The 115,343-nt window shown below is 34.7% G+C and carries 94 protein-coding genes, 1 tRNA gene and 1 riboswitch (2 of these 96 running past the window's edge); of the genes, 47 read left to right on the top strand and 48 right to left on the bottom strand.

Annotated features, from left to right (window positions below; translation table 11 throughout):
* The 3 genes from K5V07_RS14040 to K5V07_RS14030 all read left to right on the top strand — a co-directional run.
* A protein-coding gene (locus K5V07_RS14040; protein WP_144894155.1) for a hypothetical protein crosses the window boundary here: on the top strand, positions 1–283 show its 3' portion. Its footprint begins 14 nt before the window's first position; the window shows 283 of its 297 coding nt (coding positions 15–297); the start codon falls outside the window, past its left edge; the stop codon is at positions 281–283.
* 32 nt (positions 284–315) lie between these two features.
* The gene (locus tag K5V07_RS14035) at positions 316–612 is read left to right on the top strand and encodes a hypothetical protein (RefSeq protein ID WP_144894156.1); all 297 of its coding nucleotides are present in this window, start codon (positions 316–318) and stop codon (positions 610–612) included.
* A gap of 204 nt (positions 613–816) precedes the next feature.
* Positions 817–2,163: a sigma-54 dependent transcriptional regulator gene (locus K5V07_RS14030; RefSeq protein ID WP_221917975.1), complete on the top strand. Its 1,347-nt coding sequence runs from the start codon at positions 817–819 to the stop codon at positions 2,161–2,163.
* Here K5V07_RS14030 and K5V07_RS14025 read toward each other — a convergent pair.
* Both K5V07_RS14025 and K5V07_RS14020 read right to left on the bottom strand, forming a co-directional pair.
* Positions 2,160–4,595: an ATP-binding protein gene (locus tag K5V07_RS14025; protein WP_221917974.1), complete on the bottom strand. Its 2,436-nt coding sequence runs from the start codon at positions 4,593–4,595 to the stop codon at positions 2,160–2,162. The two genes, K5V07_RS14030 and K5V07_RS14025, sit on opposite strands and share 4 nt — an antisense overlap.
* A 111-nt stretch (positions 4,596–4,706) precedes the next feature.
* Positions 4,707–6,608 carry a S9 family peptidase gene (locus K5V07_RS14020; protein ID WP_221917973.1) on the bottom strand — a complete coding sequence of 634 codons (1,902 nt, stop codon included), beginning with the start codon at positions 6,606–6,608 and terminating at the stop codon, positions 4,707–4,709.
* A gap of 210 nt (positions 6,609–6,818) precedes the next feature.
* On the opposite strand from K5V07_RS14020, the gene K5V07_RS14015 reads away from it, so the two are divergent.
* Together K5V07_RS14015 and mtgA are read left to right on the top strand one after the other, a co-directional pair.
* On the top strand, positions 6,819–7,931 hold the full coding sequence (locus tag K5V07_RS14015; protein ID WP_221917972.1) for an FAD-binding oxidoreductase: 1,113 nt from the start codon (positions 6,819–6,821) through the stop codon (positions 7,929–7,931).
* Positions 7,931–8,677, top strand: coding sequence for a monofunctional biosynthetic peptidoglycan transglycosylase (mtgA, locus tag K5V07_RS14010; RefSeq protein WP_221917971.1), 747 nt, complete (start codon positions 7,931–7,933; stop codon positions 8,675–8,677). The genes K5V07_RS14015 and mtgA overlap by 1 nt, the downstream gene beginning before the upstream one ends.
* A gap of 208 nt (positions 8,678–8,885) precedes the next feature.
* Here mtgA and K5V07_RS14005 read toward each other — a convergent pair whose 3' ends face one another.
* Together K5V07_RS14005 and K5V07_RS14000 are read right to left on the bottom strand one after the other, a co-directional pair.
* On the bottom strand, positions 8,886–9,140 hold the full coding sequence (locus K5V07_RS14005) for a GIY-YIG nuclease family protein (RefSeq protein ID WP_221917970.1): 255 nt from the start codon (positions 9,138–9,140) through the stop codon (positions 8,886–8,888).
* Between the two features lie 50 nt (positions 9,141–9,190).
* Positions 9,191–9,267, bottom strand: a tRNA-Ala gene (locus K5V07_RS14000).
* A 118-nt stretch (positions 9,268–9,385) separates the two neighbouring features.
* Between K5V07_RS14000 and K5V07_RS13995 the strand changes: the two genes are divergently transcribed.
* Positions 9,386–10,153, top strand: coding sequence for an enoyl-CoA hydratase/isomerase family protein (locus K5V07_RS13995; protein WP_221917969.1), 768 nt, complete (start codon positions 9,386–9,388; stop codon positions 10,151–10,153).
* 117 nt (positions 10,154–10,270) lie between these two features.
* Here the strand turns inward: K5V07_RS13995 and K5V07_RS13990 are convergent, their stop codons facing one another.
* Together K5V07_RS13990 and K5V07_RS13985 are read right to left on the bottom strand one after the other, a co-directional pair.
* A complete protein-coding gene (locus tag K5V07_RS13990) occupies positions 10,271–10,492 on the bottom strand; it encodes a hypothetical protein (RefSeq protein WP_221917968.1) in 222 nt (73 codons plus the stop codon).
* 51 nt (positions 10,493–10,543) lie between these two features.
* The gene (locus tag K5V07_RS13985) at positions 10,544–13,330 is read right to left on the bottom strand and encodes a T9SS sorting signal type C domain-containing protein (protein ID WP_221917967.1); all 2,787 of its coding nucleotides are present in this window, start codon (positions 13,328–13,330) and stop codon (positions 10,544–10,546) included.
* Between the two features lie 311 nt (positions 13,331–13,641).
* Between K5V07_RS13985 and K5V07_RS13980 the strand changes: the two genes are divergently transcribed.
* Both K5V07_RS13980 and K5V07_RS13975 read left to right on the top strand, forming a co-directional pair.
* Complete coding sequence (locus K5V07_RS13980) at positions 13,642–14,106, top strand: 6-carboxytetrahydropterin synthase (protein WP_221917966.1); 465 nt, start codon at positions 13,642–13,644, stop codon at positions 14,104–14,106.
* A gap of 4 nt (positions 14,107–14,110) precedes the next feature.
* The gene (locus K5V07_RS13975; RefSeq protein ID WP_221917965.1) at positions 14,111–14,872 is read left to right on the top strand and encodes a UDP-2,3-diacylglucosamine diphosphatase; all 762 of its coding nucleotides are present in this window, start codon (positions 14,111–14,113) and stop codon (positions 14,870–14,872) included.
* Between the two features lie 53 nt (positions 14,873–14,925).
* Here K5V07_RS13975 and K5V07_RS13970 read toward each other — a convergent pair whose 3' ends face one another.
* Both K5V07_RS13970 and K5V07_RS13965 read right to left on the bottom strand, forming a co-directional pair.
* Positions 14,926–15,255: a multidrug efflux SMR transporter gene (locus K5V07_RS13970; protein ID WP_182649671.1), complete on the bottom strand. Its 330-nt coding sequence runs from the start codon at positions 15,253–15,255 to the stop codon at positions 14,926–14,928.
* A 2-nt stretch (positions 15,256–15,257) separates the two neighbouring features.
* Positions 15,258–17,525, bottom strand: coding sequence for a cation:proton antiporter (locus K5V07_RS13965; protein ID WP_221917964.1), 2,268 nt, complete (start codon positions 17,523–17,525; stop codon positions 15,258–15,260).
* Positions 17,526–17,721: 196 nt separating this feature from the next.
* Between K5V07_RS13965 and K5V07_RS13960 the strand changes: the two genes are divergently transcribed.
* Positions 17,722–20,139 (top strand): RND family transporter, encoded by a 2,418-nt coding sequence (locus K5V07_RS13960; protein WP_221917963.1) that lies wholly within the window; start codon positions 17,722–17,724, stop codon positions 20,137–20,139.
* 32 nt (positions 20,140–20,171) lie between these two features.
* On the opposite strand, the gene K5V07_RS13955 is transcribed toward K5V07_RS13960, so the two are convergent.
* A complete protein-coding gene (locus K5V07_RS13955) occupies positions 20,172–20,630 on the bottom strand; it encodes an RNA methyltransferase (RefSeq protein ID WP_221917962.1) in 459 nt (152 codons plus the stop codon).
* A 478-nt stretch (positions 20,631–21,108) separates the two neighbouring features.
* On the opposite strand from K5V07_RS13955, the gene K5V07_RS13950 reads away from it, so the two are divergent.
* The 3 genes from K5V07_RS13950 (at position 21,109) to rpoN (ending at position 28,249) form a co-directional block, all read left to right on the top strand.
* On the top strand, positions 21,109–24,939 hold the full coding sequence (locus K5V07_RS13950; protein WP_221917961.1) for a T9SS type B sorting domain-containing protein: 3,831 nt from the start codon (positions 21,109–21,111) through the stop codon (positions 24,937–24,939).
* Between the two features lie 277 nt (positions 24,940–25,216).
* Positions 25,217–26,662 carry an asparagine--tRNA ligase gene (gene asnS / locus K5V07_RS13945; protein WP_221917960.1) on the top strand — a complete coding sequence of 482 codons (1,446 nt, stop codon included), beginning with the start codon at positions 25,217–25,219 and terminating at the stop codon, positions 26,660–26,662.
* A 120-nt stretch (positions 26,663–26,782) separates the two neighbouring features.
* Positions 26,783–28,249 carry an RNA polymerase factor sigma-54 gene (gene rpoN / locus K5V07_RS13940; RefSeq protein ID WP_144894197.1) on the top strand — a complete coding sequence of 489 codons (1,467 nt, stop codon included), beginning with the start codon at positions 26,783–26,785 and terminating at the stop codon, positions 28,247–28,249.
* 81 nt (positions 28,250–28,330) lie between these two features.
* On the opposite strand, the gene K5V07_RS13935 is transcribed toward rpoN, so the two are convergent.
* On the bottom strand, positions 28,331–28,924 hold the full coding sequence (locus tag K5V07_RS13935; RefSeq protein WP_221917959.1) for a thymidine kinase: 594 nt from the start codon (positions 28,922–28,924) through the stop codon (positions 28,331–28,333).
* A gap of 252 nt (positions 28,925–29,176) precedes the next feature.
* Between K5V07_RS13935 and K5V07_RS13930 the strand changes: the two genes are divergently transcribed.
* The 8 genes from K5V07_RS13930 to K5V07_RS13895 all read left to right on the top strand — a co-directional run bounded on the left by K5V07_RS13930 (position 29,177) and on the right by K5V07_RS13895 (position 36,476).
* Complete coding sequence (locus K5V07_RS13930) at positions 29,177–30,214, top strand: hypothetical protein (protein WP_221917958.1); 1,038 nt, start codon at positions 29,177–29,179, stop codon at positions 30,212–30,214.
* A gap of 69 nt (positions 30,215–30,283) precedes the next feature.
* On the top strand, positions 30,284–31,006 hold the full coding sequence (gene rsmI, locus K5V07_RS13925; RefSeq protein ID WP_221917957.1) for a 16S rRNA (cytidine(1402)-2'-O)-methyltransferase: 723 nt from the start codon (positions 30,284–30,286) through the stop codon (positions 31,004–31,006).
* A complete protein-coding gene (locus tag K5V07_RS13920) occupies positions 30,999–32,051 on the top strand; it encodes an NAD(P)/FAD-dependent oxidoreductase (RefSeq protein WP_221917956.1) in 1,053 nt (350 codons plus the stop codon). The genes rsmI and K5V07_RS13920 overlap by 8 nt, the downstream gene beginning before the upstream one ends.
* Before the next feature lie 11 nt (positions 32,052–32,062).
* Entirely contained in the window at positions 32,063–32,407 is a 345-nt protein-coding gene (locus K5V07_RS13915) for a HopJ type III effector protein (RefSeq protein ID WP_221917955.1), read from the top strand.
* 66 nt (positions 32,408–32,473) lie between these two features.
* Positions 32,474–34,180 carry a single-stranded-DNA-specific exonuclease RecJ gene (recJ, locus tag K5V07_RS13910; protein WP_221917954.1) on the top strand — a complete coding sequence of 569 codons (1,707 nt, stop codon included), beginning with the start codon at positions 32,474–32,476 and terminating at the stop codon, positions 34,178–34,180.
* A gap of 5 nt (positions 34,181–34,185) precedes the next feature.
* Positions 34,186–35,457 (top strand): MFS transporter, encoded by a 1,272-nt coding sequence (locus K5V07_RS13905; RefSeq protein ID WP_221917953.1) that lies wholly within the window; start codon positions 34,186–34,188, stop codon positions 35,455–35,457.
* Between the two features lie 142 nt (positions 35,458–35,599).
* Positions 35,600–35,956 carry a hypothetical protein gene (locus tag K5V07_RS13900; RefSeq protein WP_221917952.1) on the top strand — a complete coding sequence of 119 codons (357 nt, stop codon included), beginning with the start codon at positions 35,600–35,602 and terminating at the stop codon, positions 35,954–35,956.
* A gap of 214 nt (positions 35,957–36,170) precedes the next feature.
* The gene (locus K5V07_RS13895) at positions 36,171–36,476 is read left to right on the top strand and encodes a YbjQ family protein (RefSeq protein ID WP_086454760.1); all 306 of its coding nucleotides are present in this window, start codon (positions 36,171–36,173) and stop codon (positions 36,474–36,476) included.
* Between the two features lie 256 nt (positions 36,477–36,732).
* Here K5V07_RS13895 and K5V07_RS13890 read toward each other — a convergent pair whose 3' ends face one another.
* From K5V07_RS13890 to K5V07_RS13860, 7 genes are all read right to left on the bottom strand, one after another.
* A complete protein-coding gene (locus tag K5V07_RS13890) occupies positions 36,733–37,119 on the bottom strand; it encodes a hypothetical protein (protein ID WP_221917951.1) in 387 nt (128 codons plus the stop codon).
* Between the two features lie 444 nt (positions 37,120–37,563).
* Positions 37,564–38,037, bottom strand: coding sequence for a hypothetical protein (locus K5V07_RS13885; protein WP_221917950.1), 474 nt, complete (start codon positions 38,035–38,037; stop codon positions 37,564–37,566).
* 161 nt (positions 38,038–38,198) lie between these two features.
* Complete coding sequence (locus K5V07_RS13880; RefSeq protein WP_221917949.1) at positions 38,199–38,576, bottom strand: hypothetical protein; 378 nt, start codon at positions 38,574–38,576, stop codon at positions 38,199–38,201.
* 90 nt (positions 38,577–38,666) lie between these two features.
* A complete protein-coding gene (locus tag K5V07_RS13875; RefSeq protein ID WP_221917948.1) occupies positions 38,667–40,301 on the bottom strand; it encodes a SprT-like domain-containing protein in 1,635 nt (544 codons plus the stop codon).
* Between the two features lie 440 nt (positions 40,302–40,741).
* Positions 40,742–41,305 (bottom strand): ribosome recycling factor, encoded by a 564-nt coding sequence (gene frr, locus K5V07_RS13870; protein ID WP_144894208.1) that lies wholly within the window; start codon positions 41,303–41,305, stop codon positions 40,742–40,744.
* Positions 41,306–41,377: 72 nt separating this feature from the next.
* The gene (pyrH, locus tag K5V07_RS13865; RefSeq protein WP_144894209.1) at positions 41,378–42,085 is read right to left on the bottom strand and encodes a UMP kinase; all 708 of its coding nucleotides are present in this window, start codon (positions 42,083–42,085) and stop codon (positions 41,378–41,380) included.
* Positions 42,086–42,152: 67 nt separating this feature from the next.
* Positions 42,153–42,932 carry a patatin-like phospholipase family protein gene (locus K5V07_RS13860; RefSeq protein WP_221917947.1) on the bottom strand — a complete coding sequence of 260 codons (780 nt, stop codon included), beginning with the start codon at positions 42,930–42,932 and terminating at the stop codon, positions 42,153–42,155.
* Positions 42,933–43,039: 107 nt separating this feature from the next.
* On the opposite strand from K5V07_RS13860, the gene K5V07_RS13855 reads away from it, so the two are divergent.
* Positions 43,040–43,654 carry a thioredoxin family protein gene (locus K5V07_RS13855; RefSeq protein ID WP_221917946.1) on the top strand — a complete coding sequence of 205 codons (615 nt, stop codon included), beginning with the start codon at positions 43,040–43,042 and terminating at the stop codon, positions 43,652–43,654.
* An 893-nt stretch (positions 43,655–44,547) separates the two neighbouring features.
* Here the strand turns inward: K5V07_RS13855 and truB are convergent.
* From truB to K5V07_RS13835, 4 genes are read right to left on the bottom strand one after another with little or no spacing between them, the layout of a single operon-like run.
* Positions 44,548–45,252, bottom strand: a complete 705-nt coding sequence (gene truB, locus K5V07_RS13850; RefSeq protein ID WP_221917945.1) for a tRNA pseudouridine(55) synthase TruB — start codon at positions 45,250–45,252, stop codon at positions 44,548–44,550.
* A 6-nt stretch (positions 45,253–45,258) separates the two neighbouring features.
* Complete coding sequence (locus tag K5V07_RS13845; protein ID WP_221917944.1) at positions 45,259–46,068, bottom strand: undecaprenyl-diphosphate phosphatase; 810 nt, start codon at positions 46,066–46,068, stop codon at positions 45,259–45,261.
* Positions 46,069–46,311, bottom strand: coding sequence for a DUF3098 domain-containing protein (locus K5V07_RS13840; RefSeq protein ID WP_221917943.1), 243 nt, complete (start codon positions 46,309–46,311; stop codon positions 46,069–46,071).
* Positions 46,312–46,366: 55 nt separating this feature from the next.
* Positions 46,367–47,242: an ABC transporter permease gene (locus K5V07_RS13835; RefSeq protein WP_144889766.1), complete on the bottom strand. Its 876-nt coding sequence runs from the start codon at positions 47,240–47,242 to the stop codon at positions 46,367–46,369.
* A 273-nt stretch (positions 47,243–47,515) separates the two neighbouring features.
* Here K5V07_RS13835 and K5V07_RS13830 point away from each other — a divergent pair, with 273 nt between their 5' ends.
* From K5V07_RS13830 to K5V07_RS13810, 5 genes are all read left to right on the top strand, one after another.
* On the top strand, positions 47,516–50,560 hold the full coding sequence (locus tag K5V07_RS13830) for a leucine--tRNA ligase (RefSeq protein ID WP_221917942.1): 3,045 nt from the start codon (positions 47,516–47,518) through the stop codon (positions 50,558–50,560).
* Positions 50,561–50,747: 187 nt separating this feature from the next.
* Positions 50,748–51,596 (top strand): alpha/beta fold hydrolase, encoded by an 849-nt coding sequence (locus tag K5V07_RS13825; protein ID WP_221917941.1) that lies wholly within the window; start codon positions 50,748–50,750, stop codon positions 51,594–51,596.
* Positions 51,597–51,598: 2 nt separating this feature from the next.
* Complete coding sequence (locus K5V07_RS13820; RefSeq protein ID WP_182649620.1) at positions 51,599–52,069, top strand: RNA polymerase sigma factor; 471 nt, start codon at positions 51,599–51,601, stop codon at positions 52,067–52,069.
* A complete protein-coding gene (locus tag K5V07_RS13815; RefSeq protein WP_221917940.1) occupies positions 52,059–52,655 on the top strand; it encodes a hypothetical protein in 597 nt (198 codons plus the stop codon). The genes K5V07_RS13820 and K5V07_RS13815 overlap by 11 nt, the downstream gene beginning before the upstream one ends.
* A gap of 136 nt (positions 52,656–52,791) precedes the next feature.
* Positions 52,792–53,478 carry a zinc metallopeptidase gene (locus K5V07_RS13810; RefSeq protein WP_221917939.1) on the top strand — a complete coding sequence of 229 codons (687 nt, stop codon included), beginning with the start codon at positions 52,792–52,794 and terminating at the stop codon, positions 53,476–53,478.
* Positions 53,479–53,573: 95 nt separating this feature from the next.
* Here the strand turns inward: K5V07_RS13810 and K5V07_RS13805 are convergent, their stop codons facing one another.
* The 3 genes from K5V07_RS13805 to K5V07_RS13795 all read right to left on the bottom strand — a co-directional run bounded on the left by K5V07_RS13805 (position 53,574) and on the right by K5V07_RS13795 (position 55,647).
* Positions 53,574–54,044 (bottom strand): Lrp/AsnC family transcriptional regulator, encoded by a 471-nt coding sequence (locus K5V07_RS13805; RefSeq protein ID WP_144889762.1) that lies wholly within the window; start codon positions 54,042–54,044, stop codon positions 53,574–53,576.
* 169 nt (positions 54,045–54,213) lie between these two features.
* Positions 54,214–54,963, bottom strand: coding sequence for a uroporphyrinogen-III synthase (locus tag K5V07_RS13800; protein ID WP_221917938.1), 750 nt, complete (start codon positions 54,961–54,963; stop codon positions 54,214–54,216).
* Between the two features lie 12 nt (positions 54,964–54,975).
* Positions 54,976–55,647: a DUF4271 domain-containing protein gene (locus tag K5V07_RS13795; protein ID WP_221917937.1), complete on the bottom strand. Its 672-nt coding sequence runs from the start codon at positions 55,645–55,647 to the stop codon at positions 54,976–54,978.
* A 105-nt stretch (positions 55,648–55,752) separates the two neighbouring features.
* On the opposite strand from K5V07_RS13795, the gene K5V07_RS13790 reads away from it, so the two are divergent.
* From K5V07_RS13790 to K5V07_RS13780, 3 genes are read left to right on the top strand one after another with little or no spacing between them, the layout of a single operon-like run.
* Positions 55,753–56,478: a polyprenol monophosphomannose synthase gene (locus K5V07_RS13790; protein WP_221917936.1), complete on the top strand. Its 726-nt coding sequence runs from the start codon at positions 55,753–55,755 to the stop codon at positions 56,476–56,478.
* A 9-nt stretch (positions 56,479–56,487) separates the two neighbouring features.
* Positions 56,488–57,828 carry a dihydroorotase gene (locus K5V07_RS13785; protein WP_221917935.1) on the top strand — a complete coding sequence of 447 codons (1,341 nt, stop codon included), beginning with the start codon at positions 56,488–56,490 and terminating at the stop codon, positions 57,826–57,828.
* 5 nt (positions 57,829–57,833) lie between these two features.
* The gene (locus K5V07_RS13780; protein ID WP_221917934.1) at positions 57,834–58,256 is read left to right on the top strand and encodes a DUF4296 domain-containing protein; all 423 of its coding nucleotides are present in this window, start codon (positions 57,834–57,836) and stop codon (positions 58,254–58,256) included.
* Here K5V07_RS13780 and K5V07_RS13775 read toward each other — a convergent pair.
* On the bottom strand, positions 58,253–59,278 hold the full coding sequence (locus K5V07_RS13775) for an NAD-dependent epimerase/dehydratase family protein (protein ID WP_221917933.1): 1,026 nt from the start codon (positions 59,276–59,278) through the stop codon (positions 58,253–58,255). The genes K5V07_RS13780 and K5V07_RS13775 overlap by 4 nt on opposite strands.
* 196 nt (positions 59,279–59,474) lie before the next feature.
* Here K5V07_RS13775 and tyrS point away from each other — a divergent pair, with 196 nt between their 5' ends.
* Complete coding sequence (tyrS, locus tag K5V07_RS13770; protein WP_221917932.1) at positions 59,475–60,767, top strand: tyrosine--tRNA ligase; 1,293 nt, start codon at positions 59,475–59,477, stop codon at positions 60,765–60,767.
* A gap of 80 nt (positions 60,768–60,847) precedes the next feature.
* Here tyrS and K5V07_RS13765 read toward each other — a convergent pair whose 3' ends face one another.
* The 5 genes from K5V07_RS13765 to K5V07_RS13745 all read right to left on the bottom strand — a co-directional run bounded on the left by K5V07_RS13765 (position 60,848) and on the right by K5V07_RS13745 (position 67,246).
* Positions 60,848–61,525 (bottom strand): hypothetical protein, encoded by a 678-nt coding sequence (locus K5V07_RS13765; protein WP_221917931.1) that lies wholly within the window; start codon positions 61,523–61,525, stop codon positions 60,848–60,850.
* Between the two features lie 21 nt (positions 61,526–61,546).
* Positions 61,547–62,548 carry an acyl transferase gene (locus K5V07_RS13760; protein ID WP_221917930.1) on the bottom strand — a complete coding sequence of 334 codons (1,002 nt, stop codon included), beginning with the start codon at positions 62,546–62,548 and terminating at the stop codon, positions 61,547–61,549.
* 131 nt (positions 62,549–62,679) lie between these two features.
* A complete protein-coding gene (locus tag K5V07_RS13755; RefSeq protein ID WP_221917929.1) occupies positions 62,680–63,021 on the bottom strand; it encodes a T9SS type A sorting domain-containing protein in 342 nt (113 codons plus the stop codon).
* Between the two features lie 102 nt (positions 63,022–63,123).
* On the bottom strand, positions 63,124–64,329 hold the full coding sequence (locus tag K5V07_RS13750; RefSeq protein WP_221917928.1) for a hypothetical protein: 1,206 nt from the start codon (positions 64,327–64,329) through the stop codon (positions 63,124–63,126).
* Positions 64,330–64,468: 139 nt separating this feature from the next.
* Positions 64,469–67,246, bottom strand: a complete 2,778-nt coding sequence (locus K5V07_RS13745; protein WP_221917927.1) for a TonB-dependent receptor — start codon at positions 67,244–67,246, stop codon at positions 64,469–64,471.
* Positions 67,247–67,422: 176 nt separating this feature from the next.
* Between K5V07_RS13745 and K5V07_RS13740 the strand changes: the two genes are divergently transcribed.
* A complete protein-coding gene (locus K5V07_RS13740; protein WP_144889741.1) occupies positions 67,423–68,106 on the top strand; it encodes a response regulator transcription factor in 684 nt (227 codons plus the stop codon).
* The gene (locus tag K5V07_RS13735) at positions 68,107–69,162 is read left to right on the top strand and encodes a cell wall metabolism sensor histidine kinase WalK (protein ID WP_144889739.1); all 1,056 of its coding nucleotides are present in this window, start codon (positions 68,107–68,109) and stop codon (positions 69,160–69,162) included.
* A 60-nt stretch (positions 69,163–69,222) separates the two neighbouring features.
* Here K5V07_RS13735 and K5V07_RS13730 read toward each other — a convergent pair whose 3' ends face one another.
* From K5V07_RS13730 to K5V07_RS13710, 5 genes are all read right to left on the bottom strand, one after another.
* A complete protein-coding gene (locus K5V07_RS13730; RefSeq protein ID WP_221917926.1) occupies positions 69,223–70,290 on the bottom strand; it encodes a glycosyltransferase in 1,068 nt (355 codons plus the stop codon).
* Between the two features lie 223 nt (positions 70,291–70,513).
* Complete coding sequence (locus tag K5V07_RS13725) at positions 70,514–71,287, bottom strand: hypothetical protein (RefSeq protein WP_221917925.1); 774 nt, start codon at positions 71,285–71,287, stop codon at positions 70,514–70,516.
* Between the two features lie 85 nt (positions 71,288–71,372).
* Positions 71,373–74,804 carry a hypothetical protein gene (locus tag K5V07_RS13720; RefSeq protein WP_221917924.1) on the bottom strand — a complete coding sequence of 1,144 codons (3,432 nt, stop codon included), beginning with the start codon at positions 74,802–74,804 and terminating at the stop codon, positions 71,373–71,375.
* 145 nt (positions 74,805–74,949) lie between these two features.
* Entirely contained in the window at positions 74,950–76,206 is a 1,257-nt protein-coding gene (locus K5V07_RS13715; protein WP_144889732.1) for an aspartate kinase, read from the bottom strand.
* A gap of 99 nt (positions 76,207–76,305) precedes the next feature.
* Complete coding sequence (locus K5V07_RS13710; RefSeq protein ID WP_144889730.1) at positions 76,306–76,812, bottom strand: GNAT family N-acetyltransferase; 507 nt, start codon at positions 76,810–76,812, stop codon at positions 76,306–76,308.
* 256 nt (positions 76,813–77,068) lie between these two features.
* Here K5V07_RS13710 and fbp point away from each other — a divergent pair, with 256 nt between their 5' ends.
* The 3 genes from fbp to K5V07_RS13695 all read left to right on the top strand — a co-directional run bounded on the left by fbp (position 77,069) and on the right by K5V07_RS13695 (position 79,470).
* Entirely contained in the window at positions 77,069–78,088 is a 1,020-nt protein-coding gene (fbp, locus tag K5V07_RS13705; RefSeq protein ID WP_182649588.1) for a class 1 fructose-bisphosphatase, read from the top strand.
* An 87-nt stretch (positions 78,089–78,175) separates the two neighbouring features.
* Complete coding sequence (locus K5V07_RS13700) at positions 78,176–78,604, top strand: hypothetical protein (RefSeq protein WP_221916217.1); 429 nt, start codon at positions 78,176–78,178, stop codon at positions 78,602–78,604.
* 14 nt (positions 78,605–78,618) lie between these two features.
* Positions 78,619–79,470, top strand: a complete 852-nt coding sequence (locus K5V07_RS13695; RefSeq protein ID WP_221916371.1) for an IS3 family transposase — start codon at positions 78,619–78,621, stop codon at positions 79,468–79,470.
* A 63-nt stretch (positions 79,471–79,533) separates the two neighbouring features.
* On the opposite strand, the gene K5V07_RS13690 is transcribed toward K5V07_RS13695, so the two are convergent.
* The 3 genes from K5V07_RS13690 to K5V07_RS13680 all read right to left on the bottom strand — a co-directional run bounded on the left by K5V07_RS13690 (position 79,534) and on the right by K5V07_RS13680 (position 83,440).
* Complete coding sequence (locus K5V07_RS13690) at positions 79,534–79,965, bottom strand: TerB family tellurite resistance protein (RefSeq protein WP_182649586.1); 432 nt, start codon at positions 79,963–79,965, stop codon at positions 79,534–79,536.
* Between the two features lie 152 nt (positions 79,966–80,117).
* Positions 80,118–81,890: a cytochrome-c peroxidase gene (locus tag K5V07_RS13685; protein ID WP_221917923.1), complete on the bottom strand. Its 1,773-nt coding sequence runs from the start codon at positions 81,888–81,890 to the stop codon at positions 80,118–80,120.
* A gap of 71 nt (positions 81,891–81,961) precedes the next feature.
* Positions 81,962–83,440 carry a PhoX family protein gene (locus K5V07_RS13680; RefSeq protein ID WP_221917922.1) on the bottom strand — a complete coding sequence of 493 codons (1,479 nt, stop codon included), beginning with the start codon at positions 83,438–83,440 and terminating at the stop codon, positions 81,962–81,964.
* A gap of 453 nt (positions 83,441–83,893) precedes the next feature.
* Here K5V07_RS13680 and K5V07_RS13675 point away from each other — a divergent pair, with 453 nt between their 5' ends.
* The 3 genes from K5V07_RS13675 to K5V07_RS13665 are packed head-to-tail and all read left to right on the top strand — an operon-like array spanning position 83,894 to position 86,495.
* Positions 83,894–84,487 carry a HupE/UreJ family protein gene (locus K5V07_RS13675; RefSeq protein WP_221917921.1) on the top strand — a complete coding sequence of 198 codons (594 nt, stop codon included), beginning with the start codon at positions 83,894–83,896 and terminating at the stop codon, positions 84,485–84,487.
* 1 nt (position 84,488) lies between these two features.
* A complete protein-coding gene (locus tag K5V07_RS13670; RefSeq protein WP_144889718.1) occupies positions 84,489–84,920 on the top strand; it encodes a dCMP deaminase family protein in 432 nt (143 codons plus the stop codon).
* A complete protein-coding gene (locus K5V07_RS13665) occupies positions 84,921–86,495 on the top strand; it encodes a S41 family peptidase (RefSeq protein WP_221917920.1) in 1,575 nt (524 codons plus the stop codon).
* Positions 86,496–86,744: 249 nt separating this feature from the next.
* On the opposite strand, the gene K5V07_RS13660 is transcribed toward K5V07_RS13665, so the two are convergent.
* Together K5V07_RS13660 and K5V07_RS13655 are read right to left on the bottom strand one after the other, a co-directional pair.
* Positions 86,745–86,948, bottom strand: a complete 204-nt coding sequence (locus tag K5V07_RS13660) for a hypothetical protein (RefSeq protein WP_144889714.1) — start codon at positions 86,946–86,948, stop codon at positions 86,745–86,747.
* A gap of 98 nt (positions 86,949–87,046) precedes the next feature.
* Positions 87,047–87,622, bottom strand: a complete 576-nt coding sequence (locus K5V07_RS13655) for a MarC family protein (RefSeq protein WP_220485203.1) — start codon at positions 87,620–87,622, stop codon at positions 87,047–87,049.
* A gap of 187 nt (positions 87,623–87,809) precedes the next feature.
* Here K5V07_RS13655 and K5V07_RS13650 point away from each other — a divergent pair, with 187 nt between their 5' ends.
* The 4 genes from K5V07_RS13650 to K5V07_RS13635 all read left to right on the top strand — a co-directional run bounded on the left by K5V07_RS13650 (position 87,810) and on the right by K5V07_RS13635 (position 93,189).
* Complete coding sequence (locus K5V07_RS13650) at positions 87,810–88,385, top strand: DUF3109 family protein (RefSeq protein WP_182649574.1); 576 nt, start codon at positions 87,810–87,812, stop codon at positions 88,383–88,385.
* Between the two features lie 254 nt (positions 88,386–88,639).
* Complete coding sequence (locus tag K5V07_RS13645) at positions 88,640–89,617, top strand: ribonucleotide-diphosphate reductase subunit beta (RefSeq protein ID WP_221917919.1); 978 nt, start codon at positions 88,640–88,642, stop codon at positions 89,615–89,617.
* A gap of 258 nt (positions 89,618–89,875) precedes the next feature.
* Positions 89,876–92,305, top strand: a complete 2,430-nt coding sequence (locus K5V07_RS13640; RefSeq protein ID WP_221917918.1) for a ribonucleoside-diphosphate reductase subunit alpha — start codon at positions 89,876–89,878, stop codon at positions 92,303–92,305.
* A 389-nt stretch (positions 92,306–92,694) separates the two neighbouring features.
* Positions 92,695–93,189 (top strand): RDD family protein, encoded by a 495-nt coding sequence (locus K5V07_RS13635; protein ID WP_221917917.1) that lies wholly within the window; start codon positions 92,695–92,697, stop codon positions 93,187–93,189.
* Between the two features lie 63 nt (positions 93,190–93,252).
* Here K5V07_RS13635 and metE read toward each other — a convergent pair whose 3' ends face one another.
* On the bottom strand, positions 93,253–95,577 hold the full coding sequence (gene metE / locus K5V07_RS13630) for a 5-methyltetrahydropteroyltriglutamate--homocysteine S-methyltransferase (RefSeq protein WP_221917916.1): 2,325 nt from the start codon (positions 95,575–95,577) through the stop codon (positions 93,253–93,255).
* Between the two features lie 186 nt (positions 95,578–95,763).
* Positions 95,764–95,958, bottom strand: a riboswitch (cobalamin riboswitch).
* A 210-nt stretch (positions 95,959–96,168) separates the two neighbouring features.
* Here metE and K5V07_RS13625 point away from each other — a divergent pair.
* Positions 96,169–97,515: a deoxyguanosinetriphosphate triphosphohydrolase gene (locus tag K5V07_RS13625; protein ID WP_221918191.1), complete on the top strand. Its 1,347-nt coding sequence runs from the start codon at positions 96,169–96,171 to the stop codon at positions 97,513–97,515.
* A gap of 3 nt (positions 97,516–97,518) precedes the next feature.
* Here K5V07_RS13625 and K5V07_RS13620 read toward each other — a convergent pair whose 3' ends face one another.
* Positions 97,519–98,550: a DUF3078 domain-containing protein gene (locus K5V07_RS13620; RefSeq protein ID WP_370632503.1), complete on the bottom strand. Its 1,032-nt coding sequence runs from the start codon at positions 98,548–98,550 to the stop codon at positions 97,519–97,521.
* A gap of 21 nt (positions 98,551–98,571) precedes the next feature.
* The gene (locus K5V07_RS13615) at positions 98,572–100,353 is read right to left on the bottom strand and encodes a 1-deoxy-D-xylulose-5-phosphate synthase (RefSeq protein ID WP_221917915.1); all 1,782 of its coding nucleotides are present in this window, start codon (positions 100,351–100,353) and stop codon (positions 98,572–98,574) included.
* Between the two features lie 83 nt (positions 100,354–100,436).
* On the opposite strand from K5V07_RS13615, the gene K5V07_RS13610 reads away from it, so the two are divergent.
* From K5V07_RS13610 to pbpC, 3 genes are all read left to right on the top strand, one after another.
* Positions 100,437–100,880 carry a nucleoside deaminase gene (locus K5V07_RS13610; protein WP_221917914.1) on the top strand — a complete coding sequence of 148 codons (444 nt, stop codon included), beginning with the start codon at positions 100,437–100,439 and terminating at the stop codon, positions 100,878–100,880.
* A gap of 273 nt (positions 100,881–101,153) precedes the next feature.
* Positions 101,154–106,814, top strand: a complete 5,661-nt coding sequence (locus tag K5V07_RS13605) for an alpha-2-macroglobulin (protein ID WP_221917913.1) — start codon at positions 101,154–101,156, stop codon at positions 106,812–106,814.
* A gap of 307 nt (positions 106,815–107,121) precedes the next feature.
* A complete protein-coding gene (pbpC, locus tag K5V07_RS13600; RefSeq protein ID WP_221917912.1) occupies positions 107,122–109,497 on the top strand; it encodes a penicillin-binding protein 1C in 2,376 nt (791 codons plus the stop codon).
* 15 nt (positions 109,498–109,512) lie between these two features.
* Here pbpC and K5V07_RS13595 read toward each other — a convergent pair whose 3' ends face one another.
* From K5V07_RS13595 to K5V07_RS13575, 5 genes are all read right to left on the bottom strand, one after another.
* The gene (locus K5V07_RS13595; protein ID WP_221917911.1) at positions 109,513–111,048 is read right to left on the bottom strand and encodes a glycosyltransferase family 39 protein; all 1,536 of its coding nucleotides are present in this window, start codon (positions 111,046–111,048) and stop codon (positions 109,513–109,515) included.
* Positions 111,048–111,425, bottom strand: coding sequence for a GtrA family protein (locus tag K5V07_RS13590; protein ID WP_158728755.1), 378 nt, complete (start codon positions 111,423–111,425; stop codon positions 111,048–111,050). Before K5V07_RS13590 ends, K5V07_RS13595 begins: the two co-directional genes overlap by 1 nt.
* Complete coding sequence (locus K5V07_RS13585; RefSeq protein WP_221917910.1) at positions 111,412–112,002, bottom strand: phosphatase PAP2 family protein; 591 nt, start codon at positions 112,000–112,002, stop codon at positions 111,412–111,414. Before K5V07_RS13585 ends, K5V07_RS13590 begins: the two co-directional genes overlap by 14 nt.
* Before the next feature lie 396 nt (positions 112,003–112,398).
* Positions 112,399–113,943, bottom strand: coding sequence for a ribonuclease E/G (locus tag K5V07_RS13580; RefSeq protein WP_182648367.1), 1,545 nt, complete (start codon positions 113,941–113,943; stop codon positions 112,399–112,401).
* A 384-nt stretch (positions 113,944–114,327) separates the two neighbouring features.
* Positions 114,328–114,618: an HU family DNA-binding protein gene (locus tag K5V07_RS13575; RefSeq protein ID WP_066080765.1), complete on the bottom strand. Its 291-nt coding sequence runs from the start codon at positions 114,616–114,618 to the stop codon at positions 114,328–114,330.
* A gap of 133 nt (positions 114,619–114,751) precedes the next feature.
* On the opposite strand from K5V07_RS13575, the gene mutY reads away from it, so the two are divergent.
* A protein-coding gene (mutY, locus tag K5V07_RS13570; RefSeq protein ID WP_221917909.1) for an A/G-specific adenine glycosylase crosses the window boundary here: on the top strand, positions 114,752–115,343 show its 5' portion. Its footprint extends 449 nt past the window's final position; 592 of the gene's 1,041 nt are visible here — the first part of the coding sequence; it begins with the start codon at positions 114,752–114,754; its stop codon lies beyond the right edge, outside the window.

The following is a 115,343-nucleotide window of genomic DNA, read 5'->3' as shown; positions in this document are numbered from 1 at the left end:
CGTATCAGCAGCAATTGTCTTGGGGAGTTTTTCAACTTTTGCAACACCAGTTCTAAATGCAAATAAAGAATTGCAAACAGTAAATGTGCAAGAGGAATACACAGAAGTTAAATTAGAAGAAGTTCCTACAGCTGTAAAAGAAGCATTAAAAAAAGCATATCCTGAAGCAGTTTTAGATAAGGCTTATGTTAATCCTAAAAAAGAGTATAAACTAGACATTACTATCGGGGACAAAAAAGGAAGTCTTTTTGCAGATGAATCAGGAAAATGGATTCAAAAATAAAGAGTATACATAAACATTAAAAATTAAATATCATGAAAAAGTTAATAGTATCAGCAGCAATTGTTTTGGGGAGTTTTTCAACTTTTGCAACACCAGTTCTAAATGCTAAAAAAGTATTGCAAACAGTAAATATGCAAGAGGAATACACAGAAATTAAACTAGAAGAAGTTCCTGCAGCCATAACAGAAGCATTAAAAAAAGCATATCCTGACGCAGTTTTAGATAAGGCCTATGTAAATGCTAATAAAGAGTACAAATTAGACATTACACAAGGAGACAAAAAAGGAAATTTATTTGCCGACGCAAACGGGAAATGGATTCAAAAGTAGTCTTTTGTGATGTATCGAAAATTACAGTTGGAGACCAGAACGCTACTGTATATGCGGATGTTAATGGCAACTGGATCAATAAATAATTAGGTAATTTTTATTTTTAAAAAAGAGAGATTGTTTTTAACAGTCTCTCTTTTTTTTGAAATAATTAGGACAATACTATTTAAATAACTTTAATTTAGCAGTAAAGTTTAAAACACAATGGCTAAAATTTTGTTGATAGAGGATGATGTGCCTTTTTGTAAGTTAGTAGAAAAATTTCTAGTTAAAAAATCTTTTGAAGTAGTTACTGCATTTTCAGCTGCTGAAGCGAGGATTATATTGAAAACTAATGAATTTGACCTCGTAATCACAGATGTACGACTACCAGATTTTGATGGAGTTTTACTTATGTCTGAAATAAAAGCAATCTTTCCTGACGTTCCCGTATTACTAATGACTGGATATGCCGATGTGAGTACGGCAGTTAAAGCAATAAAAAATGGCGCAGCAGATTATATTTCGAAACCTTTTAATCCGGAGGAAGTTCTGTTGGTAATTGCAAATGCATTGCGACAGGATGAAAATGTACAACCCACTAAAACCGAAAAGAGTCCTAAAAAAGTAAAACAACCTGTAGAGAAATCTAGTAGTACTTTTGTAAAAGGCATTTCAAAAGCTTCATTAAAGCTTGCAGAGTACATACAATTGGTAAGTCCCACTACAATGTCAGTATTGATTATTGGCGAAAGCGGAACTGGAAAAGAGGTGATTGCTAAAAGTATTCATGAAAATAGCGCCCGCAAAAACACCAATTTCATTGCTGTTGATTGTGGATCAATCCCAAAAGAGTTAGCAGCTAGTGAATTTTTTGGTCATGTAAAAGGTTCTTTCACAGGAGCTATTCAAGATAAAATTGGTTTTTTTGAAGCAGCAAATAATGGAACCATTTTTTTAGACGAAATAGGAAATCTTTCATACGAGAATCAAATACAGCTTTTACGAGCTTTACAAGAAAGAAAAATAAAACCTGTAGGAAGCAATAAAGAAATTGCTGTGGATATCCGAATTATTACAGCTACCAATGAAGACTTGAGGGAAGCGGTTAAGAAAGGAGATTTCCGAGAAGATTTGTACCATAGAATCAATGAGTTTTCTATTCATTCTCCTTCTTTAGTAGAACGAAATGAAGATTTAATGCTGTTTGCTGATTTTTTTCTTGAAAAAGCAAATCAAGAACTACAAAAAAATGTCATTGGATTTTCCCCAGAGGTCTTGAGTATTTTTCAAAATTACAGATGGCCAGGAAATCTAAGAGAATTACAAAATTGCATTAAGCGCGCTACGCTTTTAACAGCGGGAGATTTTGTAGAGAAAGAAGCATTACCAGCTGAATTTTTTCAAAGTACAGACAAGCTAAGTGATGATTTTTCGTTATCAGAAAACGAAAAAGAAGCTATTCTAGAAGCCTTGTCCAGAACAAATAACAATAAAACAGAAGCGGCTAAATTACTTAAAATCAATAGAAAAACATTGTATAATAAATTAAAGCTATACGATATCAGTTAATGCAGTTCCTTGTTTAAAAGTGCAAAAAGTACCGGTATTTTATCTTTTAAATCTAGTAGCAAAGCATGAAATTCTTCACTAGAAGTGTCTTTGTTTTCCAATTGGTCTAAAATAGTACTAATGTGTACTGCTTTGATTTGCTTAAACATGGGATTCATTTTATGAGCAATTTCGTTAATAGCAAGACGGTTGTTTGTAAGTACCGCTTGTTCTAATAAGGTCATAGCTTCAAGTGTTCCAGACATGAAAGATTGCAAAATATCATTAAGACCTTGATTATCATTGGGTAAAAAAGCTTTAAGTTCTTTTAATGAATACAGTTTCTCAGGAGTTTTGGTCTTTTTATTTTTTACTTTTTGATTCGGTATTTCGCTATTATTATAAATTGCATGTATGGTATTAAGCAATATTTTTGGGGAATACGGTTTTCTTACCACTGTAATAAATCCAGCTTCTGTATAGTCGGCTAGACTCAAATCATTTCTACCAGTAACGGCAATAATAGGTTGCTTGTCATAATTGGTTTTTTGGGCATTTTGTAATTCTTTGATAAATAAAAATCCATCCATAACAGGCATTTGAATGTCGGTTATAATTAGGTCAAATGCTTGGTTTTCAATCCAGTTCAGTGCCTCAGTTGCTTTGCCAAAAGGATGTACGTCAAAGTTATGTTGTTGCAATACTTCGGTTGTTAATTGCAATAGGTTATGATCGTCATCAATAAGAACTGCAATTCGCTTGCTTTGCAATTCGTTTGTTGGAGCAGATAAATGATCTAGCGTTGTCGTGTCATATTGCAACGGAATTTGAATTTCGAAGATACTTCCTTTACCTAATTCACTTTTTAAGTTTAAATCACCACCTAAAATACTAGCCATTTTTTTAGAGATGGTTAGGCCAAGGCCGGTTCCGCCATATTTTTTTTCAATTTGATCGTCTGCTTGTGTAAATTCTTCAAAAATTAATTCTTGATTTTTTGTCGCTATTCCTATTCCTGAATCTTCAATTAGGATTGTAATTATTTTGGAATTTCTGCTTGCTTTTGCGGTAATTTTAATAAAACCTTTTTCAGTAAACTTGAAAGCATTCCCTACGATGTTTGATATTATTTGTCGCAATCTAAAAGGGTCTCCAATTATTCTTTGTTCTAAATCCGAATCAATATTCAGTAGCAATTCTATTGTTTTATGTGCGTAAACGGCTTGTATGCTGGTACTGATTTCTTTTATACTTTCAGGCAGTGAAAAAGGTATTTTCTCGATAGTAATTTTTCCAGCTTCAATTTGAGTGAAATCCAGCAAGTCTTGAACTAGTTTAGAAATATAGTCAGCTGAACCCTTGATGTTCTGCGTAAAATGCAATTGTTTCGAGCTTAAGTCTGAGTTTCCTAATAACTCTGTGTACCCTACAATCGTACTCAAAGGTGTTTTTAAATCATGACTCACCGTAGAAATCAGTTGTTCTCTGCTGGTTAGTAGTTTTTTTGCCTTGAGATTAGCAGTTTCTAATTGTTTTTTATAGGACTGTGTTTTTGAAAAATCATTTAAAATAAGAATTAAAAATAAGAGCGTCAATACCAGCCCAATAATAGCTGCACTCGTGACTATTTGATTGGTTTTTTGTAATGATTTTTCTCTTTCAGTAAAGTTTTTCGCTGTGTTCGCAATAATTTCTCTTTCAATTGTTTCAAGTACTTTACGCAATTGTTCAGAAATAGAAAGTCCGTTTTGAAGTAGTTTATTTTCCTCTAGGATCAGTAAATTTTTTTTATTTGCGGTCTCCGTTTTTACTTGATTTAAAAGCATTTTTGAAGTACTAATAATAGAGTCTGATTCTTTTTTGCTTAAAGTGTTGCTACTATCATCAGGGATATTTTGGTTTAAATAAGCAACATATTTTTTTAAAACATTGCGCTGATAATCGGCCATTTCCGCTGGATTTTTTACAAAATCTTCTAATTGTAGCTTCCGCATGGAAGACTCCATTTTTGTCAAGTCGGTTATGGCACTGCTAACAGCGGTTTCATCTTCGGTTTTATTTTTTATGGCTTTTAACTGTAGAATGTTTTTGGTTTTTTTAGACAACAAAATCTGAACACTATTCAGCAATTGTACTTGGTCTGGCGTAGACACAGCAGTTTTCAAGGAATCAATTGCAATAGTCAAGGTTCTGGTTTTAGCTACGTACTGCTTAAAATCAGTTTCTGAATCAGACTGAATAGCTATTCGAGCCAAACTTTCTGTTTTGTATAAGTCAGATAATACAGTACTAACTTTTAATACAGCATCATTTTTATCAGAAATACTTTTTTCAGGTCGAGTGAAACTTTTATTTTCGGAGTATAAAAACCACCCAACACTACCAAAGAGGAGTACTAACAGAAGGTAGCCTAGAAAAACTTTTACAGGGATGTAGCTTTTTTTTTGATCCATTTTCAAAGTTAAAAATTGCAAGATACATTATAGTTAAGATAATCAAAATATTCAAAATCGTAACTCAAAAAAAACCTCACTGGGAGGTGAGGTTTTTACTTGTACTATTATTTATAGAGTTTCTTTAAGCCATTTGAAAAATTCAGTTTGCCAAACGAAAGCATTTTGTGGTTTTAAAACCCAATGGTTTTCTTCGGGGAAGTATAGAAATCTACTTTTTAAACCGCGTAGTTGAGCCGCCTGGAAAGCTTCTTGTCCTTGTCCTATTGGTACACGAAAGTCTTTTCCACCTTGAATGATTAAAATAGGTTTGTTCCATTTTTCTACTAAATTCATCGGGTTGAATGTGGTGTATGTTTTTTGAGCAGTGGCATTGTTTTTCTCCCAATAAGCTCCACCAAAATCCCAATTGCTAAAGAAAACTTCTTCGGTTGTCCCAAACATGCTTTGAGTATTGTAGACCCCATCGTGGGCGATAAATGTTTTGAAACGGTTGTTGTGAATTCCTGCCAAATAAAAAACAGAATACCCACCATAGCTCGCTCCCACACATCCTAATCTAGTTTTGTCTACGTAATTTTCTTTGGCCACAGCATCAATGGCTGATAGGTAATCATCCATAACCTGTCCGCCCCAGTCCTTACTGATTTCCTCATTCCAAGCTACTCCATGACCAGGCATTCCACGACGATTAGGAGCTACCACGATATATCCATTAGCCGCCATTAATTGTAAATTCCATCTGTAGGAATAAAATTGAGTCAATGCAGATTGTGGTCCGCCTTGGCAATACAAGAGTGTCGGGTATTTTTTTGAAGCGTCAAAATTAGGAGGAAGTACCACCCAAACTAACATTTTTTTACCATCTGTAGTGGTTACATATCGTTTCTCTGTTTTGCTTAGCGCCAAAGTGGAGTACGTAGTTGTGTTAACATTCGATAGTTGTTTCCAAGTCTTTTTACTCAAATTATAAGAATATATTTCTGAAGCATGATTCATATCGGTGCGTGTCACGAGAATATTTTCACCAGTAAAACCAATAAGATCATTCACATCGAATTCACCTTCAGTTAGTTGACGAACTGTTATGGCTATGCGGGTTGCGCCAGGAAAATTCACTTCGAAAAGCTGTTTTGTCCCATCAACTGGGGCTACAAAATAAACTTTCTTTCCGTCAGTACTCCACATATAATTATCTACTGTGCCATCCCAATTTGCGGTGAGGTTTATTTTTATTCCTTTAAAAAGGACAATGATGTCATTTTTGTCCGCTTCATAGCCATCGCGTTTCATTTGCAGCCATGTCAAATTCCCGCTTGGTGAAAACTGTGGAGTAGTATCATAACCTTGGTTTTCTTCGGTTATGGTTTTTGTTTTTTTTGTCTCAAGATTGTACTCAAAGATATTAGTGTTGGTAGAAATAGCATATTCAGTACCCGCTTTTTTCTTGCACACGTAATAAATATTTTTGCTGTCTGGCGACCAAATATAATCTTCGTCACCACCAAAAGGTTTTTGTGGACTATCAAAATTTTCTCCTTCTTGGATGTCAATTCCTAATGCACTATCCTTATTTTCTTTAAAAAAAACATGGTTGTATTTGCCTTCATTCCAAGTGTCCCAATGGCGGTAATTCAATCCATCGTAGATTTGTACGTCTGATTTTTGAAGTTCTGGATAAAAATCTTTTCCGTGCACTTTTTCAACTTTTACCTCTTCGTGATACACTACGTATTTCCCATCTGGCGAAATATTTTTGTCTTTCAGAATGTCTTTGGTGTCTTTAATTTCAGAAGGATTTCCACCCTGTAAGGGAAGCGCATACATTTTTGATTCCGATTTATTGTCTGAAACAGAAGGGGTGCTTACTTTGTAAATCACATTTTTCCCATCTATGGAGATTCCAAGCGGGGTTATTCGACCTAGTTTCCAGAGTAATTCTGGAGTCATTGTATTTTGTGCCATTGTATTTAAACTGATCATTACTAAGGATATAAAAAGTGTTTTTTTCATGAGTAAAATTGCTTTTTTAGGATGTTAAAAATAGCTCTTTTTTTCCGATTTTAGTCTTGTTGAGTAGTGTTTTTTAGCCCCGATAGAAGTGAAAATCCTTTCTAGTCCTGTACTTGTTTCAGGATTCGGAAACAAGTACAGGACTAGAAAGATTGTAACGGATAGCGGGATTAGCTCCTAAAAAGTATTATTTTTATAAAAAATTTCGAAATGGACTTGAGTTATTGGGAATTGAAAAATTGGTTTACCAATGTAGATTATACCATTGTAGGCAGCGGAATAGTTGGCTTGCATGCCGCCTTACGCTTGCGCGAAAGGTTTCCAGACAGCAAGATATTAGTTTTAGAAAAAGGGTTTTTGCCACAGGGAGCAAGCACTAAGAATGCTGGTTTTGCTTGTTTTGGTAGTCTTTCGGAGATTATAGACGATTTAAGAACACATACAGAGGAAGAAGTTGTTCAATTGATACAGAAAAGATGGCAAGGACTTCAATTATTGAGAAATAAACTTGGGGATGCTGCCATTGATTTTAAACCTCATGGCGGTTATGAGCTTTTTCTAGAAGGAGATCAGGATGTTTTTCAGGACTGTATGGGGAAACTTCCATTTGTGAATGATGTTTTAAAACCTCTTTTTAAAACTGATGTTTTTGCAAAAGAAATAGATCGATTTGGGTTTAAAGGAATACACGAATACTTGATTTTTAATCCTTTTGAGGCACAAATTGATACCGGAAAAATGATGCATGCCCTGCTCAAAGAGGCGATTGCAAAGAATATTTTAATCCTAAATACACGAACGGTTACTGATTTTCTTGACGCTGGAAACCAGGTTACTGTAGCTTTAGGATCGTTTAGTTTTAGTACCAAAAAATTGTTTTTTGCTACTAATGGTTTTGCTCAAAAATTAACACAAAATGCGGTGCAACCAGCAAGAGCTCAGGTTGTTATTACAGAGCCCATTGTTGATTTAGATATTAAGGGTACTTTTCATTTAGACCGAGGTTATTATTATTTCAGGAATATTGACAATAGGATTTTATTAGGTGGCGGCAGAAATCTAGATTTTGCAACAGAAAACACCACTGAATTTGGTCAGACAGAAATTGTACAAAAAAAATTGGAACAACTCTTAAAAGAAGTAATTTTGCCAAATCATGATTTTAAAATAGCGCATAGCTGGAGCGGAATCATGGGAATAGGAACAACTAAGAATCCCATTGTTTCGGCTCTTTCTGACAACGTATATTGCGGTGTGCGTCTAGGAGGAATGGGTGTGGCAATAGGGAGTTTAATAGGTACAGAATTAGCAGATTTACTATAATGGGAACACGAATTACACCAAAAAAATCCAAACAACCCGTCAAAAAAAACACAAGTTCTATTGGCAGTAAGATCAGTAGGTTTTTGCTCAAAGTATTACTTTGGTTTTTTGGGCTATCTCTTTTTTTTGTGGTTTTTTTCAAGTTTGTTCCTGTGCCTTTTACACCTTTGATGGTTATTAGAGTTTTTGAAAATAAACTTGCTGGTAAAGAAGTTTTTTTCAGTCACGACTGGGAACCCATTGAGAATATTTCCATGAATTTACAAAAAGCAGTTATTGCTAGTGAGGATGGGACGTTCCTAACGCATAATGGTTTTGATTTTGTAGCTATGCAAAAAGCTTATAAAAGTAACGAGAGAGGTCGCCGTATAAAAGGGGGAAGCACCATATCCCAACAAACTGCAAAAAATGTATTTTTATGGCAAGGCCGTAGTTATTTGCGAAAAGGTTTAGAAGCTTATTTCACAGTTTTGATTGAACTTATATGGGGCAAAGAACGCATTATGGAGGTTTACCTGAACAGTATTGAAATGGGTAATGGTGTTTACGGAGCGCAAGCGGCAGCTGAACACTGGTACCGAAAAGGAGCTTCAAGTATGACCCCGAAGCAAGCTGCTGGTATAGCTGCCATATTACCCAATCCTCGAAAGTACTCAGCAACTAGTTCATCGTCATATATTAACAATCGTAAGTCTAAAATTGTTAGGATTATGAGAACTGTAGGTAAAGTCAATTATCCAAAGTAGATATAGAGGTTTAGAGTTTAGATTTATAAAAAAAAACCGTAATATCTAGTTAGTAGATATTACGGTTTTTTTGTGTTTTGAAATCAAAAAAACTTTAATATTAAAGTGATATAAAATAAAAAAGCCTCACATTGCTGTAAGGCTTAATTGTACTGGTGGAGAATATCGGATTCGAACCGATCACCTTCCCGAAGGCTTTCGGGACGGTCTATTCAAATGATTTATTTGATATTAAAAATTCAATATATTTTCTGCTTTTCTTCTTTTTGATTTCCATTTCTCTTTTTACAGCTAATGACCGAGAATCAAAATTTTCAAAATAAACTAATACCCAATCTTTAGCTACTCTTGTATAAGTACTTCTACTATTTAAATGATCATTAAGTCTATTTTGAATATTTTCACAGGACCCAGTGTAATATTTATCCAAAGTTTTAGAAAAAATAATGTATGTATAAAACATAGGCTTTAAAATAAAAAAAGCCTCACATTGCTGTAAGGCTTGAATTTTACTGGTGGAGAATATCGGATTCGAACCGATCACCTCTTGCCTGCCAGGCAAGCACTCTAGCCAAATGAGCTAATCCCCCAAGTTGTTCGCAAATATAGTATATAAATCTATCAAAAAACAAATTTTAAAGATAAATTCATTCTTACAAGGAGTTGATGAATTCCGCATTACTTTTTTTAACTTTACCCAAAAAAAGTATGATTTCTGAAAACGCAATGGGTTCCTTAGAGACCAGCATCAATAATAGAGTAGCAACGGTAACTTTTAGTCATCCCTCGAGTAACTCCTTTCCAAGAGAACTATTAAATCGCTTGACAGCTGAATTTAGCATATTAGACCAAAACTCAAACGTGTCTGTGATTGTGATTCAAAGTAGTGGTACTGGAGCGTTTTGTGCAGGCGCTTCTTTTGATGAGCTGCTTGCAGTACAAGATGAGGCTGCTGGTACACATTTTTTCTCTGGTTTTGCAAACTTGATAAATGCCATGCGCAATTGTTCTAAGCTTATTATAGGTAGAGTGCATGGGAAAGCAGTAGGAGGTGGAGTAGGAATTGCATCGGCTTGTGATTACGTGATGGCTACGCAGCATGCCGCTATAAAATTATCAGAACTGGCCATAGGAATAGGTCCGTTTGTAATTGAACCTGCTGTAACCCGAAAAATAGGGAAAACAGCAATGTCCGAAATGACTCTTGCGGCACAGGAATGGAAGTCGTCTGAATGGGCCAAATCAAAAGGGCTCTATGCCGTAGTTTGTGACAGTATAGAGGAGCTGGATCTTGCGGTAAGTAATTTTAGCAACACTTTATCAAGTTATAACCCCGAGGCATTACTGGAAATGAAAAAAGTACTGTGGGAGGGAACGCAACATTGGGACACGCTTTTATTAGATCGTGCCGCTATTTCGGGGAAGTTAGTTCTTTCTGATTTTACTAAAAATGCTTTAGCACAGTTTAAAAAATAGAATGAAATAACGATTCATTCAAATTCATGAGTTAATATCTCAATATAAAATAGCAAAACCCCCGAAAATTATTTTTCGGGGGTTTTTATTGGTTTACAGTTTTAGAATCTATTCTATTTAAACCGTTTTTTGAGCCGTATTTTTAGAATATTTATATCCCGCAAAAATAGCAACTAGTGCCATTGGCAAAAGGTAATCATCTATTGGTGCTGCAGGAGCATCAGTTCCTTCTAGTCCGTCGGCTGTACCATCAGTGTCGCCTGGAGTTTGTGCTAGCATGGTAATACTAGACAGCATAAATAAAGCAACGATATAAAATTGTATTACTATGTTTTTCATGATTTAATTTTAAAATTTTAATTCCAGTATCTGTTTTTTGTTGGCTACAGCCTAAAAAATAGCTTTTTTAGTTACCGTTTTATTATCCTCTGAAGTAATTTGGATTAAAACAGCTTGTTTGCTTGCCGTAACGTTTTTGATACTTGCTGTATTTGCATTTACCTCTTTTTGTTCTGCAATTAAAACGCCTCTTATATCAAAAACGCGGATGTTTTTGATAGCATTTTTTCCTGTAGATACGTTTAACGCTCCATTTTGATTGAAGACCATTACGCTATTTTCATCAAAGTTAGGAGTGCTGATATCTAAAGTTTGGTTGTTTTTGAAAGCAATTTCGAAACGATTTTTAAAAGTTCCCGCTTCACTGCTAAATGTGTAAGAACCTTTTTTTAAGTTTTGCTCCGTTCCTGATTTTAAATCTTTAAGTACAATTTCTTGATTGCCTAAAAACAAACCGTCTACGTGGTCTATGTCAATGGTAAAACTACCTGCAAGTTCTGTTTTAAAACTTAATGGAACAATGTCACTAGAATCAAATGGTAATCCTTTGGCTTGAATAACAAATTCTTCACCTTTTAAAGAGCTGGTTAGAGCAGTTTCATTATCATTGATGTATCTTCCGTCTAATGTATTGTCAATTTCGCTAGTGGCACCATCCATGTAAGCAACCATCATTTGGTTCACAGGTTCAGTACCTTTAAATAGATTCAGCCAGATTCTGTTTTTCTCAGTTGTAGTAGTTTTTAGTATTTGATTTGAATTGTTGGCAGTACGCATTGTATTAGCAAATGCAACTGAATTTGAAGTTGTTTTTACAATAAATCCTTGTCCTACTTGAATGGTTCCGTTTGGTGTAATGCCACCATTCCCCGGCGTACCCACAGCACCAGCCTTAGTGTAGGTTGCATAAGCTGTACCTAGAGCAGCATTTGTTTTTCTCCAAAAATACAATGGTTCTGTAGTGCCGTTTGCGGTGATAAAATCGTCAGCGCTTATAGTAGACGGATACGGATTTCCTACGGCATTAAAAGTACCTGAAGTTAAACCAGTGATGGTGACGTCTCCATTATTTGGAACTCCTTTAAACACTCCATTCCAGATAGTAGGAGTGGTTGGATGATCATTTGGAACACGAATTAAATACCCATTTCCTGATGCAAAATCAGTAGTAGCTGGAGCAGCCACTGGTACATAAATGTTTGTAGTTGGATTATAAGTATAAAAACGATTGTCTAGCGTATTAGGTGAAAAAGCTTTTAATTTTTGACCATTTACTGGTGAAGACCATAAACTGTAATCTAAAAGCATAAGTGAAGCTCCACTTCGGTTGATGGTTATTGCGCCAGTATTGGTATTGGTAGTCCCATTTTGGATCAGATTTGCATTATTTTCAAGAACGAATGAAGATTCTGTACCGTTATTAAACAAACTATTCGCTACAGAAAGATTATTTCCTGATTTTACAGTTACTGTGCTTCCAGAGTCAACGGTTAAATTACCTGCAAGACCTCTATTGCTGTTGATGTTGATGCTGCTGCTGTTAAGAGTCACGTTATTAGGAATTCCAACCCCAGCTGTTGTTGCGTTGCCGGTCCATTCGTTTCCTACATTGGCACCGCCAATAACGCCATTGTATACTAGACTTGAAGCAGCACCATAAGTAGGAGTGGCACCTGCAAGTGATCCAGTTGAATTTAATCGTAGTGTCCCATTTATAGAAGGTGTGCCTGAAAGCGTAAGGGTTCCGTTTGTTGCTAATGTAGCCCCAGCGTTTACAGTAGTACTTCCCAACAATGTTTGCGATTGGTTAAAAGTAACTCCGTTTGTATTTGCTATGATTGCATTTGTATTAGCAGTAAAAGTAAGTGTTCCTGCATTGTTGATGGTTTGAGCTGTTGTACCATTAAATGTTAATGAACCAACTGCAGTTGCAGGACTAAAAGTCAATGTTTGTCCTGTAGCAACACTAATATTTCCTTTGATTGAAACTGCTGAGGTAAGATTCATGTTGAGAATCCCAGTGGTAATTGTTAGGTTGTCTATTGATAAAACCGCTCCTCCAGTAGGACTCTGATTATATCCTGTGGCGGCAATTTCAAGATTTGGGTAAGTTCTTCCTGAAAAAGCGGAAGATATGTTTCCAATTATTTTAAACAAACTTCCTGTTTGAAAAACTACTACTGATGCAGGTTGCGTTTTTTGAAAAGGGTTTGAACCAGCTGCCTGTATAAAAGTAGATCCACTTGCAAATAGCACACTATTGCTTGTTCCGCTGCCAAAAATGCCACCTGTGCTATTTGTGCTTTGCGTTAATATTGCCCCATTTGTGAAAATTAAACCACTTGCATCAGCAGCAGTTATGTTGTTTACAGTATTTGCTGTTGCGCTTGAAAATGTCATAGAACCAGCAACGATTCCAGTTGCTCCTGTGCCAATAGCAATAGTCAAAGGAAACGCACCTCCTGTAATGGCCACGTTAAGTTGAGAACCACTTTCAACAGAAAAATCTGCTCCGCTTAGACCGTTAGTGATGGTTAGTATTTTTGCGGGTGTAGCTGATGTGTTTAAAGTTACATTAGTATTTGTCGCAACTGTAAGACCTCCTATAGTTTGTGTAGGTACATCGGTTACGGTAGTTGTAGCACCGTTATTGAAAACTAAAATATCATTTGCTGCTGGCGTATCTCTGCTAGGGGACCAGTTAGCTGCAAGACCAAAAGAGGCGCTGCCTGTTTGGTTCCACGTGTAGGTAGTTTGTGCGTTAAGTGATGAACTCAGGCTCAAACCCAAAAAGGTGAGTAACACAAACAAAACATTGTTGAGTAAAGTTTTTTTCATAGAAAAAGTAATAAATAAGTGTTAGTTAGTTTCATTCAAATAATTAAAATAAGGATAGGCATTCTCTAATCACAGAGCGCGTAATCTCATATTATTTACTTTTAAATATTTGAAGGCCAAATATATTACTAATAATATTGACAACGCAATCGGTATGTTAATTTATTGTAAATTTTAGTCGGTTTTAACGCGTTATTCTTCTCTATGGTTTTTTTTAAACTTTTGGTTTTATTAGCATTCAAGTGGTTTGATGAACAAAGCTTTTACTACAAGTCAAAAAATCACTAAATTTGCCTCAAAATTAAACTCCGATGAGCAATATCAGAATTACAAAACAATTTAGTTTCGAGACCGGTCATGCCTTGTATGGCTACGATGGCAAATGTAAAAATGTTCATGGACATAGTTATAAATTGTCAGTAACCGTAATTGGTACACCAATTACTGATCGTTCTAATGTGAAATTCGGAATGGTAATTGACTTTACGGATTTAAAGAAAATTGTAAAAGAAGAAATTGTAGATCAGTTTGATCACGCTACAGTTTTTAACGGAACAACACCTCATGTTGATTTGGCGAAAGAACTAATTACTCGCGGGCATCACGTAATTTTGGTGGATTATCAACCCACTAGTGAGAACATGGTTATTGATTTTGCACAACGCATCAGTAATAGACTTCCAGAAGGTATTGCGCTGTTTTCGTTAAAATTACAAGAGACCGAATCCTCTTTTGCAGAATGGTATGCCAGTGATAATGTAAAATCCATTTTGTAACTTCATGCAATTACCCAACAACAAAAGAATATATTTTGCCTCGGATCAGCATTTTGGTGCTCCTACACCTGAACTGAGTTATCCACGAGAACAAAAGTTTGTAGCGTGGCTGGACGAAATTAAAACTGATGCCGAAGCTCTTTTTTTATTAGGCGATTTATTTGATTTTTGGTTCGAATATAAAACCGTTGTCCCAAAAGGTTTCATCCGTGTTTTGGGTAAACTAGCAGAACTTCGTGATAGTGGCATTCCTATTTATTTCTTTGTGGGAAATCATGATTTATGGATGGCCGATTATTTCCAGAAGGAATTGAACATTCCCGTTTTTCATGACAATCAAGAATACACTTTTGGAGACAAAACATTCCTTATTGGCCACGGAGACGGAAAAGGTCCTGGCGATTTAGGTTACAAACGCATGAAAAAAGTATTTACTAATCCTTTTTTCAAATGGCTTTTCAGGTGGTTGCATCCGGATATTGGCGTGAAATTGGCACAATATTTATCGGTCAAAAACAAACTGATTTCGGGTGATGAAGATGTAACTTTTCTTGGCGAAGACAAAGAATGGCTTATTCTGTATTCCAAAAGAAAACTAGAAACCAAGCATTACAATTACCTTATTTTTGGTCACCGTCATTTACCGATGAAAGTTTCCGTTGGAAAAAATGCCGAGTATGTCAACTTAGGAGATTGGATTGTATATTTTACCTATGGCGTTTTTGATGGTGAGAATTTTGAAATTAAAAAGTACGATACAAAGTAGTCTTGAACGTTCAATTTGGCGTGTTTTTTAAAGTAGTTGATTTGTAACAAGAATTAGTGACTTGATACCAATTTTAATCCAATGATGGAGCTTATTAAGGTGGTGATGAAAAATATCCTCCAGAAATCAGCGGGTTCTTTGAATACAAAAATCCCAACAAGAACTGTTCCTACTGCGCCAATTCCTGTCCATACGGCATAAGCAGTTCCTATGGGTAATGTCTGTGAGGCTTTATAAAGTAATAGCATGCTTATAGATAAGCACACTAAGAACCCTATTAACCATACTGTTGCTGTAGTACCTGAACTTTCTTTGGCTTTGCCCAAACAGGTTGCAAAACCTATTTCAAAAAGACCTCCAATTACTAGTAAGACCCAATTCATAATTATTGTTTTACAATTAAAACGGATGGAACACCACTCAACCAAGTGCTTCTTGAATCTACCAATACTTTCCAGCTCTCAAGGCTAATTAGCATTAAATCTTGTTGATCTAGAAACTCTTTTTTAATGATTTTATCTGTTATTAAGCTTATGTTGTTCGGAAATTGTTGCTCTAGTGATTGGATGGCGCTATTCATCACAAAATTAGTATTTAATTTTCCATTGACATCTAAGAGTATAATTTTACAATTATTATTGTAAATTAATTTTTGAACATAGTCCATTAAAAAATAATCCTCAGAACTAAAAATGGGAATAAAAAGTTGGTTTACTTGTTGTAAATCTTTGTCAATAAGGATACCAATTGGCATTTTTGTTTTGGATAAGATTTGTCTTGTTCTTTCATCAAATGGTGAATTTTCAAACAAGCCTTCTTTACCAGTAAACTTATCTATTAAACGATCAGGGTTAATGATTCTGGTGGTAAACCCGATAACTTTCCCTAGGATAGTACCTTCAAAAATAGATTTTCCTAAACCTATCAGCAGTAAATCATAATCTCCTTGATTAGCAACATCAGCAATTTCAGTTTCAATATCTGTGGTGGCCTTGAAGATGGTCGTGATTTCTTGTTTTAGAATTTGAGATTCTTCAACCAAAGGGTGAAAACTGTTTTTTTCTTTGTCCTCTAAATTAAAACTATGTACTTCATCACTCAGAGACAGGTGCATAACGGTAACAGCGGTGTTTTTTTGTTTTTTTACCAAGCTATTTGCAATTCGAAGTAACGATTTTCCTTTTTCATTGTTCCCAAAAGAAATCAGTATACGGAACTTTGTGTCATCTGAAGATTCTACATGCTCACCGCCATCTTTTGTGTTGAAAATATAGTTGATTAAATCAAGTGCAGGTCCCGTCATAAAAGTAGTGACCAATGCCATAATTACCATCATTGTAAATATCTCAGGAGTAAGTACCTTGAGCTCCAAACCAATATTTAATACAATCAACTCCATCAATCCTCGGGTATTCATCAAGGCGCCTATTGTAAAACTATCGCGCCAACTTTGCCCCACAAATTTTGCTGCTAGTGCGCTCCCAAAAAACTTACCTACAACGGCTACAAGAATTATGAAACCCGTTATTTTCCATAAATAAGGGTCGTTTATAAGTCCTATTTCAGTTTTTAATCCAGTAAAAACAAAGAACAGTGGTAAGAGTAAAATTAGGGCAACATCTTCTACTTTTTCTATAAATATGGTTCTAAATTTAGGCACATCTGGCATGATAGCTCCTGCCATAAAAGCTCCAAAAAGAGCATGAATCCCAATTACTTCCGTTGCATAAGAAGATATTATTAACACCAAAAAAAAGATAGCCACAACAGGTTTTACAATGCTGTCTTTGGTTCCGTATAGATCACCAATTCTCTTTAAAAAAGGTTTTACGATATAGATCATTGCAGCAACATAAAGTACTGCGAGCATGATAATGTATAGTGAACTGACAAATGTTCCTGCTTTTACAATTGCAATAACTACTGCTAGAATGCACCAAGCAGTAATGTCATCAGCTGCAGCGCAGGTAATAACAATGGCTCCCAACTTAGTTTTATGTATTCCTCTTTCTTGCACAATTCGCGCCAGTACTGGAAAAGCAGTAATGCTCAGTGCAATACCCATGAACAAACTGAAAGACAAAAATTTCACTCCTTCTGGAGCAAATTGATTATACACAAAATAGGCGAGTCCTATACCTAACGTAAACGGAATGATAATACTGGCGTGACTGATTACAATGGCTTCGTTGGCTTTGTTTTTTAAAACTTTTAAATCCAACTCCATACCTATTACAAACATAAAAAGGATAAGTCCTATTTGGCTTAAAAATTTTAAGTTTCCAAGAGAAGCAACAGGAAATAATGCAGCAGATACTTCAGGGAAATATAAACCCAATAAAGACGGTCCCAAAACAATACCTGCAATAATTTCTCCTATTACTGAGGGCTGACCAATTTTTTTGAAAATCCATCCAAATATACGTGCAACCAGAATGATAGTTATGATTTGCGCTAGTAATATGGCCAATGGATCCTGGAAATTATGAAGCATAGAGGCTATGAAATCTCCCCAAGATCCTTTGTCACTAATAGGGGATACAATTGTTTCATTAGCTTCGAGCGTTTTTCCTTCATTGATAATGAGATACATCAAAAAGAAAAAAACACTGGTTACCATCAAATAAAAAATGGAGTTTTTATGCTTTTTCATAGGCTTAGGATACAAAATATTTTTTTAAAAGTAACAAAGATGATGAAATCAAATGTATAATTTTTACATCTGAAAATTAATTAATTGTAAATATAAAAAACAGCACTTAAAATACTGTAAACACGCGAAAAACTTTTGTGTATAACTCATGATTTGTAGTCGATTTAATTACCTTTGCGCCCAATAAATAGGAAATATGATCAAGTGGTTTAGTTTGGGATTCTGGGAGTTAATTGCTCGTATTGTCCTTAGGAATAGAATTTTAATGCTGTCTATTATTGCTGTAATTACGGCACTTTTAGCATTACAATGGAAAAATATCCATTTTACTTTTACTGAAGCAAATTTATTGCCTAATGACAATATTGTAAACGTTGAGTACGATGCTTTTTTAAATAAATTTGGAGAAGAAGGAAATCTTGTCATTATAGGTGTCAAAGATGATGCTATATTCACCCCAAAGGCATTCGCTTCTTGGTCTAGAATGATGAATTCTTTAAAAAATGATGCCGCTGTAGATCTTGTGGTATCTCTTAATGATTTAAAAAAGCTTCAAAAAAATGAATCCCTGGAAACCTTTGAGTTGGTTCCTTTTATTGACCAAAATAGAACTTTAGATCCTGCCTATTTACAATCCATTAAAAAGGAGCTTATCAATGATATGCCTTTCTATGAGGGTTTGTTATTTAATAAAAGATCAGGAAGCATTCGTTCTGCGGTATACATGGACAAGAAAATTGTAAATACAGCTGCCAGAAAAGATTTTATTTTAGAAAAACTAGTCCCTGCAGTTGAAGTTTTTGAGAAAGAAACCGGAATTGATTTGCGAGTTTCGGGGATGCCATACATCAGGACCTTGAATGCAAAAACCATTACGGATGAAATTAGCATTTTTATAGGAGCTTCTTTACTGGTTACTTCATTGCTTTTCTTTTTCTTTTTTAGAAGTTTTAGAGCCACTTTAATATCAATGATTATCGTAATAATTGGTGTGATGTGGTCTTTTGGGTTTTTAGGATTGTTGAATTATGAAATTACGGTTTTAACGGCTTTAGTTCCCTCATTAATCATCGTAATTGGAATACCGAATTGCATTTTCTTGACCAATAAGTACCATCAAGAATATAAAATACATCATAATAAGGCTAAAGCATTACAACGTGTTACTACAAAGGTAGGAATGGCAACTTTAATGACTAATCTTACCACGGCCATAGGTTTTGCTACGTTTATTGCTTCAAACAATCAATTGTTATTAGAGTTTGGAGTGGTAACATCCATCAATATTATGGCGCTTTTCTTTTTGTGCATCATCGTAATTCCTATTTTTCATAGTTTTATTCCAGCGCCTCAGGAGCGCCACATTGAGCATTTGGACCGCAACTACGTTAAAGTTTTCATGGATTGGATTTTAAGAAATGTAAAATACAATCGATTTTCTATTTATGTAGTGGCTGTAACGTTATTAGTCGTGAGCATTATAGGGATTTATGAAATGCGAATTTCGGGTAGTTTAATAGAGGACATGCCTAAGAAAGAAGCTTTTTTTGAGGATATTGTTTTCTTCGAAAAAGAGTTTGACGGAGTGATGCCACTTGAAATTATGATTGATACCAAACGCAAAAAAGGAGTGATGAAATTGTCTACCCTGAAGCGAATGGAGGAACTTGAGGAAGCTATTGATGAGGTTCCAGAATTGTCTAAGCCTATTTCGATTGTCAATTTGATTAAATATTCAAAGCAAGCGTATTACAACGGAAATCCAGATTATTATGAATTGCCTAGCTCACAGGAACAATCTTTTATTTTATCGTATGCTAAAAATTCGACTAAAAATTCGAAAGATAATGTGATGAAAAGCTATGTGGATGCAACCGGTCAATATGCCCGAATTACTACTTTCATGCGCGATGAAAGTGGCGATAAGATTGCTAAAATAGAAGCTGAAATTCGCAAGAAGGCAGACAAGATTTTCCCAGCCAATCAATATAAAGTAACCATTACTGGAAAAGCTTTGGTTTTCCAAAAAGGAACTGGTTACTTGCTAGATAATTTACTTTCGTCGCTAGCATTTGCTTTTTTGTTAACGGCGCTTTTAATTGCATTTATGTTCCGTTCGTTCAAGATGGTATTGGTTTCTATTATTCCAAATTTACTTCCGTTGATGCTTACCGCTGGATTGATGGGTTTTCTAGATATTCCATTAAAACCATCAACGATATTGGTTTTTGGAATTGCGTTTGGACTTTCGGTAGACGACACCGTCCGATTCTTATCGCAATATCGAGAGGAATTAAAGAAAAATAACTGGAAGATTCGCAAATCAGTGTACGCCACTTTTACGGATGCCGGCTTGAGTATGTTTTATACCTCTATTGTTTTGTTTTTTGGGTTTTCGGTATTTATGTTATCTAGTTTTGGAGGTACCATTGCACTAGGCGGATTGATTTCCTTAACATTATTGTTCGGAATGCTATCTAATTTAATGTTACTTCCTGCATTGGTGCTCACCTTAAATAAAACATTGGCAAACGAACAAGATTTTATTGAACCTAAAATTGACATCATTGAACCAAGTGATGCAGAAATTGACGAATTAGAACAAAAAAAATAAATTAAATCAGTACATGAATTTCACTTCATGCTTTACGATCTTGGTTTTGCAAGGCCACGGTCGTAAAGTACAATACTGCCTGCAACAGATACGTTCAAACTTTTCTCTGATTTGAATTTGACCAAATGATGGCATTTGGCCATAGCCGCCTTAGAGAGTCCGTTATCCTCAGCTCCTAATAAATAGACACAGCGTCTAGGGTGTTCAAATATTTCTAAGTCGGTAGCGCGTTCATCAAGTTCCACGCCTACTAAGCGAGCGCCTTTGGGTAAGTTGTTGTAGAAATCCTCGAAATTTTCGTAATGAAAATACGGTAAAGATTTTACAGCATTGTGCGTATCGCAAGCCTGCTTGGCATATCGATTTCCTATGGTGAAAATATAACTTGCACCCAGGTTTTGGGCGGTGCGCCACAATACACCAAGATTTTCGGGTGTTTTACCGTTTTGGATGCCAATGCCAAAATACTCTGTTACAAAATTGTCGTTCATGCCGCAAAATTACAAAGTGTTTGCAGGTTAATCAAGTTTTTGAACCGGATTATACTCAGAATGCATTACAAGTTTACATCTGACAGAAGTACATTTTTTTTGGAACTGACAATCTTGATAATTGAAGACTCTTAGCCCAGATAGAAGCGGCATCCTTTTATCTCGTTTTTAAGAACGAGATAAAAGATAGAGCGAATAGCGGGAAGCAGCTCCTGATTGACTTAATTATATCTTAAAACTTTAATGGTTAATACCTTGAGTATTTATAGTTCAACTATACGTTATAATTTCTTACCAGTGAAAATCCTTAAAACTAAAATAGCGTAAACTCTTAAAACATAATAAAACTAATTTTAAAGTTAATACCTTTTGTGTGTATTTCAGCATTATTATAAAATTGACAAAACAAATATTCCTACAAATTTTACACTAACTCATAAATAAAATGTACTTTTAATTTCTTTTTTAGATTTATGATATGAATAAATTTTTTGTGTTTTTGCTATTCTCATTTTCTCTATCAATATATGCTCAGGGCGAGGCTAATATTTGGTATTTTGGTGAACGTGCAGGATTAGATTTTAACAGCGGTACTCCAGTTGCATTAACTAACGGAAAACAGACTACTTATGAAGGTTCTGCAACAATATCAAACAGTGCTGGTCAATTGTTATTCTATACTGATGGTGTATCTGTTTATAATAAAAACCATCTCTTGATGGAAAATGGAAGCGATCTAAGAGGTAATAATACCAGCACACAATCTGCTATAATAGTAAAAAAGCCTAAATCTTCCACGATTTATTATATTTTCACCTGTGATGCTCAAGGGAGTAATGAAGGAATAAAGTATTCTGAAGTAGATTTATCTTTAAATGGGGGATTAGGAGCTGTTACTTCCAATAAAAATATTCTATTATTCACGCCAACTACTGAAAAATTAACAGCAGCTTTAAATAGAACGGGAGAGGGAGTATGGGTAATTACTCATGGATATGGAAGTAATAATTTCTACTCATTCTTTGTAGATAACTCAGGAGTAAATTCTATCCCAGTTATTAGTAGTGCTGGTGTGGAAGTAGCAGGAGCTCAAGATGCTATTGGAAGCATGAAAGTGGCTCCAACAGGTGATAAATTAATTTGTGCTAATTTATCAAGTTTAACCGAACTGTTTAATTTTAATAACCAAACTGGTGTCGTAAGTAACCCTCGATTGATTACGAATAAACCAAAAACTTATGGTGTAGAATTTTCACAATCTGGAAAAATTGCATACCTAACAACCGGAAGTGATATTCCGAAGAAATTTGAGCTGAATCAATATGATTTAACAGCTATTAATATCCCTGGATCTGAAATCAATTTAGTTACTACAATCTACAGGGAATCTAGCCCACTTGCCTTGCAGTTAGCTCCTGACGGGAAAATCTATGTAGCCAATGACCTAGTTCCTTATTTAAGCGCTATTGCTAACCCTAATGTTTTGGGTATTGGATGTAATTTTCAATTAAAAGCTGTTGACTTGAAGGGTAGACTTTCGTATGCTGGTCTGCCCCAATTTACACCATCTAATCTTCAAGTTACTATAAAAATACAAAATAACTGTTTGGGCGAAAGCGCTTCTTTTTCATTAGATAGCAATCGAGAAATTATTGCTGCGCAATGGGATTTTGGTGATGGCAATTCCTCCACTGATCTCAATCCTAATCATTTTTATTCATCAATAGGAAATTACACCGTTTCCGTAAAAGCAACATCGAATACAGGTGTAACAACAGAAACTAAAAACATTGTTATTTACGAACTTCCTACAGCCTCTCAACCACAAAATATCTCAATATGTGATAACAATAATGATGGTTTTCATGCTTTTGATTTGACATCTCAAAATGCTGTAATACTTAACGGTCAAGATCCCAATTTATATAAGGTTGATTATTATGTTAATGCTGCTGACTATAATGATAATTTAGCCATAAATAGCCCATCTACATACACAAACACAACAGCCTACTTACCACAAACGATAATTGCTTCAGTAACAAACAAAGCTAATCCGTCTTGTAAAAGCAGTACTTCATTTTCAATTTCTGTTAATGAAAGACCTATTCCAGAAATTTCCACTGCTATATCAAACTATGTAGTTTGCGATAATACGAGCATTGGCAATGATACTGATGGACGTGTTCTATTTGATTTAACTCAAAAATCTTCAACAATTTTAAAGGGACAGTCAGCGACTCAGTTTTTACTTAGTTATTACAAGGACATTGCTTTGACGCAAAATATTACAGCGCCATCAGCTTATGCAAATGCCAATGCAACGGAAACGATTTATGTAAAAATGTATAACAAAAATGATCCAATTTGTTTTGCAACAACATCTTTCAACATACAAGTGAATGCATTACCTACTATCAATCAAAATGTTGATTTAAAACAATGTGACGATGATATTAATGGATTTACTGTTTTTAATTTAGAGGAAGCAATCCCAAAAATAACAGCTAATCCTACAAACGAAAGCATCACTTTTTTTTCAAAACAAATTGATGCACAAAATAATCGCAACCCAATAACTAATCCCACTAATTATAGCAATCAAATAATCAATAACGATATAGTTTATGCACGAATTTCAAACTCCAATGACTGTTCTAAAATTGCAACAATAAACCTAATAGTTTCTACAACACAAATTCCGATTAATTTCGTTAGAAATTTTACAGTTTGTGATGATGCCGTTTTGGGTACCAATACAGACGGTATTTCTAATTTTGATTTTAGTAGTGTAAATAAGGAAATAAAAGATCTTTTTCCTATAGGACAGCAACTAGATATTACCTACTATCGCAATCTTAATGATGCTTTAATAGAAAAAAATTCAATTTTAGATATTGTAAATTACAGAAATATAGGGTATCCCAATTCACAAAAAATTTATGTTCGAATTGATAGTAAACTTAACAATGATTGTTTGGGTTTAGGTTCTCCTATTCAGTTAACTGTTGAAATAATACCAGTTATGCAACTTATTAAGGAAATACAATGTGATGACAACCACGACGGCTTTTTTGCTTTTGACACCTCTACAATTCAAACTCGATTATTGAATGGTTCAACTAACGTCACTTTGAAATACTTTGATGAAAACAATAATTCTTTATCAAGTCCGCTACCCAATCCTTTTGTAACTCGTTCGCAAATAATAAAAGTAGAGGCAACCAACAATTCAATGACTGCTTGTTCCTATGAAACAAAATTAGAATTCGTGGTTTCGGATTTACCAGAAGCCTCTCCTATTCCGTCCAATTTATTAATTGTTTGTGATGATGAAATCGATCCCACTCAGCAAGACGGAAAATATGCTTTTGACACTTCGACCTTTCAAAATACCATTTTGAGAGGTCAAACAGGAATGATAGTCAAGTATTATGATGCTAGTAATAATTTACTTTCAAGTCCATTGCCCAACCCGTTTGTAACCAGCTCACAAAATATAAGAGTAGAGGTAATTAATTCAAATAATGCGAACTGTAAAGCAACAATGACTATACCATTTGTAGTTCATTCATTACCGCCAATAAACTTGACTGGTGAGGAACGACTTTGCAGCAATATTAGGAATTCTACCAAAGTAATCAATGCTGCCCTTGTTGATGAATTATTAATAGATAATTACACATATGAGTGGACTTATAACGGAAATATAATCAGTGGCGAAACAGAATATACTTTAACAATTGACAAAACGGGAACCTATACCGTGAAAGCAACTAGTGTTGACGGATGTTCTAGAACTAGAATAATTATAGTTTCTGCATCTAATATTGCTAAAATAGAAAACATAAAAATAGAGGATCTTACTTCTACTAATAGTATCCATGTTTCCGCAACGGGTACAGGTGACTATGTATATGCCTTGGATGACGAAAATAGCTACTATCAATCAGAAAATCTTTTTACTAATGTTAGTGCAGGAATGCATACGGTTTATGTAAAAGACTTAAATGGTTGCGGAATTACCTTGCAAGAAGTAGCAATACTTGGAATACCGAATTTTTTTACTCCAAATCAAGATGGGTTAAATGATTATTGGAATATAAAAGGTGTCAACAATAACTTTAATGCTAAAACAATTATTTATGTTTTTGATCGATATGGTAAATTAATAAGCAAGTTAGATCCTTTAAATCAAGGTTGGGATGGAAATTTTAATGGGCGACCTTTGCCTTCTGACGACTATTGGTATACGGTAGCACTAGAGGATGGTAGAATTTTGAAAGGACATTTTACCTTGAAAAGATAAAACAACAAGCACAATAGGCTATAAATTAAACTTTAATTTATTATTTTAATTAGTAAGCCTAATTTTTAATTAATTAGAGATTTCTCAATTCCGATACTCTCTAGCCCCGATAGCAGCGGCATCCTTTTATCTTGTTTTTAAGAACGAGATAAAAGATAAAGCTAATAGCGGGAAGCAGCTCCTCATTCCTAAATTTAACACAAGGACTTTTCAAACAAATCATTTATATTTGCAGTTCAGTCACGAGACAATTTTTAATATCAACAATTCACATAAAATGAGACATACAAAAGTTAAAGACTTACTAAACAGTACAACGACGCTTCATGAAGTAAATGCAAAAGGATGGGTGAGAACTTTTAGAAACAATCAATTTATCGCGTTGAATGATGGTTCAACAATCAATAATATTCAATGCGTGGTGGATTTTGAAAATACGCCAGACGAAACTTTAAGAAGAGTCACGACTGGTGCAGCGGTGTCTGTAACAGGAACTTTGGTAGAAAGCAAAGGAGCTGGTCAAAAATTTGAAATTCAGGTTACAAAATTGGAGATTTTAGGAGACTCTGATGCTGAGAAATTCCCAATGCAGCCAAAGAAACATTCGCTAGAGTTTTTGCGTGAAAATGCGCATTTGCGTGTGCGTACCAATGCTTTTGGAGCTATTATGAGAGTACGCTCAGTACTATCATTTGCAGTTCACAGCTATTTTCAAGAGAAAGGTTTTGTATATGTTAATACGCCTATTATCACAGGATCTGATGCTGAGGGTGCTGGTGAAATGTTTAAAGTAACTGCTTTGCCATTTGACGGAACACCAAGAACCGAGGACGGAAAAGTAAATTACAAAGAAGATTTCTTTGGAAAAGAAACCAACTTGACAGTTTCTGGACAACTAGAAGGAGAAACTTTTGCAATGGCTTTGGGTCAGATTTATACTTTCGGACCAACATTTAGAGCCGAAAACTCAAATACTTCTCGTCACCTTGCTGAGTTTTGGATGATTGAGCCAGAAGTTGCTTTCAATGATTTGAATGACAACATGGACTTGGCTGAAGATTTTATTCAGTACGTGATTAAGTATGCATTGGACAAATGTTCGGAGGATTTGAAATTTTTAGAAGGTCGTTTGTTAGAAGAAGAAAAATCAAAACCACAAGCAGAACGCAGTGAAATGGCTTTGCTAGACAAATTGAATTTTGTTTTAGAGAACAATTTCAAACGCGTTTCGTATACGGAAGCTATTGATATTTTAAGAGATTCTACACCAAACAAAAAGAAAAAATTCAACTATATCATCAACGAATGGGGCGCTGATTTACAAAGTGAGCACGAGCGTTACTTGGTAGAAAAACACTTTAAATGTCCGGTAATCTTATTTGATTATCCAGCCAATATCAAAGCGTTTTACATGCGTTTGAATGACAATACAGAACCTGGCAGAGAAACCGTTCGCGCCATGGATATCTTGTTCCCTGGAATTGGAGAAATAGTTGGAGGATCTCAGCGTGAGGAGCGTTTTGATGTTTTAGTCGAAAAAATGAAAGCCTTAGGAATTGATGAAGAAGAATTGTGGTGGTACTTAGATACACGAAGATTTGGATCAGCAGTTCACTCTGGTTTTGGACTTGGGTTTGAAAGATTGGTATTGTTTGTGACCGGAATGACCAACATTCGTGACGTAATTCCTTTCCCAAGAACACCAATGAATGCAGAATTTTAATTAAAAGGTTCAAAGTCACAAAGGTTCAAAGTTTTAAAACAGAAATACAAAAAATAATTATAATTCATCAAAATACGTTACTTCGTAACTTTGTTACTCAGTAACTCAGTCCCTTTTTTTATGCTAAAGCAATTCTTAAATTTAAAATTATCACAAAAATTATCTCCACAGCAAATCCAGCTGATGAAGTTAATACAATTGCCTACGCAAGCTTTTGAGCAACGTTTACTTGAAGAAATGAACGAGAATCCTGCACTGGAATCAGGGAAGGAAGAAGATGAATACGAAAAAGACGAGTTCGAAAACGAAGATTACGATGATTATGATGATGCTGAATCAGAGCGAATAGAAGCTGAAGATATCAATATAGATGAGTATTTAAGTAACGATGAAACGCCTGATTATAAAACTCAGGCAAATAATTATAGCGATGATGATGACGAGCGAGAAACTCCTTTTGCAGCGCCAGTAAGTTTTCATCAAGATTTAATCAATCAGTTGAATACTTTTATCTTGAATGATGAGGAGCGCGAAATTGCTGAATTTTTGGTTGGAAGTATTGATGATATGGGATATATCCGCCGCAGTATAGCGGACATGGTTGATGATATGGCATTTACTCAGGGTATTTACACCGATGAAAAAATGGTACAGAAAATGATGCATGTTATTCATGAGCTAGAACCATCAGGCGTAGGTGCGCAAGATTTGCAAGAATGCCTCTTGTTGCAACTCAAGCACAAAACGCCAACAGAGTACGTGGAACTAGCCACTGATATCATCGAAAATCAGTTTGATGCCTTCACTAAAAAACATTACGATAAATTACTTCAAAAGTATGGTGTCTCTAATGAACAGCTTAAAAAAGCCATTCACGAAATTGAGAAACTGAATCCAAAGCCAGGCGGATCTTTTACCGGAAACAACAAAGTAACCGAAAATGTAGTTCCTGATTTTGCCATTAGAATTGTAGATGGTGAACTAGAATTGACTCTAAACGGTCGGAACGCACCATCGCTGCACGTTTCCAAAGACTATCAGGAAATGATGCAAACCTATAAGGATTCCCGCGACAAATCAGCGCAGCAAAAAGATGCAGTGCAGTTTATCAAACAAAAACTGGATTCAGCTAAATGGTTTATTGATGCCATTCGTCAGCGTCAGGAAACTTTATTTGTAACCATGAACGCCATCATGCATTATCAAGAAGAATTTTTCCTAGATGGTGATGAAACCAAGTTGAAACCAATGATCTTAAAAGACATTGCTGATATGGTGGGTCTTGACATTTCTACCATTTCTCGTGTGGCCAATAGTAAATACGTAGAAACACCTTATGGCACTAAATTGATCAAAGAATTCTTCTCAGAAGCTATGAAGAACGACCAAGGCGAGGATGTTTCGACATTAGAAATCAAGAAAATTCTACAAAACACCATTGAAGAAGAAGACAAGAAAAAACCATTGCCAGACGATCAACTGGCCGAAATTCTTAAGGAAAAAGGGTATCCAATTGCAAGAAGAACGATTGCAAAATACAGAGAGCAACTCGACATTCCTGTAGCAAGAATGAGGAAGAAGATGTAAAATTGCTGACTTAGAAATACTAAAAAGGGGAAATTTGTTTTAAACAAACTTCCCCTTTTTTTTATAAAAGAATAATTCCCCTTATTTTTTCTCCTGATCTTTCCGCATCGCATGATAATAAGCGGCACGGCTTAAAGGTTCATATTCTTCAGTTTCACCTAACATCACCAGTTTGTCATTATCGGTTTTACGAAAACTGTAGTTGGCAAGATTTCCAGTTCTAGTGCACACCGCATGTACTTTCGTTACATACTCAGCAGTTGCCATTAAAGCAGGCATGGGACCAAAGGGATTTCCTTTAAAATCCATGTCCAATCCTGCCACAATCACTCGGATTCCTTGATTAGCAAGATCATTACAAATCTTTACAATTTCATCATCAAAAAACTGTGCTTCGTCAATGCCCACCACATCACAACCTTGTGCCAGTATAGCGATATTTGCAGCAGCAGGAACCGGTGTAGAGCGAATTTCATTGGAATCATGCGAAACCACCATTTCCTCGTCATAGCGCGTGTCTATTGATGGTTTGAAAATTTCTACTTTTTGCTTGGCAAATTGCGCTCTTTTCAAACGACGGATTAACTCTTCGGTTTTACCCGAAAACATCGAGCCACAAATGACTTCGATCCAACCAAATTGTTCTTTGTGATTTACTGTATTTTCGAGAAACATTTTGTTTTTTTCTGACTTAAAAAATGAATAGTTTTTATTACTTTGTAATAGAATTTTAGACTTAAAAATTTTATACTTTTACGTCGTTTCAAAAGTATACAATTTATATCAAATCCTGGATTCGGGAACACTTATTTCAAAAAAATAAAAGTATCAGATTTCTAGAAACGGATTTTGAAACAATACAACAAAGCGCCCAAAACAAATTACAAAACAATAAAAATTACCTAAAACGCTATAATGTCAACAGTTATGAAAAAGAAATTGGAAGCCGATTTGATCAGCATTGCACACCGAATATTACAGCTAAAAAATAAATCCGACATCAATCAATTGTATTTTGAGACCCAAAAACTGTATGAAAAACTTACTGTTTTACGCTTTGTGGAGGAGAATTTTGGGGATGTAAAACCTACTATTGGACTTGCTGCAATGACAGACCAAGTAGTTGAAGTTTTTGAAAAACTTGATACACCTATTGATAATGAAACTGTTGCAGTTGATAACGAAAATACAAGTACTGTTGAACCTACAGAAGATCTAGTTCCTGAGCCAGAAGTAAATCAAGAGGTTCCAGAAGAAGTGACACCAGTAGAAGAAGCGATACCAGTACTAGAAGAACCAGAACAAGAGCTAACAGTTGAGGAACAAGTTGTAGAAGTAGCTCCTGAAGAAACGAATACGGATTTAGAAGAAGAAATTATCGAAGAAATTCCAGATCCAGAGTCCTCAACCGATTTAGAAATAGAAGTAGAGCAGCCAGTAATTGAAGCAGAGTTTAAGCCAGTATTTGAACTTTCGCATGAGATAGAAACGGTTGAAGAAACTCCTAAAAAAGCAAATCAAGAACCTATTCAGATTTCTTTTCAGGATTTATTAGGAGGTGATTACCATGATACGCTTTTTGTAAAAAAACAAGCAGTTGAAAATACGCCTGCAATAGAGCGCCTTGAAATCGAGGAGGAAGTTGCTGTTGAACCTGACACAACGCCAGAGCCTGTTGCAGAAAGCACAAATGAAATACCAGCTGTAAAAGCAGTTTCATTAAACGATAAATTGGCCAAAGGAATAAACATCGATTTGAATGACCGTTTGGCATTTATCAAACATCTTTTTGGGAACAGTAGCGAAGATTACAACAGAGTTTTAAGTCAGTTGAACTCTTTCAATACTTTTTATGAAACTCGTGATTTTGTTCTTGAAATGGTGAAACCGGATTATAACAATTGGGTTGGAAAACAAGATTACGAAGACCGTTTTATGGATATCATCGAAAAGAAATTTTTGTAAATCCAGCTCCTTTTTGAGCAATCAATTTGAACAATTACAAGCAATTGCTTGTATGCAACCTTTATGACCATGTCAAAATTATATATCGTTCCTACACCCATCGGCAATCTCGAAGACATGACTTTTCGAGCCATTCGAATACTAAAAGAAGTCGACCTGATTCTTGCCGAAGATACCCGTACGAGCGGCAAATTGTTGAAGCATTTTGAAATTGGCACGCACATGTACAGCCATCACATGCACAACGAACATAAAACCGTTGAGAACCTTATTTCAAGATTGAAAGCGGGTGAAAACATCGCTTTGATTTCTGATGCGGGAACGCCAGCCATCTCTGATCCTGGTTTTCTTTTAACGCGTGCTTGCATAGAAAACGGTGTTGAAGTAGAATGTTTACCTGGAGCTACGGCGTTTGTACCCGCTTTAGTAAACAGTGGTTTGCCCAATGATAAATTTATTTTTGAAGGTTTTATGCCTGATAAAAAAGGGCGTCAAACCCGTTATTTGGCTTTAGCCGAAGAAACCCGAACGATGATTTTATATGTCTCACCGCACAAGTTGGTAAAAACTCTAGTGGAGTTTAGTACTTATTTTGGCGATGACCGTCATATTTGTGTTTCCAGAGAATTATCAAAATTACATGAAGAAAATGTGCGCGGTACGGTTAAAGACGTTGCAGCACATTTTGATAAAACAGCCCCAAGAGGGGAAATCGTGGTTGTTGTTGCAGGTAAGCCTGTGACAAAAGAACCTAAGAAAAGTAAATTTTCAGGAGAGGAGTTACATGAGTAAGGATAAAGTAATTATTATTGGTGCTGGTTTGTGTGGCTTGTATACTGCTTATTTACTACAGCAAAAAGGATTTGAGGTTTTAGTTTTGGAAGCGAATGATCGAATAGGTGGCCGCATAAAAACTGTTACTGCCTCAACTGGAGTTACTGTCGAAATGGGTGCGACTTGGTTTGGAAACCAACACCGCAATCTCTTAGCATTAGTTCACGAATTCAATATTCCCTACTTCAGACAGCATACTCAAGGTATTTCCCTATTTGAAACGATGTCCTTTGTACCACCACAAAAATTTGAAATCTCAGAGGCTGAAGAACCTTCGTTCCGAATAGAAGGCGGAACCAAGGTATTGATAGAGCAACTCATCAGTAGAGTTAGCATCGAGCACATAAAAACACAAACTAAAGTTACCTCAATAAAAGAGCAAGGCAATCAATTAGTTGTGACAGATACCAATGGGAACAGCTACTCTGCTGACAAAGTTATCAGTACCGTTCCACCTAATTTGGGGATTAATACTATAACTTTTGAACCCAATTTACCCGATAATTTAGTTCAAGTAGCCCACAAAACGCATACGTGGATGGGCGAAAGTATTAAATTTGCAGTAGCCTATACAACTCCTTTTTGGAGGGTGCAAAATTACTCAGGAACGTTATTCAGCCAAGCAAGTATTATTCAGGAAATGTATGACCATACTTCCTTTGATCATTCCGGTTTTGCTTTGAAAGGATTTTTAAATGCGGGAACGTCTGTACTTTCTAGAGAGGAGCGCCAACAAAAAGTAATCACCCAATTAACAACTTTTTTTGGTCCCGAAGCAGCAAATTATGTTTCCTATCATGAAAAGGTTTGGAGAGAAGAATCTCTAACATTTCATCCTTACGACCAACTTGTTTTAGCACATCAAAACAACGGCCACATTGTTTTTCAAAAACCGTTTTTGAACGGAAAACTGTGTCTATCTGGTTCAGAAACCGCTCTGCAAAACCCTGGTTATATGGATGGCGCGGTTGCTGCCGCAAAAACTATTTCATCTCAATTTTAATATTTTTGATTATGACAATCACCACTTTTTTAGAAAAATTAAATACAACGCCAGAATCAATCGCATTTGCAGATACCATTGCAGTTATTGAGCAGCATTATGATTTTGAACCCACTGCGTTTGAGAATGGGACTCAACACAATGCTGCTGGTGAAAACTCAGGTTCTTGTAAAATATTTGCTTTTGCAGAAATGCAGGGACTAACTCCAGAAGCAACTTTAGCTTGCTTTGGCGCTTACTATTTTGAAGATGTTTTAGGAAATCCTGACGGGACTGATCATCAAAACATTCGCAATTTTATGAAAACGGGCTGGGACGGTATCGCTTTTTACGGCAGTGCTTTAACGTTGAAATAAAACAGCTAAACTACCTTTTCGATACTACTTCATATCGAAATTTCAAATTTATAATTAAACATCAATATGCGTTGGACTCTTAAACCAAATCCACCTGAGGAGACTGTGAAACATTTGGCGAAAGCCTTAAATGTAGAAGACTTCGTGGCTACTTTATTAGTGCAACGTGGCATTACCACTTTTGAGGAAGCTAGAGCTTTTTTTCGTCCAAGTTTAGACAATTTACACGATCCATTTTTGATGAAAGACATGGATAAAGCAGTGTCTCGTATTGAAACAGCGATTAAAAATGGTGAAAATATTTTGGTTTTTGGTGATTATGATGTAGATGGTACAACTGCTGTTTCGCTAGTATCCTCATATTTAAAGACTTATTATCCAAATGTGGCTACCTATATTCCTGATCGCTATGATGAGGGTTACGGGGTATCTTTTAAAGGTATTGATTTTGCTGATGACAATGAATTTACCTTAATTATTGCATTAGATTGTGGTATTAAATCCATAGACCATGTCAATTATGCCAAGGCAAAAAATATTGATTTTATCATTTGTGATCACCACAGACCAGGTAATTCTTTGCCTGATGCAGTTGCAATTTTGGATCCAAAGCGAGACGATTGTACCTATCCCTATGACGAGTTGTGTGGTTGCGGAATAGGTTTTAAACTTATTCAAGCTTTAGGCAGTAACCGAGAGCAAAGTATTTCTGATTTGATTACGTACCTCGATCTTGTAGCAGCAGCCATTGCTGCCGATATTGTTCCAATGACTGGTGAAAATAGAGTCTTGGCATACTTTGGCTTACAGGTTATTAACAGTGATCCCAGACCAGGAATTAAAGCAATCATTCATCAAATAAAAAAACAAACATTGGACATTACCGATGTAGTTTTTATCATTGCACCCAGAATTAACGCCGCAGGTCGCATCAAACATGGCAACCACGCTGTGGAATTGTTAACCGAATTTGATTTTGAACAAGCACAACAATTTGCCTCTGAAATTGAAGCCTACAATGTGGAACGTAAGGATTTAGACAAATTAATCACTAAGGAAGCACTGAAACAAATAGAGAATAATGGGGAGAAAGAACGTTTTACGTCGGTTGTTTTTCAAGAAGATTGGCATAAAGGTGTGATTGGAATCGTTGCTTCTCGATTGATAGAAACCTATTACCGTCCGACACTTGTTTTTACTAAAAGTGGTGATAAGTACGCTGCTTCGGCTCGGTCTGTAAAAGGATTTGATGTATACAATGCACTTGAATCTTGTGCTGAACATTTGGAACAATTTGGAGGTCACATGTATGCAGCAGGCATGACATTGCTTCCAGAAAAATATCAGGAATTTAAAGAGGCTTTTGAAAAAGAAGTTAAAAATACGATTCATCCTGATTTGTTAACACCAGAAATTGCTGTTGATGCTGAAATTAATTTTACGGATATTACGCCAAAACTTATTCGAATACTCAAACAATTTGAACCTTTTGGGCCTCAAAATATGACTCCCATTTTCCTAACTCAAAACATCAAAGATACGGGCTATGGAAAAACAATGGGACAAGAAGACGATCATCTAAAACTTTTTGTAAAACAATCCCGAAGCCTCGGCACCGAAGGTTTGGCAGCCATTGGGTTTAATTTAGGAAACAAAATCGAATTAACTGCACATCAAAAACCTTTTCAAGCCGTGTATTGTATTGATGAAAATGAGTGGAACGGTAAAGTAAGTTTGCAATTGCGTCTAAGAGACATTAAAGCACAAAATTAGAATCGATGAAACAAAATGATCCGTACTCCGCATTACGCTATAAAGAATTTAATATTTTTTTATTACTCCGTTTTGCGATGGTTTTTGGCTGGTCTATGCAGTTTATTGTCATAGAATGGGAAGTTTATAGTTTGACTAAAAGTCCCTTATCATTGGGTATAATAGGTTTAATGGAGGTTATTCCAGCAGTAGGAATGGCCTTATTTGCGGGTCATATTGTAGATCAAAAGGAGAAAAAAGGATTGCTGTTTAAATGCATATTAGGTTTTGCAATCATTAGTTTGGGGTTATTTTTATTGACGTGGCCTCCTTTTATAAAAGATTTTGCAACCCAATCCATTTTATATTCTATCTACTTTTGTGTGTTTTTAGGTGGATTAGTTCGTGCTTTTCTGGGACCAACCATATTCTCTCTTTTGGCCTTAATTGTTCCTAAAAAAGTGTACCCAAATGCGGCTACATGGAGCAGTTCTGTTTGGCAAATTAGTTCGGTTTTAGGGCCTGCAGTAGCGGGTTTCTCAATAAATTGGATTGGCGTTCATTGGTCTATGTGTATTGTTTTAGGCTGTTCGCTTTTTGCGTTACTGGCTTTGACTCAAATTGGAACCAAACCTATTTTGAATCCAAAAATTGGTGAGCCTGTTATGGAAAGTTTAAAAGAAGGAGTCAAATTTGTGTTCAATAACAAGACTATTTTAGGAGCTTTGTCGCTGGATATGATTGCTGTTCTTTTTGGTGGTGCTGTAGCTCTTTTACCAATTTTTGCACAGGATATTTTAAAAGTAGGACCGCAGGGATTCGGTGTTTTGAGAGCTGCTCCCGCTGTTGGCGCTTTTTTAATGTTGATTATCTCAGCATACATTCCTTTTACAAAAAATGCTGGAATGAAATTATTGGTAGCCATTTTTGCGTTTGGAATTTGCATCATTGTTTTTGGACTATCCTCTATTTTTTGGTTGTCTGTTGCGGCTTTATTTTTAAGTGGTGTTTTTGATGGATTCTCGGTGGTGATTCGTCAAACCATTCTACAACTGAAAACTCCTGATCACATGCGCGGTCGTGTAGCGGCTGTAAATTCAATTTTTGTAGGTTCATCAAACGAATTAGGGGCTTTTGAAAGTGGCTTAACGGCTAAACTGATGGGCACTGTGAGTGCAGTGGTCTTTGGCGGAAGCATGACTTTAATTACTGTTCTTTTTACAGGTATCGTATCTCCAACTTTTAGAAAATTAGACCTGCAACAAGATGTTGAAGATCATGAAAAAAGCGAAGAATAATTTTTTTTGAAATGAGTACCTCATAGTCATTACTTAAAAGACGATTCCCATTATCATTCTCAAACTATTTTATGTCTTTTTTAGCTTTTATTATTTAGAATAAATATAAATAATACGTATTTTTGTGTCAAACGGAATACAGATGCAAGAAATAAAACAGATCTATCGTAATAATTTAGGCAGCGCTTTTTACTGGAAAAAAGACAATGCAGTTCTATGGGATAAAGTTCAACTTATTTTTAGAGAAACGGGATTTTATTTTACCCAACAAGAATTGCAGCTATTTAAGTGCTGTATTGACGAGAGTTACCTCCAAAACAATTGTTGTGCCTCTTGTGAACTAAAAAATAGATGTCATAAATTTTTATTGAAAACGCCTTGTTCTCAAATTGATTTGGCCGTTTCTATGGAGGAATTAAATGCTGTAAAAGATTTAGTAGAAGGAACTTTGTTTAAAATTAAGTTAGAATATTATCTTTTTGGAGAGGGAATGAATTGACGTTTTCTAATAAATTTCAATCCTACTTTTAGACACAAAACTGAAGTAGTTCTATTGCAATGAAGCACTTCTTTTACAATAGTAACGTCATAAAATCTAAGTCAACTGTGGTATTTTAGTTTGCCAATATAAATTAGAGTTTTATCAGATGGTATTGCGTAACAGGAGTATGAAATTGTAGTCTAATAAGGAAACCAATTTAAACTTTATAATTATGATTTTAACAACAACTAATTCTGTAGAAGATTACAAAATATTAGAGTATAACGGCATAGTGTCAGGTACAGCCATCAACATGCAAAAAATGGGTTTAACTTTTAGCATGCAAAAATATTATGACGGAATTAGTGAAAGTATAGCAGAAGTAAGAGAGAAGGCATTTGCCAACCTAAAAATAAATGCCGAAAAAATGAATGCTAATGCAGTAGTAGGAATTCAAGTGGATGTAGAGCTCAAAAGCGGCGAAGGATTAATCACTGTAATGATAACGGGAACAGCAGTGAGTGTTGTGAAAAGATAGGTAGCCGTGAATTCTTTTTTTCTAAACTAGTTTAGCATTAAATTAATCTAACTACTAGTTTATAAATACTACAAAACCGCCTCGTTTTGAACAAGGCGGTTTTAAAATATTGATAGTATCTGTTTGAGACTTTTGAAATCCTTTTAGTGTGATATTTTATTTGTTTTAATTACGATTTCAAAATTAAAAATCATGTTAATTCATAATTAATGCAATAATGTGATATCGAGTTTTAAATTTTTCTTAATCTATAGATTTATTCATCAATTCTGTAATAATTGATATCGTCATCAGACTCCCCACCAAATACAATATTGTTATTTCTAAATGTTGCAGGATATTCTTCCATATGATGTTCTAGTAATCTTTTTGGCAAAGAATGTAATATTTTTAATTTTTCAAATATAACGGTACAATCATCTTTAAAGTATTTATAGGTACCTCGATGTTTTTTTTCGATATTATCCTTTGTGAAAATTTGTTCAAAAGTACCATTTGCATTTATGATTAAAATATTTTTTGCTTCTTTGTCATAGATATTTTTATAACTACCAATAAATGACACTGTATTATTACATTTATCTTTATTTACACATGAGAAACAAAACAAACAGATTGAAAATATTTTTATGTAATTTACCATAATTAATTTATTTTTAACTTAAAATGGAAGTACTGCTCAATTGTTGAAAGGGGTTTGTTGAAGTTACTTCCTAGCTGCACGAAGTCTCATGACTTCGTAAATATTTAAAGGATTCATGATACGTAAACTTACTAAAAATCTCCTGACTTTTTCTAAAAATGTATTGTAAAATCTATAGTTTTTCATTTCAATTCATAAACTCTAGGCTAATTAAAAAAACGCTACAAAATAACCAAACCGCTATTTTGTAGTGTTTTACAGATGCAATAAAGCAAATAATAGTAAATGTGCCACTGGAAAAGTCTAGAAAACTTTATCATATTACATTTTTTAAAGGCTTTTAAATTCGCAAAGTTATGTGATTTGGCTATGATTTACGATAGGTTATTTGCTCTTGAGATTGCATAGGTTTCTGTGAAAAACGATTTACATCGATACATATCATTATTCCGACACTGGACAAACATTCATAGAATTAACTTCATATAACATAACATTCCCTTTTTTCTTCTCAGTAAAATCAATAATGTAAAACACTTTTAATTGTGTAAACAACTGACATATAATGTCATTCTGTTCATATTTTTTTAAAAAATTTATTCCAATTATATGTTCTTTATTTTTTTTAAAAAATGCTTTATTTACTATCCTCACTTCAGAAATTATATTTGCATCCTTTTTTTCCCAATTTTTAAACTCTGGGTGTTGAAAGTAAAGTGCTAACTTTCCTGGTAAAACAAAATTATAAGCTCTTTCATCAAAATTATTTGGTTTAATTCTAGTATCAATTGAGTATTTTCTTTCGTTGATTTTTCCTTTGAATTCAATATAAATAGTGTCGGACTCTTTGAGAGAATTATAGTTTTGGCTGAACAGTTTTATTGAAAAAAGCAGCAATAGTAACAAGTATTTTTTCATGTTATTATGATTTAGTTTTTAAACCAATATTTTCCGCTCGTAAACATAATCTAGATTGCTTGATGCTTTAATTTTTCAATGCTAGCTTAAATTAAGGTAAATTTTGATCCATAACAGGCATCACGAGCGGGACACGCGCGCGCTTTGGGGGCGGTATCGAGTTATTCTATTGAATAGCATAGATTTAAATTTATTGCCTTATACAGCAAAACAGCTCTATCTTTTTTTTCTGAATAATCAATTATGTAAAATGTTTTTAATTGATTAAATAACTCACATTGGACATCCTGATAATCAAACTTTTGTAAGGCATCAATTTCAACAATCTTTCTTTTGTTTTTTCTTAAGAATGAACTAGTGACTTTTTTTATTTCAATAGTTTTTTCTGGATTCTTTTCAATTTCAAAAGAAAAAGAATTTTCTTTATTTTTCATATAATTAAAAATATATCTTCGGTTTTTAAATCCATCTTTTTCTTCAGGAAAATCTATTTTTATTTCAAAATCTCCTCCCCTAAAAGGAATATATATGGTATCCAACTTTTTAATGTATTCATAACTCTGCGAACGCATAAGAAATGAAGTAAATATGAGAATTAGAATAAAGAAGTGTTTCATAAAGATTAAATATTAAGGTTGTAAATCATCATGGCCATATTTTATATAAGTAGCTAATAATTTCCACTGATCCGAATTTAATGGAAAATCTAATTGAAAGCAACTTGTTTCCCCTAGGCCATTTAGACTAATATATTTGTAATAATCATACCAATTCCATGAGGATGAAGTTGGTGGCGTAAGAGTTATAAACATGACTCTTTCCTCAGCTTTATTTCTGCCTGCTTGAGTTGTAACTAAATCTCTTATTTCTCCCAGCACTTTTTGCATTGTAGGAATCATTTTGCCGTACATAAAATCGTGCTGTTCGTTAGGAGTAGGATACATGGTGTTTAAAATTGTAGCAAAATTTGCACCAAAGCTAGGATTAGCAGCTTTTGAAAAAAGATAAGCATGAATACATTCATGTAATATTGTTTTTGCATTTTCAATATCGATTTGGGATTTTGTTGTTCCTGCAATAAGTAATTGTTTACTAATTCTTATCGTCAAATTTTTGGTAACAGGATCTTCACTGGTAGTGGCGTTTACTTCTGGTTTAGAAGTATCATTATCTGTAAATACTCGATCGGCTATTTCAAATTTAACGTTTATTCGGCTTTTATCTCCATCAAATAGGTCAATAAAAAGTTTTTTAAACTCTGGAGAAGTTTTTAATGCATCATATAGTTTATTAAACTTTTTATCCTCTTCGGTAACATCTTTTATTGATGATCTATCAATATTGAATGGTGACTTAAAAGATGATTCTACATCAAACTTTAATGATGGATCATCAATCATTTGTGATAGCATCTCTCTAGCAAATTCTATTTCATCGGGGTATGCAATTAAAAAATTACTTATTTCAGCCTTTTTAGCAGTATTCCTACTGCTATTCCACCAGTTTTGTTGATTTAGATCTAGGTATTGCTCAAACTGAACAAGTGCAATATTTGCATTAGCACCTCCGCCTCCAGCGCCATTTGTGAGATTCATTAATTGATTAGGTACTGGAGCGCTATTGTCGTATGAGCTTACGAATGGACAAATAGTAATTATTAGTACCTCATAGTATGCTTTTTTTGAGTCTGTACATTCTTGACCAGGTGAATGGCCAGCACTAGAACCACAATAATGTGTTATTATTGATGTCGTTGAGGTACAATCATCTGCAGTTTTTGCTGATGTTGAATTAGCTTGCTTTTGAGATTGACCATTTATTATCCTACTCTCTGTTTTGATCTTTTTTTTAATGTCAAGTATTTGGATTTTCCCTGAAAAAGTATCGATATTTAGGTAATGGATAGGAGTGTCAGGAATGTATTTTAAATACCCTACTTTTTCTGTATCTCGATCTTTTGTAATTACATAGTACATAAAATACGGGTTTTTTGTAGAATAATTATTCAGCAATAGTAGGTATGTGGTGTATTCATCACCCTTGACTATTTTAGTGAAATATACATTCGTTTTTTCAGTAGCCTTTTGTAGTGTGTTTTCGGAGTAATTAGACTTAAAAGTTTCTGTATGGTTACGTATTATAGGGTTCTTAATTATTGAAAGTAAATGATCCATGGTTACTTTCTCAGTATTAATGTAATCTTTTGTTGTTGCTTCACTGTCTATGATAGCTTCTTCGGTACTACATGATTGTGTAAAAATCAAAATTAATACTGTAAAGAGGCTATTTGCCCTTAACCTAAGTTTGTTTGTTTGTTTGTTTGTTTGTTTGTTTGTTTGTTTGTTTGTTTGTTTGTTTGTTTGTTTGTTTGTTTGTTTGTTTCAAAATGTTTAATCTAAAGTTAGTTTTAATTTCTTTACCAATGTTAAAAAATTAAAGGTATATCATATTGTGTTACGTTTACTTTAAAATCTTATAAAGGCATTTTTCAAAATTAAAATATTAGTTTCATTTCATTTTACGGTTTTTATGTTAAAATTTTACGGTTTTTTGCTTTTATTTTCATTTTTTATAAGTTAAATCTTAAAATAACAAAAGTGATTATCTATACATAGCTTTATTTTAAAAAATATTGCGTCCATATATAGTACAAAAAAACCGCCTTGTTTGAACAAAGCGGTTTTAAAATATTTGTATGTAAGTTTTACACCTTCATGATTTCGGCTTCTTTTACTACTAAGAGTTCATCAATTTTTTTGATGTACGTATTAGTTAAGTTTTGAACTTCTTCCTCTGCACTTTTACAAATGTCTTCTGAGGTGCCGTCTTTTTCTAGTTTTTTGATGTCGGTATTGGCATCTTTACGCGCATTACGAATTCCTATTTTAGCATCCTCGGCCTCTGACTTTGCTTGTTTGGCTAAATCTCTACGACGATCTTCTGTCAAGGGTGGAACACTTATAATGATGACATCCCCGTTGTTCATTGGGTTAAACCCAAGATTTGCAATCATAATTGCTTTTTCAATAGGGTGTAACATGTTTTTTTCAAACGGTTGTAACGTAATAGTTCTAGCATCAGGAACACTGATTTTTGATACTTGAGATAATGGTGTTGCTGATCCGTAATAATCTACAAAAACACTTCCTAACATAGCAGGTGATGCTTTTCCGGCACGAATGTTTAAGAATTCTTTTTCTAAATGAGCAATAGATCCTATCATGGATTCTTGTGTACTATCTAATATAAAATCAATTTCTTCAGTCATAATTTTAGTTTTCAGTTTTCAGTCTCAGTGTACGGTTTTGCCATTGCAGCAGTTGTTCCTTGTGACTGTCTATTATATATTAACTACGGTTCCTATATTGTCTCCTTCGCAAATTTTGAGCAAGTTTCCTACTTTGTTCATGTCAAAAACTACAATAGGCAATTTATTTTCTTGGCTTAGTGTAAAAGCCGTTGTGTCCATTACATTCAATCCTTTTTTCAATACATCTTCAAAAGAAATAAAATCAAATTTTATTGCCGAAGCATTTTTTTCTGGATCACAATCATAAACACCATCAACACGAGTTCCTTTTAGGATCACGTCAGCATTGATTTCAATTCCTCTTAAAACAGCAGCAGTATCTGTTGTGAAATACGGGTTTCCTGTTCCAGCTCCAAAAATTACAATTCTACCTTTTTCAAGGTGTCTGTCGGCTCTTCTCTTAATATAAGGCTCTGCAATGGATTCCATTTTTAAGGCCGTTTGCAAACGGGTTTTCATTCCTTTTTCTTCAAGAGCGCCTTGTAAGGCCATTCCGTTTATTACCGTTGCTAGCATTCCCATGTAGTCTCCTTGCACTCTGTCCATTCCTGCACTAGCACCAGCTACTCCTCTAAAAATGTTTCCACCACCTATTACAATGGCAATTTCTACTCCTTTGTTATGAATTTGCTTGATTTCATCAGCATATTCAGCGAGTCTTTTTGGGTCAATTCCGTATTGTAAGTCGCCCATTAAAGCTTCCCCACTTAATTTCAGTAGAATTCTTTTGTATTTCATGTGTGTGTTGCGTTGATTGGTGCAAATATAGAATTTTCTTTTTTTTTAATATAATCTTGATTGTAATTTATAAACTAAGTTTTTCAAAGGATTTTTTGGCAGCTTGGTAGCCAATATTAAATACTTGGTCCATCTTTATTTTACTGGTTTCAAAGGTGCTGTAAAGACATAAATCCTTAGGTTCAATTACCCAATCACACATATTAAATTTATGAATGTTCGAGTTGGCCGAAAGGATGTCAAAGGCGCGCGTAGTTACTGCTTTAATAGAGCGTAAATCTTTAGCTTCAATTTTTTGAATTGGACTCACATAAATACCAATAATAGTTTCACATTGTCCTTGTAAAACATCTGTGGGGAAATGGTTGAGTATACCGCCATCACTATAAATATTACCATCAATTTCATATGGGGATAGAATACCTGGAAATGCTGATGAGGCTAATATGGCATCAACTATTTTTGTTTTTGGCCCAAAAATTTTAAGTTTTCCTCGCACCATATCTGTGGCTGTAATTTGTACTGGAATTTTCAGGTCTCCTATTGTGGCATCTTTAAAAACAGATTCAAAATAGATTCTAAAAGACTCTGAGTCTATCAATCCCGCTTTTTTAAAAGTTAAGTGTTTCCAATGAAAAAGATAAATAGATTTAAAAAATTCTAAAATTTCTTCGGGTGTTTTGCCCCAGGCATATAGTGCTCCCACAATAGAGCCTGCACTTGTTCCAGCTACTTGGCTGGGTTTTATTTTTTTCTCTTCCAGAAATTTTATTACACCTGCATGTGCTAAACCTTTTGAACCTCCTCCAGAAAGAACAAGTCCTATTGATTTTGTTTTAAGATCCATATTCGCTATTTGTGCTAAAATTACTCTTTTTTATAGAATGGAGAATGATATATATCAACTTTAAAAATCAATTTTTGTAGTAGCTTTGTAAAAACAAATCAAATATCATGAAAATTACTGTAGCCAAAGCCTTGTTTAACAGTCTTTCTTACGCTGAATATAGAAAAAAAATCACCGATTTATTATTAGAAAAAAAGTCTACTGGACCCGTACAGTCTATAGATTTAACGCATTACAGTGAGCTCAATGAAACCCGTATGAAGCGCCTTGATAAAACCATTGTGCTTACCGAAACTACAATTCAAGAGTTACAAGCGTTACAAGAAGAGTATATCTGGTTGGTTATTTCAGAGGGTTGGTGTGGCGATGCTGCTCAACTTTTACCCGTATATCATAAAATGGCCGAAGCAACGGACAAGATTGATTTAAAAATTGTACTTAGAGATGAAAACCTAGAGTTTATGGATTGTTTCTTAACAAATAAAGCGCGTTCCATACCTATTCTAGTAATTATTAAAAAAGAAACAGGTGGTGTATTAGGACATTGGGGGCCAAGACCACAAGTGGCAAAAGATCTAGTTTTGAATTATAAAAAAGAGTTTGGTGTTATTGACGAAAACTTAAAAACAAATTTACAACTCTGGTACCACCAAGATAAGGGACTATCTACTCAAAACGAATTGATAAATTTAATGCGTGAACTTGATAAAAGTACCCTCTAGTTTAATGAAATCAACGTCTAGAGGGATACATTAAACGGATTTAAAATTTTTTTGATTTTTTTAGTTTTAAATGAAAAAATAATCGTAACTTGCTCATTGCTAACCAAGTCTACTTTTTAGTTTGCTTTTTTTATAGGTGTTTGTCTGTTGTTTAACAATAAAAAAACATTATTATGAAAAAATTATTAGAAAGGGTTTATGATTACTTATCTTTTGCACTTTTTGGTGGAAAACATTTGCCTAATTATTAACTAATGACTGTGACCTTTAGTATAAGTTAGTTTAAAACTATAGGTCTTGAAAATGAAAACACATGATAAAACATAAAATGTATTTATCATGTGTTTTTTTTATTGTAAATAGTATTGTTTTCTAGAAAGTTTTCAACGCCAATCCCAAAGTAATACTCTCAGTTTCTTTTTGATTTTTAAAAGCAATATCATAGTGGCTCATTTCTATAAAAAGAACCAAATCATCAGTAGTTTGAATCCCCAAGCTTATTTTTTTGTAAGCACCATTTAATTATCCTCTGCCAAGAGTAGTTCCTTTTCCTAGTTCAAGTTGTAATGCAATACGGGTTTCATCACTACTTTTTGGACTCAATCTAAGATTCGCAAAAACCGGTTCTAGAACAATTTTTTCAGACTATTTCCAGTCTATTCCGGTATGTATTCCTAGCGCTATCCATTTGTTAGGTTCTAAACCAATGCCTATTTTGCTATTGATTCCATCTGGTAGAAACCAACAAGTAACAGTATATCTATTGTTATTTTATGCTCCATTATTTTAATTTCCTTTTATATGATGGTAACATCAAATTGAACGAAGAAGCGTGTTTTGTTTTGGGAAAAAGTAAAAAATGGGAACAATAATAAAATAATGAATAACCTCATTTAAAGGGTGTTTGAGGTAAGACTTTCTTCAAAATCAAGAACGTTAATGCCGTTTTTAACATCATAATCGCCTATTTTTGTGCGTCTTAAAACCGTTAAGTGAGAGCCAGATTGCATAGCTTTTCCAAAATCAAACGCTAAAGAACGAATATAAGTTCCCTTGCTACAGACTACTCTAAAATCTATTTCAGGAAGGGCAATTCGGGTAATTTCAAACTCGTGTATGGTAGTTTTACGGCTTGCAATTTGAATGCTTTCTCCGGCACGTGCATGCTCATACAAGCGTACACCATCTTTTTTTATTGCCGAAAAAATAGGAGGTACTTGATCAATTTCGCCAAGAAATTGTTTTACTGTTTCGTGAATTAATTCTTCGTTGACATGTGCAGTAGGGAAGGTTTGGTCAATTTCTGTTTCTAAATCATAGGATGGCGTTGTGGCCCCTATGTAAAAAGTTCCTGTGTATTCTTTGGCTTGACCTTGAAGTTCTGTAATTCGTTTGGTGAATTTTCCGGTACAAACTAATAATAAACCACTTGCTAATGGATCTAAGGTTCCGGCATGGCCAATTTTGAATTTTTTTGGCAAACCTACTTTATTAATCAAAGCATATTTAAGCTTATTTACCGCTTGAAAAGAAGTAAAATGCAAAGGTTTGTCAATCAATAAAATTTGACCTTCTAGGTATTCATCAGCTGTTTTCAATAGAAATTATTTTAAATACGAAAAGTAAATTAATAAAAACACACCCACAATAATACGGTACCAGCCCCATGGCTTAAATCCATATTTTTTTATGATTTCAATAAAAAACTTTATGGCAATCACAGCAACAATAAAAGCTACCACATTACCAATTAAGAAGAGCAGAATGTTTTGATCTGATTTCAAAATGAGTTCGTAGCCTTTCATTTGTGAACTTTCATACGTTTTTAAAAACACAGAATAACAGGTCACTGCCATCATAGTAGGTACCGCTAGAAAAAAAGAAAATTCTGCAGCAGCATGACGGGATAGACCTTGCTGCATTCCACCTATAATTGATGCGGCAGATCTACTCGTGCCTGGCATCATAGCCAAGCATTGCCAGAAACCTATGGTTACTGCTTTTTTTATAGAAATGTCTTCTTCCTTTAAAACGGTAGGATTTTGAAAATAGTTGTCAATAAATAGTAAAATAATACCACCAAGGATAAGAACTATAGCAATAGGAATAGGATTTCCTAAGATGGCTTCTATTTTATCATCAAATAATTTCCCCAAGACAAGCGCAGGTATTACAGCGCAAATAAGTTTGAGGTAAAAATTAAATTTAGAAAAATCAAAGAATTTTTTCCAATACAATGCTACTACAGCCAATATGGCTCCAAATTGTATAGAAACTTGAAACAGTTTCACAAAATCGTCTTCTTGTATTCCAAAATAAGAACTCAAAAAAACCATATGCGCGGTAGATGATACCGGAAGATATTCAGTCAATCCCTCAATAATAGCTATCAAAAAAGCTTGTAATGTATTCATTTATGCTTTTTTTGGATTTTTTAAAATAGCGTAAATGGTTATCCCAAAACCTATTAAAACGGTTGTTGGCGCTAGTCTAATTCTTCTAAAATTGAATACTTCTTCATTAAAAACTGTTGGGTCTTCACTTCCTCCGCCTGACATTAGAATAAAACCTAAAGCAATAACTCCAAGTCCAATTAATAGAATTTTGTAGTTTACTTTCTCAAACAAAAATTCATTTTTTTTATCTTTATCTTCCATTTGTAAATGCTGTTGTTTTTTACTTAACCCTGTAACTGAGAACTGCGACTGAATACTAATAAAGGTCGTCAGTTCTTAAATTTAAAAATCGTTGTGTGGCAAAATAAGTACTCAACCAAGTAATTAAAATTCCAAAGCCTAATACCGCTACTAGTACCAATGCAATAAGTCCTTTATCTTCAAGGATTCCTAGGTTAGGAAAACTGGTTTCTACATAAATCAAAACACCTATCAAAGCTAATACTGCAAGTGCCGCACCTATGATACCCAGTTTAACACTGCGCATTACAAATGGTTTACGGATGAAAGATTTTGTTGCACCCACCATTTGCATCGTTTTAATGATGAATCGGTTAGAGTGTATGGATAAACGCAAAGAGCTGTTAATTAATAAAACGGCAATAACAGCAAGAAAACTACTTACTATCAAGATCCACATACTTACTTTTTTGATATTGTCATTCACTAAATTAACAAGTTGCTTGTCATATACAATATCAGATATCATAGCATTTTTTCTAAGACCAAATTCTATTTTTGCAATGCTGTCTTTTACTACGTAGTCTCCTTTTAAATGAATATCATAAGAGTTTTGCAAAGGGTTTTCACCTAGAAAAGTCATAAAATCTTCACCTATAATGTCAGTATGTTCTTTTGCAGCGGCTTCTTTAGTTACATATTTGTATGTTTTCACAAAAGGACTCCCTTTTAATTGGGTGCCAAATTGTTTGACAATAGTATCATTAGCTTCATTCTTAAAGAAAACAGTCATAGCAATGTTTTCTTTAAAATCATTGGCTAATTTTTTTGAATTAATGATAAATAATCCTAAGATTCCTAGCAGAAATAAGACTAAAAATACACTTAATACTACTGAAAAATAAGAGGAAATTAAACGGCGTTTTTGAAAATTATCAAATGAAGAACTCATAGTTTATTGAAATTATTGGGTAAAAATAATAAAGAAATTCTTTATTTAAAGTTAATAACGCTCAAAGTTTTAACTTTCGTACAATAAACGTAAATTTGGCACCTAAAAATAGTCATCGCAATAAAACTTAGAACCTTTGTTACTCAGTTGCTCAGAACTTTATAAAAATGACTTGAGTTTACGAGAGCATGACTCCATTTAAACAAAAATAAAAAATAGGAATGACTTGAGTTTACGAGAGCATGACTCAATTAAAAAACAATAAAAAAAGGAATGAAATACAATCCCAACGAAATTGATGCCAAATGGCAAAAATACTGGCAAGAAAACCAAACATTCAAAGCCGAAAACAACGCTGATAAGCCTAAATATTACGTTCTTGACATGTTTCCTTATCCATCTGGAGCGGGCTTACACGTAGGGCATCCGCTAGGATATATTGCCTCTGATGTATTTGCTAGGTACAAAAGACACCAAGGGTTTAATGTATTGCATCCTATGGGTTACGATAGTTTTGGCTTGCCTGCTGAGCAATACGCTATTCAAACCGGTCAGCGTCCAGAGGATACCACTCGTGTGAATATTGACGGTGGTGTGGACAAAGAAGGAAACCAAATTGCAGGTTACAGAAAGCAATTGGACAAAATAGGATTCTCTTTTGATTGGAGTCGCGAAGTGCGTACTTCAAATCCTGATTATTACAAGCACACACAATGGATTTTTATCCAATTATTCAATTCTTGGTACAATAAAAACAGCGATAAAGCAGAAGATATTTCAACCCTAATTGCCTTATTTGAAAAAGAAGGTAATGCAACTGTCAATGCAGTTTGTGATGAAAATGTAGATCCTTTTTCGGCCGAAGAATGGAACGCTTTCGCAAAAGATACTCAGGAGAAAATCCTTTTGCAATACCGATTGACGTATTTGGCGGAGACGGAAGTTAACTGGTGTCCAGGATTAGGAACGGTTTTGGCCAACGATGAAATTGTAAATGGAGTTTCGGAACGTGGTGGATTTACAGTAGTTCGCAAGAAAATGACCCAGTGGAGCATGCGCATTTCAGCTTATGCAGAACGTTTGTTGCAAGGTTTAAATGATATTGACTGGAGCGAAAGTATTAAAGAAAGTCAAAGAAACTGGATTGGGAAATCGGTTGGTGCGACTGTAGAATTTAACGTTCAGAATTCTGATTCTAAAATTGCGGTTTTTACAACAAGGCCCGATACTATTTTTGGAGTTACGTTCATGACCTTGGCTCCGGAACACGAATTGGTTTCTCAAATTACCACTGCAGAACAAAAGGCAGAAATAGATGCTTATATCGAAAAAACGTCAAAACGTTCCGAAAGAGAACGTATGGCTGATGTGAAAACCATTTCAGGAGTATTCACAGGAGCTTTTGCAGAACATCCTTTTTCGAAAGAACCGATTCCAGTTTGGATTGGTGATTATGTTTTGGCAGGATACGGGACAGGCGCAGTTATGGCGGTTCCTTGTGGAGACGAGAGAGATTATGCTTTTGCGAATTTCTTCAAAGGGCAAAACGGAATGCCAGCCATCAAAAATATCTTTGATCAAGACATTTCGGAAGCGGCTTACGGAGCCAAAGAGGGGTTTCAATTGGTCGATTCTGATTTTTTAAATGGATTAGACTATAAAAAAGGAACTCAAAAAGTAATTGAAGAACTAGAAAAAATAAACCAAGGAAAAGGGAAAATCAATTACCGTTTGCGTGATGCGGTTTTCTCTCGCCAGCGTTATTGGGGAGAGCCTTTCCCAGTATATTATGTAAATGGCTTGCCGCAAATGATTGATGGGCAGCATTTGCCTATCATTTTACCCGAAGTAGAGAAATATTTACCAACCGAAGACGGTCTACCGCCTTTAGGAAACGCGGCAGTTTGGGCTTGGGACAGTGTAAAAAATAAAGTGGTCGAAACGAGTTTGGTTGATGATACAACTATTTTTCCTCTTGAATTGAATACTATGCCAGGTTGGGCGGGAAGTTCGTATTATTGGATGCGTTATATGGATGCGCACAACGAAACCGAATTTGCAAGCCAAGAAGCGCTAGCCTATTGGGAAAGCGTAGATTTATACATTGGCGGAAGCGAACACGCAACTGGTCACTTGTTGTACTCTCGTTTTTGGAATAAATTCCTAAAAGATAAAGGCTTTGCTCCAACTGAAGAACCATTCAAAAAACTGATCAATCAAGGGATGATTTTGGGGGAAAGTGCTTTTGTTTATCTTGTTATCTTGCGCTCCAAAACAACTTTAAGTAATTCGTTTTTAAATGAAAATGACTCAAATAACAGCAATATTGAAAATTTATTAGAAGCAGCTACCTCGCCAAAATCTCTTGTAATAAGTGAGGAAATTTATAATGATATAAGAATTAATGGAAATAATACCCTTGTAGATGAATGGATTAAAAATAAAATTTCTGGATTGAATAACATTCAAATTTATTACTCCGCTGAAAGTATAATGAAAACAAGAGTTGATATTTCTCTATTAATCGGAACATCTAATGTTATTGATAAAGCGAAGTTAAGAAATTGGATGCCACTATATAAAGATATTCCTTTTCTTCACGAAGATGAAGACTATATAGTTAAAAGAGAAGTCGAAAAAATGTCAAAATCCAAATACAATGTCGTGACTCCAGATACTATTTGCGAAGAATATGGAGCCGATACCTTGCGTTTGTATGAAATGTTTTTAGGACCATTGGAACAAGCGAAACCTTGGAACACAGCAGGAATTTCCGGAGTTTTTGGTTTCTTGAAAAAATTATGGCGTTTGTATTTCGATGAAAATGGTTTGATTGTTACCAATGACGCACCAACGAAAGACAACTTGAAATCATTGCATAAAACCATCAAGAAAGTAGCTGAGGATATTGAAGGATTCTCTTTCAACACTTCGGTTTCACAGTTTATGATTTGTGTGAACGAATTGTCTGCTCAAAACTGTCATTCTCGTGATATCTTAGAACCTTTAGCAATTGTAATTTCGCCGTACGCGCCTCACATTGCTGAGGAAGTATGGTCTTTGCTAGGTCATGAAGGTTCGATAGCAGCGGTGCCTTTCCCGGTTTTTGATCCAAAACATTTGGTAGAAAGTGAGAAAGAATATCCGGTTTCTTTCAACGGTAAAATGCGTTTCACCCTAGTTTTACCTTTGGATTTAACCGCAGCACAAATCGAGGAAATCGTAATGAAAGACGAAAGAACCATCAAGCAATTAGATGGTAAAACACCAAACAAGGTGATCATTGTTCCGGGGAAAATAATTAACTTGGTGGGATAGCCTATCAATTTCAATATTTAAAATTTAAAATTCCAAATTCCAATTTCACGATTGGGTTTGGAATTTTTTTTGCGATATTTTCTTCAAATCTAGTAGTTTGAATTTTTTTTAAAACTTTTGTAACATTTTAATAGTTCTCGTATCCAAATGGCGGATCCGATTAATTATCAACTTAAAACTATTAAAAATGAAAAAGTATATCTTCGTAGTTACCGCACTATTATTTTCAGCATTGTATTTAAATGTGTTTGGGCAAACAAAATCGTATCCGTTTGAAGTTCTAAAAACAGGAAAAGGCAAACAAGCCATAATCTTCCTACCTGGTTTTGCCAGTTCTGGCGATGTCTGGAATGAAACAAAATCTAATTTTGAAAAAAAATTTACTTGTTATACATTTACTATGGCAGGTTTTGCGGGAGTTAAACCACAGCCGAATGCTTCATTCAAAAATTGGGAAACAGAGATTGTCAATTATATAAAAGCCTATAAAATTGAAAAACCAATTATAGTGGGACACAGCATGGGTGGCGGACTTGCGCTTGCGATAGCATCTGATTATCCGGAACTGATCAGCAGGATTGTTGTTGTCGATGCGCTACCTTGTTTGGCCGCTTTGAGAGATCCTTCTTTTAAATCACAAGAAAATAATGACTGCAGTCCAATGCTCAATCAGATAGGCGCTATGTCTGAAGAGGAGTTTCTTCAAATGCAAAAAAGAAATATGGCAATGCTGCTGGCTAATCCTTCCAAGCAAGATGAAGCAATAAGTTGGAGTATGAAATCGGATAGAAAAACGTTTAGTCAAATGTATTGTGATTTTTCAAATACTGATTTGAGAGAGAAAATTGCGTCCATAAAATGTCCTTCATTGATCTTCTTAGAATTTGGTTTTTCAAATTTCAAAGAACCTATTGAAGCGCAGTATAAAAACTTAAAAACTGCCAATTTTCAGTATGCAAACAAAGGCTTACACTTTATTATGTATGATGATACAGCATGGTATTTGGAGCAGCTGAATAACTTTATAAAATTATAAGAATGGAGTTTGAAGCAATTTATAAAACCTATTGGGACAAGATTTTTCGCTTGTGCATGGGGTATGTCAATGATTATGACATTGCGCAGGACCTTGCTCAGGAAACATTTATCATTGTTTGGCAAAAACTAGAAACATTTAGAAATGAATCCAGCATCGGGACTTGGATTTTCCGAATAGCATCGAACAATTGTCTGAGGCAGATCGAAAAAGAAAATCGGTTCCCAAAAGCGGAACTTCCCATAAACATCACCGAAGAAAAGCACAATTCATTGGAACCGCAGATTCAGTTTTTATACCAATGCATTGCTGAACTGCCAGAAACCGATCGTATTATTATCTCACTCGAACTCGAAGATGTTAAACAGGCTGAAATAGCAAAAATCGTTGGGCTTTCTGAAGCTAATATCAGAGTAAAAATTCATAGAATAAAAGAGAAATTGACTCACAAATTTCAAGAACATGGAAAATAATATAGATTTTAAAGACTTATGGAAAAAGCAATCGATAACTCAGCCCGATATAAACGAGTTGATGGACAAGCTAAAACATTTTAAGAAAACTAGTCTCCGAAGATTAATACTTACGAATGTGATGCTTATCGCAACTTGCGTATTGATACTTTTGATTTGGTTTTATTACCAACCCCAATGGGTTTCAACCAAAATAGGAATCGTTTTGAATGTTGCTATAATGGCGATCTATCTATTTGTGTATAATAAATTGTTTGATGCATATAAAGCAATAGATAACACCGATAGTAATGCGGCATATTTGCAAAAATTAATAGCGATTAAAACCAAACAAAAGTTCCTGCAGTCCAAAATGTTAAGTATTTACTTTTTAGTTCTCGGATTCGGACTGTGTTTATATATGTATGAATACACAGCTATGATGGCTCTGTTCTGGGGAATTTTTGCTTATACAATTACATTTTTTTGGGGTGCATTTGTTTGGTTTTACTTACGTCCTAGACAAATAGTTAAGGAAAATTTGAAAATAGATAATTTGATTGATAAATTTCAAAGAATTAATGATCAATTAGAGACAGAGGCGTAGCTTCAATTTGGAAAATTAATTTGTTTCCATTTCTTACTAGATTTTTTTTTAACAAATGTCACATTGACATTAACAAAAAGTGGTTCAAATTTTGCTATTTCTTTATTAACTTTATAAAAATATAAAAAACAAAGATATGGGAATGGGTTATTTAATTCTAGCTGGAGCAATAATGCTTTTTAGTTGGTTAGTTAGTTCAAGACTTAAAAGCAAATTTGAACACTACTCAAAATTACATTTGCAAAATGGGATGTCAGGTGCTGAAATAGCTGAGAAAATGCTAGCAGATAACGGAATCAGAGATGTGAGAGTGATTTCTACTCCAGGGCGTTTGACAGATCATTACAATCCTGCAGACAAAACGGTAAATCTAAGTGAAGCCGTTTACAACCAGCGCAATGCCGCTGCTGCTGCCGTAGCCGCTCATGAATGTGGACACGCAGTACAACATGCTGAGGGTTACCAATGGCTTACTATGAGATCTAAACTAGTTCCTGTTGTAAACGTAGCCTCCAGTTATATGCAGTGGATTTTACTGGCTGGAATTTTAATGATCAAGACCTTTCCGGGTTTGTTATTAGTAGGGATTATTATTTTTGCAGCAACCACTTTATTTTCAATTGTTACTTTGCCAGTAGAATATGATGCTAGTAATCGTGCTTTGGCTTGGTTAGAAAACAAAAGAATGCTTACGCCTCAAGAACAGGCTGGTGCCAAAGATTCTTTAAAATGGGCAGCCAGAACGTATGTTGTAGCCGCATTAGGTTCTATAGCAACGTTGCTTTATTATATTTCAATATATATGGGAGGAAGAAGAGACTAATTCTCCAACTTTAATATAATTAATAAAAAAATCCAAATTCCAATTTCAATGGAGTTTGGATTTTTTTATATTTAACAACTCACAACTCACTTTCCTCAAAGTTGTATTTGTCGATCTATTTGCTGGTCTAATGAAATAAACGTTTCAGTTCTAGAAACACCTTCAATAGCTTGAATTTTAGTATTGAGTAAGTGCATTAAATGTTCGTTGTCTTTACAAATAATTTTAATTAATATAGACCAGTTTCCCGTGGTGTAGTGACATTCAAGAACTTCAGGAATTTTTTTTAAATCACGCACTGCTTCAGCGTTTCTTGCGGCCTTGTCTAGATATACACCTACAAAAGCCATCGTATTGTAACCGAGTACTTTATTGTTTACCGTGAATTTAGATCCAGATATAACACCCGATTGTTCTAGTTTTCGCAAACGCTGGTGAATGGCAGCTCCTGAAATTCCTATTTTATTCGCAATTTGTAGAATAGGTTTTCTAGCATCTTCCATGAGGTCACGTAGAATTTCTTTATCAATTCCGTCAATTTCTACGACTAAGGAATTTATTTTCATAGCTTATAAATTTAAACAAGATGATGATGTTTGGTTTATTTTGAAAACCAAATTTACAACAAATACTATTATGAGCAATGTTGATTAAAGAAATGTAGTGGGTAATGTATTGATATAAAAAAAGCCATTCAGATTTTGAATGGCTTTAATGTGTATGTTGTAAAAAAAATTATTTTCCTTTATTAGCTTCGGTAATGTATTTTTCCAAAGCCATAGTCATAGAAGGCGTTGCTGGTGTAGGAGCTAATATGTCAACTCTTAAACCATGATCTAGTGCTTCTTTTTGTGTTGTACTTCCAAAAACTGCTATGCGTGTATTGTTTTGCTCAAAACCAGGGAAATTCATAAACAATGATTTTATTCCGGTAGGACTGAAGAAAGCCAGTATATCATAATAGACATCAGCAAGATCAGATAAGTCGCTCATTACCGTTTTGTAAAAAACAGCAGGAGTCCAATCAACCTTTAAAGCGTTTAGCGTTATTGGTGCATCAGCATTTAATTGATCCGAAGCCGGTAATAAGAATTTTTCGTCTTTGTATTTTTTTATCAGCGGAGATAAATCAGCAAAGTCTTTTGGTCCTACGTAAATTTTACGTTTACGGTATACCACGTATTTTTGTAGGTAAAAAGCAATAGCTTCAGATTGACAAAAATACTTTAATCCCTCAGGAACTTTATAGCGCATTTCATCAGCTACTCTAAAGAAATGATCAACCGCATTTTTACTCGTTAAAATAATTGCCGTGTAATGGTTAAGATCGATTTTTTGTAGTCGAATTTCTTTGGCATTTACTCCTTCTACGTGAATAAAAGGTCTGAAATCAATTTTTACTTTGTGTTTTTGTTGAAGTTCAAAGTAAGGAGAATTTTCCACTTTAGGCTCGGGTTGTGACACCAAAATTGTTTTCACTTTCATATTTAACGTTTTCTAAGCAACCCCTTTTGTAAACCAATAATACATAAAATAATAGGGTGCTATTTCAAAGGCGCAAAGATATAAAATAAAATAAAACAACTTACCGAATATTATATTTTGATAATTTTTTATTGAAATCAAATAGGTTAGTACATTGGCTATCAATATTATAGCAATTATAGCTAAAGGAAAATTTCTTGAAATTGTATCGTAATAGAATAAAATAATGTTAATAGGAAGTATTAAGAGTCCTATATACGTTCTGTAGGTAACTTTTTGAAGGTTAAATTGCTCCATGAATTCTTCAATATTGAAAGATGTAGCAATGATTTTTTCGATGAGGTATTTCGATAGGATAAAAAATATCAAAAAAGTGACAATTTGGATGTACAAGATCCAATCTGTTTTCGAGGCATAACCAAACTGGCTTAACGCAATTAAGATAAAAAAAGCAAACGAAATGATTTGTACAAAAAATAGCGCAACAGTAAAACTACTCATTAAATGACTGCTGTCACGGTAAATTTTAATGTATTTATTAGAAAAAATGAGATTGGCAAACTCACCAAATCTATTTTCAAATACTGATTTAGTGATTGCTATTATAGCAAATGAAAGAACAAATAGTGCTGTAGCCCAATCTTTGTTCTCAATGATTCTTGGATGAAGTACGGTTTCAATCATAGCCTTGCAAAATTACTAATTTTTATATCATTCTTTTTATTATAATTTTATTAAGGTTGAAATGGCATAAAATGGTTACTTTTGCACTGAATTTAGTTGAAAAAAATGAACGATTGTATAGTTATAATCCCTACCTATAACGAAATTGAAAACATTGAAAGTATCATAAGAGCTGTGCTATCACAACACAAGCTTTTTCATGTTTTAATAATTGATGATAACTCTCCAGATTATACTGCGGATAAAGTAGTGCTTCTCCAAAAAGAATTTGAAGGCCGTTTATTTCTTGAAAAAAGAGAAAAAAAATCAGGTTTAGGTACAGCGTATGTACACGGATTTAAATGGGCATTGCGTCATCAATACGAATTCATTTTTGAAATGGATGCAGATTTCTCTCACGACCCAAAAGACTTAGAAAAACTATATAACGCTTGTCATTTTGGCGATGCCGATTTAGCAATTGGTTCTCGTTATGTAACGGGTGTAAATGTGGTAAACTGGCCATTGAGTAGGGTATTGTTGTCTTATTTTGCATCAGTATATGTGCGTTGGGTTACTGGAATGAAAATTCATGATGCCACCGCAGGTTTTGTTTGCTATAAGCGAAAAGTACTTGAGGAAATCAATTTAGATAAAATACGATTTGTGGGTTATGCATTTCAAATAGAAATGAAATACCGAACCTACTGCAAGAAATTTGAAATTGTTGAGGTTCCTATTATCTTTACAGACCGAACAAAAGGGCAATCTAAGATGAGTAATTCCATCATTGTTGAAGCCGTATTTGGTGTAATTGCTTTGAGATTTAAAAAAATGATTAACACATTATAGAAAAGAAATATGAACAAGATTTTAATTAAGAACGCCAAAATTGTAAATGAAGGGGTAGTTTTTGAAGGGGATGTGTTAATTGAAAACGAAATCATTGTTGAGATAGCCGAAAGTATTAGCGCTAAATCTTCTGATTGTAAAATTATTGATGCCGAAGGGAATTTTTTAATTCCTGGAGCAATTGATGATCAAGTACATTTTAGAGAACCAGGACTTACGCACAAAGGCGATATAGAATCAGAGTCGCGAGCAGCTGTAGCAGGCGGAATCACCACTTATATAGAGCAGCCTAATACAGTACCTAATGCGGTAACGCAAGAAATATTAGAACAAAAATACGTTTTGGCTTCCCAGAAATCATTTGCCAATTATTCTTTTATGATGGGAGCTACAAATGATAATTTAGAAGAAGTTTTAAAAACTAATCCTAAAAATGTTGCTGGAATCAAGATCTTTTTAGGGTCTTCAACCGGAAACATGTTAGTAGATAATGAAGCTACACTCGAAAAAATATTTTCAAGTACTTCCTTGTTGATTGCCGTACACTGCGAAGACGAGGCTACAATACGCACTAATTTAGCTCAGTATAAAGAATTGTATGGAGAGGACATACCAGTATCAGCCCATCACTTAATCCGAAGTGAAGAAGCGTGTTACATTTCCTCTTCAAAAGCAGTGGCTCTTGCCAAAAAAACAGGTGCTAGATTGCATATTTTTCATCTTTCTACGGCAAAAGAAATGGAATTGTTTACCAATAAAATTCCGTTAGAAGAAAAGAAAATTACTGCCGAAGTTTGTATTCATCATTTATGGTTTACCAATGATGATTATGCTACAAAAGGAAATTTGATTAAATGGAACCCAGCCGTTAAAACAGCTCATGACCGTAAAGTGTTGTGGGAAGCTTTGCTTGACGATAGAATTGATGTGATTGCAACAGATCATGCACCGCATACACTAGAGGAAAAACAAAAATCATATCTGGATGCACCATCAGGAGGGCCATTAGTGCAACACGCAGTAGTAGCCATGTTTGAAGCACACCATCAAGGTAAAATTAGCGTGGAGAAAATTGTTGAAAAAATGTGTCATAATCCAGCTAAGATTTTCAAAATCCACAAAAGAGGCTTCATTAAAGTAGGATATTTTGCTGATTTAGTTATTGTTAATGCAGGTTTGCCTTGGAGCGTAAAAAAAGAAAATATTTTGGCTAAATGTGGTTGGTCTCCTTTTGAAGGATTTACATTTAAATCCAGAATTACTCATACTTTTGTAAATGGACAATTAGTTTACAATGCATTCAAGGTAAAGGACATTCGCGCAGGAAAACGTTTAGAATTTGAAAGATAATTATCATGATTAAACACTGTATCTCCGTAATATTTTTTCTTCTTTTATTGAGTTGTAAAGACCATAATGGCATTCCTGAACCTGAAAAGCTCATAGAGAAAGGTGTTATGGTAGATATCATGTATGATTTGTCAGTTTTAGAAGCCATAAAATACCAAAACCCGGCCTCTTTAGATTCTTTTAAAATCAATGCAAGTGCTTTTATTTTAAAAAAGTATAAGGTAGATAGTATACAGTATATGAAAAACAACAAGTACTACGCCGCTGATGATGAACTGTACAAATCCATGTTTGAGAAAGTAATAAAACGTTTAGAAGCCGATGTTAAAAAAGCAGAGACTCAAGCTAAAATTGACGATAAGAAAGCTAAGTCCAAAAAAAATAAAATTAAAACTGCTGCTAGCACTGATACGGCAACAGTAAATTAAATCTTCTTTATCGGTTTAATAATCGATTGTAAATAGGGTTGTACAGCCGTAAAATTAAAATTGAGTTGCTGTTTTATTTTGTGGTTTGAATAGGTATTTTGGGTGTAGGTTGCCTTTGCTGTGATTTTAGATAACTTTCTTTTAGTTCTAAAAACAACAGATGATAACCAGTCTAAACGCCATAAAGTTTCCATTAAAAATGGGCTTGCATGCGTGTTGGGTCTTTTTACATGCAATGCATCGGCCATAGTATTAAGTACATCTTGAAAGGTTATATTTTCAGCAATAACAATAAAACGTTCGTTTTTTATTGTGCTTTCCATAAGACTCATGGCTATTTTTACGACATCTATAACGGCAATAAAGCCAGAAGTGCCTTTTGTATAATATTTTAATCCATTTTTTACTTGAGTTAATAATTGGCCACTTCCTTGTTCCCAATCTTTGTGATCTAGCACAGGTCCCAGAATAACTCCTGGATTAATAATTATAACATCTAAACCTTCTTGGTGACCTCGCCATACTTCCATTTCAGCACCGTATTTAGAAATGGCATAGTCACTATGGTTTTGTTCTGGGTTCCATTCTGTTTCTTCTGAAATGTATTTTTCGTGGGGTAACAAATCACCAAGTGTTGCTATTGAACTTATAAAGCACAATTTTTCTATACCATAAGCAATGCAAAAGTTCACCACGTTTGCGGTTCCTTCAATATTTATTTTCCGGAGTTTATTTTCGTCCTTTGGATCAAATGATATTAGAGCAGCACAATGGTAAACAGTTTTAATATTTTGAAAAGCAATTTCTAAAGATGGTACATCGGTTATATCTGCAGGAACCCATTCAATTTGCTGCAAGAGGAACTCTTTTTTGTAAAAGGCAAATAAGGATTTTGTTTTCTCGATTGATGCAATATTTCGATAAATAGCACGTATGGTAATGCTTTCATTATTTTGATTTTCAATCAAATGAATCAATAAATGTGTGCCTACTAAACCGGTTGCTCCTGTGACTAAAATCATATTGTAAAAGTAATAAAATCAACGCCAAGGACAATGCCATTTTTAAGCGAAATTAGAAATCTGAATTTTTTTTGAAATTATTTTTTGTGTTTAATTTAGAAATTAGTGTTGAAATTGCCATTGCCATTGAAATTCTTATCTTTGTAATCACCAAGCCATGTTGGCTGAACCGAAGAAAGTAAATTGATTAAAAAAGATGAAGAATTTTATTGAAGAAGTAACTTGGAGAGGAATGCTCCACGATGTTATGCCGGGCACAGAAGAACATTTGATGGAACAAATGCGCGTGGCATATGTGGGAATTGACCCAACTGCCGATTCATTGCATATAGGACATTTAGTGGGCGTAATGTTGCTTAAACATTTTCAACTTGCAGGGCACAAACCTCTTGCGTTAGTAGGTGGCGCAACAGGAATGATTGGTGATCCATCTGGTAAATCTAATGAAAGAAATTTATTGGACGAAACTACTTTGCGTCACAATCAAGAGGCGATAAAAGGACAATTGTCTCGTTTTCTAGATTTTACTTCGGCTGCGCCAAATGCTGCTGAATTAGTAAATAATTACGACTGGATGAAGAATTTCTCTTTTTTGGATTTCATTCGTGATGTGGGTAAGCATATTACTGTCAATTATATGATGGCAAAGGATTCTGTTAAAAAACGTTTGTCATCAGAAGCTGCCGAAGGAATGTCGTTCACGGAGTTTACGTACCAATTGGTTCAAGGTTATGATTTTTTGCATTTGTACAGAGAAAAGAGTTGTACGTTGCAAATGGGAGGAAGTGACCAGTGGGGAAATATCACCACGGGAACCGAATTAGTGCGCAGAATTGCTAGCGGAAAAGCCTATGCTCTAACGTGTCCGTTGATTACAAAAGCAGATGGAACCAAGTTTGGAAAATCCGAAGGTGGGAATATTTGGTTGGATTCGGCTAGAACTTCTCCGTATAAATTTTACCAATATTGGTTGAATACATCTGATGTGGATGCGGAGAAATACATTAAAATTTTTACTTTTTTATCGAAAGAAGAAATTGAAGATTTAACTGAAAAACATAAAGAAGCGCCACACATGCGTTTGTTACAAAAACGTTTGGCCGAAGAAATTACCGTGATGGTGCATTCAGCTGATGATTTAGAAAATGCGATTAAAGCATCGAATATTTTGTTCGGAAATTCAACTTCAGATGATTTAAAACAATTGGATCAAGCAACATTTTTAGATGTTTTTGAAGGAGTTCCTCAGGCAGAAATCAGCAGAAACGAAATCGAAGCGGGAATCAATATTGTTGACGTTTTAAACGAAAAAACAGGATTTCTAAAATCGAATGGTGAAGCAAGACGCGCTCTAACAGCTAATTCTATTTCTGTAAACCGTGAAAAAATTACCGAAGAATTTGTGCTTTCTAGTAAAGACTTAATCAACAATCAATTTGTATTGTTGCAAAGCGGAAAGAAAAATTATTTTGTAGTGAGAGTCGTTTAAGGAGTTAGACAAATTATTCTCTATTCTAATTATAAAAAATTCCCAATAACTCAATGAGTTGTTGGGAATTTTTATATGGTTTAATCTCTAAAATTGATTTCTACTTTGTTAGTGTATATCCATCCTGTAGCGATTGTGGGATCGGTAAGTATGATTTTTAAATCTTCAGGGAGCAGAGTTGAAACTAGTTCTTCTTTGTTGAGATACAAAAACAAATCAAGATAATGAATTGTTTTTTGGTCTAAAAAATATTCATTGTCTTCAAATTTGTGATACCGGTTTTTATCCCAAGACAATGTTGCAGAAAAGTTTTTTGTTTCATTAGGTTGAAACTTAACAATACTTTCTAAGATTTTTTTACTTCTTTTAATCTTTAATTCTTTTTGCTGTTTCAGTAAATAATCAGCTAAACCTTTGCGATTATTTTCTAGGTCTTGCATTATTTTTTTAAGTACCGCATCACTTTTTTTAGAATCGAATACAGTATTCGTTTCTATCATGTTTTTTTCTTGAAACAGCCTGTACGAGGGTATCCAAGACGAATTGTTGTACATGTTAGACCGTAACTCTTTAGTATTTAAAACTAATGAAATAAGACTTTTTGCTTTGTTTTTGATGTGGTAATGTACCGTGAAGATTCGTTCGCTAGTAGAAGGATCTTGATGCGTTATAGAATCTATTTGAACTTCTATATCGGTGTTTTGCGCATTGCTACATAAACTAGTGAATAATAAAAGTGCCGAAAATAAAGTACGCATGCTCCCAATAATTATTAAAGATTAAAGAACCATCAAGTTACACCCTCGAATATCTGAATTGTCAAAACGTCCCAATACCTCAAAAGAGTTGTTGGGATTTTTTTTGCCCAAATCCTGAGTAGCTATAAAGGAACAGGAATTGATATTGGCCAGATCAATCACGTTGATTCCACCTGTTTTTCCATCTGGAATATAAGTCAAAGCATCTTCTGTATCGCGAACCAGGATTTGCATCCAAGCAGGGCATTCAAATACGCCATTTCCTAAGGAATAGGCCTGCGATAGTAATTCGGTCATGCCGTATTCAGAATGTATGGCTGCTACGCCAAAACCTTCACATAATTGATCGTGCAGTTCTTCCCGAATCATTTCTTTTCTTCGTCCTTTCATACCACCGGTTTCCATGATGATGGTAGAGCCCCCTAACCCCCAAAGGGGGAATGAAATTGATTTTGAATATTCTATCAAATCTAATAGTGCAAAAGTAACACCAATCAGAATTACATTTTGACTAGCTTTCTCTAAAGTGATAAGTTGCGTAATCAACTCATCGTGATTGTTGAGGTAAAAACCGCTTTCAGGATGATTGGAAAGTTCAATTAAATCCTTGACCATGTAAATTAAGGATGAACCCTCTCTTTCCAGATAGGAGGGAAGCAAAGCTAATACTACATAATCTTCAATGTTACCATAAAATTCTGAAAATCCTTTGCGGTAGCTTTCTTCATATAACGTAACATCAGTAACGAGGTGTTTGCTGGTGATCATTCCGGTTGTTCCGCTGCTGGTAAAGGTTTCTTGAATTTCATCAGTATTAGAGAGGACTTCATGACTCTTATAAAACTGTATAGGCAAAAACGGAATTTGTTGTATTGATTTTACTTTATGAGGATCTGTTTTAAGAAAATTACAAAACTCCTGATATACTTTGTTGTTTTCGTATTGGTAACGAAAAACTTTTAAAGCAATTTTTTCAAATTGTTTTTGACTAGAAATAGTGAATATATCAGTGGTTGTGATCAAGAATTTTTTTTTGCAAAAGTATGAAAAATTTAAAAAGGTCGTTTGTTTATCTGTCTTTAGAAAACGGATGCTATTTGGTATTAAAAAAAAAGCTCCAAAAAATGGAGCTGTAATTTTATATTTCGAATGAATTACCGAATTATTAATTTTCGAGTAGCAGAACTTTCTTTTTCATTAATTTTTATAATGTATACTCCAGAAGACAAATTAGATACATTCAGTTCTTTAGAGCTGAGCATGGTTTGCAAAACTTTTTTACCGAGTACATCAAAAATTATGATTTCTTTATCAAGGTCATTCTTAGTAGTAATGTAGACTTTACCATTACTCACAGGATTTGGGTACAAGCTCAATCCCTCAATAGTAGAGGCAGTTTCTTGTAATTTTGGTTGCTGTTTATTGTCTTGCGCATTAGTGCTTGCAGAGAATAAAAAGACCAATAAAGTAATTGTATAAAAGTAGTTTTTTGCCATCAGATTTATTTGAATAGTAAATATACAAAAATAATTCAAATAGTGTACCAAAAAAAATGCCTTTCGTTATGAAAGGCATTTTTGTATTTGTTTAAGAGTTGGTTATTTGATTAATGTTGCTCCATTAACAGATGACCAATTTCCAGCAGTTAAGCTTGCTCCAGTAGCTGTAGTTGTTACACCCCAGTTTGTTGCAGGATTAAAGCTAGCTGCGTTAACTGTAAATGTTGTTGCTCCCGATATAAATGTATTATCAGAGTTATTGATAGTTACGTTTGTCAATTTTATTTTACCACCTACTACTTGATTGTTGTATGTAGTTATATCTCTAATTTGTAGTACTCCACCATTTTTAGTTGTTGGTGTAGTTTGATTTTTGTAACCGTCAATAAGGATATTACTGTAATCACCGTTTCCTTCAGCTTTAAACTGAATAGCGTCTAATTGGATCTCTGTTTGTGCTTCTGTTACAGTACCAGCAGCTCTTTTCAATGTGATGTTAGTTACTTTTGGGAAAAATGTGTTATTAACACCTTTAGCTTCAATTTCCATTCCGTAATTAGCTGCACCTTCTTGGTATGCGTACCAGTTAGTACTTTCTTGACCTTTCCATCCATCTTGCCAGTCAAAAGCGTCATCAGAGTTTCCGTAAGAAATTGCGTTTTTCAAACTTACAGTTCCACCGTAAAACTCAAATCCATCATCATTACCTTTGTAAGAAACTAGATTTTCTAAAATTGTACCTGATCCTACAGAGTAGAAAGAGAATCCGTTTTGTTCTTTGTTATTTTGAGTAATAACTTGACCAGCGTACTCAACTCTAACATATTTAAGTGTTCCACCATTGTGGGTAGCATTAGATCCGCCATAAGGTAATACTAAACCGTCTTCAGAAGTAGCAGTTTGAGGTGCAGCAGCTGTTGCAGAGTTCACTATTGGAGCATCTCCATACATGATAATACCACCCCATGATCCTGCAGTTTTAGTTGTTGCAGTAAATACAATTGGTTCTGCAGCAGTACCTATTGCAATTAATTTTCCACCATTCAAGATTACGAAAGCATCTTCTCCATTACTTGGATCTGCTGTTATAGTTGAACCAGCTTCAAATGTAATAGTTACTCCCGAAGCAACTTTTGCGAAGCCTTTAAGAGTATAATTACCAAAAGCATACGTTTTAGAAACTGTTAAATCACCAGTTATTTCACCTGTTACTGGAGTCTTTACAGGGTTTTCTGTAGTGTCATCACTTGAACAAGAAGTAAAGATTGCAGCAATAAAAGCTAAGCTTAATGCGAACTTTTTCATAATAAATTTTTTTTAATTTTCTAATGTTAATTTCTTGGTGTAAAAGTACCTTGTATGTTTGTGTATTACCTATGCAAATTGTTATCAAATCTTAATCAAAATGCTATTTAAACATTACTCTAGTGTTAAGAATGTTACTTTAAAATGTATATGATACATTCATAGAAAAGCCAGTCCCTCTTTTAAAATCTTTTACAGTTAAGTCTTTTTCAATAATTGTAATTTTATTTTCTTCTCCTAATTTGATTCTGTATAAAGGATTCAGGATGTTATCAATCGAAAATTTAGCATCCCATTTTTTACCTATTTTATTACTCCATACTAAATCAAGTTTACTGAATGGTTGCTCGTAATAGTGGTCTAATCCATTTGTACCTACTGCAAATATTCTTTTACCATATACATTATACACAAGAGATGCAGTGTTTGTCCAATTTTTTGAAAACTCAAAATCGTATTTTAAGTCTGCATTAATTAACCATGGTGATGCACCTTGAAGTTGTCTGTCAGGATTAGTTTCAGCAGCATTTTTTTTGCTAATTGTTACTTTCGAATACATTAAGGAAGTGTTAAAGCCCAATGATAAATTTTTAAATTTATCAGAAAAACGATCAAGTTGTACTAGAAATTCTACTTCAGCTCCTAAAAGAACTGCCTTATCTGAGTTGTCGTAAGTAATAATCTGCCCCCCACTACCTGCAGATTGGGTGAACAATCTTTCAATAGGATTTTGAATTAACTTGGAGAATGCAGTAACAGCCATTAATTCTTTAGCTGTAGGGAAAATTTCGTATTTCAAATCGAAATTATAATTATCGCTGTTGATAATGTTTGTGTTACCGTTTTCAATTGTGCCATCTAAGTTTACAAATTCTAATGGATATGCCTCCATTATTACTGGTCTAGTGATTGTTTTTGAAGCTGCAAATCTTAAATTAGAAGTGTCGTTAAATTTGTATTTCATATTTAACGATGGCAAAATGTCAAGACCTGTTACTGTCTTTGTCTGAAATGCATCATCGAAAGATCCTGGATTTCTAAATTTTGTTTCTCTACTGCTTTGTTCCACTCTTACGCCAACATTAAGCTCCGAAGCTTCACTCAATTTTAAAGCTAAATCAGAATAACCTGCATTTACAAATTCAAACAACTTAGCTTTGTACGTTGAGTTAGTACCTTCTCTGTAAGTAAAATCACCATTAGATATAGCCGTTGCTAGAGTGCCATCAGGAGAGTTTGTGCTGAAAGTGGTTGCATTTGATCGTAGTCTTTCAGAAACCAAAAATCTGAAACTAGATTCCATACTGTTTACATAAGAATTATATCCTACAGTTAATTTATGATTGTCTTTTGTATCAGATTTACCAAATTTCCAACTGTATTCAAGTAAACCAGAAACATGAAATTTTCCGTCTACATCAAAAGTTTGTCTGTATAAACTATTTCCAGTATAACTTATAGCTGTTGTATTATCATCTAGTAAAACTCCTTTGTATGATTTTCTGTCAGGAAGTTGGAAACTTGTTTTTGTAAATGAAATTCCCGCTTTAATATTTTTTCTGTCGTCTTTAGATAGTTTGTAATTCCCTAAAAGTTGTGAATTCAAGAAATCAGTTTGTGTAAGTTGATTCAAACGGATAAAGGCATTGTTGTTAACTGGAGCTGCATTAGTATACCCCAATTGATCTTGAATCATATTTTCTGTAGATTTCAAATAAAAAGTATTTGAAGTTAAGTCTAACCTTTCTGTTTTATAGTTTACTCCAACTAAAGCAGATGAATTGGTGATGTATTTATATTGTTTATTATATAAATTGTTGTCATATATTCCTTGTCCAATGTTAAAAAAACGATCAACGCCTTCTCTATATTGAAATTTATTGTCAAAATTAAATGACATTAAGTATTGCAAAGAGTTATTGTTTTTACCTACAGTGAACTTTGCGGAGTTTAAAATACCAATGCTAGTGTTCAATGGAGATTTACTTTGCTCTACATCATATCCTGAGCCAAACTGTTTTAGTGATTCGTCAGCTGTTAAAACACGATTGCTAGGCACACTACCTAAAACGCTAGGAAAATCTCTTTCATTACCAGAAAATCCAAAAAAGTCTCCAGTTGAAGTTGCGTCTTTAGATGTTAAAAATTTGCGTAAATTATTATTCGTTGTGTATCCTGCTCCAAAATTAATTTTTGTTACGTTTTTTGATCCTCTTGAAGTAACTATATTGAAAGTTCCTCCTGCAAAATCTCCGTATAAATTAGTGTTAAATGTTTTGTAAGTTTCTATAACCCCAACTATATCGGTTGGAAATAAGTCTAAAGGTATAATTTTTTTGAATGGATTGTTTGATGGAACTGCTAAGTCATTAATTAATAAATTGTTATACCTATCCTCTAATCCTCTTACAAATAAACCTCTACCGTCTACTTTGGTAATTCCAGTTACTTTAGTAAGTCCTTCTTCTACGTCGCTTACTCCTTTTGCCGAAAGTTCTTGTGCACCTATCGATTGCTTAATTACAACTGCATTTTTTTGTTCTAGTAAAAGAACAGTAGCCTTTTCTCTACTTCCTTTACTTTTTACAATAACATCCTCAAGCTTGTAACTTCCAGAACCTAGTGCTTTATTGATTGTTACTGTTTCATCTGCAACTACTGTTACAGGAACTTCTATAGATTCATAACCCACAAAACTTAGTTGTAAGGTGTAACTTCCAGGTTGGATTTTTATGGTATATTTACCATCTACGTCAGTATTGGTTCCTATTGCTGTTCCTTTGATGACGACATTAGCAAATGGTAACGATTGATTATTAGCATCTTTGTCTGTTAACGTTCCAGTAATGGTACCTTTACTTTGTGAGTAAGAGATTGCTGTAAGTAATAACGTGAGAAATAATAACTTGAATTTCATTTTGTTTAAATTTTTTGCAAAGTAACGGTCATAATGCAAAACTTGAGTTACTCATTTGTTAACCTTATGTTGTGTTTATGTTTGCAAAATTCATCTAACATTAAATTATAGTTAACAGCTTTCGTATGCTGGTTTTATGTTTACATTTACATCTCAAAAATAATTTTTGAACCCTTATGAAGAAAAAAAACACCAAGATTCTACTGGTTGATGATGAACCGGATATTATCGAGATTGTAGGATACAACCTCTCACAAGAGGGGTATCAAATTGTTACGGCTACAAATGGTAAAGAAGCAATTGCTGTGGCCAAAAAAGAAATTCCAGATTTAATTATCATGGATGTGATGATGCCAGAAATGGACGGAATGGAAGCTTGCGAAAACATTCGAAAAATACCTGAATTAAATAATGTATTAATTACTTTCTTGACTGCGCGTAGCGAAGATTACTCTCAAGTTGCTGGTTTTGATGCAGGCGCAGATGACTATATTAACAAACCAATTAAGCCCAAATTGCTAGTAAGTAAGGTAAAGGCATTGTTAAGAAGGTTAAAAGAAAAAGAGGTTAATAGCGAAACTCTCAACGTGGGTGGTATTGAAATCAATAGAGAAGAGTATAAAATTGTAAAAGACAATATTGAAATTGCTCTGCCAAGAAAAGAATTTGAATTATTCTATTTATTGGCATCAAAGCCTGGCAAAGTTTTTAAAAGAGATGAAATTCTTGATAAAGTTTGGGGTAACGAAGTAGTTGTAGGAGGAAGAACTATAGACGTTCACATTAGAAAACTACGCGAAAAAATAGGCGAAGATTTGTTTAAAACCATTAAAGGTGTAGGATATAAGTTTGAGGTGTAAATGACAATCAATTTTAAAAAAACATACCGTTTTGCTGTAAAGTCAGCATTGTATATTACTATATTTTCTACTATTTTAGTTAGCTTTTTAACCTATCTTTTTTTTAGTTTTTCCTTTAAATTTAGTCTGCTTTTTGCATTTTCAATAGCTACTTTTTCTTTTTTAGTGATACAATATAGAGTGGAGCGTTTTATTTACAAGAAAGTAAAAAAAATATATGATGATGTTTCTTTATTAGAGTCTAGTACTTTTAGAAACCAGCCAATCACTACTGATATGGCTACGCTTACTCGTGAAGTAAAAAAGTTTGCAACAGATAAAAAACTAGAAATAGAAACCCTAAAGGTTCGTGAAGAATACCGAAGAGAATTTTTAGGTAACGTTTCTCATGAACTCAAGACTCCTTTATTTACTGTACAAGGATACTTATCTACCTTGTTAGATGGTGCGATGAACGATAAAACAATTAGAAAGAAATATCTAGAGCGTGCCGAGAAAGGTGTAGAAAGATTAATCTATATCGTACAGGATCTTGACATGATTTCAAAACTGGAAATAGGAGATTTGAATCTTGAAATGGGTGAATTTGACATTGTGAAATTGGTTCAAAATGTTTTTGACTTGCTCGAAATGAAAGCATCCAAAAAAGATATTTTACTTATGTTTGATATGCGTTATAATAGACCCATAATGGTTTATGGTGATGAAGACAAAATTCAGCAAGTGGTTATGAATCTGGTTGTGAATTCTATAAAATACGGTAAATTCAAGGGCTCAACTGAAGTAAGTATAGAGGATTTAACAGATGAAAAAGTGATTGTAAGGGTGACCGATAACGGAGAAGGAATTGAGAAAAAAAATATCCCGAGACTTTTTGAACGTTTCTATAGAGTGGATAAAAGTGGTGCAAGAACCGAGGGTGGATCTGGTCTAGGTTTGTCTATAGTAAAACACATTATAGAGGCACATGAAGAGAGAATCTATGTTGATAGTACCTATGGAGTGGGATCTGAATTTTCATTTACAATTGAAAAGGCTAAAGTTAAAGAGATATAATAAATCTCATAAATTAAAAAAAACCGACTACAATGTCGGTTTTTTTATGCAATACATTAATTAGGGGTTAAAAACTTCAAATAGAGTTGCCCATTCTATTCTGGATTCAGACCTCGGTAATCCTTTGTAATCATGAATCATTTCTAAATCACTAATTTTAAAATTATCCTGAGTTGCATAAGGGACAAGTCCTTCTTTCTTTAATTTTTTTGCTAAATATTCTTGCTCATACTGACCGGGTGTAGGAATAAAAAAAGCTTTTTTACGAAGTACGGCTAAGTCCATGATAGTGGTGTAACCAGATCTGCAAAGTACTATTTCACTTTCGTTAAAAACGTTTTCAAGTTCTACAGAATTCATGAAATTAAAGTAGATAACATTTTCTTTTATAACTTTAGTTTGTTGTGGGGCAATATTCCCTTCAATAAAAATGGCCTTACCTTGATAATTTAAAATTTCTTTTTTCAAATAGTTTTCTAATAATCCTCGTTGTGGTTCTGGTCCTGAGAGAATGATCAATAAATCATATTTTTTGGGAACAAGTTTTTTTTGTAAACGGCTTATGGGGCCTATGTATTTTATTTTTGGATTAAGAACCTCAAGATGACCTAAATTCCCCGTAAGGTTTATTGTGCCTCCATAATCTGGAACCCAACATTGCTTATATTTATTAAAGATGTATTGGTGAATTTTACTGGTTATCCAAGTTGTGTTTCCTGTTAAAACATTTAATTGATGTGTGATATAAACAGATGGTACTTTTTTATCAAAAACTCCCAGACGATTATCCGATAGTATACCATCAATTTGATATTGTTCAATCCAGCCCCGAACAATTTTTCTTTCGGTACGGATTGCTTTTAATGTTTTCAAACTATTTTGAATTAACTTCCACTTGAAATTCTTCCCTTTTTTTGCATATTCAATTTCGTACGATGGCAGCTCTAAAGTTTGCAAATCTGGAAACTCTTTTCTAAGTAATGCTAGAGCAACTCCATCCGAAGCTATTATGGGAGTAAAATTGTTTTCTAGTAATGCCTTTATGATCGGAATACATCTAGTGGCGTGTCCTAAACCCCAATTAAGCGGTGCAATTAAGATAGTTTTAGCGCTGTTATTGTTATTCATTTCAAAATTGTATCAAATGTTTTGTAAGTGTAAGATACATTGAAACACTTCTTTTTTGTATTTGTAAAACATTACCAAACTATTAAATTATGGTAATTCGATTTACTGAGCTTTAAAACGCATCATCAAAATCATTTTAAAAATGGAGTTTAACAAATTTAAAAAGGATATAAAAAGCAAAAGCTATCCCAAGAGATAGCTTTTATTATTTTGTTACTATTGCTTATTCTTGAATATACGTTTTATTTCCGTTAGAATTGATGTAGTATTTACCACCTCTAGGACCAGTATATACTTTTTTACCATTGTATTCGCCAGTTACTTTGTCTGCAACTTTTGGAGCTTTTTCAGTGGTTTCTTTTATTTTTTTTGCTGGTTTTGTTGTTGCTGCTTTTTCTTTAGTAGCCTCAGCTTTGGCCTTAGCCTTTGAAGCTTTCTCTTTTACTGCTTCTGTTTTTTCTTTAGTAGCATCAGCTTTGGTTTTAGCTTTTGTAGCTTTCTCTTTTACTGCTTCTGTTTTTTCTTTAGTAGCATCAGCTTTGGTTTTAGCTTTTGTAGCTTTCTCTTTTACTGCTTCTGTTTTTTCTTTAGTGGCATCAGCTTTGGTTTTAGCTTTAGTAGCTTTCTCTTTTACTGCTTCGGTTTTTTCTTTACTAGCGTCAGCTTTGGCTTTAGCCTTTGTGGCTTTTTCTTTTGCTGCTTCAGTTTTTTCTTTAGTAGCATCAGCTTTGGCTTTAGCCTTTGTTGCTTTCTCTTTTGCTGCTTCAGTTTTTTCTTTAGTAGCATCAGCTTTGGCTTTTGCCTTTGTTGCTTTCTCTTTTGCTGCTTCGGTTTTTTCTTTGGTAGCTTCTGCTTTGGCTTTAGCCGCCTCTTTCTTTTTAGCTTTTGCTAACTTTTCTGTGGCTGCTTTTGTTGCTTTTTTCTCAGTTGCTGTTTCTTGTGCGTAAGTACTTAAAGAGAAAATAAAGGCCATACACAACATTAATAACTTTTTCATAGGGGTTTTGTTTTTTGTTTAATAATATAAAAATAGCGAAAAAAATCTTTTAAAATCAATTCGTAATTCAATATCGTATAATTGCTTAAAAATAGGCTCTTAGTTGAACGTTTCCGGTGTGTATGGCATTGTTTTTTTGACTCTTTCGACCTTGATAATTGATGTTTATATCTAAAAACTGAGTGATGTTTTTTTGCAAAAGCAATCTCCATGTTAAGTTTTGTCCCGTTTGGAGTCCTTCGAGCATTTGAAATCCTACTGCAGAAAGTTCGTTTCCTATAAATTTATTTTGATACAAGGACAATTCTCCATTCATTGTTATTTTTTTTGCTCCAGCAAATGAAAAGGATGTCCCAAATCTACTTTGAGTGAGTGTTTCCTGCTCGCCGATTGTATTTTCTTTTTTTTGCAATTCGTAAAATAAATCCCAACTTGTATTTTTCGAAAATAGATAACTAATTTTGGGTGTCCATTGGTAACCCGAAAGATTGAAGTTTTTTTCTGGGAAATTTTCAGATTTTAAAGCAGATTGTATTGTTTTTGTAAAAACACCAAAAAGCCAATTTTTTTGGTACAAATGATTGTATTGCAACTGATGTGAATAATTTGAAACTTCCTGTGAGCCAATGGATGATAGGTTTGTAGTTTTACTTTCTAAATATGAATACGTAACGGAATGTTTTTGTTTACCTCTGTTGTAAAACAAACTATTTCTAAAATTATAGTTTAAACCTAAAACATTTTTGGTAGCATTTGAAAACGGATTTAACTCAAAATTTGCTCCGTCGTTTTTCACTTTTCGATCTAATAAAAATGTAGTTTGGTTGTAAAAATTAGAGAGAAATTTTCTAACTCCTTTATTGTTTTGCCAAATTGTAGGGTTCCACGTAAGGGATTGAGAAAATTTATTTTGATGGGTTTTTATAAAAATACGGTTAGGTAAAAACACTCTTATAAACTGTGCTTGATCAACAAAAGGCGCCACTTCAAATTCCTGTAGCTCTTGAATACCATTGTTATTGTAATCGTTCCAGGTGTAAACTCCTTGTCCTGCCGCAACCTCTAAGTAGGTAAATTCTTGTTGCGGAATCGTACCAGAATTAGTCTCAAATACGGTGTTGCTTACCAATAATTGTTTTAAAAACCGATCGGTGTAAATGATCCTTGAGTTGAGGGTAGATTCTTTTTTTTGTGTATTTGTTTCAAAGTCTAACACTCTATATTGAGATACAATTGACAAGTCACTTTTTGCGGTTTGAATTAGTTTTGTTTTTAGTGCAAAGGTTTGAGAGGTATTTACTCTTTGAATCAAGTTGTTTTGTAAACTGTCATTGCTACGCTTGAAATAGCCTAGCTCTACAAATACTTTGGTACTATCACCTCGACCGGCAAAAAATCCGTATTCTTTAAATTTTTGGCTCAAGGCCGAAAATTGAAGTGTATTCGTGTCTTTTTCTTTATTGTCTTCTGTTCGAAGGGTTGTACCAATCCAGTTTTTTTTGTGATCATAACGCATTTGGAATTGATTTCTAAAAAATTCAGATTGCGATTTGTTCGACTGACTGCTTAAATAGCTTCCTCTATTCTTAAAACTCCATTTTTTTAGTTGGAACGCACTATTTACTACATGTTTTCCTCCTGAAAAATTGTCTGAAAAATCTAATTTCTCGTATTGGTACACCAAAAAACCTTTCTTTGAAGTCTCTTTTTTAGGATTTAAATTTAGTTTCACACCGCTAACTAGTAAACTTTGGTTTCCAGTTCCATTAGTTCCAATATTCCAGTCTCTATCAAATTCTATGTTGTAAATACGTTCCACAGATTTAAAATTGCGCTGTATAAATTGATAGTTTGCAAAAACATCCATTTGCCATTTTTTAGAAAAAAGCCGTTGTTGTCCGTTTATTTTTCCAGCAACTCCTTTATTATCGTTGTCTTGTAGCGTTGAAAATAAATTTTTATCGGTATTACTTACCCCCATTTCTACTGCAATCATTGTTTTATCACTAGGGTTGAATTCACTTATAAATGTGGCTACTTGTGTTTTTGTAGGAGCAATAAGCTGAATGGTAGGTTCGTAATCACCTTGTGAGATTCCGTTTATTGGAGCTCTATACTCAAAAACGCGTGTGATTGTTGCGGTATTTACAACAACATAATTTCCGTTGTTTGGACCAACTTGTGTAAAACGGACATTAAATAATTCTTGCTGATCCTCATTTGAATATTCAAAGAAAGTGACTCCATTTGCAATTACTTTTTTATAGAGCACTTTATTTTCATCAAAGGTATCAGCATACTCAGATGGTGCTATCATCAATTGAGGATTGTCACCCGCCTGAGTCAAAATTTGTGCTTGTTCTTGAGTAAGGTTTTGTTGTAAGGGTTGGTTTTTTAAATCATTCTCAGAGTACAAATAGCCTTTTAAACGCCATTTTTTATTCTCGTGTGTTGCCCCTGCATAGGTTACAAATCGGGTGTAGTTTTGATCAGAGTATTGGTATTCAACAGCAATTCGCATTTCAGAGGTTATGGTGAATAGGGGTGTAAATACAATCTCTCCCGCATTGTAATCAATGGTGTAGTCATTATTCTCACCTCGTTTTAATAAAGTTCCATTTACATATACGCGCTCCGATCCAGAAACCACTAGTACATATAACTCTCCGTTTTGTCCTTTTAATTTATATGGACCTTGGTTGCCTTCTTGTCCTATGATGTCACTTTTTGCATATTGTCCTCGCACTAATGCTGCTGATGCAAAGAGATCGGTTTTGTGATTTTTATTTCCAAACTGGATTTTTGTAGAAAGTCCTTGCACTTTTTTATTAAAGTTTAGGAATTGGGTGTTTTTGTTTTCCAAGAAAATATCACCCGCTCTGATGTTCCAATCTTTGCTATACAATTCCATGAAAACATTGTCAAACTGATCTAATTTTTGAGAATACCCACCGTCTTGAAGCGGAATATTACTATCTTGAATGGAGGCTCTCAAGCTTACTTTGTCGGATATTTTGCCTGTTATTTGTAAGTCAAGGTTCGATCCAAATACCGCATTTTGATTGTTTCCGATGGTAATTCCTCGGGTGATACTTCCAGAGGTATTTAGTCCATCAAAAGGAACTGTTTTGTTGTTGTTTTTTTTATCTATGGTGTATAAGGTTCCCTGTAACGCCGTATTGCTCACAATTTTATTCGAATCAAATACTTGGTATTCCTTAGTGAGTATCTCGGGAAATTTTAAATACTGCACGGTCAAGGAATCCCGCTCTATTAGCAAAGGGGATTTCAATAGTAAAATTCCTTTTGTGAAATTAATTTCAAAAAAAGTGCTGTCTATTTTTTTACCATTGGCGTCAAGCAGTTTAAAAAAGTGCGGGTTAAGACTTTCTTTTTCAATATAAAGAGTATCCTGAGTTCTAGCTATTTTTTTTGTTTTGTACAAGGAGTTGATTTTCTGCGCCTGTAGACCAGAAAAGAAAATCAAAAGAAAAAAAAACAAGATTTTTTTTAGCATAAATACTATAACTCACAGGAATCAAAAGTAGTATTTATAATTTGATAATAAGTATTCAAAAAAACGGGTAGTATGCAGTGGTATTATCCTGCTACATCTAAATAAAAAGGGAAGTAACTGCATGTTATTTCCCTTTTTTCTATTCTTAAACTTCTTTTGTAACCACTTGCATGGTCTCGCGGCTTACTTGTTTGAGTAAAACAATTTTGTTTTCTTCAACTGTTTTTGCAGCAGTATCATTAAAATGTCTGATGGTGTACAAGGTTACATTTTGCTCGTAATCTACTTTGAATTTTTTTGATAAAATGGCATTGAGCGCATTAAAATTATCAAATTTATCTTCAACACATACAGAGAAACTGATAGCCGAGTTTTGGATTAAATTTACTTTTATTTTGAATTGATGAAATAATGCAAAAATCTCGCTGATGTTTTCCTCCATTATAAAAGAGAAATCTATAGAAGAAAGCGAAATTAATAATTGGTTTCTTTTTACAATAAAACAAGGTAAATACGGCTCCAGATCTACTCCTTTTGAAACACTAGTCCCTTTTAGTAATGGGTTTATAAATGATTTTACAAATAAAGGAATTTCCTTTTTTTGTAAAGGTTGTAACGTTTTTGGGTGAATCACGGTAGCGCCATAAAACGCAAGTTCAATAGCTTCTCGATATGAAATTTGGTTTAACAAACTAGCATTCTCAAAATATCTTGGGTCAGCATTCATAACTCCAGGAACGTCTTTCCAGATGGTTACGCTTTCGGCATTTAGGCAATACGCAAAAATGGCAGCAGTATAATCAGATCCCTCACGGCCCAGTGTTGTTGTAAAATTATTGGGGTCAGATCCCAAGAAACCTTGTGTAATATTCAGGATTTGTCGTTTTACATTTTTGGCAATATTAGCTTGTGTCAAGTCCCAATCTACCTCGGCATCTCGATACGTAGCATCAGTTTTCACAAAATTACGAACATCTAGCCATTGTGTTTGAATACCCATAAAATTCATGAAATGACTCAGGATGGTTGTTGATATCAATTCGCCAAAGCTTACAATCTGGTCGTAAACAAAATTGTAATTAGGAGATTTGTTATGCGCCAAAAAATATTCTAAATCACTAAATTGTGCATTTACGGCAGCAAATACTTCGTTTTTTTCATCTTCAAATAAATCGATTAAGATTTGATTGTGATATTTTTTTACTTCTTGAACGGATGAATTTAATTCAGTTGATTTGTCAAAATAATTTTTTATGACAAGTTCTAATGCATTAGTAGTTTTGCCCATAGCTGAAACTACCAGTAATACATCCTCATAACCCACTGTTTGTAAAACGCTGTACACGTTTTTGATTCCTGCTGCATCTTTTACTGATGCACCTCCAAATTTGAATACTCTCATATTTTCTTAAATCACAATTTTTAAATTCTAAATTGAAATCAGAATTCTATTTATCTTTAATTTTTTAATTTCCTATTTGTGTCTCTGAATTTGGACGCTTTATTTCAATTTGTCAGATACAAATTGATGTATTCCTAATTCGTCCATTTGCACTACATGCCAATCGCGTAATACTTTGGCTCCTGATTTTTCGTAGAAATCAATTGCAGGCGTATTCCAGTCCAGAACATTCCATTCTACTCTTCGAACCTGGTCTTTCTTACCTTGCTTTAAAATTTCAGAATATAAGGCATAACCTAATCCTGTTCCTCGCATGCTTTCTTTTACTACTAAATCCTCTAAGTGAATGGTTTTACCTTTCCAAGTTGAATACCGATAGTACCACAAGGCGATACCGACAATTTGCTTATCTGAAGTACTTTCTGGAGAGTCTGAATCAATCTCTGCTACAAAAACATGAAACAGTGGGACAGCTCCAAAACCATCTCGTACTAAATCTTCAACGGTAATAAGAACTGCATCTGGTTCTTTTTCAAACAATGCTAGTTCTTTGATTAAACCTAAAACGGAAGGCATATCTGCCGGAGTACCTTTTCTTATTATCATGGCGTAGTTGTATCTGTAAATGATTGGATTATCTAACGGGCAATTGTCAATTTCTTGTTTTTAAAATCTTACAAAGATTCTGCTATGCTATTTTTAATTTAATTGTTTAAAATCACAATTAAATAAACTTTAAACCTAAAAATTTACAGTTTATTTAGCAAATATACAATAGTGGTAAACTAAGTTCATATTATTGAAATCATTTTCACAAAAAAAACGATATTTGTGACTTCAAAATAACTACAACGATTTCGAAATGGAAGAACGCAACAAGACTTTAGGAGAATTTATTATAGAGAATCAAAATGCTTTTCAATATTCGTCTGGTGAATTATCCCGAATTATTAACTCGATTAGGCTTGCCGCCAAAGTAGTAAACTATAAGGTAAATAAAGCTGGATTAGTTGATATCGTGGGTGCTGCAGGGGAGCAAAATATACAAGGAGAAGACCAACAAAAACTGGATGTTTATGCCAATGAAGTTTTTATTCAAACTTTAATTAACCGTGAAATTGTATGCGGTATTGCCTCTGAAGAGAACGATGAGTTCATCACTGTTGAAGGAAGTGATAACAGTCACAACAATAAATATGTGGTATTGATGGATCCTCTTGATGGATCTTCTAATATTGATGTAAACGTATCTGTGGGTACCATATTCTCAGTGTATAGAAGAATTACGCCAATAGGAACTCCAGTTACAATGGAGGATTTCTTGCAACCAGGAATCAATCAAGTAGCCGCAGGATATGTTATTTATGGAACATCAACCATGCTAGTGTACACAACGGGGCATGGTGTAAATGGGTTTACATTGAATCCTGCAATTGGGACTTTCTATTTATCACACCCTAATATGAAGTTTGCAAAAGACGGTCATATTTACTCTATCAACGAAGGGAACTACATTCATTTTCCACAAGGGGTTAAAGATTATATCAAATACTGTCAGACTGAAGAGGAAGATAGACCCTATACTTCCAGATATATCGGTAGCTTAGTTTCGGATATTCATAGAAATATTATCAAAGGCGGAATTTATATCTACCCAACTAGTTCAAAAGCACCTAATGGTAAATTACGTTTATTATATGAATGTAATCCTATGGCGTTTATTGTGGAGCAAGCTGGAGGTAAAGCTTCAGATGGTTTTGGAAGCATCATGGAAATTACTCCAACCGAATTGCATCAGCGTGTTCCTTTCTTTTGTGGAAGCTATAACATGGTTGAAAAAGCCGAAGAGTTCATGCATAATGCAAAGTTAAGCAAATACTAAAAAGCAAAAAGCTTCCAGGATTACTGGAAGCTTTTTTATTTAAATACATGTCCCGTCCTGAAATAGCGATACACAAAAACAATCGTTATGGAAGAATACACGAATTATGTAAAGCGCACCCAGCGAGATTACAGCATGTCCTTAAAACTTCAAATCGTTAGAGAAGTTGAGCAAGGTAGTTCATCAATTACCCAAATTAGAAAACAATATGGCATTCAAAGCCATGCTACAGTTCTGGGCTGGTTACGAAAATTTGGTAACTTTGATTGGGAAAACCAATCCCCTTTGAATATGGCAAAGTCACCCGAACAAAAAATTATGGAACTTGAAGCCCAAGTCAAGCTATTAGAAAAACAAAAGGCTCTTTTAGAACGACAAGCTTACGTTGCAGATAAAAAAGCAATCTTGTTTGACATGATGATTGATTTAGCTGAGAAAGAATATCATATCGATATCCGAAAAAACTCTGCACCCGAACAATCGCCCGCTTTAGAGCAAAAGAACAAAAAACAGTAGCGTTTACCTGTTATTTGTTCGGGATAGACAGACAGGTTTATTATCGAAAGACTAGAAGAATAGCATCCAAACAAAACAAAGCCAAAGAAGTGATTTTGATGGTGAATAATATCAGGAAGACAATGCCTAGAATAGGTACTCGAAAACTATATTATCTTTTGTTGGATAAACTTCAATTAATGAAAATTGGAAGAGATAAGTTCTTTGATATACTCAGAGCCAATCATTTATTGATACATCCTAAACGAAGTTATCATGTAACGACTAACTCACATCATCGATTTAATAAACATCAAAATCGAATTCTAGATTTAGAAATTAACAGACCAGAGCAAGTTTGGGTCTCTGATATAACCTATATAGGAAAAAGAGATAATCCTTGCTATTTAAGCTTAGTCACAGATGCTTATTCTAAAAAGATTATGGGATATTATGTTGCCGATAACATGAACACAGAAAGCAGTTTGAAGGCTTTTAAAATGGCTCTTAAACACAGAAACAACAAAAACTTACCATTGATACATCATTCAGACAGAGGGATTCAATATTGTGCTAATGACTACCAAAAGCAACTTAATAAAAATAAAATTCTATGCAGTATGACACAAAACTCTGACCCTTATGAAAATGCAGTGGCAGAAAGGATCAATGGTATTTTAAAACAGGAATTTAGGATTGACAAATACAATCAAAAAGCAGAAATCATGCAAAAAATTGTAAAAGAAGCTATTGATATCTATAATGAAATCAGACCTCATTATTCTAATTACATGCTTACTCCAAATCAGATGCATCACCAAAACAAAATTAAAATGAGAACCTATAAAACAAAAAACAGTAGCAAACCAGAGCTTGCTACTGTCTAAAATTGTACTTTTATTTTTTATTAATCCTGTATCACTTTTTCAGGACTAGACAACAGCTGTAATTTATTTGTGCATATTTTGCATTTCCTCAAGGAAAGTGTCAGAGTCTACCTCTTTGTCAACAAGTTTTAAGGCTTTGTCAACGATGTAATTTACATTATCAGTATTGAACCCTAAAGCTACACCTATTTTTCTCAACAACATTTCTTGTTGATTTCCTAAATGATGATCTACGTGAACGATTCGTGCTAAATCATACAAACGCTCTAATCTTTGCTCGTGTAAATACGGTGGATTGATAGGGTAATTCAAAGGATTTTCTAAAATTTCCTCATACTCCACTGCTGATATTTCTAGGCGAAGTGCTAGTTTGTCTAAAAATGCTTTTTCTTCTGGTGAAAATTTCCCATCAGTAAGTGCAACTCTAACAATTGAGGCGAAGTGACCTTTGTTTCTTAGCTTAAATTCGCTATCAAATAAATCTGAAAATGACATAGTTATTGATTTTATATCCTACAAAGATAAATCTATTTTTAAATTAACTATTTTAATTTTTGTTTAATTTTTTTCAAAAACTAGAGTTGATTGCACTTGTTTTGAGGTAAGATTGCGCTGTTGCTATTTTCCTAAAAGTGCCTTTGTATAACTCATTTAGCATCTGAAAGTGTTTTCATAAAGGCAACTAATGCTTTTTGCTCTGCCAAAGTCAAGTTGAGTTTGTCTGTGGGTAAGGTTTGATTTTCTACAGTGATGCCATTTCCTACTCCGCCACCTTCATTGTAAAAAACAACAACTTCTTCCAACGTTTTAAAAACACCATTATGCATGTACGGACCTGTTTGTGCAATGTTTCTTAGTGTAGGTGTTTTAAAGGCGTGTTTCAGTTGTGCCATTTTGTATTGAGTAAATCGCCCCAAGTCTTGATCAATGATTTTTCCGTTTTTAGTTTGAGGTGTTCCTATCACTTCTTGCTCTGTTTTTTTGTAAATAGGAGGGACTGTTCCATTAAACAATGGGATGAAATGACAAGTAGCACATTTGCCTTTTCCTGCAAAGAGATTAAATCCTAGTTTTTCCTCATCCGAAAAAGTATTTGAACCGCCCGAAAAGTACTGATCAAACTTAGAGTTGAATTTATTTAAAGAACGAACATAACTTGCTATGGCGTTTTGCAATTGCCATTCTTCTAGTTTTATAGTTTTAGGAAAAGCATTTTTGATCAATTTTTTATATACTGTATTGCTTTGAATTCGAGTTAAATTTTCTTTTAAATTCCCATGCATTTCATCTTTGTTTTGAATGACATCTAGACTTTGTTTCTCTAAATCAGGTTGTCTCATGTCCCAAAATTGAGCATTTTGTAAAGAGGCATATGTAAGAGTAGGGGTGTTTCTAGGTAAATTAATTCCAGTTAAAGATTGGTTGGTTTTTTCGCCGTCTGTGAATGCTAGTTCTGGAATGTGACACGTAGCGCAATTGCGTCTTCCATCTTTAGAAAGGGACGAGTCATAAAATAATTTTTTGCCAAGATCAGCTTTTGCTTTGGAATACGCATATTCTTTTGACGGAATAAAAGCGTTGACATTAAAGGTGTTTTTTTCAAAAAGCGATTTGGCCTCTGGATTGATGGCATTTGTCTTTGCAACGTTTTTAATACGGTTGTCTTGTTGAAATTGAACTAGCTTTTGAGATATTGGATTTAAATATTTTTTAATAAAGGAAGCGCGATCAAAGGAGTTGAAATTGGTGTTCGCATCACAAAAGGAATTGGCTTGATCTATCAAATCAAAAAGTAAGACTTTTGTTTTTGAATTATTGGTGTTCAATTTTTCAAGTACAACTTTTAAAGAAGATAAACTCGCTTTAGCTTCAGGGATGGATTGATTGGCAATTGGCGAATCAAAACCGGTGATGCCAAGAGTTAAAATTCGGTATACTTCCATTTTGCTGGCATCAATAACATAATCAGGGCTTATAGTGATTACTGATAAATGCTCTTTGACTTGTGCAATTAAACCTTTTAAAACGGCAATTTCTCTTTTTAAAGTATTGAAATTACTAGTAGCGTATTGCGGGTAAATTAGTTCTTCAATAACTTGAAAACCACTTGGTGACAAGAATTTATTTTCTTCTACTTCCAATTCATCGAGTGCTGGCCCGTTGATAAATCGTGCAGGATCTGGTGTAAAATATTCGATAGCCCATTCTATTTTTTTATACGCAACACGACTGGTTTCAAATGATTTTTGTAATTGTTTTTGATTTGGATTTTCGGTAGCTACTTTTTCAAAAACAAGTATTTCTTGATTGAGTTCCTCTAAATTAGATAACAGTTCTTCTTGAATGGTTAAACTAGTGTATTGTTTTTGACAAGAAAAAAATAGCAGGAATAGGGGCAGCAGTTTTAATAGCGGTTTCATGTTGTGGATTGTATTAAATGCAAAAACAACCCAAAATTTCGGGTTGTTTTTTATATCAATAGTTGAGGTAATTATCTTTGTACGTTTCGGATGATTAGGGTTTGACCACCTTCTTTGTTTGTATTTAATCCACTACCATCAGCATTTAAAAAAGCATCTTTTTGCCATGTATGTGGATGTATGTTTACAATAAATGTATTCGGAACACCAATTATGTCTGAAATGTCTTCCATTGCACCATATTCCCAACTTCCAAAACGCATTTCATTAGCTTGGTTGTAAGCTGTATTCCAGGCAGCATCAGTTCTTTTGTGATTCATTGTCAACCAAGGTTTGTTCACTTTTGAAGCAATGTTGTATTGCCAGATATAAGAATCATGTTTTGCGGCAGTGTAGAATGAATCTCCATCTTCTTGAGTGTATACAAAGTTTTCGGTAACACATAAGTTATCCGGATTGATAATCCCAGTTCCTGGAGTAGAATCGCCTTCAATAACTAATTCTAATTTTCCAATAAGTGGGTTGGCATCATTTAATACTAATTTATACACACGTCCCCACATGGTATAACCCGCTACAGGAGCGTTTGAACTTGCTTGTCCCGTTGCGGTAAAGTACAATTCTCTATTGTTTTTTGCAGATCCTTTTCTGTAATCTACATCTTCAACTCTAGAAAAACGAATGGCTCCTAATTCATTAACTGTTGTGTTGATTACCGCACCCGTTAAGTTTTTAGCATTTGGAATTTCTACAAAAGATACATCAAATGAGGTTCCTACATTCATGCTAGTCTCTACTTGGTTTCCATCGTTTCTTTTTAAAGCGTATAATTTACCGTTAGATAAGTCACCAACAGTTGAACTCATATACATAATTACTTGGCCAGCACTTGCGTGAGAAGTTGAATACGATTGATCTTCTCCAATAACAATCACGGTTTTCCCAGGGTAAGCATCCTTAGGTAGCGGAACAGCATTTTCCATACTTGCTTTTCCTAAAGCTGGTAAAACTCTGTCGGTTCTATTTTTCATACTTGTAAGTCCTAATGGGTCAATACCATGAACCATACTTTCTTCACCACTTTCTCCAGCAGTTAAAAATAAAGGTCCAAATCCATGGATTGCTGGTGAAGCTAAAGTTGCTGAACATAATCGGGTTAATCCGCCCACAGCGTCAACAATATAATCTCCTTTTACAGGCTTAAGAGTTTTGTCTAAATATACTCTTGATACAGATTTTAAAATTTCATGATTAGTGATCATAATGTAACCATCGCTTGAAGGATCTTTCATTAATCCAGCACCATCAGGTTGAGCACCATAAACAAAAGCTGGTGATTGTGCCAATACATCTGAACTACTTAATAAAGAAGTTATCTGTAAGTTTTCAAAGCCTTCTTTTGCTACCGCCAATGCTGGAACTGTAGAAACATTTGAAAAATTAATGGCTGTGTTTACGCTAGGAGTTTCATTTTTGTCGTCTTGACAGCCTACTACTGCAGCTAACAAAACTGATGATAATGCTATTTTTTTTAAATAATGCTGATTCATGATAATTGTGTTTAGTTTGTTTGAATGCAAAACTATCGCAAGAAACTGAATCTTAGTTTAGGTCAATATTGTTGATTCATCAATAAAATGTTACTCCAAGATTAACACATCGTAAACCTGTTAATTTAAGGTAAAATTAAGATTGCTCACATGATTTGTAAGATTTATATATTTCAATAGTAGTATTTCAAACTTGTGATTTAGTGTGTGAGGTTTTTATCCTTTTTTTCTTTTGTTGCCAAGGTAGAATGTGATGTAAGTAAACCATGATGATAGTACAGGAGTTATGAGTATTGCTTTTAAGGGTGTCCTTATGACCTGAGTTGCTTTGCTATATTCGTTTTTCAAGGAATTGTGCGTATGGTTTTCATCGAATTTATTAGATATTCTAAGGAAGGATTTTCAAAATTTATCGTAAGTTTACAACCCTTTTAGCAACTTAAATTAGTAGTGATGCAAGAATTTTGGATTTATTTTCAAATAGGATTAAAACACGTTTTAGACATTCATGCTTATGATCATGTTTTGTTTTTAATAGCTTTGGCGGTGCCATATTCGTTTAAAGATTGGAAACGAATTGTCTTGTTAGTCACACTATTTACCATTGGTCACACCATGGCATTGATGCTTTCCGTTTTTGGAATTATAGCCATAAAAGTAAATGTGGTTGAGCTTTTAATCCCTATCACAATTTTGATTACTGCATTGTTCAATTTGTTTACGGCTGGCAAGTCCAGTAAAAAAGAAAGTATAAACCTAATATTTTTTATCACACTTTTCTTTGGGATTATTCATGGTTTGGGGTTTTCTAATTATTTCAAATCCATTTTAGGTGGCGATGCTGCTTCAAAAATGTTGCCTTTGGCTGAGTTTGCCCTGGGAATTGAGGCCGCTCAAATTACAGTAGTTTTTGTGGTATTGATTCTCTCTTATATTGTGCAGACTATTTTTAGATTCTCTAAACGAGATTGGACACTGGTAATGTCCTCTTTTATTGTAGGAGTTGTTATCCCGTTGATTGTTGAAAGTGAAATTTGGAACCGATAAAATGAGTGAAAAAAAATTAAATAAATACGACAAAGCCTATTTGCGAATTGCAAAAGAATGGAGTTTACTATCCTATTGCCAACGAAAAAAAGTAGGAGCCATCATTGTGCGGGATCGAATGATCATTTCTGATGGATACAATGGTACACCAAGTGGTTTTGATAATTGTTGTGAAGATGATGAAGGACTTACCCGCTGGGATGTTTTGCATGCCGAAGCCAATGCTATTTTAAAAGTAGCGCGTTCTACGCAATCATGTGAGGGTGCTACATTGTACATTACACTTTCCCCATGCAAAGAATGCAGTAAGTTAATTCACCAGTCGGGTATAAAAAGAGTAGTGTATCATTCTGGTTATCGTGATGATTCTGGAATTCAGTTTTTAATAAAAGCAGGCGTAGAGGTGGAACACATACCAATAATGGAAGAATAAATGAAATTCAATACAAAATATTTGCCTCTTATTATATTTGCTACACTGGCTATTGGTGTGCTACTTGGCGGATTATTGAATTTCCCCAATGCATCAGGTTTAATTGGGAAAAATAATGCCAAAAACAAACTAAATAAACTCATTGATTTTATTGATGATGAATATGTTGATGCTGTAAATACAGATTCTATAGTGAATCTTACCGTTGATAATATTCTCGCACAACTTGATCCACATTCGGTATACATTTCGTCTAGTGACCAGCAAGAAGTGGTTGAAAGTATGCAAGGAAATTTTGTGGGAATAGGAGTGAATTTTTACATGTTTAAGGATTCTGTTGCGGTAATAAAACCGGTTGAAAATGGTCCTTCGGCAAAAGCTGGAATTCAAGCAGGAGACAGAATTTTATATGCCGGAAAGACAAAGCTTTATGGTAGAAAACTCCCTTCTGATAGCTTGTTTTCTCAACTCAAAGGAACGGTTGGTTCCTCTGTAGAGCTCACCGTTTATAGAAAAAGCACCAAACAAAAACTAAAATTTAAAATAAAAAGAGATGTAATTCCTTTAAACAGTATTGATGTGGCTATGCTAATCAATCCATCTACAGGGTATATTAAAATAAATAGATTTTCAGAGACCACTTATACTGAATTTATGAAAGGTTTAGGAAAACTCAAAAAACAAGGAGCAAAGTCCTTAGTTATTGACGTTCGGGATAATGGAGGCGGTTATATGGAAGAGGCGATTGCGATAACGGATGAATTGCTATCTGACAAGCAACTTATTGTTTTTACCAAAAACAAGAACGGAAAAGTGATCAAAACTTTTGCAACAGCAAACGGTCAATTCGAAAAAGGAAAACTGACTGTTCTTATCAATGAAAATAGCGCATCGGCCAGTGAAATTCTTGCAGGCGCCATTCAGGACAACGATAGAGGTAGTATCGTGGGTCGACGTTCTTTTGGGAAAGGTCTAGTGCAGCGAGAAATGCCTTTTGCAGATGGGTCATCGGTGCGTCTTACTATAGCGCGCTACTACACTCCTTCGGGACGATCCATTCAAAAACCGTATACAAAAGGTAAGGAGGAATATTTTAAAGAGTCAGAAACCCGTTTTGAAAATGGAGAGTTGTATGATAAAGACAGTATTAAAATAGCAGATACTCTAAAATACAAAACTAAAAAAGGAAGGATAGTATATGGCGGTGGCGGTATTGTTCCTGATGTTTTTGTGCCTATTGAGGTAGAACATAGCAGTCAAAGTACAGGGTATTTACTGCAGTCTGGCATCGTGGGGAATTATGTTTTTGAGGATTTAGACTCTCATAAAAAAGAGTTCAAAGGTCTTGCTTATAAAGCGCTACAAGAAAAAATTAGCACTTCGGATTATTATTTTAATAAGTTTCAAAAATTCATTCTTGATAACGGTCTCGATATTCAATTTTCTAAAAGCAAATCCCTAGTCAAAAGATTTCTTACTGCAGAGTACGCAAGACAGTTGTTTGGAGAGAACAAATATTATGAAGTTATTCTTAAAGAAGATTCTATGCTTAAAGAAGCATTAAAATTAAAATGATTTAAAACTAGTAGTGTTTTAAATGAAAATCCTACTTACAAGCTATATTAAGATAAGGTTGGTTTTATTACTCCTTTAATTTGTAATCGAATGATAATCAAATCGATTATAAATTAATTTAAATAATTGGAGATTTAGGTTTGCTAATAGGAGAACCTAAAAGGAAATGAGAAATTTCTTTATCCAAAAAAAGGATGTGCTAAAAATCAAGCGCATCCTTTAATGTATTTCAAAATTAACTTTATTGTCTTAGGAATTTGTGTTTGATTTTTCTTCAATCTTTTTGGAAACTCTAAAAATAAGAAGAATTAATACAGCACATAATGAGGCTGCAATACCAATAAACGCAACGATGCTTTCTCCCTGAAATGGGTTTTTAAAATCTAGTAATGTAACATTAAAGACGATTAAAGCAAGTGCCAAAAATACCAGTATGTTAGTGAAAATTTTCATAAATGAGTTTGTTGTTTAAATCTTAGTGTACTGAAAAAGATAGAAGTAAATTCTATGTGACCAATTAAAATTAGGCTGTAAAATTATTAAATTTTATATTAAAGAAACAAACCTTTAACATTAGCAGCAAATAATTTAACAGCAATTGCTAATAATACTACTCCAAAAGTCTTGCGGATCACTCCAAGTCCGTTTTCTCCTAACATCTTTTCAATTTTAGAAGACGATTTTAGTACAATATATACTAAAATAATGTTCAGGAATATGGCTATGACAATATTAATAGTAAAAAACTGCGAACGTAAGGAAAGTAAGGTAGTCATGGTTCCTGCTCCAGCAATCAAAGGAAAGGCCAGCGGAACAATAGATGCTGAACTCGCTTCTTCGTCACGATAAATACGAATACCTAATATCATTTCTAAGGCTAGGAAAAAAAGAACAAAAGAACCTGCAACTGCAAATGAATTGACATCGATTCCAATTAACTTTAAAAGTTCTTCTCCCGCAAAAAGGAAAACAATCATAATGACTCCTGCTACGATGGAGGCTTTCTCAGATTCGATGTGACCGTGTTTAGCACGAAGATCTACAATGATCGGGATAGATCCCACAATGTCAATTACGGCAAAAAGAACCATGCTCACGGTAATTATTTCTCTTATGTCTAGCTGCATAATATTGGTTTTAATGATGCAAAAGTATTCATTTTTGATGGTTAGCGGGTTCAATCTTGTATTATTTTAAGGTCAAGTTAAAAATATTTTGAATTATAAAGTAGAAGTCAAGCCTTCCGTTTTTGCCAAATTCTTTTTTTTGATTTTCAGTGCTTCATTTTTAAATTTCTTTGAATACCTTTGCAGCATGTTTCAACTAGGAAAAACCATCGTCTCAGAAGACTTACTCGAAAAAGATTTTGTTTGCAATCTAACTGCCTGCAAGGGAGCTTGTTGTGTAGATGGTGACGCTGGTGCGCCATTAAGCGAGGAAGAAACAAAAATCCTGGAGTCTATTTATCCAAAAGTAAAACCTTTTTTGCGCAAGCAAGGTATTGCGGCTATTGAAGCGCAGGGAACTTGGGTAACTGGAACAGATGGTGAACTGGAAACACCTCTTATTGACAATAAAGATTGTGCTTATGTCATCTTTGACGGCAAAACTGCTTTATGTGGTATTGAGCAAGCCTATAATCAAGGTATCATCGACTGGAAAAAACCTGTTTCGTGTCATTTATACCCAGTTCGGGTAAAAGATTTTACAGAGTTTGCAGCTGTAAATTATGACAAATGGGACATTTGTGATGCAGCCTGTTCGTTAGGACAAGAACTAGAAGTGCCTGTTTATAAGTTCGTAAAAGAAGCTTTGGTTCGCAAGTTTGGTGAAGACTGGTATGCAGAGTTAGAGACTGTTGCTCAAGAGCACTTAAACAATTCAAAATAGCACAAAACTACCCCACAATTTTAATTTCTTAAACCCTATATTTTACAGTGGCTAACGCCGTTTTGTAAAATACAATATATTGATATTCAAATTTTTACAAATAAAGCTATAAACGATAATTTTTCTTTTCGTTGTTAAAAACTAGGGCCGATTGTGAATAAGTTTGGCTTTTAAATCCAGCAATATTTCACAACCTTTGTAATCCTCAGATCGAATAGAATTTCGTTAAAATCACAACAAAATAAAACAATACAATGACACAAGTGGAACCTATTTTACAAGAAAACAAAAATCGCTTTGTAATTTTTCCTATCAAGCACCATGATATTTGGGAATGGTACAAGAAAATGGAAGCTAGTTTTTGGACTGCTGAGGAAATTGATTTATCGCAGGATTTAAATGATTGGAATAACAAACTTTCTGATGAAGAGCGTTATTTTGTGAAGCATATTTTAGCATTTTTTGCTGCTTCAGATGGGATTGTAAACGAAAATTTAGCAGAAAATTTTGTAAATGAGGTACAGTATGCTGAGGCAAAGTTTTTTTATGGCTTTCAAATCATGATGGAAAACATTCACAGCGAAACCTATTCGTTATTGATTGATACTTACGTGAAAGACGAAGCGGAGAAAGACGAGTTGTTCAATGCACTTGAAGTTTTTCCTGCTATTAAGAAAAAAGCAGACTGGGCTTTGAAATGGATTGAATCAGATTCGTTTGCGGAGCGTTTGATTGCTTTTGCAGCTGTTGAAGGTATCTTTTTCTCAGGTGCATTTTGTTCTATTTACTGGTTGAAAAAACGTGGCTTAATGCCAGGACTTACCTTTTCGAACGAGTTGATTTCTCGTGACGAAGGAGTTCACTGTGATTTTGCGGTACACTTGCACAACCACCACTTGATTAACAAAGTACCTAAAGAAAGAATTAGAGAAATTATTGTGGATGCTTTGAATATTGAAAGAGAGTTTATCACTGAGTCTTTACCAGTATCTTTAATTGGGATGAACGCAGGTTTGATGACACAGTACTTGGAGTTTGTTGCAGATCGTTTGTTAGTAGAATTAGGTTGTGACAGAGAATACAATACGGCTAATCCTTTTGATTTTATGGACATGATTTCATTGCAAGGAAAAACCAACTTCTTTGAGAAAAAAGTGGCTGAATACCAAAAAGCAGGTGTGATGAACACCGATGAAGAATCACAAAAAATAACATTCGACGCTGATTTTTAATCGGTTTTGACCATACCTACTACCTTCCTAGCCCCGATGGAAGGGAAAATCCTTTTTAGTCCTGATTTTTCTCAGGACTAAAAAGATTGGAATGACAGCGGGATCAGCTCCCGAAAATAAAGAAACTGAACTTTATGCCAAATCAGTACCCACCAATAGTAGTTGCTGCCACAAAAGTTGTGGTGGTCATGCTGCGAAATAATAAACAAATAACTAAAAACAGCGAAGGGATTTTCTGTTTTAAAAAAAAGAAAAAGTATGTACGTAGTAAAAAGAGACGGGCACAAAGAGCCAGTGATGTTTGACAAAATCACAGATAGAATTAAAAAACTATGCTATGGTTTGAATGATTTAGTAGATGCTGTAAAAGTAGCAATGCGTGTTATTGAAGGGCTTTATGATGGGGTTTCAACATCAGAATTAGATAATCTTGCTGCCGAAACAGCTGCCTCAATGACTATTGCGCACCCAGATTACGCACAGTTGGCCGCTCGTATTGCGATCTCAAATTTACATTCGAATACTAAGAAATCATTCTCTGAGACGATGAATGATATGTTTCATTATGTAAACCCAAGAAATGGGCAATACGCTCCATTATTGTCTGAGGAAGTACATAAAGTGATTATGGAAAATTCAGAGTTTTTAGACTCGCACATTATATACAACAGAGATTTCAACTACGATTATTTTGGTTTTAAAACACTAGAAAGATCATATTTGCTTAAAATAAACGGTAAAATTGTAGAGCGTCCGCAGCATATGTTGATGCGTGTATCGGTTGGGATTCACTTAGATGATTTGAAATCGGTTATTGAAACCTACGACTTAATGTCGAAAAAATTCTTTACTCACGCTACGCCTACCTTATTTAATGCGGGTACGCCAAAACCTCAAATGTCAAGTTGTTTCCTTTTGGCAATGCAAGATGACAGTATTGATGGGATTTATGATACGTTGAAACAAACGGCTAAAATTTCGCAATCAGCAGGAGGAATTGGACTTTCAATTCACAACGTGAGAGCTACAGGATCGTACATTCGTGGAACAAACGGAACTTCAAACGGAATTGTACCGATGTTGCGTGTGTTTAATGATACGGCTCGTTACGTAGATCAAGGTGGTGGAAAGCGTAAAGGAAGTTTTGCCATTTATATAGAAACTTGGCATGCTGATATCTTTGATTTCCTTGACTTGAAAAAGAATACCGGAAAAGAAGAAATGCGTGCAAGAGATTTGTTTTTTGCGATGTGGACTTCGGATTTATTCATGAAACGTGTGCAAGAAGATGGATTGTGGACTCTTATGTGTCCGAACGAATGTCCAGGATTGTATGACGTTCATGGAGAAGAGTTCGAAAAAATGTACACTGATTATGAAAAAGCAGGTAAAGGTAGAAAAACCATCAAAGCGCATGAATTGTGGGAGAAAATCCTAGAGTCTCAAATTGAGACTGGAACACCTTACATGTTGTACAAAGATGCAGCCAACCGCAAATCGAACCAAAAAAATCTAGGTACTATTCGCTCGTCGAATTTGTGTACTGAGATTATGGAGTTTACTTCAAAAGATGAAATTGCTGTATGTAACTTGGCTTCGTTGTCATTGCCAATGTTTGTTGAAAACGGAGCGTTCAATCACGATTTGTTTTATACGGTAACTAAGCGTGTAACGCGCAACCTAAATAAAGTAATTGATAGAAATTATTATCCGGTTAAAGAAGGAGAAAACTCTAATAAACGCCACCGTCCAATTGGTCTTGGTGTGCAAGGACTTGCAGATGCATTTATCATGCTGCGTTTGCCGTTTACAAGTGACGAAGCTAAAAAACTGAATCAAGAAATTTTTGAAACCATGTACTTTGCAGCCGTAACAGCATCGATGGAAATGGCTAAAGAAGAAGGACCGTATTCAAGTTTTGCTGGATCGCCAATTTCACAAGGGGAATTCCAATACAATTTATGGGGATTAACCGATGCTGATTTATCAGGACGTTGGGATTGGGCTTCGCTTCGTAAAGAAGTAATGGAGCACGGTGTTCGTAACTCTTTATTGGTAGCGCCAATGCCAACCGCATCTACATCTCAAATTTTGGGTAACAACGAAGCATTCGAACCGTATACTTCAAATATCTACACCAGACGTGTACTTTCGGGTGAGTTTATTGTGGTAAACAAACACTTGCTTCACGATTTAGTAGAGCGTGGTTTGTGGAACGAAACCCTGAAACAAGAGTTAATGCGTAACAACGGATCCGTTCAAGCGCTTGATATTCCTCAGGATTTGAAAGAATTGTACAAAACCGTTTGGGAAATGTCTATGAAAGATATTATTGATATGTCTCGCCAGCGCGGGTATTTTGTAGATCAGTCGCAATCGTTGAACTTGTTCATGCAAAATGCTAATTATGCTAAATTAACTTCCATGCACTTTTATGCTTGGCAATCAGGTCTTAAAACCGGAATGTATTATTTAAGAACAAAAGCTGCCGTTGATGCTATTAAGTTTACATTAAACAACGATAAAAAAGCAGAACCTATTGAGGTAAAACAAGCTCCAGTGCAAGAGCGTTTGCAAAGTATTGCTGTTTTAAACGAACCTGTAGAAATGAGCCCTGAAGAATATAGAGCCATGATCGAACTAGCCAAAAATGCTGGTCCAGAAGATTGTGAAATGTGTGGATCGTAAATAAAAAAAAGAATATTTAATATTCATAAAAACAGCTATCATTTTTGGTAGCTGTTTTTTTTTGGAGCTATTTCCTGCTATTCGTTACAATCTTATACGCCATCCCGAGGTTTCGGGACCGGCTTATAAGGATTTCCACTGCTATCAGGGCTAGGAATTGACGGTTTTGAAAAGGAATTTACTAGTTACAGTGATACGTATACTGAGTTGCAGGTGCGCAAAAGGATTGGTTGTAGAACGTTAAAGTGCGAATTTCGAAACACTCTCCTAAAATAGTGTAACTCCAGGAGTCGTAGGTGGGTGTAACTTTGTAGATATGCAAGATGCAAATAACTACAAGACTGCTACATTACTTTACGAAGTAGCAAAATACCCTAAAAAAAATAAAAATGGAAACTACAGCATTAACTATTTCGGCGGATTTGTTAGCGTCCAGAACCAAGCGATTTTTAAACTTGCTCATTGATTTGTTTATTGTTTACTTGTTCACCATCGCCATTGGAGCACTCATTAACGGGATAGGAGTTGTAACTGGGAATTATCAAGTAGCAGATTGGATTATCAATTTATCACCCACAGAAAACGCCTTGTTTGGGATGATAGTGATGTTTTTTTACTATTTCATTATGGAGTTCTATTTGTCTAGAACTTTTGGGAAGTACTTTACTAAAACACTTGTTGTAAAACCTAATGGCAGCAAACCAAACCTAAAAAGTATACTCATTAGAACCTTAGTGCGATTCATTCCTGTTGAAATATTTTCCTTTTTAAACAGCGATTCACGAGGTTGGCACGATACACTATCCGTTACCTATGTGGTCAATAAGCATGAATTTTTAGCAAAAGCGAGCTGGTTCAATCCATCTGACCAAAGAGCAGTTTGATATTAGTTTCTCATAAAAAGTAAACCCAGTAGATTTTAAATCTACTGGGTTTTTTAAATTCAATTAAACCGTTACAGTATTATTTACTGTAATTCTCATTTCTTGTGCTGCCGCTACCATTTCGATTAAGGCCTTTTTGGTTTCTTCCCAATGACGGGTTTTTAAACCACAATCTGGGTTTACCCACAGTTGGTCAATAGGGATTACAGCCGAAGCTTTTTCTAATAATTGCACCATTTCGGTACTCGAAGGAACGCGAGGTGAGTGAATATCATATACGCCTGGACCGATTTCGTTTGGATAATTAAAATCAGCAAAAGCATCCAGTAAATCCATTTGTGAACGCGAGCACTCTATGGTAATTACATCCGCATCCATGTCGGCTATATTCTGGATGATATCGTTGAATTCGCTGTAGCACATGTGCGTATGAATCTGTGTGTCATCTTTTACGCCACTTGCCGAAATTCTAAATGCTTTAACCGCCCAATCCAAATACGTTGCCCATTCTTCTTTGCGCAAAGGCAATCCCTCTCGAATAGCCGGTTCGTCTATTTGAATAATCTTAATTCCTGCGTTTTCTAAATCGACTACCTCATCTCTAATCGCCAATGCAATTTGAGTACAGGTTTCGGATCGTGGTTGGTCATTACGAACAAAGGACCATTGCAAAATAGTTACGGGGCCGGTTAGCATTCCTTTAACCCATTTTGGTGTAAGGGATTGAGCGTAAGCTGACCATTTTACAGTCATTGCATTTGGACGCGAAACATCGCCATAAATAACTGGGGGTTTCACACAACGGCTTCCGTAACTTTGTACCCAACCGTTTTTGGTAAACGTAAATCCGTCGAGTTGTTCTCCAAAATATTCTACCATGTCATTGCGTTCAAATTCTCCATGAACTAGCACATCAATACCGGTTTCTTCTTGAAAACGAATCGTTTCTTGAATCTCTTTTTGGAGTAAATCATCGTATTGTTGTTGATTTAGTTCGCCTTTTTTGAACTTCGCTCTCCAGCTGCGCACTTCGGCAGTTTGTGGGAAAGAACCAATAGTGGTAGTAGGAAATAATGGAAGATCCAATACGTCTGTTTGTTTTTCTCTACGAACTGAAAACGGATTTTGTCTTTGATCATCGCCTTGAGTAATGCTTGCAACTCGATTTTTTACCGCATCATTATGAATCAATTTTGATGTTTTTCGGTTTTCATTAGCAATCGTGTTTTCTTGAAAACGGACAGAATTACTAACGTCTATTTCATTTGAGGCGAAATATTTAAGCAGTACTATTTCCTCTGTTTTTTGTTTGGCAAAAGCCAGCCATTGTTTAATTTCGGGTGTTAGTGTTGCGTTGTTGGTTTCTAACTCCAAATCGCAAGGACTGTGAATCAAAGAACAAGACGGAGCGATTAATATCCTGTTTTCACCAAGTGCATCTGTGGCTTTTTTGATAAGCGCTAAAGATTTTTTGAAATCATTTTTCCAAATATTTCTTCCGTCTACAATACCAAGCGAAAGATTTACATTGGCTGATAATTGTCCTGATTCCAGAATGTCATCTAATTGAGAGTGACAACGCACCAAGTCTAAATGCAAAGTATGGACAGGTAATGCGAGTACAGTTTCAAGATTTTCTCCAAAACAATCAAAATAATTAGCAAGAATCAGTTTGATTTTAGGAAAGCGTTTGTTGATTTCGGTATATACATAAGTGATGGCACTTCGTTCTTTATCTGTTAGATTCAAAGCCAAAAATGGTTCGTCAAATTGAATCCATTCCACGTTTTCAGCTTCTAATTTTTTAAGAATTTCAAAATATACGGGTAGCAATTTATCGATTAAATCAATTCTGTGAAAACCTTCTTCTTTTTCTTTTCCAAGAAGTAAATAGGTAACAGGACCTATAAGCACTGGTTTTGTAGTAATTCCTAAAGCAGTAGCTTCTTTGAATTCGTCGATTATTTTTTCGGAGAATAACTTGAATTCTTGATCTTTTGTGAATTCGGGTACGATATAATGGTAATTGGTGTCAAACCATTTAGTCATTTCCATAGCAACTACATCTAGTCCCTCTTTTTGTGAACCTCTGGCCATGGCAAAATACAAATCGGTAATAGAGTTTGTTTTGGCTAATTCTTGATAACGTTTAGGAATAACGCCTAATGTAAGTGATAGATCCAGTATTTGATCGTAAAACGAAAAATCGTTAGAAGGGATTAAATCGATTCCAGCCTCGACTTGTAATTGCCAGTTTTCCTTGCGGATAGTTGCGCCTACAACCAAAAGCTCGTCTACTGAAATTTTTCCTGCCCAGTAGGATTCGCAGGCTTTTTTTAATTCTCTGTTGCTACCAATTCGCGGATAGCCAAGATTGTTTGTTAGCATGTTGTTGCTTTTTAAATGATGAATAAATCAGTTAAAAGCTCTTGATGCATTTCAAAATGTTTGTTAGAAATGAAAAGAAGAAAGGAGAATACGTTACAAAAGAGAAATGCACAATAAGGCATAAATAGTTATGCTTATTGTGTTCAGAACGCACCATACCTGACTATTGCTTCAAATCGCGAAAGCATTGTCAATTCGATAAAAGGCAGGTCTCCTGACTTGTAACATTTTTATCATCCTTCCCATTTGCCATTGGCATACAGTGGATTTTTTCTCAGATAAAAACTTTTTGTGTTACTTACAGTTGCGCGACAGTTCGTGATTTACACACGATTCCCTATTAATCTACAGTTAAGTAAAACCCTTATCGGTTGATGAAGAAATAAATTAAGAACTTAAATAGGGCGCTAAAGTAATACTAATCCTTTGATTTTTTTTTCGATAAGTTTATTAATTTGTTATTTTTAGTACATTGCATTACTAGGATTCTATACTTTATATTTTTCAGGTGAATAAGTTATACCTAACCTTATTTCACTTGATAATGTATCTATTTCTGCTATCTTTGGAAATAAATTTTAAAAAGTAATGATGAACTGGGAACAACTTTTATCACTTAAACGTCAAGGCGACAAAGGCAAACGATTGCGTGTAGAACAAGACGATACCCGTTTGGGTTTTGAAGTAGATTATGATCGAATCATTTTTTCTTCGGCGTTTAGAAGTTTGCAAGATAAAACACAAGTTATTCCGTTATCCAAAACTGATTTTGTACATACCAGATTAACACATAGTCTTGAAGTTTCCGTTGTTGGGCGTTCTTTGGGGCGTTTGGTAGGAAAAAAAATTATCGAAAAATACCCGCATTTAAAAGAAGTACACGGTTATCACATGAATGATTTTGGGGCAATTGTAGCTGCAGCATCATTGGCGCACGATATTGGGAATCCACCTTTTGGACATTCGGGTGAAAAAGCCATAGGAGAGTATTTTTCGATAGGAAACGGACAAAAATACAAAGACCAACTTACCGCAAAAGAGTGGCAAGATTTAATTGATTTTGAAGGTAATGCTAATGGTTTTTCAGTACTTACTGCAAGCCGTCCAGGTATTGAAGGAGGACTTCGTATTTCGTATGCTACTCTGGGTGCTTTTATGAAATATCCTAAAGAGAGTCTGCCTAAAAAACCAACTAAAAATATCGCCGATAAAAAATATGGTTTTTTTCAAACAGACAAAGCTTTTTTTGAAGAAGTAGCGCAAGATATGGGTTTAATTCCCAATAAATTAGGTTTAGATATAGGTTTTGAACGCCATCCTTTGGCCTATCTTGTTGAGGCGGCAGATGATATTTGTTACACTATCATCGATTTTGAAGACGGAATGAATCTAGGTTTGGTTTCGGAGGATTTTGCATTGGAATACCTTATAAAATTAGTAAAAGACAGTATTGATACTTCCAAGTACAAAACACTTGAAACTAAAGAAGACCGAATTAGCTATTTGCGTGCCTTAGCAATAGGAAGCTTAATCAACGATGCCGTTAAAGTTTTTGTTGAAAACGAAGAGCTCATTTTGCAAGGAAAATTTCCTTATGCCTTGATGGATAAAAGCAAATACAAAGCCCAGATGGATGATATTATCAAAATTAGTGTCGAGAAAATCTATCAAAGTCGTGAAGTGATCGAAAAAGAAATTGTAGGCTATCAAATTATACAAACCTTATTGGATAAATTTATTACCGCATTTGACAATAATTATAATGGCGTCGCTTCTAATTATGATACCTTAATTTTAAAAATGTTGCCAGAAAAGCATCAATTAGAAAAAGATGATTTGTACGGTCGATTGTTACATATTTGTCATTTTATTTCGTTGTTGACAGATGGGAATGCGTTAGAGTTGTTTGAAACGATAAACGGAAAGAAAAGAGATTAAAAATTAAAATGCATATTCAATTCCTACTCCAATAGCTTGTCTGAGTTGTGTTTTAGGACCCTCGGTGACTTGTATTCCTTCAATTTCTCGTTTCGATTTGATATCGTCATCATAAATTACGTGAGCACCAATATTTGCTTTTACATATTGATTAACCACGAGTTCAACTTGTAGATCACAATCTATATCGATATTGCCAAAACGATTGATGTAATCGGAGTATAGGGTTAGTCTGTTTTCTAAATTGATGTTTTTAAATACCTCTTTTTTGTATTTATTGGTAATCAGAAAACCCAATTCCATCTTAGCTCTCTCTCCTTCAGTAATTAAATTTCCATTTACGTCATAGGTAGCTTTCGCAACCCCAAAAGCACCTTGGTTTGCTAATCTTTGATCAAGAACAAGGGTGGTTTTAAAAGTAAATGGAGAGATGTAAAGAGTTCTCTTTTTTTCTTTATCAATATTTTCGGCTCCTATTCCCATAAAGATATACGCTGGAGCGAACGGTTTTGATATGGCATTTTCGGTATTTGGATAAGCAAAACCATTTGTAAATTGAGTATTAAAATTAAATTTTGCAGAATGAAACCAATTTGAGAGCGTGTCTCTACGATATCCAAAAGTAGAATTCAGCTGAATAGCATCCTCCGTTTTTCGGATGGCCACACCATCTTGTTTGTTTAAGCCATATTTTATAATGAGTTCATTTGACCAGTTGTAGTTATCACGGGCATAATTTCTATGAAATTTACCTTTAAGTAGTCCAGATATCGAGCTTGTTCCCCCAGCAGACCAGTTTACAAAGGCTACTTCGGAAATATCAAAACCCAAACTATTTTTTTTACTCCAGTACGAAAAAGGCAATAAATGTGTTTTAGTTCTTATTTTAAGCGGTACGCGTTCCATCTTATCTGTTTTTGTTAATGCAGTTACAGGAGCTAGGGAATACATTTTATTATTTTGAATGGTATCTTGTGAAAAACTCAATTGTGATATTGCAAACACAAAGAATATAAGGTATCGTAATGAATTCATTTGAAGCAGGGGTTTTAGGAATTAATAATTCGAAAAAAGTTTTTCAAGACTAGAAACGTCAATTTTGCAATATTGTTGTAATTCAGTCACGGTTCCATGTTCTATAAATTCATCGGGAATTCCTAAAATAGTAATCTGTGACTTGTAATTATTGATGGCTGCAAATTCAATTACAGCACTACCAAATCCTCCTTTTACAGTACCGTCTTCAAGAGTAATGATAGAGTCAAATTGACTAAAAATTTGGTGTAAACTTTTTTCGTCTAATGGTTTTACAAAAGGAAAATCATAGTGGGCAATGGTATTTGTTTTTATTATTTTGGCTAGAGCCAAAGTAACATTATTTCCAATAGTACCATTTGATAACACCGCTACTCGAGTTCCTGATACAAGACAGCTGCTTACGCCAATGGGTATAACATCATAATGACGCAGATGTTTTTCTTGCCAGTTATTTATTATACCCCGACCTCTCGGATATCTGATTGCGATTGGGTTTTCAAGTCCCAATTGTGCGGTATATAAAATATTTTGAAGTTCAATTTCATTCCTTGGAGCATAAATAATTAGGTTAGGAATGCAACGCAGGTAGGCTAGATCAAAAACGCCGTGATGTGTAGCGCCATCCTCGCCCACTAAACCGGCTCTGTCCAAACAAAAAATTACTGGAAGATTTTGTAAAGCCACATCATGAATGATTTGGTCATAAGCTCTCTGTAAAAATGTAGAGTAAATGTTGCAATAAACAATCATGCCTTGTGTTGCCATTCCAGCGGCTAAAGTTACTGCATGCTGTTCAGCAATACCTACATCAAAAGCACGTTCTGGAAACGCATCCATCATGAATTTCAACGAACTACCAGAGGGCATTGCAGGTGTGATTCCTATTATCTTTTCGTTTTTTCGAGCCAAGTCTAAAATAGTCAAGCCAAAAACATCTTGGTATTTTGGAGGTAAATTTTCTTCTTGTTTTGAAATGATTTCTCCAGTTGCGGCATCAAACTTTCCCGGAGCGTGGTATTTTACTTGATCCTCTTCGGCTTGTTGCAGTCCTTTTCCTTTGGTGGTAATTAAATGTAAAAATTTAGGGCCTTTTATTTTTTGCAAACGCTTTAATTCTTTGATTACAGCAAAAATATCATGACCGTCAATAGGACCCGAATAATCAAAGTTCAAGGACTTAATCATGTTGTTTTGCCTTGGGTTTTTCCCCTCTTTTACAGCAGTGAGGTATTGTTTTAAGGCACCCACGCTAGGATCAATCCCAATAGCGTTATCATTGAGAATTACAAGTAAATTGGCATCAGTAACTCCCGCGTGATTCAACCCTTCAAAAGCCATTCCTGAGGCAATAGAAGCGTCACCAATAATAGCAATGTGATGTTTGTTGAAATCGCTTTTTAAATTAGAGGCAATTGCCATTCCGAGTGCCGCCGAAATAGAAGTCGAAGAATGGCCTACGCCAAAGGTGTCGTAGTTGCTCTCGCTTCTTTTTGGGAAACCAGAAATACCTCCCAATTGACGATTGGTATGAAAATTTTCTCTTCGGCCGGTCAAGATTTTATGTCCATAGGCTTGATGGCCTACATCCCAAATCAATAAATCATTTGGGGTGTCAAAAACATAGTGCAAGGCAATTGTCAATTCAATAACACCTAGGCTTGCGCCAAGATGGCCTTCTTTTACGGCCACAATATCGATAATAAAATCGCGTAATTCTTGTGCTACTTGAGGAAGTTGCGCTTCGTCAAGCAAGCGTAAATCGGTTGGGTTATTGATGTTTGAAAGTAAACTGTTTTTCATTGTTTTATAAAAAGCAAATTTACGATTTTGTTTTCTATTTTTGTATTTAACTTAATTATTCCCCTTTTGGGGTTAGGGAGCATATGATAAACCCATTCACCGACGAATATTTCATGAAAAAAGCTTTGCAGGAAGCTGAAATGGCTTTTGAAAAAGGCGAAATTCCTGTTGGAGCCCTAATTGTTATTGATAACAAAGTCATTGCTCGAAGTCATAATTTAACCGAATTACTTCATGATGTGACAGCACATGCCGAAATGCAATCTATCACTGCTGCTGCAAATTATCTAGGCGGAAAATATTTAACAGGTTGTACACTTTATGTAACACTCGAGCCTTGCCAGATGTGTGCCGGCGCTTTGTATTGGAGCCAAATTTCTAAAATTGTTTTTGGCGCTCGTGATGAACAACGCGGTTTTATTACTCTAGGAACAAAACTACATCCTAAAACTACTGTTGTACAAGGAATCATGGCCAATGAAGCCGCTGATTTGATGAAACGATTTTTTGCTGTGAGGAGGAAGTAGAGTAGTCAAGATGTTCCCTAGCCCAGATAGTAGTGAAAATCCTTATGTGCCAATCCCGAAACTTCGGGACGGCACATAAGATTGTAACGAATAGCTGGAAAAAGCTCCTGAAAAATACCTTTAAAAAATAATTTCCTCTCAAAGAATTTTCTTCTTAAAATAATAAATTAATTATTCTACATTTACTACAATATTACGGTAACTATCTAGTTATTGTGTTACTTGTGAGATGTTGCAATAATTTAATTTATAACCCATTAACTCTAGCTAAAAGTGAAAACAAAAGGATTAATTTACGTGTTTTGTGTGTTTTTTTTGTTTCAAGCCTGTGGTAGAAAATCTGCCGCCGATTTTAATTCAGATTTCTCACTATTTAAAGAGTTTATCGTCAGTTTTACGGGAGGAATTGTCTCTTCAGAATCGGATATTAGGGTGGTTTTGGCTTTTGATAAAAAAGAATGGAAAGTCAATGAGGTTTTAGATAACGATTTGTTCACTATTTCTCCGAGTGTAGATGGTAAAGTAATTGCCCTTTCGAGCAATACGATTGCTTTTATTCCTGAAAAAAAGCTGGAATCAGGTACGGAATATCAGGTGACTTTGCATTTGGATCAACTGAATCCAAAGGTTGCCGAAAAAGACAAAACACTTTCCAATTTTAATTTTACGGTAAAAACGATTAAGCAAGATTTTGTGGTCAATACGCTCGATGTGCAATCCTACAGCCCGGAATATCAATACTTGAATGCGGTACTTAAAACCGCAGATAATATGGATTTGGAAACCGCTAAAAAACTGATTGAAGCTGAACATAATGGAAGCGATTTGAAAATTGTTTTCGAAAAAACGAATGCAGTTGGAAAAGAATTCAAGTTCAGAATTGACAGCATTCAACGATTGGAATCTAAAAGCAATTTGGAGATAAAATACGACGGAAGTGATTTTGATATCGATCAAAAAGGGACTATCGATTTCCCAATCACGGCATTGAAAGAGTTTAAAGTAGTTAAGACAGAAATTCAAGAAGGGGATAATCAAACCTTGTCTATTAATTTTTCGGAACCCTTAGAAAAAGGGCAAGATTTTAAAGGATTAGTCGCCATTCAGAACACCAATAATTTAAAGTTTTCTGCACAAGGAAATGTGTTGAAAGTTTATTTTAGTAATGAAGTACCCGTTCAAAAACCTGTTGAAGTGGCTCCAGAGCCAGTGGAAGCAGTTGTAACTGTTGATACGTCGGCTGTGGCTGTTGATAGTGCTGTGGTTGAGGAACCCGAAGAAGTTGCTATTGTTGAGCCTGAGCCAGTTGTGGATTTGCAAAAGCTTACCGGAGAACTGTTGTTAGAAGTTTTTCAGGGAATAGAAAGTGAATACGGTGGAAAGTTAAATGATAATTACACCGAGAAAATATCCTTTGATGAAATAAAACCAAGTGTTCGGTTTATCAAAAACGGAACAATTCTGCCAAGTTCTAATAACTTAAAACTCAATTTTGAGGCTGTAAACCTGAGTGCTGTTGATGTAAAAGTGTATAAAATTTACAAAAACAACATCATGCAATTTTTGCAATACAACGAACTCAATGGCAGTCAAAACCTAAAAAGAGTGGCGCAACCTATTGCCAAATCAACTCTGAATTTAAAAGAAAATACATTACTAAATCTAAGTAAGTGGAACACTTTTGCTTTGGATTTATCTAAAATTATTACTCCTGAACCAGGTGCGATTTATAGAGTAGAGTTTGTTTACAAGAAAAAATATTCTTTGTACAAATGCGAAACCGCTGATGAGGATACAACCGAAGAGGAAGAAGAGGTTGATGAGAATGATGTTAATTACAGCGGAAACTCTTACGATGATTATTACTACGATGATTACGAATGGCGAGAAAGTCAGGATCCTTGCTCGAGTTCTTATTTTTATAATGCCAAAATAGCAACTAATATTCTGGCTACTGATTTGGGTGTAATTGCAAAAAGAGGCGAAAACAAATCGTATTTGTTTGCCGTAAATAATATTGTCACCACGGAGCCAGTTACAAATGCGAGAGTAGATTTGTATACTTTTCAGCAGCAAAAAATAACTACAGGAACCACCAATAGCGATGGAATTGCGACTTTTCAGTTGGATAAATTTGCCTATTTTGCTATTGTAACGCAAGGCACGGAGTCTACTTATGTTAAATTAGACGACGGGAATTCACTGTCCGTAAGTAATTTTAATGTGTCTGGCGAGACCTTGCAAAAAGGACTTAAAGGGTTCATTTATGGAGAACGAGGCGTTTGGCGTCCTGGAGATAATTTGTATTTGTCTTTCATTTTGAATGATGCTTCGAATAAAATTCCGTTAGGACATCCTATAAAATTTAGACTAGCCGATCCAAATGGAAAAGTAACGTATCAAACGGTTCAAAAATCGAATGAATGGAATCATTATGCATTTACAGTTCCAACAGCAAATGATGCGCCTACAGGAAATTGGGAGGCAATGGTTAGCGTGGGTGGTGCGAAGTTTTACAAAAGCATCAAGATTGAAACCATCAAACCCAATCGTTTGAAAATCAAAAACACTTTCAAACGAGCTATACTTTCTTCAGCCTATCCCAATACGAGCAACCTTGAAGTGGCTTGGCTTCATGGCGCTGTGGCCAAAAATTTGAACGTTGAAATGCAAGCCAAATTTTCGCAACAAATAACGACTTTCAAAAATTATGACAAGTATATTTTTGATGATTTAGTTCGAAAATTCAGCACCGAAGAAGTTACCGTTTTCTCAGGTAAATTAGATGCCACTGGAAAAGCAAATGCTACGATAGACCCGAAAATACAAGGAGAAGCACCTGGAATGTTGAAAGCGTCGTTTATTACCAAAGTGTATGAAGAAGGTGGCGATTTTAGTACTGATGTTATAGCGACGACCTACTCGCCGTACCCTACTTATGTGGGGATAAAGTCGCCTGAGCCCAACAAATACGGAATGCTAGAAACCCGTACTACGAACCAATTTGATGTGGTTACGGTTGATGAAAACGGAAGACCAAAGTCGGTTAAAAACCTGGAAGTAAAAGTGTATAAAGTAGAATGGCGCTGGTGGTGGGATGCATCTAGTGATAATTTATCGAATTATAACTCGGATAATGCTACGACTTCGTACAAAACTTTTACAATTAATACCGATGCTAGCGGAAAAGGAAATGTCCGTTTTGCCTTGACGGATGAAGAATGGGGACGTTATATGATTCGGGTTTCTGATGCTGTTGGCGGACACGCAACGGCTTTAACGGTAAATATCGATTGGCCAATGTGGTCTGGAAAAACTAGAAATACAGATGCTGCTACGGCCAATATGTTAGTGTTTTCAACCGATAAGGAGAAGTATGCTGTGGGTGAAAATGCTCAAATTTCGTTTCCATCTAGTGCAGGAGGGCGCGCTTTTATTTCTATTGAAAATGGTTCGAAAGTAGTACAAACACTTTGGGCAAAGACCCAAAAAGGAGAAACTAAAGTTACCATTCCGATTACGGCTGCTATGGCTCCAAATGTGTATTTTAATATTACGCTGTTACAACCACACGCTTCCACCAAAAATGATTTGCCAATCCGTATGTATGGAATTGTGCCCATTGAAGTGGTTGATAAAAACACCATTTTAGCTCCCAAATTAGTAATGCCTGATGTGTTGCGTCCAGAGCAATCATTCGCTATAAAAGTGAGTGAACAATCTGGAAAAGCAATGACCTACACCATTGCCATTGTTGATGAAGGATTATTGGATTTAACCCGTTTCAAAGCGCCAAATGCCTGGGATAGTTTCTATGTTCGTGAAGCTTTGGGCGTAAAAACATGGGACATTTACGACGATGTGATTGGAGCGTATGGCGGAAAAGTAAATCAGATTTTCAGTATTGGTGGTGACCAAGATTTGGGTGGTGGAAAAGCCAAAAAAGCCAATCGTTTCAAACCGGTTGTGATTTATATGGGACCTTTTAAATTAGAAAAAGGACAAACGAAAACCCATCAAGTAAAATTACCGAAGTACATTGGTTCAGTAAAAACCATGATTGTGGCTGGTGATGCGACTTCAAGTGCGTATGGAAGTGCCGAAAAAGCAACTCCGGTTCGCAGTCCTTTGATGGTTTTGGCTTCGTTGCCAAGAAAAATTTCTCCATCCGAGAAAGTGACGATTCCAGTGACCATTTTTGCAATGGAAAAAAATATCAAGAACGTTACGGTTCAGATTAAAACGAACAACGGATTAAAAGTTATTGGTAGTGCCACACAAAAATTAACTTTCCCTCAGCCTGACGAAAAAATGGCCTATTTCAATTTGGCCGTGGGTTCTGTTACCGGAATCGGAAAGGTGCAAATCGTCGCGACTTCCGGCAAGGAGAGATCCGTGTATGATGTAGAGATTGATATGACCAATCCGAATCCAGTGACCAATACGTTTACTGATGTGATTCTGGAACCGAATAGTACTAAAACTATTTCGTGGAAAACGTTTGGTGTTTCGGGAAGTAATAAGGCAAAACTGGAGGTTTCCTCGATGCCAACGATCAATTTAAACGGACGATTACAATATCTGATTCAATATCCTCACGGTTGTGTGGAGCAAACGACTTCGTCGGTTTTTCCACAATTGTATCTGAATGAGATTGTCGATTTGGATGCTACGCGTCAGCAATTAATTCAAAAAAATGTGACCGCAGGAATCAATCGATTAGGAGGTTTTCAATTATCAAATGGAGGATTATCGTATTGGCAAGGCGGAACCGTTGCCGATGATTGGGGTTCTTCGTATGCAGGACATTTTATGATTGAAGCTGAGAAAAAAGGGTATTTCTTGCCGATCAATTTCAAATCAAAATGGATTTCGTATCAGCAAAAAGAAGCCAAACAATGGCGATTTATGCCGAGTTATGGAAATGATTTGGCGCAATCGTATCGCTTATACACATTAGCGTTGGCAGGAGCTCCCGATTTGTCTTCGATGAACAGATTGCGCGAAACCAAAGGAATTTCGAACGAAAGTAAATTGCGTTTGGCCTCGGCTTACGTATTGGCAGGACAAAAATCGGCAGGTTTATCGTTGTTGCTGAATACTTCTATAGATGATAATTCGAATTATAATTATTACTATTACGGATCTGCTGATAGGAATCGTGCCATGGCTCTAGAAACATTGTTATTGCTTGGGCAAAAGCAAAAAGCATTTGCAATGGCAACAAAATTGGCCAAAGATATGTCAAGTGACCAATGGATGAGTACGCAAACTACGGCGTATGGATTGTATGCTATGGCTAAATTTTCTGTAAGCAATGGTCCAAAAGGAATCGATGTCCAGTTCAGTAAAGACGGAAAAGCACAATCAGTAAAAACAACAAAAACCATTGCAGACCGAAGTTTGGTTGTCAAAACGGGTTCGAATAGTGTGACTTTAAAAAACAATAGAAAGAATAGATTGTATGTTCGTGTGCTGAATACTGGAATTCTTCCAATTGGACAAGAAAAGGCGATTCAGAGTAATGTTTCGGCTTCGATTGTTTTCAAAAACAGAAAAGGAGGCGTTATCGATGTGTCTAAAATCAATCAAGGAACTGAATTTGTTGCTGAGGTAACAGTGAAAAACCTAAAAAATGAACGTGTAGAAAATGTGGCGTTGTCTCAAATTTTGCCTTCTGGTTTCGAAATTGTAAATACCCGCTTCACGGATTATGGAGACGCCACCAATAACGTAGCGGATTATATTGATATTCGTGATGATAGGACTAATTTCTATTTTGGATTGAAAGCTAGAGAAGTAAAAACGTTCAGAATATTGCTGAATGCTTCATATTTGGGAACGTACTATTTACCAGGCTTGCAGTGCGAAGCGATGTATGACAATACGTTTTTGGCCAGAACGAAAGGGTTTTGGGTACAAGTGGTGAAGTAATACTAAATGGAACGCAGATAACACGGATGCAACGGATTTTAAACAGATTGGAATAAGGTGTTTGGCTCAAAAAAAATCTGCGTAAATCTGCGATAAAATCTGTCATGCAAATAAAGTGGATGCAACGGATTTTAAGCAGATTGGAATAAGTTTTTTGACACATATAAAATCTGCGTAAATCTGTGAAAATCTGCGTAAAAATAAGGCATTCAAATTTTGCACATTCACGCAGATAAAACAGTAACTATATGATGTTTTTAAAATTAGTACAATATTTTGCATCCCTTGCGGTTAAATAAAAATTACTTTGAAAAACAAACTAATTGCGTTCCTACAACGCATCATAAATTGGATAAAAAAAAATAAAATTAAATCATCAATGGCCTTTTTGCTGTTGGTGGTTTATTATTTTTCATTGCCACGAACTTTGTTTCAAGAACCTTATTCTACGGTGATTGAAAGTAATGAAGGAGAATTACTTGGCGCTAAAATTGCTCTTGACGGGCAATGGCGATTTCCTGCACAAGACAGCGTTCCCGATAAGTTTAAAAAATGTATTGTCTATTTTGAAGATGAGTATTTCTATAAACACCCTGGGTTTAATCCTGTGGCGATGGTCAATGCTGTTCAGCAAAACAGGAAGGCAGGTAGAGTCGTTCGTGGAGGAAGTACGCTGACGCAACAAGTCATTCGTTTGTCAAGAAACGGAAAAAGGCGGACTTATTTCGAGAAAATAATCGAACTTATTCTCGCCACCCGGTTAGAAATGGGTTATTCTAAAAACGAAATTTTGGAATTGTATGCTGCACACGCTCCTTTTGGCGGGAATGTTGTGGGTCTCGAAATGGCTTCATGGCGGTATTTTGGCGTGCAGTCCCATCAATTGTCTTGGGCTGAGAGTGCTACTTTAGCGGTTTTGCCGAATGCGCCCAGTTTAATTTATCCAGGAAAGAATCAACTTAAATTATTGAGCAAGCGCAACCGGCTTTTGTTAAAGTTAAACCAAGAAGGTGTAATTGACAAGCAAACTTACGAACTTTCGATAGACGAACCTTTGCCTCAAAAACCGTATGATTTGCCACAAATTGCACCTCATTTATTGCAACGTGTTGCCAAGAATCAAGAAGGAACTCGGGTGAAAACGACAGTAGAGATTGGGTTGCAAAACAGGGTCAATCAAATTGCAAAGTATTATTACAACCAATACAAGCAAAATGAAGTGCATAATTTAGCTATTTTGGTTATCGATGTTTCGAATAGAAAAGTGATGAGTTATGTAGGAAACTCGCCTACAGATGGCAATCATCAAAAAGATGTCGATATTATTGATGCACCAAGAAGCACAGGAAGTATTCTGAAACCGCTTTTATACGCTGGTATGCTCGACGATGGCGAGTTGTTACCCAATACGTTAGTGGCGGATATCCCAACTCAGATTGCAGGTTATACGCCTCAGAATTTTAACCTCACATTTGATGGAGCGGTTCCAGCGCATCGGGCATTGGCGCGATCGTTGAACATTCCTTCTGTATTGATGTTACAGGATTTTGGAGTGAATAAATTTTACGAAGAATTGCAGCGATTCAAATTACGAGATATTTCAAAACCACCAGATCATTATGGCTTATCACTTATTTTGGGTGGTGCCGAAAGTAATTTATGGGATTTGTGCCGAACTTACGCAGGTTTGTCGTCGACCTTAAATTATTTTAATGCGAATCACGGGCAGTTCAGAACTAATGAATTTGCTGAATTAAACTATCAGGATGATTTTCAAATAGATTTTGGTGACGAAACTAAGCAAAAGAACATATTGGGCGCAGGATCGATTTGGCTCACGTATAACGCAATGGAACAAGTCAATCGGCCCGAAGGTGACGAGGCTTGGAAATTTTATGACAGTTCACTAAAAATAGCTTGGAAAACGGGAACAAGTTTTGGGAATCGGGATGCTTGGGCGATAGGTACTAATTCAAGATATGTGGTAGGCGTTTGGGTGGGTAATGCAACAGGCGAGGGTAGACCAACCTTGACGGGAGTTACTAGCGCAGCACCCATTTTGTTTGATGTCTTTAATTTGTTACCTAGACAGCGATGGTTTGATACGCCAATTAAAGATTTAGAAGAAGTTGAGGTGTGTAGTTTTAGTGGTTATTTGGCTAAAGGCGGTTGTCCGAAAATAAAACAACTGGTTTCGAAGAAAGGAAAAAACACTTCTATTTGTCCGTATCACAAAACCGTGCATTTGGATAAATCACTACAATTTCAAGTGAACAGCAGTTGCGAAAACATAGAAAATATAGTGACCAAAAACTGGTTTGTTTTACCGCCGGTAATGGCTTGGTATTACAAAAGTCAGCATATTGAGTACTTACCGTTGCCTCCGTTTAGGAATGATTGTATGGGAACACAAACGGCTACAATGGATTTTATTTATCCAAAAACCAATAGCAAAATTTATCTTACTAAGAATTTTAATAGCGAGGTTCAGCCCGTGATTTTAAAAGTAGCGCATTCGCAAAGGGATAGTAAACTTTTTTGGTATGTTGACCAAGTTTTTAAAGGCAGTACCAAGACCTTTCACGAAATGCCTATTTTGGCAACAACAGGGTTTCATTACATCACTGTGGTGGATGAATTTGGAAACGAAATTCGGAGGAAGATTGAGATTGTAAAAGAGTAAGTTTATAATTAAAAATTATTCTCCAGTATAATCCTCAAGTAAATAAACCAGCATATTTCGTGTTGGTTTTTTATTTCTAAATTGTCTGATAACAATAGGAGCATTGATCTTTTTAAAACTCTTTTGATAAAGCTTTTTTGGGTCGCTAAAACTATTTGAAACGGTTATGAAATAAGCATCATCTCCAGTTTTAAGCTGTTCTCTATAGGTGTTCAACCAAGCGTAAGTATGAATGTCTTCCAGTTTTCCTAAAGCAATAAAATCTAAACCCAGAGGTTGTGCAATATAATTGTCAATGTGTGCTCCCGGAAACCATTTATTGTTTAGAATGAAATTAGTTTTTGTTAAACCTGATTGTAGATCTTTATCGCGAACTTTTTTAAATTCAGTTTTGAAGAATTTCCAATCGTACATATCCAGTGTAAAGTCTTTTTTACCTAAAGAGCTTTCATCTTTGCTGCCAATTGTTCCTGGGTAAAAATCTATGGTTAGAATTCCTGCTACCGCAATTACAGAAATCAATATACAAGAGGAATAAACTGATTTTCTCCAAAATGGAAATGTAATTTTACTTTTTTCTATTTCATCTGAAATATAACACGAAGCAAGTATTAATAGCGTTACAAAAGCGGGGCCAGACCAATGCGGTAGTGTATCTCTGAAGAATGAGAGGATAAGTAATAGTATAATTAAAGGTAAACTCAAGAAAAGAAGTAGCCTCTTTATGGATTTTTCAATATCAATTTTGTTTTTCCAAACGGCAATTAAAGAAATAAGTATCAAAAAATAATTGATAGGATTGTTGTAAAAAATTCCTCCGAAAAACTCTCTGAAAAAGCTAGAAGGGTTAATTCCTCTGCTAATTGTGACTCTTTGACTGTGATATGTATACGTTATAAAATGGTTCTCGACATTCCAAATTAAGATTGGTGAAATCAGGAGTAAAGTGATTAGAAATGCTAAATAAAGATAACCATTCTTAAGTAAATCTCTTTTATAAATTAAAATATACAATCCAAATCCTCCCCATAAAAAAACACCATGAATTTTGCTCATAATGCATAATCCGCTAAACAAACCGAATAAAATAAGAGAATAATTTAGTTTTTTTTGATTGGCTTGCCCTGAAACAATTTGAATTAGAAAGTAAACATTAATCAGCCAAAAAAACAATTGAGGCGAATCCGGAAGAATAAAAACACCAGCAATTATACTAGAATATAAAGAACTAGTATACAGTAAAGAGGCTATTATACCGGCCTTTTTATTTTTGATTCCTTTACAGATATCATAAATTAGGTAAGTGTTAATAGCTCCGAGAGCGATTGCTCCTAGCCGAACAAATAGCTCATTGGTGAAATGGAGATTGAAAGTAGTTAGACGGATCAAAAAAGCAACCATCGGTGGATGATCAAAATAGTTCCATTGCAGGTGTTGGGCGTACGTGAGGTAATACACTTCGTCATTGCCTAAACCAATTGACATTGCAATAATACACCTAACAAGTGTCGCAATAGTTATAATTAAAATCAATTGTTGATTTTCTTTCATTATAATTTAAATGTATACAGTGAGTTAGCTGTGAAATTCCAAATAAAAACAATAACAGTGACCATTACTTTGCAAACGTAAAAATTGATTTTGGTGTTCTTTTGAAGTAAATAAAGGAATGAAGTGTTTAATAAAAAACCTATAATTGAAATAATCAAAAAGCTTAGAAATTGAGTTGCTACGTGATTATCATTGTTCTGAAAAGTAAAATATTTATTCAAAAAGTAGTTGTTTACAACACCAAATAAGAATCCAAATGAATTGGAAAGATATTTATTGAACAATAATTTTTCTTTACAAATCCAGGTTATAGCGAAATCAATTACTAAACCAGAAAAGCCAACCAACCCAAATTTGAAAAATTTAATAAGATCCATTAATGTTTGGTTTATGTTGTGTTTTAGAATTATGAATCGCTATTTGAAATTGTTTTACAATTTTTTTGATTTTGAATCTTTTTTTCTTGAACCATAAAACACTTAAAGTTCCTGATAAGACTCCTATTAGTGCTCCAGCCAAAACATCAATTAGAAAATGATGAGCCAAATAAATTCGGGAATAGCCTATAGCTACTGCAAAGAGAAAGCAAAGAGCCCAAACATGTCTTTTTTTGAAATAACTAGTAAGAACGGTAACCATTGCAAAGGCTGAGGCAGTATGCCCCGAAGGGAAACTTCGAAAACCTATTCTGCAATTTGAAAAAGTGTCTAGGTAATAAGCATAATGAAGGGATTCAAAATAAACACTAGGCCTTGGAGACGTTACAAATTGCTTTATTACTTGTGACAAAAGTCCAGAACTTAAGTAGCTAATTAATAAAACAACACCTAAATCTCTGTGTTTTTTGAAAGAAATCATTATAATAGTAAACACTATTATAATAAAAAGACCATCTCCGCAAAACGTAATATTTTGAAAAAGTATAGTTAGTAAAGACGTATGGAATCCATTCATAATTATGAAAGTATCGGCCTTTGAGTAAAAAATTAAAAAAAACATACAAGTTATAGTCAATGCTAAACAGCTGCTATAGAAAAAGCTGTTTTTGTTTATTATTTTTAAAAGTGTTTTCATCGTTAAGTAATTAGTAGAAGTAAAAATAAACCCTTACTGTTTTTACTTATTGAAATTCAGATTATTAAAATTCGATGAAATCGTAAATATAATGTTATGAAGAAGATGGTCTAAGTTGACAGATATTTTAGCCCAGATAGCAGCGGCATCTCCCGATTTTGAAAAACAAGGCTTTTTCGGCCGTAGTTTTTTTGATCGGGAATATAGCGGATAGCTGGAAGCAGCTCCTAAAAAAAGAGCAAAAAAAAACTCCCCAATTTCTTGAGGAGTTTGTTTTTATTCTATGACAGCATTTTCTTTTTTGTCATAAAAGTGATATTCTAGGTACGTGTAAGCATCACGAGGTATAATTTTCACCCATTTTTTGTGCTCAAGAAACCATCTTGAACGCAATGATGGAAAACCTTTGGTAAGGTATGCGGCCACAAACGGGTGTACGTTAAGCACTACTTGATTGTGGTTTTTTAATACTCTTTCTAGGTCAAAAGCTATTTTATCAATGATTTGGATTGGCGCTTCAATTTCGCCACTTTCATTGTTTGGATCTTCTTCTCTAGTTTTAATATTAACTTCTGGTCTTACTCTTTGTCTTGTAATTTGGACTAAACCAAATTTACTAGGAGGTAAGATTTTGTGTTTGGCTTTATCATCGCTCATTTCTTCTTTTAAGAAATCGAACAACACTTTGCGATTTTCAGGATTTGACATATCGATAAAATCAACTACAATGATACCGCCCATATCTCGCAGACGTAATTGTCTAGCGATTTCGGCAGCAGCAATCATATTGACTTCCATGGCAGTATCTTCTTGGTTGGTGGCTTTGTTAGAACGGTTTCCGCTGTTTACGTCAATAACGTGCAACGCTTCGGTGTGTTCTATAATAAGGTAAGCCCCTTTACTCATGGAAACTGTTTTTCCAAATGAAGTCTTGATTTGTCGCTCTATGTTGTATTTCTCAAAAATAGGTGTGTCTTTTGATTGATAGAACTTTACAATTGATTGTTTGGATGGTGCAATTTCTTGCAAGTAATCCTTTGTTTGGTTGTACAACTCTTCATCATCTATTTGAATACCGCTAAAGGTATCGTTAAAAACGTCTCTTAGTATAGAAGAAGCTCTATTGAGTTCGCCTAATACTTTTGAGGGATGATGAGCAGTTGGTAATTTTTTACACATTGCAGTCCATCTGCTAAGCAGGTTCTGCAAATCTTTTTCTAATTCGGCTGTATTTTTGCCTTCGGCTACTGTGCGAACAATAACACCAAATCCTTTTGGTTTGATGGATTGTACTAATCGTTTCAAGCGTTCTTTTTCCTTTTTGTCTTCTATTTTTTGTGAAATAGAAACGCGGTCAGAAAACGGAACCAAAACTATAAATCTTCCGGCAAGAGAAAGCTCAGCGCTTATCCTTGGTCCTTTTGTAGATATAGGTTCTTTGACGACTTGTACTAAAACAGATTGATTGGCATTCAAAACATCAGTAATGGTGCCATCTTTGTCTATTTCTTTTTCAAACTGAAAGTTTTTTAGGGAGAAATCTTTTATTTTACCTGCGCTTACAAGTTTTATGAATTTCAGTTGAGAAGATAGGTTAGGTCCTAAATCATGATAATGTAAAAAGGCATCTTTTTCAAAGCCTACGTTTACAAAAGCAGCATTGAGTCCAGCAACTGGTTTCCTGATTTTAGCAATAAAAATATCGCCTACTTGGAAGTTGCTTTTTTCTTCTTCTTTGTGTAATTCAATTAGTTTTCCATCTTTTAATAAGGCAAAATCTACAGCTTCAGAACTAGATCTAATGATTAATTCTTTATTCATTTGTAAATTTTTATCCCAACAAAAAGCTTTTAGCTTTTAGCTTTTGGCTTTTAGCTTAATAAGTTGGCTAAAGGCTGACGGCTAACTGCTGACGGCTAAAGTAAGGATGGATTAAACAATATTTTAACAGGTATTGTACCCGGAGAAAATTTCAGTTTACAATATACAGTTTCAGTTTTTAGCTGAAGTGCTGACGGAGACTGTATATTGTTGACTGGATTTTCAATTTCAATGAACGTTTAAAAAGAAAAAAGTAGTTTAAAACTACTTTTTCTTCTTGTGACGGTTAGCTCTCGCTCTTTTTTTACGTTTGTGCGTTGCTACCTTATGTCTCTTTCTTTTTTTACCACTTGGCATGTCTTGTCGATTTTATGATTAATATTATTATTTTGCTTCGTTATTTGTTTTCACTCCTTCTACAAAAACTTTTGCAGGTTTGAATGCAGGAATGTTATGTGCAGGAATCTTAATAGTTGTATTTTTTGAGATATTTCTACCTGTTTTCTCAGCTCTAGTCTTCACTATAAAACTTCCAAAACCTCTTAAATATACATTGTCGCCAGTTTCTAATGAATTTTTAACTTCATTCATAAAGGTCTCTACAGTTGCTTGTACATCTCCTTTTTCAAGACCTAATTTTTCTGAAATTTTTGCTACGATATCTGCTTTCGTCATTTTCTTTCCTATTTATAATGTTGTACTATTTTTTTGAGTTTGCAAATATAGGAATTTAAAAAACAATAATTCAAGCTAATTCATTAAATTTTAATTACATAAACTTTTACTTTTGCTAACAAATAATTAAAACATGATTTTTTATAAAACACTGATAGATTGGTATTTACAAAACAAACGTGATTTGCCATGGCGTCATACTACAAATCCATACGAGATTTGGCTCTCAGAAATCATGTTGCAACAAACACGTGTGGCGCAGGGAATGCCCTATTTTTTTGGTTTTACTACAGCATTTCCCACTGTTTTTGATTTGGCCGCTGCAAGTGAGGAACAAGTCTTAAAATTATGGCAAGGATTAGGATATTATTCTAGAGCACGTAATTTACACAAAACAGCTCAATACGTAGCTACTGAGCTTTCAGGTGTGTTTCCAGAAAATTATAATGAGCTTTTAAAACTAAAAGGAGTAGGCACGTATACGGCTGCTGCAATTGCATCATTTGCCTATAACGAAGCGGTTCCTGTAGTTGATGGTAATGTTTTTCGGGTTTTGGCTCGTTATTTTGATGTGGAAACAGATATTGCTCAGGCTGCAGCCAAAAATGAATTTGCTGCTCTAGCATTTGAACTCATGCCAAAAGACAATCCCGCGCTTTTTAATCAAGCCATAATGGAGTTTGGTGCCTTGCAATGCGTACCTAAAAGTCCTGATTGTGGTGGTT

Source organism: Flavobacterium sp. CHNK8 (genome assembly GCF_019774515.1).
Taxonomy (GTDB): Bacteria; Bacteroidota; Bacteroidia; order Flavobacteriales; family Flavobacteriaceae; genus Flavobacterium; species Flavobacterium tiangeerense.
This window is presented reverse-complemented; position numbering and strand designations above follow the sequence as displayed.

What these genes read in the sequence shown, in the direction of transcription:
- K5V07_RS14035 (WP_144894156.1), top strand. Translation starts at nt 316, where the DNA reads ATGAAAAAGTTAATAGTATCAGCAGCAATTGTTTTGGGGAGTTTTTCA.
- K5V07_RS14030 (WP_221917975.1), top strand. Translation starts at nt 817, where the DNA reads ATGGCTAAAATTTTGTTGATAGAGGATGATGTGCCTTTTTGTAAGTTA.
- K5V07_RS14025 (WP_221917974.1), bottom strand. Translation starts at nt 4,595, where the DNA reads ATGGATCAAAAAAAAAGCTACATCCCTGTAAAAGTTTTTCTAGGCTAC.
- K5V07_RS14020 (WP_221917973.1), bottom strand. Translation starts at nt 6,608, where the DNA reads ATGAAAAAAACACTTTTTATATCCTTAGTAATGATCAGTTTAAATACA.
- K5V07_RS14015 (WP_221917972.1), top strand. Translation starts at nt 6,819, where the DNA reads ATGGACTTGAGTTATTGGGAATTGAAAAATTGGTTTACCAATGTAGAT.
- mtgA (WP_221917971.1), top strand. Translation starts at nt 7,931, where the DNA reads ATGGGAACACGAATTACACCAAAAAAATCCAAACAACCCGTCAAAAAA.
- K5V07_RS14005 (WP_221917970.1), bottom strand. Translation starts at nt 9,140, where the DNA reads ATGTTTTATACATACATTATTTTTTCTAAAACTTTGGATAAATATTAC.
- K5V07_RS13995 (WP_221917969.1), top strand. Translation starts at nt 9,386, where the DNA reads ATGATTTCTGAAAACGCAATGGGTTCCTTAGAGACCAGCATCAATAAT.
- K5V07_RS13990 (WP_221917968.1), bottom strand. Translation starts at nt 10,492, where the DNA reads ATGAAAAACATAGTAATACAATTTTATATCGTTGCTTTATTTATGCTG.
- K5V07_RS13985 (WP_221917967.1), bottom strand. Translation starts at nt 13,330, where the DNA reads ATGAAAAAAACTTTACTCAACAATGTTTTGTTTGTGTTACTCACCTTT.
- K5V07_RS13980 (WP_221917966.1), top strand. Translation starts at nt 13,642, where the DNA reads ATGAGCAATATCAGAATTACAAAACAATTTAGTTTCGAGACCGGTCAT.
- K5V07_RS13975 (WP_221917965.1), top strand. Translation starts at nt 14,111, where the DNA reads ATGCAATTACCCAACAACAAAAGAATATATTTTGCCTCGGATCAGCAT.
- K5V07_RS13970 (WP_182649671.1), bottom strand. Translation starts at nt 15,255, where the DNA reads ATGAATTGGGTCTTACTAGTAATTGGAGGTCTTTTTGAAATAGGTTTT.
- K5V07_RS13965 (WP_221917964.1), bottom strand. Translation starts at nt 17,525, where the DNA reads ATGAAAAAGCATAAAAACTCCATTTTTTATTTGATGGTAACCAGTGTT.
- K5V07_RS13960 (WP_221917963.1), top strand. Translation starts at nt 17,722, where the DNA reads ATGATCAAGTGGTTTAGTTTGGGATTCTGGGAGTTAATTGCTCGTATT.
- K5V07_RS13955 (WP_221917962.1), bottom strand. Translation starts at nt 20,630, where the DNA reads ATGAACGACAATTTTGTAACAGAGTATTTTGGCATTGGCATCCAAAAC.
- K5V07_RS13950 (WP_221917961.1), top strand. Translation starts at nt 21,109, where the DNA reads ATGAATAAATTTTTTGTGTTTTTGCTATTCTCATTTTCTCTATCAATA.
- asnS (WP_221917960.1), top strand. Translation starts at nt 25,217, where the DNA reads ATGAGACATACAAAAGTTAAAGACTTACTAAACAGTACAACGACGCTT.
- rpoN (WP_144894197.1), top strand. Translation starts at nt 26,783, where the DNA reads ATGCTAAAGCAATTCTTAAATTTAAAATTATCACAAAAATTATCTCCA.
- K5V07_RS13935 (WP_221917959.1), bottom strand. Translation starts at nt 28,924, where the DNA reads ATGTTTCTCGAAAATACAGTAAATCACAAAGAACAATTTGGTTGGATC.
- K5V07_RS13930 (WP_221917958.1), top strand. Translation starts at nt 29,177, where the DNA reads ATGAAAAAGAAATTGGAAGCCGATTTGATCAGCATTGCACACCGAATA.
- rsmI (WP_221917957.1), top strand. Translation starts at nt 30,284, where the DNA reads ATGTCAAAATTATATATCGTTCCTACACCCATCGGCAATCTCGAAGAC.
- K5V07_RS13920 (WP_221917956.1), top strand. Translation starts at nt 30,999, where the DNA reads ATGAGTAAGGATAAAGTAATTATTATTGGTGCTGGTTTGTGTGGCTTG.
- K5V07_RS13915 (WP_221917955.1), top strand. Translation starts at nt 32,063, where the DNA reads ATGACAATCACCACTTTTTTAGAAAAATTAAATACAACGCCAGAATCA.
- recJ (WP_221917954.1), top strand. Translation starts at nt 32,474, where the DNA reads ATGCGTTGGACTCTTAAACCAAATCCACCTGAGGAGACTGTGAAACAT.
- K5V07_RS13905 (WP_221917953.1), top strand. Translation starts at nt 34,186, where the DNA reads ATGAAACAAAATGATCCGTACTCCGCATTACGCTATAAAGAATTTAAT.
- K5V07_RS13900 (WP_221917952.1), top strand. Translation starts at nt 35,600, where the DNA reads ATGCAAGAAATAAAACAGATCTATCGTAATAATTTAGGCAGCGCTTTT.
- K5V07_RS13895 (WP_086454760.1), top strand. Translation starts at nt 36,171, where the DNA reads ATGATTTTAACAACAACTAATTCTGTAGAAGATTACAAAATATTAGAG.
- K5V07_RS13890 (WP_221917951.1), bottom strand. Translation starts at nt 37,119, where the DNA reads ATGGTAAATTACATAAAAATATTTTCAATCTGTTTGTTTTGTTTCTCA.
- K5V07_RS13885 (WP_221917950.1), bottom strand. Translation starts at nt 38,037, where the DNA reads ATGAAAAAATACTTGTTACTATTGCTGCTTTTTTCAATAAAACTGTTC.
- frr (WP_144894208.1), bottom strand. Translation starts at nt 41,305, where the DNA reads ATGACTGAAGAAATTGATTTTATATTAGATAGTACACAAGAATCCATG.
- pyrH (WP_144894209.1), bottom strand. Translation starts at nt 42,085, where the DNA reads ATGAAATACAAAAGAATTCTACTGAAATTAAGTGGGGAAGCTTTAATG.
- K5V07_RS13860 (WP_221917947.1), bottom strand. Translation starts at nt 42,932, where the DNA reads ATGGATCTTAAAACAAAATCAATAGGACTTGTTCTTTCTGGAGGAGGT.
- K5V07_RS13855 (WP_221917946.1), top strand. Translation starts at nt 43,040, where the DNA reads ATGAAAATTACTGTAGCCAAAGCCTTGTTTAACAGTCTTTCTTACGCT.
- K5V07_RS13845 (WP_221917944.1), bottom strand. Translation starts at nt 46,068, where the DNA reads ATGAATACATTACAAGCTTTTTTGATAGCTATTATTGAGGGATTGACT.
- K5V07_RS13840 (WP_221917943.1), bottom strand. Translation starts at nt 46,311, where the DNA reads ATGGAAGATAAAGATAAAAAAAATGAATTTTTGTTTGAGAAAGTAAAC.
- K5V07_RS13835 (WP_144889766.1), bottom strand. Translation starts at nt 47,242, where the DNA reads ATGAGTTCTTCATTTGATAATTTTCAAAAACGCCGTTTAATTTCCTCT.
- K5V07_RS13830 (WP_221917942.1), top strand. Translation starts at nt 47,516, where the DNA reads ATGAAATACAATCCCAACGAAATTGATGCCAAATGGCAAAAATACTGG.
- K5V07_RS13825 (WP_221917941.1), top strand. Translation starts at nt 50,748, where the DNA reads ATGAAAAAGTATATCTTCGTAGTTACCGCACTATTATTTTCAGCATTG.
- K5V07_RS13820 (WP_182649620.1), top strand. Translation starts at nt 51,599, where the DNA reads ATGGAGTTTGAAGCAATTTATAAAACCTATTGGGACAAGATTTTTCGC.
- K5V07_RS13815 (WP_221917940.1), top strand. Translation starts at nt 52,059, where the DNA reads ATGGAAAATAATATAGATTTTAAAGACTTATGGAAAAAGCAATCGATA.
- K5V07_RS13810 (WP_221917939.1), top strand. Translation starts at nt 52,792, where the DNA reads ATGGGAATGGGTTATTTAATTCTAGCTGGAGCAATAATGCTTTTTAGT.
- K5V07_RS13805 (WP_144889762.1), bottom strand. Translation starts at nt 54,044, where the DNA reads ATGAAAATAAATTCCTTAGTCGTAGAAATTGACGGAATTGATAAAGAA.
- K5V07_RS13800 (WP_221917938.1), bottom strand. Translation starts at nt 54,963, where the DNA reads ATGAAAGTGAAAACAATTTTGGTGTCACAACCCGAGCCTAAAGTGGAA.
- K5V07_RS13795 (WP_221917937.1), bottom strand. Translation starts at nt 55,647, where the DNA reads ATGATTGAAACCGTACTTCATCCAAGAATCATTGAGAACAAAGATTGG.
- K5V07_RS13790 (WP_221917936.1), top strand. Translation starts at nt 55,753, where the DNA reads ATGAACGATTGTATAGTTATAATCCCTACCTATAACGAAATTGAAAAC.
- K5V07_RS13785 (WP_221917935.1), top strand. Translation starts at nt 56,488, where the DNA reads ATGAACAAGATTTTAATTAAGAACGCCAAAATTGTAAATGAAGGGGTA.
- K5V07_RS13780 (WP_221917934.1), top strand. Translation starts at nt 57,834, where the DNA reads ATGATTAAACACTGTATCTCCGTAATATTTTTTCTTCTTTTATTGAGT.
- K5V07_RS13775 (WP_221917933.1), bottom strand. Translation starts at nt 59,278, where the DNA reads ATGATTTTAGTCACAGGAGCAACCGGTTTAGTAGGCACACATTTATTG.
- tyrS (WP_221917932.1), top strand. Translation starts at nt 59,475, where the DNA reads ATGAAGAATTTTATTGAAGAAGTAACTTGGAGAGGAATGCTCCACGAT.
- K5V07_RS13765 (WP_221917931.1), bottom strand. Translation starts at nt 61,525, where the DNA reads ATGCGTACTTTATTTTCGGCACTTTTATTATTCACTAGTTTATGTAGC.
- K5V07_RS13755 (WP_221917929.1), bottom strand. Translation starts at nt 63,021, where the DNA reads ATGGCAAAAAACTACTTTTATACAATTACTTTATTGGTCTTTTTATTC.
- K5V07_RS13750 (WP_221917928.1), bottom strand. Translation starts at nt 64,329, where the DNA reads ATGAAAAAGTTCGCATTAAGCTTAGCTTTTATTGCTGCAATCTTTACT.
- K5V07_RS13745 (WP_221917927.1), bottom strand. Translation starts at nt 67,246, where the DNA reads ATGAAATTCAAGTTATTATTTCTCACGTTATTACTTACAGCAATCTCT.
- K5V07_RS13740 (WP_144889741.1), top strand. Translation starts at nt 67,423, where the DNA reads ATGAAGAAAAAAAACACCAAGATTCTACTGGTTGATGATGAACCGGAT.
- K5V07_RS13735 (WP_144889739.1), top strand. Translation starts at nt 68,107, where the DNA reads ATGACAATCAATTTTAAAAAAACATACCGTTTTGCTGTAAAGTCAGCA.
- K5V07_RS13730 (WP_221917926.1), bottom strand. Translation starts at nt 70,290, where the DNA reads ATGAATAACAATAACAGCGCTAAAACTATCTTAATTGCACCGCTTAAT.
- K5V07_RS13725 (WP_221917925.1), bottom strand. Translation starts at nt 71,287, where the DNA reads ATGAAAAAGTTATTAATGTTGTGTATGGCCTTTATTTTCTCTTTAAGT.
- K5V07_RS13720 (WP_221917924.1), bottom strand. Translation starts at nt 74,804, where the DNA reads ATGCTAAAAAAAATCTTGTTTTTTTTTCTTTTGATTTTCTTTTCTGGT.
- K5V07_RS13715 (WP_144889732.1), bottom strand. Translation starts at nt 76,206, where the DNA reads ATGAGAGTATTCAAATTTGGAGGTGCATCAGTAAAAGATGCAGCAGGA.
- K5V07_RS13710 (WP_144889730.1), bottom strand. Translation starts at nt 76,812, where the DNA reads ATGATAATAAGAAAAGGTACTCCGGCAGATATGCCTTCCGTTTTAGGT.
- fbp (WP_182649588.1), top strand. Translation starts at nt 77,069, where the DNA reads ATGGAAGAACGCAACAAGACTTTAGGAGAATTTATTATAGAGAATCAA.
- K5V07_RS13700 (WP_221916217.1), top strand. Translation starts at nt 78,176, where the DNA reads ATGGAAGAATACACGAATTATGTAAAGCGCACCCAGCGAGATTACAGC.
- K5V07_RS13690 (WP_182649586.1), bottom strand. Translation starts at nt 79,965, where the DNA reads ATGTCATTTTCAGATTTATTTGATAGCGAATTTAAGCTAAGAAACAAA.
- K5V07_RS13685 (WP_221917923.1), bottom strand. Translation starts at nt 81,890, where the DNA reads ATGAAACCGCTATTAAAACTGCTGCCCCTATTCCTGCTATTTTTTTCT.
- K5V07_RS13680 (WP_221917922.1), bottom strand. Translation starts at nt 83,440, where the DNA reads ATGAATCAGCATTATTTAAAAAAAATAGCATTATCATCAGTTTTGTTA.
- K5V07_RS13675 (WP_221917921.1), top strand. Translation starts at nt 83,894, where the DNA reads ATGCAAGAATTTTGGATTTATTTTCAAATAGGATTAAAACACGTTTTA.
- K5V07_RS13670 (WP_144889718.1), top strand. Translation starts at nt 84,489, where the DNA reads ATGAGTGAAAAAAAATTAAATAAATACGACAAAGCCTATTTGCGAATT.
- K5V07_RS13665 (WP_221917920.1), top strand. Translation starts at nt 84,921, where the DNA reads ATGAAATTCAATACAAAATATTTGCCTCTTATTATATTTGCTACACTG.
- K5V07_RS13660 (WP_144889714.1), bottom strand. Translation starts at nt 86,948, where the DNA reads ATGAAAATTTTCACTAACATACTGGTATTTTTGGCACTTGCTTTAATC.
- K5V07_RS13655 (WP_220485203.1), bottom strand. Translation starts at nt 87,622, where the DNA reads ATGCAGCTAGACATAAGAGAAATAATTACCGTGAGCATGGTTCTTTTT.
- K5V07_RS13650 (WP_182649574.1), top strand. Translation starts at nt 87,810, where the DNA reads ATGTTTCAACTAGGAAAAACCATCGTCTCAGAAGACTTACTCGAAAAA.
- K5V07_RS13645 (WP_221917919.1), top strand. Translation starts at nt 88,640, where the DNA reads ATGACACAAGTGGAACCTATTTTACAAGAAAACAAAAATCGCTTTGTA.
- K5V07_RS13640 (WP_221917918.1), top strand. Translation starts at nt 89,876, where the DNA reads ATGTACGTAGTAAAAAGAGACGGGCACAAAGAGCCAGTGATGTTTGAC.
- K5V07_RS13635 (WP_221917917.1), top strand. Translation starts at nt 92,695, where the DNA reads ATGGAAACTACAGCATTAACTATTTCGGCGGATTTGTTAGCGTCCAGA.
- metE (WP_221917916.1), bottom strand. Translation starts at nt 95,577, where the DNA reads ATGCTAACAAACAATCTTGGCTATCCGCGAATTGGTAGCAACAGAGAA.
- K5V07_RS13625 (WP_221918191.1), top strand. Translation starts at nt 96,169, where the DNA reads ATGAACTGGGAACAACTTTTATCACTTAAACGTCAAGGCGACAAAGGC.
- K5V07_RS13620 (WP_370632503.1), bottom strand. Translation starts at nt 98,550, where the DNA reads ATGAATTCATTACGATACCTTATATTCTTTGTGTTTGCAATATCACAA.
- K5V07_RS13615 (WP_221917915.1), bottom strand. Translation starts at nt 100,353, where the DNA reads ATGAAAAACAGTTTACTTTCAAACATCAATAACCCAACCGATTTACGC.
- K5V07_RS13610 (WP_221917914.1), top strand. Translation starts at nt 100,437, where the DNA reads ATGATAAACCCATTCACCGACGAATATTTCATGAAAAAAGCTTTGCAG.
- K5V07_RS13595 (WP_221917911.1), bottom strand. Translation starts at nt 111,048, where the DNA reads ATGAAAGAAAATCAACAATTGATTTTAATTATAACTATTGCGACACTT.
- K5V07_RS13590 (WP_158728755.1), bottom strand. Translation starts at nt 111,425, where the DNA reads ATGGATCTTATTAAATTTTTCAAATTTGGGTTGGTTGGCTTTTCTGGT.
- K5V07_RS13585 (WP_221917910.1), bottom strand. Translation starts at nt 112,002, where the DNA reads ATGAATGGATTCCATACGTCTTTACTAACTATACTTTTTCAAAATATT.
- K5V07_RS13580 (WP_182648367.1), bottom strand. Translation starts at nt 113,943, where the DNA reads ATGAATAAAGAATTAATCATTAGATCTAGTTCTGAAGCTGTAGATTTT.
- K5V07_RS13575 (WP_066080765.1), bottom strand. Translation starts at nt 114,618, where the DNA reads ATGACGAAAGCAGATATCGTAGCAAAAATTTCAGAAAAATTAGGTCTT.